The organism is Streptosporangium sp. NPDC002607, from assembly GCF_053592655.1.
In genome coordinates, this window is the sequence record NZ_JBSFWD010000001.1 from 389,913 (window position 1) to 503,389 (window position 113,477).

Below are 113,477 nucleotides of genomic sequence, written 5' to 3' on the forward strand. Positions count from 1 at the left end.
CTGGCCTGGTCTTTCTTACCGCGGAGAGCCCTGGGGGCGGTGCTTCTCATGATGCTCGCCAAGATGTCTCGTGTCGTTTGGCACCAGGAAGGGGAAAGAGCCCTCATTATGTGCTCATGCCCGCTTCTGTCACCCTGTCCGGGCGCCTCTTGCGCCTGGAACCGCTCAGCCTCGCGGTCGTCGACGACCTCGTCGCCGCGGCGAGTGAAGACCGTTCTACCTACGGCTTCACTCGCGTCCCCAATGGCCGGGACGAGATGGTCTCCTACGTGGAGGCCGCTCTGGCTGAGCAGGCGGAGGGCCGCACGATGCCCTTCGCCATCCGGTGGCTTCACACCGACCGCGTGGTCGGTGCCACCCGTCTCATGAACCTGGAGTACTGGCAGGGTCCCATGCCCTGGCCTCCGGGCACTCGTGGGGCGGTGGGCGATGTCCCGTCCGTGGCGGACATCGGTTACACCTGGCTCTCCGCCTCCGCGCAGGGGACCGGTGCCAACCGCGAGAGCAAGTACCTGATGCTCTCCCTCGCCTTCGAGACCTGGCAGGTCCACCGCATAACCCTCAAGGCCGACATACGGAACGTACGATCCCGGGCCGCCATCGAAGCCCTCGGCGCGCACCTCGACGGTGTGCGGCGGGCGGAGAGCCGAGGCGCCGACGACACGGTCCGAGATACCGCGTACTACTCGATCCTGAGCGACGAATGGCCGATCGTCCGAGAACGGCTGCGCGCGCGGATGGGCCTGTTCGAGGCCGCGTGAGACGCCCCTGGACAAGGGGTAACGCAAGGAGAACCAGATAAACCGACAAAAGCCATATAACGGTCAAAGCTCACTTTAACTACTTAATGGAACAAAAGGCCCGCCCGGGGCTCCGGGCGGGCCAGGTACTCGTCTGATGTCGTACGCGGGTCATGGGAGGCGTTCGTACGCCGCGCCACCGAGCGGGTCACGAGGTGGGATTACTCCTCGCCGTCGACCTCGTAGATGTAGCGCCACTTGCCGCACAGTGTCCGCTTGGCGTCGTGCTTGTCCCAGTAGCAGACCCTGACCTGCAGGTTTTCGACCTCTTCCCGAACGAAGTGGAAGGGGGTGTAACCCTGGGAGCCGCACTTGCGCGCCCAGTAGTAGCTCTCCTCGCCCTCGTGGTCCTCGACCTTGAACTGGACGTAGCCGCAGAGCCAGCCCGGCGAGTACTTGTCGTAGACCCTGCCCTGGACGTGGACGCTGTCGTCGTCCTCGGTCCAGACGCGACCCTTGGCGCTGGCGCGGGAGTCGTCGTAGTACTTGGAGTAGTAGGAGCCCCAGAACTCGTCGTAGTCGCTGGAGGCGGCCGGGCCGGCGGTGGAGGTGGCGGCCGAGGCCGGAGAGGCGAGGGCCGGAACACCGATCGCGATGACGGCGGTGGCGGCGGCGAGACCGAGGAGTTTGCTGATCGAGCGGCGCATGATGGTTCTCTCCTTGAGGGGGCGGCTCCCGACTTCCTCTAGGAGCCATGGCTCATTGATAGGCTCGCCCGCCTTCATCACGCTTACAGCGCCTTTATCCATACCTGCAATCCGCCGACATGTCGGGCATGGCCGCCCCCGTATGGGGCCATGCCCGACAGCCACAGCATTGTGGACATGACTCAACAGCCGATTAACGTGCGATCAACGGCTCGGCGAACGGACAACCCTCTACTTACTGAGTCAGCAGGGGAGGATCTATCATTTGGCCATAAAACTTCCCATCGGGCGGAGATTCAAGAAATGGCTGTTCAGGGCAGCGGAGACGGATTACGGTTCGCCGTACTCGGTCCTGTCCAGGCCTGGCGTGACGGATCCGAACTCGACCTGGGCACCCCACTGCAACGTTCCATCCTGGCGATGCTCCTGCTGAGGGAGAACCGGGCGGTGACGCCGGCCGAGATGATCGACGCGATCTGGGGGGACGACGCCCCGCCCCGCGCGCTCGGCGCCCTGCGCACCTACGTCTCCCGGCTGCGCGCGGTGCTGGAGCCGGACAGGTCCCCGCGCACCCGCCCCGAGCTGCTCACCTCCGTCGGCAGGGGGTACGCGCTGCGGCTGAACGGGATCGTCCTTGACCTGGTCCTCTTCGAGCGCGGCATCGCCGAGGCCGAGGTCGCGCGCCGCGCGGGCGACCTGGCGAAAGCCGCGGAGAGCCTGCGTGCGAGCCTGGCGCTGTGCACCGGCGAGCCACTGGCCGGAGCCGTCGGCCCCTATGCCGAACACCAGCGCGACCGGCTCACCGAGCGCCGGATGAGCGTGCTGGAAGTCCTGATGGACCTGGACCTGGAGCTGGGCAGGCACGCCGACGTGCTGTCCGAGCTGATCGCGCTGACCGCCGACCATCCGCTGCGCGAGCGACTCCGCGCCCAGCTGATGCTGGCCTACTACCGCTGCGGGCGCAGGGCGGAGGCACTGGCCGCCTTCGCCGAGACCCGCGCCACGCTGATCGAGGAACTGGGCATCGAGCCCGGCCCCGACCTGACGAGCATGCACCAGCGCATTCTCACCGACGCCCCGGCCCTCGCGCTCGTCCCTGCCGACCGACCCGCACGGCTCGCGCCCGCCGAGGCCGCACCGGCCGCCCCGGATCGGAGCCCGAAGCCGGAGCCGGAGCCGACGAGAACGTCGGGAACGCGGGGAACGCCGGTGGTCCCGGAACTGCCGCGCCCCGCGCAGCTTCCCGCCGCCGTGAACGACTTCACCGGGCGCCGTCAGATCATCGCGCGGCTGCGCACGCTGCTGTCGGCCCAGGAGGGCTCCGAGGGCGTACCCGTGGCGGCCATCTCCGGCATCGGCGGCGTGGGCAAGACGGCGCTGGCGGTGCATGTCGCCCATGCCATGCACGACCTGTTCCCCGATGGCCAGCTCTACGCCGACCTGCGCGGATACGGCGTGGAGCCGACCGCGCCCGAGTCCGTGCTGGCCGCGTTCCTGCGTGGGCTCGGCCTGCCCGCCGACGCCATCCCCGACGGCCTGGCCGAGCGTTCCGCGCTGTTCCGCTCGCTCCTGGCCGACCGGCGGATGCTCGTGCTGCTGGACAACGCCCGCGACGCCGCGCAGGTGGGCCAGCTGCTCCCCGGTTCGGCCGGGTGCGCGGCGATCGTGACCAGTCGCGGCAAACTCGCCGACCTGGCCTCGGCCCGGCTGATCGACCTGGACGTCATGGAGCCGGAGGAGGCCCTCGCGCTGTTCGGCACCGTCGCCGGCACCGAGAGGGTGGAAGCGGAACGCGCCGCCGCCATGGACGTGGTCGCCGCCTGCGGTTTCCTGCCGCTCGCGGTGCGAATCGTGGCGGCGCGCCTGGCCGCCCGGCCGTCCTGGACCGTCGCCTCCCTGGTTCCCCGGCTGGCCGACGAGCGCCGCCGCCTGGACGAGATGCGCGTGGGAGACCTCGCGGTGGAGGCGACCTTCGCCCTCGGGTACGGCCAGCTCAGTCCGGCTCAGGCCCGCGCGTTCCGGCTGCTCTCCCTGCCCGGGGGCCCGGACATCTCGATCGGGGCCGCCTCCGGGCTGCTCGCGCTGGAGGCGATGGACACCGAGGACGTCCTGGAGTCCCTGGTGGACGCCAGCCTGCTTGAGGCTCCGGCCCCTGGCCGTTACCGCTTCCACGACCTGCTCAAGCTCTTCGCCCGCCGGGTCGCGGAACGGGCCGAGAGCACGGCGGAGGGGGACGGCGGTCAGGACGGCGGGGAGCGAGGCGGGTCCGGGGTGAGCGTGGCCATCGGCGGGGAGGGCGCGGCGGCGCTGGCCCGGCTGCTCGACTTCTACCTGGCGTCCGCGCGCTCGGCGCACCGCCTCGCCTACGAGGGCAGCACGATCGCCGACCAGCTGGGGGTCACCGGTACCGGCCACGCCTTCGCCTCCGCCGACGAGGCTGTGGCCTGGCTGTCGGTGGAGGCGGAGTCGCTGTTCGCGTCGATCGCCCAGGTGACCCGCGCGAACCAGGCCGAGGCACTGCTGCCGGGGGCCGACCTGCTGCTCGCCATGGAGCCGCTGCTGGAGTCGGGGAGCCACGGCCGCGAATTCGAGAGCCGGACGCGGGAGATGCTGGCCGCGGCGCGACGGCTCGGTGCCGTCTCCAGCGAGCTGCGCTGCCGCTACGTGCTGGGCCGGGTGCTGTTCGGCACCAACCGGCTGGCCGAGGCCGAGGAGGAGTTCCGTGCCTCCCTGGAGCTGTCGGCCGGGGGCGATCGCATCGTTGTCGGCGAGGTACTGAACGCGCTGGCCGTCGTGGCCGGGCGCCGACGCCGCCACGTGGAGGCCCTGGCCTGGTTCAGCTCGGCGCGCGAGGCGTTCAGGGAGGTCGGAGCACGGGGCGGGGAGGCGCTGACACTCAGCTACTCCGCCCGCGACCACCTGTTCCTGGAGCAGCCGCAGGAGGCGATCGCCGCCGCCGAGCAGGGGCTGGCCCTGTTCATCGAGATGGGCTCCAGCGCCGGCACCGCCAGGGCCCGCTACCACCTGGGGATGATCCTGTCGCGGGTCGGCCGGTTGAACGAGGCGGTCCACCACCATGCCGAGTGCCTCGCCTTCTTCCGGGCCAGCAGGCAGCGGGTCTGGGAGCAGCGGGTCTGTTCCCGGCTGGCCGAGACCTTCATCCACGCGGGCCGCTTCACGGACGCGACCCGTCACGCGGAGCAGGCGCTTACCGTGAGCCGGGAGATCAGCCACCCGTACGGTGAGGCGCAGGCTCTGTGGGTGCTAGGCAAGGCGCTCAACGGCCTCGGCAGCACCGGCCGCGGGCGCGACTGCCTCGAACGCGCCCACGATCTGTTCAGCAGGCTCGGCGCGCCCGAGGCCGAGGATCTGCGCCTTCTGCTGGAGCGCGACCAGGTCGACAGCTGATCCAAGATCATCATAAAGATCATCGTCAAGCCGCGTCATCCAAACGTGGTTGATCACTGGCATACCCCTCGAAGTCGGTCCGCGGTCCGGAATGAGCGTGGAAGCCCGGCCGGCCGCCTGGCCCCGGGCGACGTGTAGGGGGCCCGGTCATCCGGTACGTCGCCCGCGGGCCGGCCGCCTCACTGTGGCAGCCGGCCGGACTTGGCACGGACTCTTCACCCCCCGAGTCCGTGCCCCACGCCCAGAGCTTCCCCCACCGGGTTTGACATCCGATTGACAGGCAATAGCGGCGATATCCACAGCCTGTGGAGAATCACCCTGTGGATATGTGGAAAAACCCCTCGGCAATCAGCGGACGGAGCACGGCAGGGGCCTTGGCCCGCAGGTCATCGGGGTCCTCGCCGGTGAGTTCCGCGATCGCGTCGAGCAGCGGGGCCAGTGGATAGTCACCGTCGCAGACCCCCGCGAGGGCGGCTTCCACGGTCCCGACCCGCGTGCTGCGGCACAGCCTCCCGGTCTGCCTCAGCACGATCCGCGCCGGGTCCTCGGCGCCGGGCGGTCCGCTCCGCTCCTCCAGCACTCCCTCGGCGACCGCCAGTCTGGCGCCCAGCAACTGGGCGTCGGTCAGCCGGTGCGCCGTGGTGATCGCGCCGAGCACCTCGTCCACGTATCCGCCGACCGGCAACTCCACCGGCAGGCCGTACTCCTCCACCCGCACGACCGGGTCAAGGCTCCCGGAGTCGTGCAGCGTGATCCAGCCGAAGCCGATCCCGGTGACGTTCTCGGAATCGAACCAGCCGAGCCAGTCGTCGTAGAGCTCGCGGTAGCGCGGGGTGCCCTGCTCGGCGGCGTCCCTCAGCCACAGCTCGACGTACTCGGCGGGATCCTGCACGTCACGCTGGACCGCCCAGCCGTCGCAGCCGGTCCCGGCGAGCCAGCCGCCCACCCGGTCACGCCAGTCCTCGCCGTCGACGTGCAGCCAGTTGGCCAGCAGGTGGCAGGTGCCGCCGGGTGCGAGGTGGCCCGGCGCCCGCCGTACGAGGTCGCGGCAGAAGTCGTCGGCGGGCAAGCCCGACTCCCGGTAGGTGAACCGGCCGGCCGGGGAGATCACGAACGGCGGGTTGGAGACGACCAGGTCGAAGCGTTCGCCCTCGACGGGATCGAACATGGAACCCTGCCGCGCCTCGACCCCGGTGATCCCGGACAGCGCCCAGCTCAACCGGGCCAGCTCCAGCGCGCGCGGGTTGACGTCGGTGGCCGTTATCTCCTCGGCGCGGCCGTTCAGATGGAGCACCTGGACCCCACATCCGGTACCGAGATCCAGCGCACGCCCGACCGGGCGATGTGAGGCCAGCTGGGCGAGGTTCGCCGAGGCTCCCCCCGCGCCGACGACGTGGTCCGGGCGCAGGGCGGGGTCGCCCGGCCTGACCTTTCGGTCGGAGACCAGGTAACCACCGGTCTCCCAGGGCTGCAGGTGAACCGTGGAGGTGACCCGCCCGCCCTCGACGGTCACCAGTCCCGCGGCGGCCAGTTCCTCCAGCGGGAGGCCCGCCGGTGCCCCTCGCGCCTCCACCGGGGCGCCGAGCCACCACAGCCGGATCAGGGTGCCGAGCGGGTCACCCTGGCCGGTGACGCGCAGGGCGGGCACCGTCTCCTCGCGGGAGAGCGCGGTGGCGGCGACGTCACCGAGTCGCTCGCGGACGCCGTCGATGGTGTAGCCGGTGTCGAGCAGGAGCTCTCTGAGCCGGTCCAGCAGATCGTTCACCGGGCAATCCTCGCACCGGGCACGTCCGGTTGCCCCGAGTGATGCGACTGTTACCCACCGGGGTAAGCATTCTGCAAGCGGACTTCAACCGGGAGGCGGTACTTCTTGGTAACTGCACCATCCGTTCCAAAGGATCCGTGATGCTGATCCCCTGCTTCGCCTGTGAGTCCCGTTTTCGCCCTGATGAGTATTTTCGTGCCTGCCACGACTACTGCCGAGGCAAGGATCTGGTCGCCTGGACCTGTCCGCGATGTGGCAATCAGGATGAGTTACGAGTCTTCCCCGGAGAGCTGGGGTTCGGCTACGCCAGGCGCGGCAGGTTCGACGTCTCCGACCGGGTACGCGTGCCCGGCCTGCGGCGCCGGCGTCAGGACCTGCGACTGGACATCTCGCTCGACGAGGACGTCTGGCGGGTGTCGACGCGGATGCGCCAGTTGGCGGGCACGCGCTGAGCCCGCTCCGGCCGGGCAAGAACGGTGACGGCGGTCAGGAGCCCTGCTGCCGCAGGCTCTGCCAGGCCGCCTCACAGAGGCCGCCGATCTCCTCGGAGGTGGGCTGGTGCGCCCCGGCGAACCACAGGCGGCACATCTCGGTGGCCGGTCCGAGCCAGAGCACGTAGCACATCGTCGGATGGACGGGCTGGAGCAGGCCCTCCCTCATGTGCGGGCGCCACCAGTCGGAGACCGTTCTGAAGAACGCCCTGCGCGACTCCGACACCTCGGTGCCGCCCGGCTCCTCACGCCTGGGCGGCCGCTCACTGATCAGCAGGTGGGCGCGCTCGCGATGCTCGCCACACCAGGACATGTGCAGCGCGACGATGGCCTCGATGCCCTCCCTCGCCCCCTCGTGGCGATGGAGCTCGGCGAGGAACGCGTCCTGGTACATGCGCAGGGTCTCGGCGTACAGGACGCCGAAGACATGTTCCTTGCTGGCGAAGTGGTGATAGAAGCTGCCGACGCTGACGCCGCTCTCCTCACGGAGGCTGGCCAGCGTGGTGGCCGAGACACCATCTTGGCTGAATCGTCGTAGGGCGCCCTCGACGATCCTGGTGCGGCCGTCGCGTCCGTTCTTGGCAGTCTTCACGACTCCAATGGTGAGGCACCAGAACCTTATTCCGCAAACTGTGCGGGAAACAGCTTGGACCACGCCGATCATACCGCCTTGATCGCGACACCGCGCCACCACCCCGGAGGCCCCGCCCACATGCCCGCGTCCCGGCGCGGGGCCCTCAGCGCAGGATTCTCGCGGTCACCTCCACCGTGCCGCAGGAGGCGCGCATGGTCGCCTCAGGCCACATCTTGCGGATCATCGCCAGCACCGTGCGGTTGTCTCCGAGCACGTCCATCCCCACCGTCCCGGCCCCCCGGACCGCCGCGCGGCGCATCAGCGCACGGACGAGCCGGGAGCCGAGCCCCACTCCCTGCCACTCGTCGCCCACCACCACGGCGATCTCGACGTCGGTCACCTCTCCTTCTCTCCGGTAGCTCATCGCGTGCCCGACGACGAGGTCCCCGTGTACCGCGAGCAGCGCGTCGCACCGTTGTTCGTCCACCGCCAGGAGCGCCCTGACGAAGCCCGCGCCGGGACGGCTCACCCCGGTGAAGAACCGCCGTGCCTGCGTCCGGGGCGACAGCCCCCCGAGGAAGCGACGGACCCGTTCCTCGTCATCCGGCCGCGCGGGCCGGATCTCGACGGCCTCCGGCATGGCGTCCACGGGCACGGGCGGCGCCGAGGCCTGGCACGGCGACGCCAGCTGAGTTCGCATCATGGACTCAGATTCTCGCGAGAGAGCTGAGTATGTCAAGTAGACTTAGATGAGCGTTGGAGGTGGCGCCATGGCGACTTACGATTCGCACATGAGTGAGGCGGCTCCCGGCAACCTGCCCCTGCGGCCGGAGAACTGTTCCATCGAGCGTGCCCTCGGCATCGTCGGCGAGAAGTGGACGTTCCTGGTGCTGCGCGAGGCGTTCAGCGGGGTACGGCGCTTCGCCGACATGCAGGCCGCCACGGGAGCACCCAGGCAGGTGCTCAGCGCCAGGCTGGCCCGTCTCGTGGAGGAGGGGCTGCTGCGCAAGGTGCCCTACCGCGAACCCGGGCAACGGCAGCGCGACGAATACCGGCTGACCCAGATGGGTCTCGACCTCTACCCGACCCTGGTGGCCCTGATGCGGTGGGGCGACAGGTATCTCAGCGACCACGAGGGGCCGCCGACACTCCTCACCCACCGTGGCTGCGGCGCTCCGATCGAGCAGCACTTCCGCTGCGCAGAGGGGCACGAGGTGTCCGGCCCGAGAGAGGTCACCCCGCTTCCCGGCCCCGGCATGCGCCTCAGCCCTCCAGCCCCCGCGTCTCCAGCCCCCGCAGGCAGTGCCGGAGGCTGAGCACCGAGATCAGTGCCGCACCGCCGAGCAGCACCGCGACCGCCGAGGTGCGCACCAGAAGGTAGGTCTCCAGAGTCTGGCTGAGCAGCAGCCACAGGCTCAGCGCCGCGTTCAGCAGTTGCGCGCAACCCCACAGCACCGACTGCGACACGAAGAAACGGCGCATCCGCGGGTGCTCCGTCACCTGGTCGGGCAGCGGCACGAGATCGGCCACCACCCGCCGGATCAGCGGCCGCCGCAACGGCGCGGTGAGCAGGAAACCCATGCTCACGCAGAACACCCCGAGGCAGGGCTGGAGGAAGAACACGATGGGGTTGCCCGTCGCCACGGTCAGCACCACCCTGACGGTGATCGTGCCCGCCGCCAGCATGAGCGTGCCGGGCGCCTCACTCCGCCTGACCAGTCGCCAGGCGACCCCGCCGTAGACCCAGAGCGCCGCCACCGCGAGCGCGACGTGCGAGTTGGTGAAGATCAGTGCGACGTAGAAGACGAGAACGGGAAGCATCATGCTCTCGAACACCCTGGGGGCGGCATGCCGCAGCAGAGCGCCGAGACGGGGGAGTGCGATCGGAGCCGTGGGAGCGGGCATGAGCACAGTCATCAGGAGCAGGCTCCGAGGGTGGTGGAACGTCCCGGGGGATATTTCAGCCGACCATATGCGATGTCCGAAGTGTCCATGAATTTTTCCATGACATCCGGCGATCGCGCGGTTCCGGGCACCTTACTACGCCCGCAGGCACCCCCCGCCACTCCCAAACGCGCACTCGGAGGACGGGGCGGCACTCCCGGTGCCTACTCTTGAGAGCGTGTACCGGTTTCTGCTGACTCCCCGATGGCTGGCTCTGCACGTGGTGGTGTTGCTGGTCATCCCCGCTTTCGTGCTGCTGGGCCAGTGGCAGTTCGGGCGTTTCACGGAAAGATCCACCAGCAGCGACCAGATCACCCGCAACCTCGCCACCGCCCCCGTCTCCGCGGAAGAGCTGACCTCGCCCGGCGGCACCGTCTCCGTGCAGGACAAATACCGCCCCGTCACGGTCGACGGCAGGTACGACGCGGACGCCCAGCTCCTGGTCAGGCGCCGCACCCAGAACAAGGTGGTCGGCTTCTACGTGCTGACCCCGCTGATCTCCCCGAACGGCACCGGTGTGCTGGTGAACCGGGGCTGGGTCAAGGCGGGTGCCACGGCCGACGCCCTCCCCGAGGTCCCCGCCCCGTCCTCGGGTGAGGTAACTGTCACCGGCAGGCTACGGCCCACCGAGACCGAGGAGACCTCGGGCATCCGGGACCGAGCGGGCCTGCCCACGGGCCAGGTCCTGCTGATCAACACCGAGGCGATCGGCAGCCGCCTGCCGTACCGGCTTCTCGGCGGGTACGTCGAGTTGACCGGGCAGTCGCCCGCGGCCACCACCGCGCCGGAACCCGTCCCGGCGCCGGACGTCGGCGGGGGAGGCGGGCTCAACCTGGCGTACGGCGTGCAGTGGTGGCTGTTCATCGGGATCGCGATCGGCGGCTGGGCACTGCTGATCCGCAGGGAGGCCGCCGACCTCAGGGCCGCGGCCACCGCCGCGCCGGCCACGACCGGCGGTCCAGAACCCGGCGACCCCGCCGAACTCCCGGACGCCCCCGAGCGGACCGCACCGGCTGAGCGGGCCGGCACCTGACGAAGACCGCCTGAACACCGGCACCCGGCTGCAGACCCGGCGGAAAGCCGCGGAGCCTAGCCGCCGACGAGGTTCAGCAGAGTGCCGGCGCCCAACGCCAGACCCGTGGAGAGCAGGCCCACCCCGAGCGCCAGCAGGAACCCCCGTACCCCGCCGAGCCGCTCGCGCGGCACGGGGCGCCGCCCGGCCTCGAACCAGAGCGGGCGGGGTTCGAACAGCAGGAACAGCAGCGCGCCGGCCTGCCCGACGGTGAAGAGCCAGAGCCAGGCCCACCGGTTGCCCAGCCTGGGCGTCGAACCGAGCATGATCAGGGAGGCGAGCACCCAGGCTCCGAGCACCCACACGCCACCGACGGACGCAGGCACCTTTCTGACCCAGAAGGGCACGAGCTCCCATCTGCCGGAGTCGTCCGGCTCGGTCGCCCTGATCCGGCTCCGGCCCAGGTCGCCCCCGAGATCCGCCCTCGTGTAGGCGGGCCGTTCCGCCAGGAGCGCCTCCGGGCCGATCTCGCGCCAGATCAGCGGGCCCTGGGCCCAGCGGACCCGGTGGATCGCGCCGGACTGCTCGTCGTACCCGAGGAAGGAGACGCGGTCGGCCGCCGCCGCGGCGCGGAGCTCGGCCCGCGTCCCCGGCCGGGGAGTGAGGCTCAGCACGGTGACCAGGACGCCGAAGAGCAGGACGAGCAGAAGCACCGTCCGGATGGTCAGCCCGAGGATCCGCCAGCCGCGCCGGACTTCGACCGCTTCGGGAGCCATACCTTATTTACTACCTCATGGTCATGTGTTGACCATCGCCATACCGAAAAGGAGTGCCACCGCGATCGCGAACCCTCGCGTGCCGTCGATTCTGGCCGGTGCGGGCAGCACCTCGTACGGTCCGCGCCACAGGGGATGGGGCTCCAGCAGGACGTAGAGCAGCGAGCCGCCGGTGAGGAACATCCAGAACCATGCCCAGCGGCTGGCGTAGCGGGGGTTCGGCCGGGTCAGCATGAGCAGCCAGGCCAGCACCTCCGCCGCCACCGCCACCGGGCCGAAGGGTTCCCACCAGCGCCCGTAAGCGGGCGAGCCCATCAGACCGCCGAAGCCCTCGGTGCGCACGATCTCCACGCCGGGGTCGGCTACGGCGCGTACCTGGGCCAGGAAGGCCCCCTGGCGGCGCTCAAGGGCCTCGGGGACCAGCCGGGTGGTCTCGGGGTCCCAGACGTCGTCGGGCTGGTCGAAGCGGGCCTGGCTCCAGGAGAGCGGCCCGTGCGACCACGTCAGCGTGCCGTAGGCGGGCCAGTTGCGGTCGTAGACGACCTTGGTCACCCCGCCGTCCCGCAGGTCCGAGATGAGCTCCGAGGCGGGCCGCAGGGGTGGCGCCTGGTTGAGGTGGACGACCACCGTGGAGATCGCGAGCACGAACAGCAGTGCCAGGCGCACGACGTGCGGTATGTCGCCCCGTGCCGGAACCACCACTCGCATCTCTGCCCCCGTCACGCGAGATCCACCGCCAGACAGGCTAGCCGGTGGTCCTGTAGGACGCCGGTAAGAGACGCCTTGGGAGACAGAGATACCAACCGGAGACCTTGCGGCTTGAACAGTGTTATTCCAGCGTCATACGGTTGACCGTGTGACTACGCCGCTGCTCCCCGACCCCGAGCCCAGGCGGCGGGACTATGTGATCATTTCGGCCGATGACCACCTGATCGAGCCGCCCGACATGTTCGACGACCGGCTGCCGGAGAAGTACGCCGAGCTGGCTCCCAAGGTGGTCGAGACCGACTCGGGTCACCAGGTCTGGCGCTACGGCGGTGCCACCTACCCCTGCGCCGGGCTCGACGTGGGCGCCGGTCTGCCCCGCGAGCAGTGGACGCTCGACCCGGTGCGGTTCGAGCACATGCGTCCCGGCTGCCACGACATCGAGGCCCGGATCGAGGACATGGACCGCGCCGGCGTCTGGGCCGCGCTCTGCTTCCCCGGCATGCTGGCCGGGCAGTCGGGCATGGTCTTCGCCAAGACCCGCGACCAGGAACTCGGCCTGGCGATCCTGCGCGCGTGGAACGACTGGCACGTGGACGTCTGGGCGGGCACCTATCCGGAGCGGATCATCGCCTTGCAACTGCCCTGGCTGACCGACCCCGAGATCGCCGCCAAGGAGATCCGCGACAACGCGGCGCGCGGTTTCAAGGCGGTGCTCTTCCCCGAGTTCCCCACCCGGCTACGTCTGCCGTCCATCCACAGCGACCACTGGGACCCGTTCTTCCAGGCCTGCGAGGAGACGGGCACGGTCGTCTGCCTGAACGCCGGCGCCGGCTCCTGGGCACCCGTCCCCTCGCCGGACACCCCGATCGAGGCGATCACCACACTGATGCCGACGAGCGCCATGTTCGCCTGTGCCGACTGGCTCTGGTCGGGCATCCCGCTGCGCTTCCCCGCGCTGCGGATCCTCATCGTGGAGGGGGGAGTGGGCTGGCTGCCGATGCTCGCCGAGCGGGCCGACTACGCGCTCGACCACCCGGTGGCCGGCGAGGCCTCCTGGGAGGGTGGCCTGAAGCCCAGCGAGGTCCTGCGCAGAAACTTCTTCTTCGGCACGCTCAACGACCACGCCCTGTCCGGGGTGCGGCTCGCCGTCGGGCTGGAGCACGTGCTGCTGGAGAGCGGCTACCCCCACTCCGACTCCACCTGGCCCGACACCCAGCAGGCCATCGCGACGAACCTGGGCAGCCTGCCGCCCGCCGACATCGCCCGGGTGGCCTACGGCAACGCCGCCCGCCTGTTCGGCCACCCGCTGCCCTCTCGCGCCTGGCTCAGGATGGAACAGCTCTGACCCGGTCACGCTCCCAGTCGACGTAGCGTCCGCCCTCGCCGAGCAGGGAACTCATCAGCCACAGGAAGACGCCGAAGTCGTCGGCCACTCCGATGAGAACCAGGAAGTCGGGGATGACGTCGATCGGCGAGATGATGTAGAGCACGCCAAGGCCCATCATGGCCAGCTTGCCCTTGCTCATACCGGGGTACTGCCCGCGCATGACCGCGCCGATCATCCTGGGGAGGGCGCGCAGGCGAGCGCCGAGACCGGGCGAGCCCGGCTTCGACACATTCCTGTACGTCTTCCACGCCTGTGCCGCGCGCGCCGCCTTCGCCATGGGGATTCCTCTCGGAAGCACGTTCGCCTGGTGGCGTATTACCCCACCACCTCACGATATAACGCGTGATTTTCCGATACGGTTCCCGAACGCCCGCCGCGACCGGGACGATCACACCCCCGCCGCCGCTCCCGTCCATCCGTTCCCCGATATCACCAAATATCCCGAAAAAATAGCGTCAGCGCATCGCCGGGTGCTGGAAGGGCCGCTCCTCCTCGATCTGGGCGGCCACCCGGATGAGCAGATCCTCCCGTCCCGCCGCGGCGACCAGTTGCACGCCTACCGGCAGACCGTCCGCGGTGCGGTGCAGCGGCAGGGAGATCGCGGGCTGCCCGGTGGCGTTGATCGGCGAGGTGAACGCCACCGCCTGGTTGGTCAGGCCCCGCGAGAGGCTGACGTCGTCCGCGGGCAGCCGGCCGAGGCGGAAGGGCGCCACCCCCAGGGACGGCATGAGCAGCAGGTCGTGGGATTCCCACCAGGCGGCCATCCGCCGCCGGAACCCGTCGATCCAGTCGCGCGAGGCCAGGTAGCCGACCGCACCGAGCTTGCGACCCGCCGCGCCCAGGATCCGGTTGCGTGTCTCCACCTCGTCCAGCTCCACGGGTCTGCCGCGCCAGCGCCCGATGTCCTCCAGGTCGGCGGCCACGTGGGCGGCGACGACGGTGCCGAAGTGCGTGGCGAAGCCGTCCTCGGCGAGCGCGGACGGTCCCCCCGGCTCGACGTCGTGCCCCAGCGCCGCCAGCAGCCCGGCGGCCCCGGTGACCGCGGCCACCAGGTCCGCCTCCGGCGGGACGGTCCCGTCCGGATGTTCGGTGAGGAAACCGATCCGCAGCCGCCCGGGGTCGGCTCCGACCTCCTCGGCGAGCGGGCGCCGCCAGGCGGACGCGCCGTACGGATCGCCCGGCATCGTTCCCGCGACCACCTCGAGGGTCGCCGCGCTGTCCCTGACCGTACGGCAGAGCAGGCCCGCGGCCGAGAAGCCCGCCCAGGGCTCGCCCGCCGACGGCCCCGAGCTGACCCTGCCCCTGCTGGGCTTCAGCCCGACCAGCCCGCACATGCTCGCCGGGATCCGGATCGATCCGCCGCCGTCGCTGGCCGTGGCCACCGCGACCATGCCCGCCGCCACCGCCGCCGCGGATCCCCCGCTCGACCCGCCGCTGCTGTAGCGGAGGTCGTACGGGTTGCGGGTCGGGCCGAACGCCACCGGCTCGGTGGTGATCGCGGTGCCGAACTCCGGGGTGTTGGTCCGGCCCAGGATCGTGAACCCCGCCCGGCGCAGCTTGGCCACCGCGTAGCCGTCACGCTCCGCCGAGATCCCGTCGAGGGTACGCGATCCCGCGCGGTACGGCTCACCGGCCATGCCCCAGCCCAGATCCTTCAACAGTGTCGGCACCCCCGCGAAGGGAGCGTCGAGCTCGACCTTGTCCGCCTCCTCCAGTGCCCGCTCGAACCTGCGATGGACCACCGCGTTGATCGCGCCGTCACACGCCTCGATCCGCGCGATCGCCGCCTCGGCGAGCTCTCTCGGAGAGACCTCTCCCTTCCATACGGCCTGCGCCTGTCCGAGCGCGTCCAACTTCAACAGGTCGTGCAAGAGTCACTCCTCGGCGGGGGCCAGATCTCGTACGGCCTGCGTGATCGGAACCTCGCCACCGGGGATGGGGGCGAGAACCGGGGTGCTCAGACCGTTGCGCACATACTCCCTGATCCTGGCCCTGCACGTGGCGGCGTCGCCGTGCACGATGAGCTCGTCCACCACCTCGTCGGGGATGGCCTTGAGCGCCGCCTGCCGGTCACCGGCCGCCCATGCCTCGTGCATCGGCCGCAGCACCTCCCCGCGCCCCAGCCAGTCGTGGAAGGCCGCGTAGACCGGGACCGTCAGATAGCTCGCGAGCATCCAGCGCCCGAGCTCGCGCACCTTCTCCGCGTCCTCGCTGACGCACACGAACAGCCGGGCGATCAGCTCGGTCTCCTGCCCGACCTCGGCCCTGACCTTCAGCACGTCCTGCGGCGAGAGCCAGTTGGTGATCGCACCGTCGGCCTCGCCGGCGGCCAGGTGCAGCATTCGGGGGCGGAGCGCGGCGAGCACGATCTTCGGCGGGATCTTGGGGGCGCGCTCCAGCTTGAAACCCTTGACCTCGAACGTCTCGTACCGCTCGGTGACCTTCTCTCCCGCGAGGGCCTTGCGCAGGAAGCGCAGGGTGTCTCTGGTCCTGGCGAACGGCTTGACGAACGCTCCGGCGTTCCAGCGCTCCACGATGGCCGGGGAGGAGGCCCCGATACCCAGGACGAAGCGATCGGGGGCGAGGTCGGCGAGCGTCGCGGCGGACATGGCGAGCAGGCCGGGCCCCCGGGTGGAGACCGGGACGATCGCGCTGCCGAGCCGTACCCCCGGCGCCCATTCCGCGGCCATCGCCAGGGGCACGAAGCCGTCGACGCCGTTGACCTCGGCGGACCAGGCGTCGGTGTAGCCGAGCCCGGGGAGTTCGGCGATCAGATCCTTGGAACCGGCCAGTGAGCGGTCGTAGAAGGGAACCGTCATACCCCAGCGTGGGCCCGTAACCATCGTGCCGCCTCCATGTCAGTGGTCGCCGCCCCGGGACCTTCCCCCTAGAACGACATTCTGATGTAGCTTGCCGCACCCGGCTGGGGGGTCGTCAATAGGTTGACTGTACCAACCAGACGGTATGCCCCGGATGTAATGATCTATATCGACTCCCCGCTTACCCTCTCATTACTTTCCGTATGATGTTAGAAACCTTGCGTGACGACGCATCGATGGAGGAAAAAACGACAGGGCCTGCTCGGCGCGGCGATCCTCGCGACCTGTATCGCGGTCCCCGCACCGGCCGCGCCGGCCGTGCCGCCCTCGCTCTCGGCGCTCTCGACGCGCTCGACGCGCTCGACGCTCTTGACGGCGGGCGGTGCCGGCCCGCCCGCCCCGCGGGTCGTCCAGCACGTCAGAAAGCCGATCTCGGCCTCCAGTCGCTCAGCGCGCCCGGAACCCGAGACGGACCACTCGACGGCAGGCCCCCAGGCGAGTTGGGAGCCCGGATATCCGGCCATGCCGCCACCCGAGATGAAGGCCGAGCCCGACTACCCGACAGCACCTCCCCGGGTGGACTGGGAGCCCGAGGATCCGGTCGCGTTTCCCGCCGAGGTGAAACCCGAACCGGACCATCCGAAGGAACCGCCGGAGAAACCGGGCTACCCGGCAGACATTCCGATCAAGCCGGAACCGGAGCCGGATTCCAAACCCAAGCCTGAACCCAAGCCCGAACCGACACCCGAACCTGAACCCGAACCGACACCCGAGCCCGAACCGGAGTCGCCTACGCCCGCCCCACCCTCACCGCCCCGGCCCCTCCCGCCCGCCTACGTTCCCAAGGCCGCTGTCACGCCGACACCACCCCGGACCCGCCCCCCGCGGCCCGCACCGGTGACGCGTCCCAGCGTTCCTCCCCTCCTGCGGCAGCGACTGGTGCTGGACCGCTACGCCGAGCGGCGCGAGGGCACCGACCGCAGGCTCGTCCTCCTGGTGATGTTCACCGGCGTGATCTCGGTCACCGCGGTCGCCGCCCTCAACCACCGGGGCCGCAGATAGCGCGGACGGCACACGACCGGACGACGAAGCCCGCCGGGAACCACCGGCGGGCTTTTCCGATCCCGGACGCGCCGAACTACGGCTGGGCGGGAAACTGGCCGTCGATCTGGTCGTACTGCCGCTGCGCGGCCTTGAACGCGTCAGGCCCGACGGCACCCGGCCCGCTGAACGGGTGGCTGATCAAGATGATGAAACACACCCCGATGACGACCACGCCCACCCGGACCAGATCGGCGACGATCGACGGGAACGTGGGCCGCACCCTGAGCGTCCAGGGCAGCGCGATCACCAGCAGCCCGGAGAGGATCATCGAGATCACGAAGATGCTCTCCAGACCGGTGCTCGCGTCGTCCCCCCTTACCGTTCGGGCGTGGGAGATCTCGGAGATCCGGTCGAGCGCGTCCTGCTGGAGGTTCTTGCTCGCGTCGCCGATCGGCTGGAGCCGGAGCACCGAGGCCCGCATGTCGGCGAGGGTCTGCCCGGGGAGCGGGGACATCTCGCTGCCGGCCATGAGCGGCCAGTCGAGGTCGATGCTCTGCGCGGTGTACTGGCGGATCTGGGTCCTGACCGGCACCGCCTCGGGGATCGGCGCCACCGACCAGTACATCTCGGTGAGGCTCTCGGCCTCGGCCTGGACGTCGGTCTCCGTCGCCCAGAGCCCGTCCCGGCACAGGACCGCGGCGTAGGCCAGCACCAGCAGGTAGACGGCGAGGGCGAGATTGGCGGAGAAGTCGATGGACGACGAGCCGTGCCCGTCGTCATCCCGCCCCTTCCTCCTCAGCACACGGAACGCGATCAGCAGGATCGCGACGGACAGCACCACCAGCACGGCTACCCAACCCATGGGACTCCCTTGAATCCGTCATCAAATCAACCACTCAGGGTAATCAGATCGACACGATGATTCCTGGAGTTCCGCCGGTATTCACTCGCGAAGTTCGTGAACTCCCGCGATGAAGTCACGGGCGACCCCGCGCAGGCCAGGCAGGTGCGAGAGCCCCACCAGCCGGTCCACCAGCGGCACGGTGAGCTCGATGAACCGATATGTCCGTCGGCATCCCTCCGAGTCGTCGTGCACCCAGAACAGCACGACGCCCATCGACATCAGCCAGAGCAGTTCGGGCAGCTCGGCCCGCAACTCGGCGTCCATGCGGTCGGAGGATCCCTCCACGACCCGCCGGTAGATCTCGATCGACGCGTCCCTGGAGGGCGAGGACTCGGCGCTGAACGGGTTGAGCGGGTTGCTCGGCTCGGCCGCGTGCTTGAAGAACTTCACCGCGAACTCGTGGTACGGCTCGGAGACCCGCACCCACTCCCGCAGCACGCCCTCCAGCCGTGCGGCGAATCGGTGCTCGGTGGCCAGCAGCTTCTCGCACGCGGCCTCGTGCTCGGCCTGGGCCCGGTCGTAATAGGTCTGGACCAGGATCTCCTTCGAGGCGAAGTAGTAGTAGGCGTTGCCCACCGACACCCCGGCCTCGGCGGCGATGGCCCGCATCGTGGTCGCCTCGTACCCTCGCTCGCGAAAAAGCCGCAGGGCCGTCTCCACGATGACCTCACGGGTTCTGTCTGATCCACGGCTTCTCGGGGGCGGCTCGGCCATAGAGCACCTGTCACCTATCGCTCGGAGCTGGGAGAACGGGCTCGTCTGGTCTCTCTCCACTGGACGAACCCTAGATCATCCGTCCCGCGTCACCAGGGAGAAGCCCCAGTCAACGACCCTAGGCGCGCCACATTGCCCCCGCCACTCATATCAACTATTGCCACCCGGCTCTCGCCTCCGCGTGCCTCTGGCGGTAGCGACCCGATCATGCCGAGCACCGTGCGACCCCTGTCTCAGCAGGTCATCGAGCCGCACGATGATCCCCATTACCGGGCAAAATTCACTCTTCGGGAGGGATCATCCGGGTTCGGGGGTGGGATTGATCCATTTGGCGGAAGGGCTCCCGCGACAAGGGATACATAATGGGGACACGTCCCTGTAGACAGTGGGCTGCCCGGTTCACCGCCGGAGCACTGCTCGCTCTGCAGATATCTTTCATCGCATCGGCCCGGGACGACAGTGCGACCGCGGAGAGCGGACACGCGTCGGCCACCGTCACGATCGTGAGCCGGCCGATCACGGCCGGCCCGGCGGAGGCACGCCGGTCCACGATCATCGGGACGTACGACACCGGCGCCCTGGAAACCGCCGGGCTCTACCGCCGGACCGTCCACCAGGAGCCCTCCCTCCAGGGGAGGGACATCGCCACCGCGGGCACACCGCCGGAACAGACGGCCCCCCTGATCCTCGAGACCACGGGACGGACGCGGGCCGCCGCCCTGGCGGGCACACCACCGGAACAGGCGACTCCCCCGATCATCGAAGCCGCGGCGCGAACGCGGGACACCGCCACCGCGGACGCGCCATCGGAACAGGCAGCCCCCCTGATCCCCCAGAGCCCCCGGGAGACCCGGGCCTTCCAGCCGCAGTCCCTCCCCGAAACCTTCGCGGAGCAGGCACCCTCCGCCCCCGAGAGCCCGACCGAGGCCCACCCTCCTCAGGCGCAGCGGGCCAAGCAGCGCCAGCCGGTGCGGCTGGCGCAGGCGGACGCCAAGCAGCGCCTGCGGGCGGCGGGCCTGACCTGGAGCTCCTCGGGTAAATGCGCGAACCGTCGCGGACGGCACTGCACCTCGCTGCAGGCGGTCCGGGCCGCAACCGTCTCCGACGTGATCGAGCTGAAGCGCCGCAGCGGTTGTCCCCTGGTCGTCACCGGCGGCACCGAGGTGGGCCATGCCCCGGGCCCCTACAGCCACTACATGGGCTACAAGCTGGACATCAAGCCCAACGAATGCATCAACCGCTACATCACGAAGAACTATCCGTCACAGGGCATACGAGGTGACGGAGCCCCCCTGTACGGCGAATCGGCGACCTCGGGCACCCTCTACGCCCGCGAGGCGGACCACTGGGACATCCTCTTCCGCTGACTCGCGAGATCCCCCTCCCAAGCGCCGGGTTCCACCGCCTCCGGTGCCCGCCGCTCACGCGAGCGCCGCGAGGGTCGTGCGGCGACATCCGATGCCGCCGCACGACCGGGGAGGTTACCCGAACTCGGCCGCGACCAGCTCGGCGATCTCCGCCGCGTTCAGGGCGGCGCCCTTGCGGAGATTGTCGCCACAGACGAACAGGTCGAGGGTGTTGGGGAAGTCGAGCGCCTGGCGGATTCGGCCCACGTAGGTGGGGTCGGTTCCGACGACGTCCGCCGGGGTCGGGAAGACGCCGTTGGCCGGGTCGTCCATGACGACCACGGTCGGAGCGGCCTCCAGGATCCGATGGGCGTCGGCGACGGTGATCTCACGCTCGAAGGTCGCGTGCACGGCCAGCGAGTGGGTGGTGATCACTGGGACGCGGACGCAGGTCGCCGAGACCTTCAGGTCGTGGATCCCAAGGATCTTCCGCGACTCGTTGCGGAGCTTGATCTCCTCGGAGGCCCAGCCGCCGTCCTTGAGCGAGCCCGCCCACGGCACCACGTTGAACGCCACCGGTGCCGGGAAGGGCGACTCGGCGTCCCCGAGCCTGTTCTGCAGGACCTTGCGCACGTCACCGGCGGTCTGCCCGACCGTACGGTCGCCCGCCAGGGCCTCGACCTCGTCGTAGAGGCGGGCCGAGCCCGCCACACCCGCGCCGGAGACCGCCTGGTAGGAGGCGACCACCAGCTCACGCAGGCCGTACTCCTCGTGGAGGGCACCCATCGCGGCCATCATCGACAGGGTCGTGCAGTTGGGGGTGGAGATGATTCCCAGCGGCCGCTCGCGCGCGGCCTCGGGGTTGACCTCCGGCACGACCAGCGGAACCTCGGGGTTCATCCGGAAGGTGCCCGACTTGTCGATGACGACGGCACCGCGCTCGGCGGCGATCGGCACCCACGTCGCGGAGACCTCGTCCGGCACGTCGAAGATCGCGATGTCGACGCCGTCGAAGACCTCGGGAGTCAGCTCCTGGACGACGAGGTCCTCACCGCGGACCCTCAGGACCTTGCCCGCCGAGCGGGCGGACGCGACGAGCTTGATGTCTCCGTAGACGTTCTCGCGGCCGGAGATGATGTCCCGCATCACGGTGCCGACGGCGCCGGTCGCGCCGATCAGGGCAAGGGTGGGCTTGCGGCTCATCGCCCGGTACCTCCATAGATCACGGCTTCAACCTGGTCGGCGTCGAGGTCGAACGCGCGGTGCGCGGCGCTGACCGCCGTGTCCACCTCGTCCTGTCCGACGATCACCGAGATGCGGATCTCCGAGGTGGAGATCATCTCGATGTTCACCCCCGCGTCGGCGAGAGCGGCGAAGAACGTCGCGGTGACGCCGGGGTGCGAGCGCATGCCCGCTCCGATCAGCGAGACCTTGCCGATCTGGTCGTCGAAGAGCAGCGACTCGAAGCCGATGCGCTCCTGGATCTTCTTCAGCGCGGTGAGCGCCACGGAGGCGTCATTCGTGGGCAGCGTGAAGGAGATGTCAGTCCGGCCGGTCGTCGCCGCCGACACGTTCTGCACGATCATGTCGATGTTGACCTCGGCGTCGGCGAGTGTTTTGAAGATCGTCGCAGCCTCGCCGACCTTGTCGGGCACCCCGACAACGGTGATCTTGGCCTCGCTCCGGTCGTGCGCGACGCCGGAGATGATCGGCTGCTCCATCTCTGTTCCTTCGCTGTCGGGGTCGGAGACGACCCACGTGCCTTCCTTGGTGCTGAACGAGCTTCTGACGTGGATCGGCAGGCCGAAACGGCGAGCGTACTCAACGCAGCGCAGGTGCAGGATCTTCGCACCGCAGGCCGCCATCTCCATCATCTCGTCGTACGAGATCTTGGGAATCTTACGGGCGGTCGGGACGATGCGGGGGTCGGCGGTGAAGACGCCGTCCACGTCGGTGTAGATCTCACACACGTCGGCGTTCAGGGCGGCGGCGAGCGCGACCGCCGTGGTGTCCGAGCCTCCCCTGCCGAGCGTGGTGATGTCCTTGGTGTCCTGCGAGACGCCCTGGAACCCGGCCACGATCGCGACCTGGCCGTTGTCCAGCGCCCCGCGTATCCGGCCGGGCGTCACGTCGATGATGCGCGCGCGGCCGTGCGAGGAGTCAGTGATCACGCCGGCCTGGGAGCCGGTGAACGAACGCGCCTCCTGACCGAGGTTGGCGATCGCCATCGCCAGCAGCGCCATCGAGATGCGCTCACCCGAGGTGAGCAGCATGTCAAGCTCCCGGCCAGGCGGGAGCGGCGAGACCTGCTGGGCGAGGTCGAGTAGTTCGTCCGTCGTGTCACCCATGGCGGAAACGATCACCACGACGTCGTTGCCGGCTTTTTTCGTCGCGACGATCCGCTGAGCGACCCGCTTGATGCAGGACGCGTCGGCGACGGACGAACCACCATACTTCTGAACAACGAGCGCCACGAGATGTCTCCGAAGCAATCTAGGGCTGTGGAGTTCACAGTCTACTGGCGCCCTAGCTGGGACCTTCTGATGTGGCTCAGTATGTGGACGATCACACGGTTGTGCGCTCCTCGGCGACATCAAGCCGGGTATGGGCGACAAGGGCCTGAAGTGCCCGCATCGCCGCTCCGGCGTGGTTTCCCCAGGTGTTGAAATAGGAGTACTGCCACCACCAGAGAGCCTCCAGCGGGCGACCCGCACTGTGGTGCCGCAGACCGTGCAGGAGGTCGGCGGCCACCGCCGTCAGGTCGTCGGAGAGACGGTACGGAGTGACCCCGGTGTCCTTGTAGGGGTCGAAGACCTCGGCGTAGTCGTCGACCGGCCCCAGCCGCTCGGCCAGAGCCGTTCGGACGGCGTCGACGTCCGGGTCCTCGCCCAGATGCGGTTCCCAGTTGCCCGACAGGATCACGTCCTGGCTCGCGCCGAGCTGCGCGCCGGCCGAGCTGACCTGCGCGACCTCCACCAGCAGCAGGGGCAGGATGGCGTCGCCGCCCTCGCCGCCCGCCAGGCGGGTCAGGCCGTCGATGTAGTTCTTCGCGTGCTCCGCGATCCGCTCCGCAAGAGCACTCCACGCGTCATCAGACATCAAGGAGCCTCCTTCCCTCGAACGCGCGGCCCAAGGTGACCTCGTCCGCGTACTCGAGGTCACCGCCTACCGGCAGACCGCTGGCCAGTCGTGTCACTTTCAGTCCCATCGGCTTGACCAGACGGGCGAGATAGGTCGCCGTCGCCTCCCCCTCAAGGTTGGGGTCGGTGGCGAGGATCAGCTCGGTGACCTGGCCGTCCGCCAGGCGGGTCATGAGCTCTCTGATGCGCAGGTCGTCGGGGCCGACACCGTCGATCGGGCTGATCGCCCCGCCCAGCACGTGGTAGCGGCCTCGGAACTCGCGGGTCTTCTCGATGGCCACGACGTCCTTCGACTCCTCGACGACGCAGATCACGTGGGGATCGCGCCTGGCGTCACGGCAGATCCGGCACTCCTCCTCCGCGGCGACGTTGCCACAGACCCGGCAGAAGCGGACCTTCTCCTTGACCTCCAGCAGCACGTGCGCGAGCCGTTTCACGTCGGCCGGCTCCGCGGCCAGCAGGTGGAACGCGATGCGTTGCGCGCTCTTGGGACCGACGCCGGGGAGCATCCCCAACTCGTCGATCAGGTTCTGGACGACCCCTTCGTACATGACCTAGAACCCGGGAAGCTGGCCGAGCCCGCCCCCGCCCCCCAGCCCCTGCGCGAGGGGACCGAGCTTCTCCTGCTGCAGGTCGGCCGCGGCACGCACGGCGTCGCGGATGGCCGCGATGACCAGGTCGGCGACGGTATCCGCCGTCTCCTGGGGGTCACCGGGGTCGATGGCCTCGGCGCTGATCTCTAGTTCGAGCAGCTCGCCCCCGCCGTTGACCGTGGCCACGACCAGGCCACCGCCCGCGGAGCCCTGAACCTCCGCGTCGTTCAGCTCCTGCTGGGCGCTCACAAGCTGCTGCTGCATGAGCTGAGCCTGCTCCAGCAGCTGCTGCAGGTTGACATCCCCTGGGTTCACCGTCGTTGTGCTCCTCATTCGTGACATCGGTCGTCACGAGCCTACGGGTTCTGAGCCGGGTGTTGTACTGAAGCGAGCACGGGTTCCCTGCTGACGGGGATTAAACCTTCGTCGGGTCCCGGGCCCCCTCCAGACGTCCGAGACCCGACATGACACGCCCCGGAGCGGCCGCACACGGCGGCGTGTGATCGAAAGGTAACCGTCCGAAGGTTGCACACACGTTGCGATCGTCCGCTCACTCTTCGCGTGCCCTCTTTGATCGAACGGGTTGCGTGCGGGGTTCTGAGCCCCGATGCTTCCGCCATCGGCTCTGTTCCGGGGGGATATGTGTCCGACAGCCAGATGAGAGCCGTCCAGACAGCCGATCTCGACTCCTACGCGTCACGGCTGCGGCGCCTGCACGAGGCCCTGAGCAACGGTGAGCAGCCGGTGGCCGAGGGACCCAGAAGCGTGATCTCCTCGTCGTGGCGGCGGTCGCTGGACGCCGGGATCGACCTCGAGACCAGGTCGGCCCCGCCGGCCTTCGAGGGCCAGGACGTCCGGGAGGTCCGTTCGGCCCACCCGATGAGCGGGCTGCTGCCGATCATCACCGGCACCCTGCTGGGAGCCGCCGCCGAGGGGGACCAGATCCTGCTCATCGCCGACGCCGAGGGCAGGGTGCTCTGGCGGGACGGCGACCACCGGACGATGGAACGCGCCGACGAGGTGGGACTGGCCGCCGGCTTCGACTGGAGCGAGCAGGCGATCGGGACCAACGGCCTGGGCACCGCGCTCGCGACCCGGCGGCCCCTCCACGTCTTCTCCTCCGAACACCTGGTCAGGGCACTCCACATCTGGTCCTGTTCCGCCGCGCCGGTCATCGATCCCGACAGCGGCGGCCTGCTGGGCTGCGTCGACGTCAGCGGCACGACGCGCGCCATGCACCCGGCGAGCGTCGCCCTCGTCGAGGCCGCCGCGCGGCTGGCCGAGAGCCACCTCACGCTACGCATGCTCGAACGTGACGAGCGGCTCAGACGCCGCCACGAGAGACAGGTGAGCGCGCTGCGCGGCGAGCCTGGCGCCCTGGTCACCGCGACCGGGCGGATCATCGCCGGTGACGACGCATCGCAGTGGGGTCACCGCATCCGCCTGCCCGAGGTGGGCCACCGTCTGGTCCTGCCCGACGGGCGGAGTGCCTTCCTTGAACCGCTCGGCGACGAGGGCTTCCTGCTCCGCCTCGCGGGTCCGGCGCGTGACCCCGTGCTGACCCTGTCCCTCCTCGGCACCGAGCACCCCTCGGCGTACCTGGAGGGGGTCCGCCTGCCGCTCTCCCTGCGCCACGCCGAGATCCTCGCGATGCTCGCCCTCAACCCCCGGGGAATGACGGCCGCCCAACTCTCCTTCCATCTGTACGGCGACGCGGGAAATCCGGTGACCATCCGTGCCGAGATCCACCGGCTCCGCATCCACCTCGGCCACACCATCGCCGCCAGGCCGTACCGCTTCACCTGTACGGTCGAGGCCGACTTCCTGGAACTCAAGCGGCTGCTCGCGGCCGGCGAGACCGCGCCGGTCGCCCGCGCCTACCGCGGCCCCCTGCTGCCCCGCTCCGAGGCGCCCGCCCTGCGCCGCGAGCGGGAGGAACTGGAGGGCCAGGTACGGGCCCGCCTCCTGCGGCGGGGCGACCCCGACGACCTCTGGGCCTACACCGAGACCGAGCACGGCAGGAACGACATCCAGATCCTCGAACGCCTCGCCGCCACGCTGCCCCGCCACGACCACCGCGCGGTGACGGCCCGGATCCGCCTCAGCGGCGTCGACCTGCCCTGAGGTCCTCGCCATCTGGAAGGCGGGATTCCCGTGCCGCCACGGGTGCGGCGGGTTTCCCGGCGACCACTTGCAGGGCGGACGCGCGCCGTCGACCGGTCTGAGACCTCCGGGACGCGGGTGGGAGCGCGGCGTGCAGCCCGTCAGGTGTGGTCGATCTCGCCGATGATCTGGCCACCCAGCTCGCGCTGGATGAGGGCCATCCCGGTGAGCGCGTCGACGTCGGCGTCCGCGTCGTTCAGCGGGTCGACCTCGTCGGCGTCGGGGGCGGCGCCGCGGTTACCCCGGGCGGGCACCGCGTCGGGCCAGGCCGCCTTGGTGCCGGTCTTGGCCACGGCCCTTGGACCGGCCTGGGCGGCGGCCTTGGCGGCCGAGCGGGCGGCGGCCAGACCGGGACCGGGGCCGGAGATCGGCGGGGGAGGCGAGCCCGGGTCCTCCGGCATGGGGGCGTCCGGCCAGGACTCGTCCGTCGCGGGCGGGGTCTGACGCGCCGGGGCCTCCCGCTCCGCCTGCGGCGCGGGCGGAGCGACGGGGGCCTGCGCCTGACGGACGGGCGCCTGTGCCTGCGGCTGCGATGGCTGGGGGGTGGGCTGCTGGGGGGCCGGGGGCTGTCTCGGTGCCGGCGCACGGCCCCCGCCCGACGGAGCGGGCCCGTTGCCGACGACGGCCTCGACCTTCCAGGTCCCGCCCAGAACCTCCTGCAGCACCGCCGCGACGACCGCGTCCTTGCCGCCCCCGGTGAAGTTCTTCATCGCGCCGACCTGCGCGAACCCCAGGGTTACGATCTTGCCCTCGACCCCGACGACCTGGGCGTTGGTGTTGACGTTGGCCCACACGACGATGCTGCGCCGCTTGAGCGCGGCGAGCACCTGGGGCCACGCCTGCTGCACGGCCCCGCCCCCGGAACCGGGCGCGACCGCCGTGTCGACCGGCGCGGGCGCGCCGGGAGCCTGCTGAACGGGCGCCTGGGCCTGCTGCCCCGTAGCCGGTGCGCCGGGCCTGACCGCCACCGGCCAGTCATCGCCCTGGGCACCGGGCTGCTCGACGGGTGCCTTGACGGGTGCCTTGACGACGGGCGGTGCGGGCCGCTCCGCCTGTGGCGGGGGCGCCGCGTGGACCACCGGTGCCGGTGCCGGAGCCGCGGCCTGCGGAGCGGCGTGCACGACGACCCCGCCCCGCTCCAGCCGCTCCAGCCGTGCCAGCAGCGCCGTCTCTCCCTGCGCCGCGCCGGGAAGCAGGATCCTGGCGCACATCAGCTCAAGGAGCAGCCGGGGCGAGGCCGCACCACGCATCTCGATCAGGCCCGCGTTGAGGATCTCCGCGGCGCGGGTCAGCTCGGCCGGGCCCATCGAGGCCGCCTGGACCTGGAGCCGCTCCAGCTCGTCACCTGGCCGGTCGAGCAGCCCGCTGGTGGCCGCCTCCGGCACGTTGGCCAGGATCACCAGGTCACGGAAGCGCTCCAGCAGGTCCATCGCGAACCGCCGGGGGTCGTGGCCGCCCTCGATCACCCGGTTCACCACCTGGAACACCAGCGAACCGTCGCGGCCGGCGAAGGCCGCGACCACGTCGTCGAGCAGGTCACCGTCGGTGTAGCCGAGCAGGGAGACAGCGCGCGCGTACGTGATGCCCGCCTCGTCCGACCCGGCGAACAGCTGGTCGAGGATGGAGAGCGAGTCGCGGGCCGAACCCGCGCCCGCCCGGACCACCAGCGGGAGCGCGGCGGGCTCGAACGGGACGTTCTCGGAGGTGAGGATCTCCTCCATGAGCGTGCGCAGCGCGGCCGGCGGGATCAGCCGGAACGGGTAGTGGTGGGTCCTGGACTTGATCGTCCCGATGACCTTCTCCGGCTCGGTGGTCGCGAAGACGAACTTCAGGTGAGGGGGAGGCTCCTCGACGAGCTTGAGCAGCGCGTTGAAACCCTCGCGGGTCACCATGTGCGCCTCGTCGATGATGTAGATCTTGAAGCGCGACGACACCGGCGCGAAGAAGGCCCGCTCGCGCAGGTCGCGGGCGTCGTCCACGCCACCGTGCGAGGCGGCGTCGATCTCGATGACATCGAGGTGGCCGGGGCCGGTGGGCGCCAGCGCCACGCAGGACTCGCACTCCCCGCACGGGTCGGGGGTCGGGCCCTTCTCACAGTTCAGGGAGCGGGCGAGGATGCGCGCGCTGGACGTCTTGCCACATCCCCTGGGCCCGCTGAACAGGTAGGCGTGGTTGATGCGCCCGCTGCGCAGCGCCTGGCGGAGCGGATCGGTGACGTGCTCCTGACCCTTGACCTCGGCGAAGGTTCCGGGCCGGTACTTGCGGTACAGCGCAAGACTCATGCGACGATCCCACCTGCGAGGGGTCCTGAAACGAAAGACCCCTCGCACACCCGCCAGAGCCCGCTTATCCTTGCTGCCTTCCGGCCCTGGGGAGGTTCACAGGATGACGCCGCGCGAGGGGTCGACCCTCAGTCTAGCCTCAGATCCGAGTGCTCGGGGTCGGAAATCCATGGTCCGCGCACCTCGAAAGTTGGGTAAGCTTCTCCACGGAGGATTCGCCTAGTTGGCCTAGGGCGCACGCTTGGAAAGCGTGTTGGGGGCAACCCCTCAGGAGTTCGAATCTCCTATCCTCCGCCTTCTCGGAAGGGGCGGCCCGCGTCGGCGGGCCGCCCCTTCCGGCGTTCGGGTCTCGGTTGGCCTTTTCCGGGGGTTCTTCCCCCCACCCGCCGACGCGGTGTCCACGTCCCGGGGAGCATCGGCTGCCGGGGCCGCCCCGGACCGGAATACGGCCGGCGCTCCACGGCGGCGCAGAACCGGCCCGAAGGTGCATGCCGGCAGCGAGGCCGGAGCCAGCGCCGCCACGGCGGCCCATCGGCGGTGACGGCGGCGATGCGCGGGTCCATGCCCAACTCGCCGTAGATGTGCACCAGGTGGGTCTTGACCGTCGCCTCGGTGATGAAGAACCGCCTGGCGACCTCCCGGTCGCCCGTGCCGAACGCGCGAAGCGCCGTTAAGTTAAAGGCGGCCATGCTAGCGTGATCACGCCCATATTTGCTTGTTTGGGATGATTGATAACCATCTCCTGAGCAGTCAGGCGAGAGCCCTTGAAGATCACTCGTTGGGTCGCGGGCGGCATGACCTTGGCCGCTGCGGCCGCCTTCACCCTGGTGTCCGCCGGTCCCGCGCAGGCCTTTCCCCAGGGCTCCTGCGGACATTCGTACCGCAAGGTAGCCAGCTATCCCATCGCAAAAAGGGCAAAGGACGGGAAGGCGTACGGCACCGTCACGCTGTACCACAGCAGCACCGCGCACCGGAAATGCGCCATTGCCCGGGTGGCGGGCTCCTACGTCGGACAGACGAGTTATCTGTACGTTGCGCTCTTCGTGGACAGGAACGGGAACAAGAAGTACGACGGCCCTGACACGGGGGTCGCCGATGGCAGCGCGCGCTACAAGTGGTTCGCGGGCCCGGTGTACGTCTCCGCCGACCGCCTGTGCGTCCAGTTCACCGGGGCGATCAGGATCGGTTCCAAGCCCGTCGTCCACGGGGGCACACCAGAAGGCAAGTGGATGCACTGCGGTTAGACACCACTCACCGCCTCTGACCCGGTGACGGGGAATCCTCGACCTGGAACGGCCACCGCGTGGTGCATGGGACAGAGCCGGTTTTCCCGTCGCCGACACCGTGGGAACGTCCGCCGAGCCTCAGGGCGTCGAGCGGGAGACCTGTGCGGGCATGTCAGGCCCTTCTCGGGGCAGGGGAAGCGCCCCAAGCGGATCGAAGGGACGTCGGGCGATGGATTTCAAGGACGATGTCCAGCTGGACAGCTCGCAGGTCGAAAGCCGCGGCCGGGGGAGGGTTCCCGGTGGAGGTCTCGCGGTCGGCGGCGGTGCGGCCGGAATCATCGCGCTCATCCTCGCGCTGGTGTTCGGGATCAACCCCGGAGACATCACCGGCGGGTCCGAACCGGCCCCGGTCGGCCCGGGCGCCGACCTCTCGGCGCAGTGCAAGACCGGGCGGGACGCCGACCAGAACGAGGAGTGCCGGGTGGTCGGCGTGGTCAACAGCATCCAGGAGTACTGGCCGAAGGCGGTCGAAGGATACGAGCCCGCCAAGACCGTCATGTTCTCCGGCCAGGTCGGCACCGCCTGCGGTGCCGCCGACGCCTCCGTCGGCCCGTTCTACTGCCCGGCCGACCGCCAGGTCTACCTGGACCTCGGCTTCTTCAAGGAACTGGAGAGCAGGTTCGGCGCCAAGGGCGGCCCCTTCGCCCAGGCGTACGTCATCGGGCACGAGTACGGTCACCACGTCCAGCATCTGCTCGGTACCGACGCCAGGGTCCAGGGTGACCGGCAGGGCCCCAAGAGCGGCTCGGTGAGGCTGGAGCTGCAGGCCGACTGCTACTCGGGCGCCTGGGCCAAGAACGCCTACGAGACCGGCCTGTTCGAGAAACCGTTCAGCGGGACGGACATCGAGGAGGCGCTGAGCGCCGCGTCCGCCGTGGGCGACGACAGCATCCAGGAGCGGACCCAGGGCCGGGTCACCCCCGAGGGCTTCACCCACGGCACGTCCGCGCAGCGCGTCAAGTGGTTCACCACCGGCTACCGGAGCGGCGATCCCGGCAGGTGCGACACCTTCTCCGGCGGCATCTGAGAACTCCGGCGGCGCCTGCCCAGGACGCATCCGAAAGACAGCCTCCGAACTGCGGCGATGAAGATCGGACAGGCGAGAGGCCGGATTCTCTCCTAAACTACGTACTGTGATCTTCAAGCTGGTCGGCGATGGACGGCCCTACCCCGAGCACGGTCTCTCGCATCGCGAGTGGGCGCAGATACCGCCGCGACAGGTCCGGCTCGACACGCTGATCACCACGAAAGCGGTGCTGGACCTGCACTCCCTGCTTGCCAAGGACTCCACGTTCTACGGCGACCTGTTCCCGCACGTGGTCCAGTGGCGCGGCGACCTCTATCTGGAGGACGGCCTGCACCGGGCCCTGCGCTCGGCCCTGCACCAGCGCTCGGTGCTGCACGCCCGGGTCCTGGAACTGCCCGCGGAGAACTGAGGCCCCGGGCGGGATTTGCCGGGCTCGCGAAAGGGATGGAGCGGCGGGGAAAGACGACAGAACGCGAAAAGAGGCTCCCGCGACCGCGGGAGCCCCTTCTGTGTGGCGGTGGAGGTGGGATTTGAACCCACGGATAGGTTGCCCCATCACACGCTTTCGAGGCGTGCGCCCTCGGCCACTAGGCGACTCCACCGCGGAGCAGCCTACCGGATAACCGCTATTGCTCGCGCATCCGGCGAGCAGTGAAGAACTCGGTGAGAACCGCCGCGCAGTCATCGGCCAGGACACCTCGCAGCACCTCGGGCCGATGGTTGAGGCGGCGGTCCCTGAGCACGTCCCAGAGCGACCCCGCCGCTCCGCCCTTGGGATCGACGGCGCCGTAGACGACGCGATCGACCCGGGCGAGCACGGCGGCTCCCGCGCACATGGTGCAGGGCTCCAGGGTGACCACCAACGTGCAGCCGGTCAGCCGCCACCGCCCACACGCCTTCGCGGCCTGCCTCAGGGCGAGCACCTCGGCGTGTGCGGTGGGGTCGGCCGAGGCCTCCCTGTCGTTTCCCGCACACCCCAGCACGGAGCCGTCCGGGCCGATGACCACCGCACCGACGGGCACCTCGCCGCGGGCTCCGGCTTCGGCGGCCTGCGCCAGGGCGAGCCTCATCTCCCCGACGTAGTCCGTCAACGCAACCGGTCGAGCTCGTCGGCGAAGGCCAGCCGCTCGGCGATCACCGAGAGCGTGTCCCCGGGGAGCGCGCCCTCCTCCATGCTGAGCTCGACGAGCTCGTCGGAACTCAGTCCGAGGTCGTCCAGCAACTCGAAGTCGCCCGCCGGCCGCACGCCCAGGTCGGGTGTGTCCTTGTCGACCGCCACCCCGGCAAGCTCGGTGAAGAGCTCACCGAGGCCGTCGGAGAGCCCCGCGTGGGCATCGGACAGGAAGGTGCGTGGCTCCAGGTCGCCCTGGTATCGGACGATCGCGAACCATTCGTCCTCCACCTCCACACACAGAAGAGCAAGCTCGTCGCCGTTGAGCCCCAGATGCTCCTGAACGGCGTCGCCGAGATCGTCGACGATCTCGGCCTCACTGAGGTCGACCTCCGCGCCTTTCCAACCGTCCGGCGTACGGACGAAGGCCGCGGAGAAAACACTGTTACGGGGTGGTCTGGAGGGCATGGCCGATCTCCCGAGGTCAGCCGAACACAGAGTCGATGGCGCGTTCGAACGGCTCGGAGAACCCCAGCCGCGCGGCGATGCTGGACAGGACGTCCTCCGGCAGGAGGTCGATGTCGCCAGAAAGGATGCCGAGCTCCATCTCGTCGAGCCCCAGGTCCGCGAAGATCGACAGGTCCCCCGCGGGGAGCGCCGTCTCCTCGTCCTGAAGAATCGCGTCGAGTTCGTCCTCGTCGGGAACCGGCACGTCCAGGTATTCCAGCGCCTGCCGGGCGAGCGGGAAATCCCAGGACGCGGCGATGTCGGACAGGAAGACCTCGACCCTCTCGCCGAACACCCGTAGCGCCACGAAGAACTCATCCCCAACGGCGACCAGGCCAATCGTGCCGTTCATGCTCGGCTGCTGGCGCAGGGCGTGGATGAGGCCGTCGAGGTCGGAGGTGAGGGACACGGGGAGCGTCTCCGCCTCCCAGCCGTCGTCCTCACGGTAGATCACGATGGCAAAGTCCAGCGAGTCTTCGTCTGACATGGCCATCCCCACCGAATGCTTTCTCTACGGAGGTCAATGCTTTCAGAAGCGGGACACGGACGTGGGCCTCTCCAACCAAATTGTGATCAAATCCGAGTGAGCGGGTGATGTCGAACAGGTGCCGCCCGCCCGCCCCCGGCTTATCGCCTGCCGAGTGTCCAGGATATCTTTGGCCACCATGGAAACCCTGGTCGTCGACCATCCCCTGGTGGCCCACAAGCTGACCGTGCTGCGGGACGCCGGTACGGACTCCCCCACTTTCCGGCGTCTCGCCGACGAGTTGGTGACCCTGCTGGCCTACGAGGCGACCAGGCACGTCCGCGTCACCGAGTGGTCGGTGCAGACGCCCGTGGCTCTCGCCAAGGGCGTGCGGCTGGCACAGCCCTGCCCGCTGGTGGTCCCGATCCTGCGCGCGGGACTGGGGATGCTGGAGGGCATGACCCGGCTACTGCCCACGGCCGAGGTCGGTTTCCTCGGGATGATCCGCAACGAGTCCACGCTCCAGGCGGAGACCTACGCCACCCGGCTGCCCGACGACCTCTCCGGCCGTCAGGTCTACGTGGTGGACCCGATGCTGGCCACCGGCGGCACCCTCGCCGCCGCGATCCAGTTCCTCTTCGACCGGGGCGCCGACGACGTGACCGCGCTCTGCCTGCTGGCCGCCCCCGAGGGCATCGCCCACATGGACGAGGTCTTCAACGGCAGCGGCAAGCCGATCCGCCTGGTGACCGCGGCCCTGGACGAGCGCCTGAACGAGCACGGCTACATCGTCCCCGGGCTGGGCGACGCCGGAGACCGCCTCTACGGCGTCGTCTGAGCACTCCCCGGCATCGCCGCCGGCCCGAAGGTTCCGGGATTTCAGAGCCATCCTTTTCCCTTGAAGGATGGTTCTTCTACTCGCCGATCGTTACACAACGCGGTCGAGCGGGTACGAAGAGTCGCGAAGACATCTCTTCTGTGTCCCCGGTCCGCCGAGGCCGCGGGCGCACACCAGGGAGAACCATGAGCGAGCGAATCATCCCGGACACCGAACCCGACCCTTACGCGGACTTCAGCGCCGCGCTCAGGGACGAGTTCTCCGAGGTCCATCCGGCGACCACGGTGACCCGCTGCATAGAGGCGGCTCACTACGGAGCGCTGGAGGTTGTCGGCCACGCCCATCCGACGCTGGTCGAGCGGATCGCCCGCAAGCACCTCGAGGTCCTCGCACTGGTCGCGAGCGAACGCGGGTGACGGGTCATGAGGGGCGCGGATGTCCGGGAGGTGTGCCCCACGGGGCCCTCGCGCAGGATCCTCGCGACGCGTACGAGACCGAATGAGCCGATGCGCTTTACCGCGGCATGGCCCTGGGTAATGTATATGGCGGGTGCAGTGGGTGAGTGGTAGTGGGAGGCCAACGTGCAGGTCAAGAAAGTCCTATCGTATAGCGCTGTCGGTTTTGTGGCGTTTTTCCTGTTCACCCGACCAGGTGACGCAGCCAACGCCGTAAGGGGTGCCATGGACACGGTTTACACGGCGGCCGATTCTCTGGCCCAATTCGTCTCACATCTGTCATGAGGCTAGTGACCCACGGGGACTCCGCCCCCTCGTCGGTCAACCGCTACCTACTCCCCCACGAACACCAGGTCATCATGGTGCGGCGCCACCCGGCCGTGCTGCTTCGCGCGGTCGCCGAGGTTTTCGGCGGCCTGATCCTCGCCGGACTGCTGAGCAAGTGGTTCGGCGACCAGGGCGGCGGTGGCGTACTCGTCATCGTCTGGTGGGCCTGGCTGCTGTTGTTGATCCGCTTCGTCTGGAAGGTCGCGGAGTGGTCGGTCGACTACTTCGTCGTCACCTCCAAGCGCATGCTGCTCACCACCGGCTTGATCACCCGCAAGGTCGACATGATGCCGCTCGGCAAAGTGACCGACATGAGTTTCCAGCGCTCGATCCTCGGCCGCATGCTGGGCTACGGCGAGTTCGTTCTGGAGTCGGCCGGTCAGGACCAGGCTCTGTCGAGGGTCAATTACATTCCATACCCGGAGACCCTCTACCTGGAGGTCTGCCAGATGCTCTTCCCAGGGGGCAATGATTCGGATGATTAGCGCCTTATGTCCATATTGACAGCAATGACATAGTGGCTGCCCACACTCCCCGGTGAGGATTTTTCACGCGGGGTTACCCGATTCGACTGCTTCATGCAATCATGGCGGGAACATTGACCATCCCCCGCCCTGAGAGATCAGATGCCGAGTCAGGGAACCATCGGTGACCGCGTCCGCGGACTGCGACTGAGTAGGCGCATGTCCCAGGCCCAGCTGGCAGGGCCCGACCTTTCCGACAGCTACGTCTCCCTCATCGAGTCCGGCAAGCGGACGCCGACCCCCGTGGTCGCCCGTCTGCTGGCCGAGCGACTGGGGTGCACCACCGAGTTCCTGCTGCACGGGATCGAGCCGCGCCAGCGCATCGACACCGAGCTTGGCCTGCGCCACGCGGAGTTGGAGCTTCTCCACGGCGACCCGTCCGTCGCGGCGGACCGTTTCGGTGAGATCGTCAAGGTCGCCGGCGAGGAGAACGCGATGCTGGCCGCGCACGCGCGACTCGGCCGCGCACGCGCACTGGAGGCCCAGGGCAGGGTCGGTCCGGCGTTGGAGGCGTTCGAGCGACTCCGCCGTGAGGCGGCCGCCCACCCCGAGCGCCTGGCCGACCTGCCGCTGACGGTGGCGCTGAGCCGCTGCTACCAGCGTGCCGGAGACACCCCTCGCTCGCGCGACCTGGCCGCCCACGCGCTCAGCGAGGTCAACCGGCTCCCCCTGTCGCAGGGCGAGATCGCCGTCGAACTGGCCGCCTCCCTGATGGAGACCGAAACCCCCCGCGGGCCCGGCTCGCAGGGCATGTCCTACGTCCGGCACGTCCTGTCGACCAATGGCGTCCCCACCGCGGTCAACCGCACCGCGGAGATCCACGCCCTCTGGCGAGCGAGTGTCGCAGCCTCCGGCAGAGAGGACTCGGCACTGGCCGTCCGCCTCGCCGACGACGCGATCGCGACCGGGCGCCCGGCGCGGATGGCGTCGCAGCTCGCCCTCATCGCGATGGACTGGGCACGTCTCGCCGCCTCCACGGACGGCGAGTCACTCGACGAGGCCCACAAGCTCGCGACCAGCGCCGGCAAGGTCTTCGCGGCGTTCCCCGAGCGCATCCACGAGTACATCAGGAGCATCGTCGTGCTCGCCCAGGTCCGGCTGGCGACCGGCGACGCTCAGGGCGCGGCGGATCTGGCCGGAACCGCCCTCGACATGCCGGGCGGCCAGGCGGGTGCCATCGGGGCGACCGCGCAGCTGGTTCTCGCCCGGACCGCGCTGGCCCACGGCCGGAGCGACGTCACGACCGCCCTGGACACCGCCAAGCGGCTGCTGAACGGCGTCCGGTACGAGCTCTCCGGCCCTGACCGGGGGACCGCGCGGGTCTGGCGTGACCTCGGAGACCTGTACGGCCAGGTCGGTGCGCGTGATGACCAGGCCAGCGCGTATCGTAGGGCTCTCGAAACCGCTGGGGTGCGCGACGCGCTGGTGGGCGTGACCGTCGACTCGGCTCTGGTCCGGTAAGACCGGTTTCGCTAAGGGAGTTCCAGATTTGTTTTCGCACCTCTGGAATAACTAGGGTCTACCAGTCATTGATTCATAGGATGATTGGTTTCTCCGGAGGAGGCGGACGGTGAGTCTGCGTACGGCGCAGCGAGCATCCCTCGTCGACCAAGTGATCGATCAACTCAAGGAGCAGATCACTTCTAACTCCTGGCAGATGCACGCGAAGATTCCTACCGAGACCGTACTCGCCGAACAACTCGGGGTAGGTCGCAACACCGTGCGCGAGGCGGTGCGGGCGCTCACACACGCCGGCCTGCTGGAGTGTCGCCAGGGTGACGGGACGTACGTTCGCGCCACGAGCGAGCTCTCCGGGGCCATGCTGCGGCGGCTACGCTCCGCCGAACAGCTTGAGATCCTGGAGGTGCGGCGTGCGCTGGAGGTGGAGGCCGCCAGGCTCGCCGCGACCAGACGCACCGATGCCGACATCGCCGCGATCGAGGCGGCGCTGACCGAGCGGGACAACGCCTGGGAACTGGGCGAACCCAACGCGTTCGTCGAAGCCGACCTGGCCTTCCACATCGCGGTGGTCCGTGCCACCCACAACCTGGTGCTGATCGAGCTTTACGAGGACTTCTCAGCGGCGCTGCGCGCCAGCATCACCGCCGCGGGCACCTCGCTGAGCAGCACCCTGAACACCACCTACATCCCGCACGACGCCATCGCCCGCGCCATCGCGGCCGGTGACGCCGCCGCCGCCGAACACGCGGGACACGCGTGCATGGAGCACATCCTGATCGCCCTGACCGAGGAACAGGAACTCTCCGCCTGACCCCTCCTTCCCATGACCTCTCACAGTGCGGGGCCGCACTGTGAGAGGACCCCTGGACAGCGAGACGGCCGGCGTGGGAAACGTCCCGGCAGGTGCCCAGATCCCCCGGCGCGCCGGGCATGGAGGCGTTCAGGTCAGGCGCAGGGACATCACCAGGTAGCGGAAGGCGGGGTCGGCATCGCCGGGAACCTCGGTGATGAGGGCCGGGCGGCTCGGCGACTCCATGTTGAGCCGGACGAACTCGGTCTCGACACCGTTCAGGCCGTCGAGCAGGAAGTGGGACTGGAAGGCGATCTGAATGTCGTCACCGGACAACTCGGCGTCGACGACCTCGGTGCCGCGGCCGATGTCACCGCCACCCGCCTGGATGAGAACCTGCCCCTGGCCGAAGGAGAGCCGGATCGGGGTGTTGCGCTCGGCGACCAGCGCGACCCGCTTGATCGCGTCGACGAACGGGGCCACCCGCAGGTCGGCCCGGATCGACCAGTCGTCGGTCAGCCGCGCGCGGTAGTCGATGAACTGCTCGTCGAGCAGGCGGACGGTGGTGGCCCTGCCCACGCTCTCGAAACCGGCGATGCCCTCACCCAGCGCCACGGAGACCTCGCCTCCGCGCAACGATCTGGCCACCTCGACGAGCACTCGCGCGGGCACCATGGCGGCGGCCGCGGTGCCCGGCCGCTCGGGGCGCCAGCCGAACTCCCTGGCCGCGATGCGGTAGCGATCGGTGGCGGCCAGGGTCACGTCGTCGCCGGAGATGTCGACCCGGATGCCGGTCAGCATGGGGAGGGTCTCGTCGCGGCTGGCCGCGGGAGCCACCTGGCCGACCGCGGTCGCGAAGATCCCGCCGCCCACGGCGCCGATCTTGGGGGGCATCTCGGGGAGGGAGGGGAAATCCTCAACCGGCATGGTCAACAGGCCGAACTCCGCGCTGCCGCAGGTCAGAACCGCCTCGGAACCGCTGCTGGCGACCTCCACCACGTCGCCGGGCAGGCTGCGGGTGATCTCCGCGAGAATCCGGCCCGGAATCAGTGCCCTGCCGGGCTCCGCCACGACAGCCTCGATCGAGACGCGGGCGGAGACGTCGTAGTCGAAGACCGACAGCACGAGATCGTCCCCGTCGGCCTCCAGAAGCAGCCCGGAGAGCACGGGGATGGCCGGTCGGTTCGGCAGCACCCGGGCCACCCAGGCCACCGCGTCGGCCAGGACATCACGGTTAACCCGGAACTTCACCTGATCATCCCTTCGTCCTGAACAGCACCGCCACGTGCGGAAACCGTCCTTCAGCACGTTATCCGCTAGGACCGACAGAACAAGGTCCGGGCCTGGGAAAGTCAGCCCCGGGCCGCGTTGAGATAGGTCAGGACGGCGAGCACGCGGCGGTTGTCGTCATCGGAGGGGACAAGGTCAAGCTTGGCGAAGATACTGGCCGTGTGCTTGCCCACCGCGCTCTCGCTGAGGAACAGGCGCTGGGAGATGGCCGCGTTGGAGCGGCCCTCGGCCATCAGCTCCAGCACCTCGCGCTCGCGCGGGGTCAGCGCGCCGAGCGGCTGGTGACGGACGGTGCTGGCCAGCAGCTTGGCGATCACCTCCGGGTCCATCGCGGTGCCTCCCGCGGCGACCCGGCGGACCGCGTCGACGAACTGTTCGGCGTTGAAGACCCGGTCCTTGAGGAGGTAACCGACCGCCCCCGAGCCGTCGGCCAGCAGTTCGCGCGCGTACAGCTGCTCGACGTGCTGGGACAGGACGAGCACCGGCAGGCCGGGGACGGCCCTGCGCGCTGCCAGCGCCGCCTGGAGCCCCTCGTCGGTGAACGTGGGCGGGAGGCGCACGTCGACCACCGCCACGTCGGGCCGGAGCTCGATCAGCGCCTTCATCAGCTCGGGCCCGGATTCCACCGCCGCCACGACCTCGAAGTCGTGCGCCTGGAGCAGGTGGACCAGGCCGTCCCGCAGAAGGTAGAGGTCCTCGGCGATGACGACTCTAAGGCTCATCGACCCAACCATAGGCGGGCCGGCACGACCTCCGCCAGCCGGCGCCGGCTGGAGTGCATGGCGGGGATGATCATGCCCGCGGCGTACATGGAGAGGCCCAGGGCGATGTTGAAGACGATCAGCGGCCACTGCAGGGGCTCGGGCAGGTAGAGCGCGAGGAACCAGCTGAGGTGCTCGGTGTCGATGATCTTCATGACCATCGTCACCAGCCCCTGCGGGAAGAGCGGTAGCCAGCCGAGCCCCCAGCAGATCCCGACGATGACGGCCTTCCCCCGAGGTAGCGGCGTGCTGTCCCGGCGCTTCTCGGCGAGCGCGTTGGGCAGGTCGAACGTGGCGGTCGTCGGGCCACCGCGCGGACTGCTGACCGCGAGCACCCCGTCGAAGGCCGCCAGCCTGCGCTCGATGCCTCGCAGGCCACTGCCCAGCGACGGGTCGGCGCCTCCCGCGCCGTCGTCGGTGACCACGACGCGCAGCGCGTGGTCATGGCTGCTGATGTCGATCGACACCCGCTCGGCGCCACCGTGGCGGGCCGCGTTGGTGAGGAGCTCGCTGATCGAGAAGTAGGCGGCAGACTCGACGGGCGAGTCCGGGCGGGCGTCCAGGTCCACGGTGACCGTGACCTTCAGTGGACTGTCCAGCGCCAGGGCGCGCACCGCGTCACCGAGGCCGCGCTCGGCCAGGACCGGTGGATGGATGCCCCTGACCAGGTCACGCAGCTCGACGAGCGCCGTGGAGGAGGCCTCCCTGACCTTGCCGAGCAGGGCCTTGGCGGCCGCCGGGTCCTTGTCCATCAGTTCCTCGACCGCGCCCAGCGTCATGCCCATCGCGACAAGCCTCGCCTGCGCACCGTCATGCAGGTCGCGCTCGATCCGCCGCAGCTCGGACGCCTGGGAGTCGACCGTCGCCAGGCGCGCCTGGTCGAGCCGCTGGACCCGCCCCGCGAGCACGGACTTGGCCGTGGGGGAGAGCAACAGGTGGTTCCACCAGGCGTACCCCCGCAGCAGGTGGGGCAGCGCGATCAGCGCGACCGCGGCGGCGCCCCCCAGGAGCGGGGGCACGACCGCCGGCACCGCGGACCGCGACGCCAGGACTGCGCCTGTGGCCAGGGTGAGGGGGAGCAGCAACAGAGCGGCCGCGACCACCGGGTTGAGGAACAGCCAGAGCCCGTCCCGCCAGGTGGCCGGGTCGCCGAACATCCACTTCCAGCGGTTGTTCCAGTCGGGCCAGCGTGGCGTCTTGTAGAGCTGGCGCTCGTGGCGGTACCACCCGTCGGGCTGGGGTCGCGCCGGCAGCGGCGGCGGCAGGTAGGGAACCGGCACCGTGGTCCCGAGCCAGGTGCCGGTCAACCTCCTGGCGAACGCCGTACGGTACCTGATCAGCCAGGCCGTCGGAGGGAACACAAAGATCATCCCCAACCCGAACGTCAGCAGGAACGCGAACAGGGTCAGTGCCACCAGGGCGATGTCCACCAGTGCCATCGCCCCCAGGGCCAGTGCCTTGCCGACCGCCACCGCGTACGTCTTCATGTGTCAAGTCTCGATGATGTCTCCGGATGTGCCCAGTGGTGGCGGACGCCGTCCGGGAGTGGAGGTAGCCACACCCCTGCCGGGTGCCTGGCCCGCCCCCCACCTGGGGTCCAGGTGGATTCTCCCCGCGCGGTGCGACTCCTAGCGTCGGTTGGCATGAAGGTCATCGAGGTCAGCAACCTCCGCAAGCAGTACCGAGACCAACTGGTGGTGGACGACGTCTCGTTCACCGTCGAAGAGGGCGAGATCTTCGGCGTTCTCGGCCCCAACGGTGCCGGCAAGACGACCACCGTGGAGTGCGTCGCCGGCCTGCGCGTCCCCGACTCCGGGACCGTCAGCGTGCTCGGCGGCCTCACCGGCACCGAGCTCAGGGAACAGCTGGGCGTCCAGCTGCAGAGTTCCACGCTGCCGGGAAAGCTCAAAGTGTGGGAGGCGCTCGACCTGTACGCGTCCTTCTACCGGACCCCCGCGGACTGGGTCGAGCTGCTGGAACGGGTCGGGCTCGCCGACAAGCACGACACTCCCTACGGGAAGCTCTCCGGCGGCCAGCAACAGCGGCTCTCGATCGCACTGGCCCTGGTCGGCAACCCGCGCGTGGCGATCCTGGACGAGCTGACCACGGGCCTGGACCCGCAGGCCCGCAGGGACACCTGGGAGCTCATCGAGCGGGTGCGCGATGACGGTGTGACGATCCTGCTGGTCACCCACTTCATGGAGGAGGCCGAGCGGCTCTGCGACCGGCTCGCGCTGATCGACTCCGGCCGGCTGGTCGCGCTGGACAGCCCGTCGGGCCTGATCGCCAAGGTCGGCGGGCAGCAGACCGTCAGGTTCCGGCCCTCCCAGCCGTTCGACGACTCGGTGCTCAAGGCACTGCCCGAGGTCACCGAGATGAGGCGGAGCGGCGGGCAGATCACGGTCACCGGTACCGGTGACCTGCTGCTCGCGATCACGACCGCCCTGTCCGCCGCCCATGTCGTACCCGCCGACCTGCGCGTGGAGCAGGCCAATCTCGACGACGCCTTCCTGGGCCTCACCGGAAAGAAGCTTTCCTGATGAACAAGATGATCCTGACCGAGCTCAAGCTCTTCCTGCGGGACCCCGCCGGCCCGATCTTCGCGATACTGCTCCCCCTCGTGCTCCTGCTCGGGCTGGGCAGCACCGCCGGACTTCAGGAGACCCCTCCCGAGATGGGCGGGGAGCGGATCATCGACACTCACTTTCCCACCATGATGGTGATCCTGGCCGTGGTGACGATGGCACTGACCACCCTGCCGGCGGTGCTGGTGAGCTACCGGGAGAGCGGCGTGCTGCGCCGGATGTCCACCACCCCGGTCAACCCGGTCCGGTTGCTGGTCGCCCAGGTCGTGAACAACCTCGCGGTGGCGATCATCGCCACCGTCCTCCTGATCGGCCTCGGTGGCCTCGTTCTCGGCCTGACCCCGCCCAGGAACCTCCTGGCCTTCGCCGGGGTGTTCGTGCTCGGCACGGCCTCGATGTTCGGCCTGGGGCTGCTGATCTCCGCCTTGGCGCCCAGCGCGAAGTCCGCGCCGGGCATCGGCTCGCTGCTGATGTTCCCGCTGCTGTTCATGTCCGGGATGTGGGTTCCCAGGGAGTTCATGCCGGACCTGGTGCGGCAGATCGGCGACTTCCTGCCGATGGCGCCGTTCGCCACGGCGCTCCGCGACACGTGGGCGGGGCACGCGCCACAGCCGCTGCACCTGGTGGTGGTGGCGGTGACCCTGCTGGTCACGGGTGGACTGGCCACCCGACTGTTCCGGTGGGAGTAGCGGACAGGGTGTGATGACGATCCGCTGTGGCCCGTCCCTCGCGTGGGGCAGGGACGGGCCACGGCTTGTTTCCGCCTTCTTTCCCGGGAAGAGTTCGACGTACTGGGCGGCGGGAGGCTGACATGTCACTCTTGAGTGATGCTGATCCTGGCGCACGTAAGTGACGTCCACATCGACGGTTCCCCCCGCAGCATCGACAGGACCCGATCCGTCATGCGGCACCTGGAGAACCTTTCCGGCCCGCTGGACGCGGTCGTGGTGACCGGCGACATCGCCGACAACGGCCTGATCCAGGAGTACGAGATCGCGCGCGAGCTGCTGACCACACGCCATCCGACGATCATCTGTCCAGGCAACCACGATGCCCGTTCGGCGTTCCGCAAGGTCATGCTCGACGAGGACGGCGACGGGCCGGTCAACCAGGTTCTCCGGCTCGACGGGCTCACCGTCGCGTTGTGCGACTCCAGCGTTCCCGGCCGGCCGGAGGGCTTCCTGGAGGACGAGACGACCGCCTGGCTGCGGGACGTGCTCGCCGAGAGCCCGGACACCCCGGCCATCATCGGTATGCACCACCCGCCGGTGTCGCTGGGCATCCCGTACGTGGACGCGATCCGGCTACGGAACCCGGAGCGGCTGGAGGAGATCGTGCGGCGGTACCCGCAGGTGGCGGCCGTCATCGTCGGCCACGCCCACACCGCGGCGAGCACCACCTTCGCCGGCCTGCCGCTCTCGGTCGCTCCCGGCGTCGTCTCGACGCTGCTGCTCAACCAGGAACTCGACATCCCGGTCCCGGTCGACTATGACCTGCCGCCGCAGATCGCCATCCACGTCTTCGACGACGGCCGCCTCGTCACCCACGTCCGCCCGGTCCTCTGACCTCGCCTCGGCCCGAGTTCCAGGAGGGGGCCGGCATCGCCATGGCCACCGCACCGCTCTCCGCGGCGCTTGCCCCGGTCACCCGGGACACGGCCGCGACCGCGGACGCCTACTTGGCGGCCCCCCTGTTACCGCTCAGTTCCGCCCGTACGGGCCTGGGTTCCTCACCCGTGCGGAGGTCGTAGGCGTCGCGGGCGGCCATGATCTCGGGCATGTGCTCCTCGGACCAGCTCTTGATGCCCTCCATCAGCGTGACCACGCTGTGGCCCAGCGCGCTGAGTTCGTACTCCACCCGGGGCGGGATCGTCGGGTAGACCGTGCGGATCACCATCCCGTCGCGTTCCATGTTCCGCAACGACTGGGTGAGGCTCTTCTGGGTGATCCCGTCGAGCCTGCGGCGCAGCACACCAAACCGGACCGGGCCGTCCCGCAGGGCGTCCACCAGCAGACAGGTCCACTTGTTGGCAATCGCCTCCAGCACCTTCCGCGAGCCGCACTCCCGGAGGTAAGCGTCGACGGCTCCACGTTCTCGCAGGCCAGAAATAGTTTCCACAAGGTACCTATATATCTCAAAGGTGCCTTCTTACCAAGAGATACCGGCATCGCGGACGATTGATCTCGACGAACTTCCCCGCAGAGGAGATCACGATGCGTGCCATCACCCAGTCCGCCTTCGGTGACCCGTCCGTACTCGGCACCGCCCAGGTCGACCGGCCTGAACCGGATCACGGGCAGGTCCTGATCAGGGTCGGGGCCGCCGGGGTCAATCCGGTCGATGGGGCCGTCCGCTCCGGCGCCTACCCGCTGCTCGGCTCGCCGCCCTTCGTTCTCGGCTGGGACGTCGCGGGCACCGTCGAGTCCACCGGACCCGGCGTGTCCGCGTTCGCCCCCGGTGACGAGGTGCTTGGCCTGCTCGCCTTCCCCGGTGCCGGCAACGCCTACGCCGACTACGTGCTCGCCTCGCCCAACGAGATCGTCCACAGACCGGCCACCCTGTCCGTGGAGGAGGCGGGCGGACTCCCGCTGGCCGGCCTGACCGCCTGGCAGGCACTGGTCGGCATCGCCCGCCTCGGCGAGGGGGAGCGGGTGCTCGTCCACGCCGCCGCCGGAGGGGTCGGCCATCTCGCCGTCCAGATCGCCGCGTCTCGGGGAGCGCACGTCACCGGTACCGCTCGGACCGCCAAGCACGACCTCCTGCGCGAGCTCGGCGCGGACACGCTGATCGACCACACCGTCGCCGACTTCGTCACCGAGACCGAGCCGGTGGACGTGGTGTTCGACCTGGTGGGTGGCGATTACGGAGAGCGTTCCGCCGCCGTGCTCAAGCCCGGCGGCGTGCTCGTCGGCGCGGTCGGGGGCAACCTGGGCATCACCGGGGAACGCGCGGCCGAGCTGGGGGTGCGGCTCGCGGTGGTGAACGTGCGTCCCTCGGCGGCCGACCTGTCGCGGCTGGTGGCCCTGGCGGAGTCGGGCCGGCTCAGGGTCCACGTGGACCAGGCGCTGCCGCTGACCGAGGTGGCCAAGGCGCACGAGCTCCTGTCGACCCGCCGCACCACCGGAAAGATCGTCCTGATCCCCTGATCCCCGTGACGGTCCGGTCATGGGCACCGGGCCGAGGTCGCCAAGACGGCGTGTCGGCCTCTTTCCGAAAGGGATGTCACAACGATGCGTTCGCTGCCCTTTCCTCCTGTACCGGCGAGTTCGTGGAGGTAGTTGGATAGTGGCCATGACGCCGCACCCGGATCTCCTGCGAGTGCTCGGCGAGGTGCGCGTGCTCCTCGCCCAGCCCGACAACGACTTCGCCTGGTCCTCCTGGGAGAACACGGACGCGGCTCTGGCGGAGATCGACGCCGCGATCGCCCGGATCGGCGCGGACGGCCGGCTCCCGCCCGGGCTCGTGACACTGTTCGCACCGACCGGGCAGATCCAGGAGGTCGCGAGCTCCAGCGGCTGGGACGACGCGTTTCTCGTGCTGGCCGACCGCTTCGATGCCGCGCTGGAGTAGGGCATCGACACGGCCGGCTCCTGCGGACTCGGTACCGTCCTTGCCTCGGACATGGGGCCGGGCGACGGGGTGAGGCCTTTTCACGGCTTGACGGCGATCTCCTCCGCACCGTGCCGGATCCGGACGTGCCCGTCGCAGTTCCTCGACACAAGCCGCCGACCTGCACTTTCTCCCGTTTGTTGCCGGTGACGGGTTTCCTGGCGCCGCCCCGAGTGGTTCTCCGAAAGCGGGCGGTCGTCTCCCGGGCGCGGGGAGTTCGTGGCTACGCTGAGGAGATCGAGGTCAGGTAGAGGGTCACGATCGTCTGCCCCCCCTCGGCGTCGAAGACGTCGAACGCTCGCACCGTGCCCTGCTGCAGGGTGTCGGTCAGGATCCTCTGCGGGTGGTCGACGGCATGGCGCAGCACCACCGGATAGCGCCCGCCACGGCCGCCCACTCCGATCGAGAACTGATCGTCCTTGGGGTCGTACTCCAGGTAGGCCAGCGGTAGCTTCTCGGCCCCCAGCAGGTCCCCGAAGTCCTTGCTCATCACTTCGATCGTCACCTCGGCGCCCTCGTAGTTGCGCGTCATGGTGTCGAAGAATTCACGCCACTCCTCACGCACGAGTTCCGACCGCTGCTGGTTCATGTGATGGCTCCCTCCCGCTCAAAGCCCGTAGGCCGCGTGGTCCCCATCCTTGGCGATCCCGAGACCATGCCACATCACCCGATCGAGTAGGAATCCCCCGTCGGGGCAGCAGCATCCCGAACGCCATACGGCCGCGGCTCCCGGCCTTGACCATGCCGCCGTACCGGGTGACACCGGTCTTGACCAGCACCCTGTAGCAGCGCCGGCGGCCACGGTGCCGCTCACCCGCTCTCATCTGTGAGACTCCCGAACTTGACTGTCTTACCCTTGGTCGCCTGGGGCGTGGAGGGCTGCGGGAGAATGGCGGGCGTGAGGGTTGGCGCCGTTGTGAGGCCGCTGGTGAGCGGGGCGACCTATCGGCAGGGGGTCCACCTGCTGCTCGGCGGGGTGCTGCTGCTGCCGTACATCCTGGTGGCGGTCCTGTTCGCGCAGATGTTCACCGTGCCGGACGCGCCTTACGGGCTGCTGCTGCTCGTGCTCGCCCTCGCGGTCGTGATCGGCGTGGTGCCGCCGTTCCTGCGTGGGACGAGGGCACTGGAGATCACGGCCGCGCGTGCCCTGCTCGGCGTCGAGCTTCCGGATCCGACCGGGACGGCGGAGTCCGGACGGGAGGCGTGGGAGACCCGCCTGCGGGCGGCCCTGTGGTTCGCCGTTCACCTGGTCGCGGGCGGGGTCGTCGCGCTGCTGATCCTCATTCCCCTGGTGATGGGTGTGACGTTCGTCGTCCAGTGGTTCGGCATCACGGGAGGCGCGCTGGACGGGCTGCGAATCGGGCCGCTGGACGAGCACGACACCGGGTGGCTGTCGCTGCTCGGCGTGGCCACGCTCGCCGGGGTCCTGTACGCCGTGGCGGGGCTCGGGGCGCTGGCGGCCGTCATGGCGCCGGTGCTGCTCGGACCCTCGCCGGCCGAACGCATCGCGGCGCTGGAGGCGCGGGCGGCCCGCCTCGCCGAACGCAACCGGCTGGCCCGCGAGCTGCACGACTCCATCGGGCACGCGCTGACCGTGACGATGCTGCAGGCGTCCGCCACGCTGCACCTCCTGGACACCGACCTGGAGTTCGCCCGCGGCGCGCTCCAGGCGATCGAGGAGACCGGGCGAGCCGCGACGGAAGACCTCGACCGGGTGCTCGGCATGCTGCGCGAAGACGAGCGGGCCGACGAACTGGGCCGGCAGCGAGCCGCTCGGGGGGCCAACGAGCGAGCTGGTGCGCGGGTCGGCGGGGCGCCGCACGGGCTGGGTGACCTGGACAGGCTGGTGGCGCATTCGCGCGGAACCGGCGTCGAGGTGGACACCGAGATCGAGGGCTCGGTGGACGACCTGCCCGCCCTGGTGTCCCGGGAGGGATACCGCATCATCCAGGAGAGCCTGACGAACGTGCTCCGGCACGCGGGACCGGTTCCGGTCGCGCTGCGCGTCGCCGTGACCGGGCCTACGCTGACGATTGAGGTGTCCAATCCCGTAGCCGCCTCCCATCCACGGCGCGAGGGCGGACGCGGGCTGGAGGGCATACGCGAACGCGTCACGCTGCTCGGCGGCACGATGACGGCAGGCCCCGACGGCGCCCACTGGCGCGTCTCGGTTCGACTGCCGGCACTGGAGGGAGAGGCATCGTGACGCCCCCAGCGGGGGAGACGAGCTCGTGACGAGGGTTCCGGTACGGGCGCGCGTATCGTGACGGCGGTCCGGGTATGGTCACTGCTTGCGGAGAGGGAGGGGCCGTGACGATTCGGGTGGCGATCGTCGACGACGAGGAACTGATCCGGGTGGGGCTCCGGGTGATCATCGACGCGCAGTCCGATCTGGAGGTCGTCGGGGAGGCCGCCGACGGTGCCGAGGTGATGGCGATGGTGGCCCGCACCCGGCCCGACGTGCTCCTCATGGACGTGCGGATGCCCGCGATCGACGGCATCGAGGCGACGCGCCGGCTGCTCGGCGCGTCGAGCGAGCCGCCACGCGTGCTGGTGATCACGACCTTCGAGAACGACGACCACGTGTACGAGGCGCTGCGCGCGGGCGCCGCCGGGTTCATCCTCAAGCGCACCCGGCCGCCGGAGGTCGTGGAGGCGGTACGGGTGGTGGCACGCGGGGAGTCCCTGGTGTTCCCGGCGGCGATCCGGCGCCTGGCCGGCGCGTACGGCCTCGGCGGGATCGACGGGTCGGCCGCCGACCGGCTCCGCCGTGCCCGCCTGACCGAGCGCGAGGAGGAGGTCCTGCGCCTGATGGCCACCGGCCTGTCCAACGCCGAGATCGCCGCGCGGCTGGTGGTGGGGGCCGAGACGGTCAAGACCCACGTCGGCAACGTGCTTGCCAAGCTCGGAGCCCGCGACCGGACCCAGGCCGTGATCGCCGCCTACGAGTCCGGTTTCGTCAGCCCGGTCGGCTGACCGTCACTCCGGACCTTCCCGCCCTCCGGAACCTGCCCGCTGTCCCGGGACGGCCGGCCGTTCGGGACGTGCCTGCCGCTCCGTGCTTCCGGGAGTGCTCCTGGGCACCCGGCCCCGTGGGGTGCCCAGGAGCAGGACGGGGGCGGCCGACCCGGCGTCAGGCGGGGATGGACCGCATGGTCGGCATGGCCCGCTCAGCCCTGCCTTCCGCAGGTGCCGCAGACGCCGCGCCGCCGCACCTGGTACCCGTAGGTGGCGACCGCGAGCGCGACACCCCACAGCGGCCACAGCGCGTGCGTGGCGGCCAGGACCGGGCTGTAGCCCGTGAGATGCCCGCTCTCGGGGGAGAAGATCATCCCGAGGCCCCCGGAGATCACGATGGGGACCACGTACGCCGCCGGGATCACCGCGAGCCTGATCGGGACGCGGCGGCCGGCCAGGCCGATCATCCAGCGAGGGAAGACCTCGCCCCAGCGCTGGATGAGCCCGAGGGTGAGAATCGCGCCGGCGACCGCGAACGTCCCGAGACCGGCGCCGGCCCACACAGCGCCACTGTCCCACAGGTCGCGCAGCATCTCGTCGCTGATGCCGAGCGGTACGCCCGCCAGCCAGGCGTAGCGGCTCACGGAGTAGAGCAGGGGGATGACGACGGCGACGATGGTGGCCCGGCGGCCCCACGCGGCGATCCGCAAGCGGTCGGCGCCCGAGAAGTCGCGGCCGCGGCCGCAGCGGGCGCAAGCGTCCCGGCCGCGGCGCTGCCAGGAGAGCACGGTGCAGGCGGCGAGGAATCCACCCAGCATGCACCACACCTGATTGCCCAGCGACCAGGTGAACACGGTCCCGTAGTCGATCCCCCGCGGCCAGCCGAAGGGGGCGCCGAGGATGAGCATGGGCGCGTACCCGGTGAGGGCGAGGACGTTCACGGTCGGTACGAGGACCAGCAGGGCGGCGGCGACGGTCCAGCCGAAGCCGAGCGGAAGGGCCCGGCCCGCCCGCGACGGCCGTACCGCGTGCGGACCGGCCATGGCGAGGCAGGCGACCGCGGTGGCGAGCAGGACCAGCGCGAAGAGGGGCGCACCGACCTCGGGCGGCAGGTCCCGCAGTGGCCCCGCCCGGCCTTGCGGGTCGTTGCGCCCGAACGGGAATCCGCTGCCGGTGATGGTCCAGATGAGCGCGACGACACCGTAGACGGCGGCCCAGATCGCCGCGGCGTAGCCGATCCATCCCGAACCGGTGCCCGGTGACCCGGCGATGGCCGATGCCTCGGCAGTGGGGGCGGGTGCGGTGGTGGCGGAGGGCGGCTCAGGGATGGACGAGGGCGCGGTGGCGGCCTGGTGCCGCGTCGGCGTCGCCGGGTCCCCGACGGGTCGGCCATCCGGGGTGAAGGATGAGGATGACAAGGTGCCCTCTTGGTGAGAAGTGCGTGGAATCTCGCACTCCCATGCTCGTCCCGGCCGTGCCCGGACGACTCCCCCCGCGATGGGAACCCGGTCCCCCACACGGGGGATCCGCAGCCCCGCGAGCGCACGCGACTCGCGCCGGTCCGGCGAAGCGCACGACGTCCGGCGCCGCGACCTGGTGTGGCGTGCCCGTTCCCGAGCCCGACAACCCCCGGGCCGCGATCTGCCGCCACTGCCGATCGGTGCGCGGCCGCCACCAGGCCACACCTGCCCTACTCCGGCCCCGGGATTACCGCTGATCGTTGTTCCCCGAGGCCGTATATCACCGCACACCCTCGTCGACGGCGCCGTCGTGCGGCAGGCGCGGTACCGCTACTGATCCGGCCTGCTCACCGTCCTTAGGCTACGAGTCACCGTCGTTCCGCCTGTTGTCGGCGAGCGAGCCCGCGCCTGCCCAGCCGCCTTCCCGCCATCGTCCAGCATGAACCCCGCCTTGAGGGCCACCACCAGCGTCCCCATGCTGACCAGCCCGTACACGATGAGTGCGCGCTCGACGACCCACACCAGCTCATACACCGGGCTCAGCACCGTGGAATCACCCAGCTGCACGGCCCACAGGCCCATCACACCGCCGGGCAGCACGAACACCGCGACCCAGCGCAGCCATCCGGACAGCAGCACGAGCCCGGCGCCCGGCAGGAAGTACACCAGGTGCCACAGCGCTAAATCGAAGATCCACAAGGGCGCCACGGCTGGCCAGCGCCACCAGCATCAGGACAGGCCGTCTTACCTTCCGCCCGGGGACGCAGGCACGCAGGAACGCCGCCGGCGCCACCCAGAAGATCACGCTGTGGAGTGCCGGCACGTCGATGCGCACGATCCGCCGCACCTCGTTGGGCACGATCATGAAGCAGATCGTCGCGACGCCCAGGACGGTCACACCGGTGGTGGTCAGGTCATCGGCCACCGGCCTGGGCTCCGGCTCGACGTTCCTGTGATGCCCGTGGGCGACGGAACGCGTCTCGCTCAACGCAGCTCTCGCCGCGTCCAGGCTCGCCGCCAGCCGCTCACGCGCCTCCGCCGGCCGCCCGGCCGCCAGCACTGCTTGGCCACCTGCGACGATCCCCGCCAAGCTGGCGCCCACACGCTCGTTCAGCTGCCTGGCGAATGCCAACCGCTCGCGGATGACCTCGGCAGCCGCAAGCCCGGCCCGCGTCCGCTGAAGATCAGTGACCAGGTCCGCGAGCCGCGCCACAACGAAGAGCGCGAGCCCCACGAATGCCGTCTGCCCGACCGCCAGATACAGCGCCTCGGGCACTGGTGACGTAGGCGCGGCTGCGGCGGGCCGCCGTCATCGCAGATCAGCGGTTGGACTGTGGTCGTGGACCCGAGCCGCAAGGTGAAGCGGACCACGCACGGGACGCGGTTCAGGCGGGCTCTTGTCCGGCTGGCGTGCGAGTGTAGGTGAGGATAAGTGCGCCACTGCCCAGCACTGTGTGGTTGGTGAGGTGCCAGATGCGCGGGTCGAAGGCGGCGTCGCGGCCGAACAGCGGGATGCCGATGCCGGTGGTCAGCGGTGCCAGCTTCACGATGAGCTGGTCGATCTCCGAGTACAGGGTGCCCGCCAGTGTGCCTCCGCCGACCAGCCAGATGTCCTTGCCGTCCTGTTTCTTCAGCTCACGCACGACGTTGACGGGGTTGCCGGAGACGATCTGGACGGCCGGGTCCGGGCTCTCGGACAGGGTGCGGGAGAACACCAGGTGGCGCAGATGCGGGTAGGCGTCGGTGAAGCCTGCCTTGAGCCCGATCTCATAGGAGTGCCGCCCTTCCAGGATGGTGTCGAAGTGGGTGCCCGGGGCGGTGACGCCCAGGGCCTGCCGGGCCGGGCCGGGCAAGGTCTCCGGGTATTCGGCGATGATGTGCTGCGAGTAGTCGTCGGCAATCGGCCAGAAACCGTCGGGACCGGTGGGGTCGGCGCCGTCGGGACCGGCTATGAAGCCGTCCACGGTGGAGGCGATGTAGTACACAAGCTTGCGCGTGCTCGTCATTGGTCCAACTCTCATATCAGTGATCTATCGAAGCCCTGGTCCCCGGGATTCGGGGGTCAAGTACATGAGACAGCCGCAACAAGGAGGTGCCGCGAGTCAACCCTGGACGGCGTGCCCGCCACCGGACAGGGGCCACCCGCGAGCGCCGCTGCGGACTGAACTCGCCGTCGGCGGACGCACGGGTCTGGGGGGCGCGGCTCGGTCGCAGCGCCTTAGGTGGGCCTGCTGAGTGGACAGGTCGGCGGCTGCGCCTGCTTGCTACCAGAGTCCGCTTCCGTCTCAAAGCCTCGGTCTCATCCCGGCGAAGAGGGCTTCGAGTATGCGATCGACGTAGTCGTGAGTCATGGGCTCCTGAGTGATCAGGAGTCTGAAGTACAGGGGCCCGGACAGGATCGCCATAGCCAGGTCGAGATCGAAGTCGGGCGAGACCTGCCCCTGCTTTTGGGCTGCCTTGAGACGGATGATGGTCTTGTCCGCCTGCGGGCGGATGAAGCGTTCACTGAGACCGGCGGCGACCATGGGATCGTGCTGGGCCTCGCCCACCAGGGCCCGGTACAGCGGGCCCCACGGTGGATTACCCAGCAGGTCTACCGCTGCGTAGATCTGGCGGCGCAGGTCGGCCATGACATCGCCGGTGTCGGGGTAGTCGAGGGCGGGCTCGTTCAGCGACAGGAGCGAGTCGAGGAACAGCAGGCCTTTCGAGGGCCAGCGGCGGTAGATCGTGTGCTTGCCGACACCGGCGCGGGCCGCGACCGCCTCGATGCTGAGCTTGGCGTAGCCGGACTCCTGGGCCAGGGCAAGCGTGGCCTTCATGATCGTCGTGGTGCGGGCGGCGGCTCGATCGGGGTGGCTGGTGGTCATACCGCCATCCTATCGGCACGACACGTGCCGTTTTGACAGCGCGGTGACGCATACCCAAAATTGCCGCATTCGTCCTCGGCGCGGTGCGTACCGTTCCAGCGCTTGCGACGAAGACCCTGAACGTTCAGGAAAGAAAGCTGTGCTCGATTTCCCCGTTCCCGCCATCGAGGTAACAGACCTCACCCAACGCTCGGGTCCGTACTCGCCGTCGACGGGCTCAGCCTGAGCATCCCCGCGGGGATGTTCTACGGCATCGCCGGCCCCATCAGCGGCTGACCGCCACCCTGCTGCTCCGGTTCGCCGTCACCGGCGTCCAAGATCGGGCACCGACGACCTGCGCGGCAGCACGGCGGCTCTCCCGGATCCCACGGACGAGCGAGAGTCGGACACCCTTCTGCCGCCCTTCCGATCGCCCCAGAAGATTTCGATCTGACCGTCGTCCAGAACGTGTACGCGAGCGGTCTGGCTGGCGATCGCTTCGTGCAGGGTCCTGAACAGTTCTTCGGCCGAGTCCCTGAGAGGGCGGTTCGTGAGTTGATGCCCGCTATATCGCATTGTGATCAGATGCATCTGTAGCGCTATGCCTGGCTGCCGGGCTCGGATGTGCCGGGATAACGGCGTAAGCGACTGTCCATGATCACACGGAATTGTCCACCGAAACGCGGACCCTACAGGTCCGCCTAGTGGGGGGCCATGTCGACGAAGCGGCTGTAGTGGCCCTGGAAGGCCACGGTGACCGTGGCGGTGGGGCCGTTACGGTGCTTGGCCACGATCAGGTCGGCCTCACCGGCCCTGGGCGACTCTCGCTCGTAGGCGTCCTCCCGGTGGAGCAGGATGACCATGTCGGCATCTTGCTCGATGCTTCCGGATTCGCGAAGGTCGCTGACCATGGGCCTTTTGTCGGTTCGCTGCTCGGGGCCACGGTTGAGCTGGGAGATCGCGATCACCGGGACCTCCAGCTCCTTGGCGAGCAGCTTGATGGCCCGGGAGATCTCCGAGACCTCGTTCTGGCGGCTCTCGGTCTTCTTCGGCGAGGACATCAGCTGCAGGTAGTCGATGATGACGAACCGCAGGTCGTTGCGTTGCTTGAGACGGCGGCACTTGGCCCTGATCTCCATCATCGACATGTTGGGCGAGTCGTCGATGAACAGCGGCGCCTCGGCCACCTCGCCCATCCGCCGGGCCAGCTTGGCCCAGTCGTCGTCGGTCATCGTGCCTGAGCGCATGGCGTGCAGTGCCACCCGCGCCTCGGCCGACAGCAGGCGCATCGTGATCTCGTTACGGGACATTTCCAACGAGAACACCACAGTCGTCATGCCGTGCTTGATAGCAGCAGATCTGGCGAAATCTAGCCCCAAAGTCGACTTACCGATGGCCGGACGGGCGGCCACGACGATCATCTGGCCGGGGTGCAGGCCGTTGGTGAGCGAGTCGAGGTCCTGGAATCCAGTGGGGACACCGACCATCTGACCACCCCGGCCTCCGATGGCCTCCAACTCGTCGAGGGCACCCGGCATGATGTCGGCCAGGGGGATGTAGTCCTCGGAGGTGCGGCGCTCGGTGACCTTGTAGATCTCCGCCTGGGCGCGGTCGACGAGGTCGTCGACCTCCTCGTCCTGGCCACCGTAGCCGTAGGAGACGATGCGGGTGCCCGCCTCGATCAGGCGGCGGAGGATGGCCTGCTCCCGGACGATCCTCGCGTAGTAACCGGCGTTGGCCGCGGTCGGCACGACGGCGGTCAGCGTGTGCAGGTAGGCTCCGCCACCGACCCGGGCGACCTCGCCTCGCTTCTGCAGCTCATCGAAGATGGTGACGGCGTCGGCGGGATCACCCCGGCCGTAGAGGTCGGTGATGATGTCGTAGATGATCTGGTGGGCGGGCCGGTAGAAGTCATCGGATCGCAGGATCTCGACCACGTCGGCGATGGCGTCCTTGGAGAGCAGCATGCCACCCAGGACGGACTGCTCGGCCTCGATGTTGTTCGGCGGGGTGCGCTCGAAACCTGGCTCGAAGACCGGTGGCTCTGCGATGCTCACCGAACACCCCCTCTTTCGAACACAGTTACGCTATCTCTATTTTTAGCCGACCGGTGTGACAGTTTCGCGGCTCGGCGCCCCGACTGGCAACGCGGGCTGTCGACAGAGGTGTGGATAAGCTGTGCACTTCTTCCCCAGAGGTGTGGGCAGCCTGGGGACAGTCCTGTGGATAACTGTTGTCCACAGCTGTGGATACCTTTCTGACCAGGGGAAATGTAATCCACCGCCTGTGGAGAAAAGAAAGTTGGGGCGACACGCCGGGAGTCGCCTTAGATGTCATGAGCCGACCGGTTCATCCTGCTGAAGATCCACCGGGAGGTAAGAGGCACAATGGAGCTGTGACTATTACGCCTCGATTCGGCCGCTCTGGTCGCGACCATGACAGGCAGATCCTGCGGCTGGCACTGCCCTCGTTCGGCGCCCTGGTCGCCGAGCCGCTCTTCCTGCTGACGGACACCGTCATCGTCAGCCGCCTGCCCGCCCCCGCGCTCGGCGCCCTGGGGGTGGCGAGCACGGTGCTGAGCTTCCTGGTGGGGATGTGCGTGTTCCTGGCCTACGGCACGACAGCGGCGGTGGCCAGGCAGATCGGGGCGGGCGAGACCGGGCGGGCACTGCGGCAGGCGGTGGACGGCCTCTGGCTGGCCGCCGGGGTGGGATTGGCGATCATCGTGGTCGTCTGGCCCCTGGCCCCCTGGCTGATCCACCTGATCGGCGCCGAGGGAGAGCTCGCCCGGCAGGCGGTCACCTACCTGCGGATCAGCCTGCTCGGCGTTCCCGCCATGCTGGTGGTACTCGCGGGCACGGGCGTGCTGCGCGGCATGCAGGACGCCTCGACTCCGCTGCTGGTGTCGGTGGGATCCTTCGCGTTGAACGCGGTGCTCAACGTCGTGTTCGTCCTGGGACTGGGCTGGGGGATCGCCGGCTCGGCCTGGGGCACGGTGCTGGCCCAGGCGCTCGCCGCCGCCGTCTACCTCGTCCTGATCTTCGTCCGTTACCGTGCGCCGTTCCGCCCGGACCCGGCGGGCGTGCGGGCGGCGGGCTCGGCCGGGATCGCCCTGATCATCCGTACGGCGTGCCTGCAGACGGTGCTGGCCGTCTCCGCCACGATGGCCACCCGGATGGGAACGGACCAGATCGAGGCATACACCGTCGCCATCAGGATCTGGATCCTGATGGCGTTCGCCCTGGACGCGATCGCGATCGCCGGACAGGCGATCACCGGTCGTGCCCTGGGTGCCGGCGACGTGGCGGGAACTCGCGCGGCGACCTGGAGGATGGTGATCTGGGGAGTCGGCTCCGGCGTGCTGCTCGGCCTCGCCGTGCTGGTGGCCAGGCCGTTCATCCCCGGTCTGTTCGACGCGAGCCCGGCCGTCGCCGCGGAGCTGCTCGACCTGCTCTGGGTGGTGGCCGCCCTGCAGCCGATCGCCGGGGTGGTGTTCGTGCTGGACGGTGTGTTGATCGGTGCCGGGGACCAGCGCTACCTCGCCTGGGCGGGGGTGTGGACGACGATCGCCTACCTGCCCGCCGCGTTACTGGTGGATCTCTGGGGCGGTGGCCTGGTGACGCTCTGGCTGGCGTTCGGGCTGTGGATGACCGCCCGGCTGATCACCCTTTCGACGCGCGCGTACGGCCCGGCGTGGCTGGTGGTCGGCGGCTGAGCGGGCGGGTAATCCGGGCGTGACACTGTGGTGTCCACGACGTGACCGGATAGCACTTGTCCCAGGTGACCCCCCTACGGCACTGTGAAACAAGCCCGACAATAAGGGTATTTAGCCCACCACGATTGGCCAGGTCGTGCCCGAAGGTCCTCCCCCGTCGATCGTGCGCCGTATGCCACCAAGCCATGCCACAGACCGGTGGACCGGTGCGCGCCACGGCCTGCCCATGGCCTATCGCAGAGCCGACCTCGTCGTCCTCGGTATCGGCGTCATGATCGGTGCGGGCATCTTCAGCCTCGCCGGCCGCCAGGCGGCGACCATGGCCGGGCCTGGCGTGATCCTCTCCTTCATGATCGCGGGAATCACCAGCCTGCTGGTGGCCTTCTGCGTCGCCGAACTGTCCTCCGCCATGCCTGCCTCGGGAAGCGCCTACACCTTCAGCTACGTCATCTTCGGCGAGGTCTGGGCCTGGGTGGTGGGCTGGGCTCTGGTCATGGAACTCCTGCTGGCCGCGGCGACGGTGGCCCGCGCGTGGTCGCTCTACGCCGCCCAGATGCTCACCGACTTCGGGGTACGCCTCCCCGACGTGGTCGCGGGGATGGTCGGCCGGCACACGGGTTTCGATCTTTTCACGCTGTTCATCCTGGTGATCCTGACGGCCGTGGTGGCCCTGGGCGCCCGCGTCGGACTGCGCGCCCTGTGGATCATCGTGATCGCCAAGCTGCTGGCCGTCGGCGCGGTCATCGTGGTCGGCGCCCTCCACTTCGACCAGCGCAACCTAGCGGCCATCCCGGTGCCGGCGGTGCCCGCGGAGAAGGCCGAGGAGGCCCTGCACTCCCCGCTGATCGGCATCGTCTTCGGCCAGACGGGCGCCTTCGGCTGGTTCGGCATCTTCGCGGCCTCGGCGGTCATCACCTTCGCGTACATCGGCTTCGACGTCGTGGCCACCGCCGCCGAGGAGGCCGAGGACGCCCCCCGCTCGATCCCGCAGGGCATCATCCGCGCGCTGGTGATCACTACGGTCATCTACATCGCGGTCGCGCTGGTGATGGTCGGGATGACCCCGTACGACAAGATCGACACCGCCGCGCCACTCGCCAACGCCTTCCGCGACGCCGGCGAGGGCTTCATGGTGCACGTCATCAACATCGGAGCGGTGCTCGGCCTCACCACGGTCGTCCTGGTGCTGCTCGTCGGCCTGACCCGCGTGCTGTTCTCCATGGCTCGCGACGGGTTGATGCCCCGCTCGCTCTCCAAGATCAACCGTAGCTACCACAGCCCGACGAGGGCCACGCTGGTCATCGGATTCCTGGCGATCCTGCTGGCCGAGTTCGTGGACGTGTTCACGCTCGAACCGCTGGTCGTGATCGGTGCCCTGTTCGTGTTCATCTCCGTGGCCGGCGGAGTGATCAGGATGCGGCAGACGATGCCGGACCTGCCCAGGGGCTTTCGCACCCCGCTCTCTCCCGGCGTGCCGATCGCCTCGATCGCCGCCTGCCTGTGGCTCATGGTGAACCTCCAGCTCATCACCTGGCTGTACTTCATCATCTGGATGGCCTTCGGCGTGCTGGTCTACCTGGTGTACGGCAGGCGCAACAGCGTGCTCGCCAGGATGGCGCAGTCCGCCCCCGAGGCTCCCGCCCCCTCCGCAGGGCCGCCGGGGCCTCCCGGCCCTCCGGAAGGTCCCGGCGGCCCCGGCACCGGGTCCCGCGGCAGGCACCGGCGCTGAGGTCTCCGCGAGCGCCTGGAGCGCGGGGTCCCGTCCTTCGAAAATCCGGCCTCCCCGGGCCGGAGGACGTCAAAGGCGCCGGGCGTCGATCACGCTCTGCACGAACTCCCTGGTACGAGCCTCGCGGGGAGCGGTGAAGATCTGCTCGGGGGTGCCGCGCTCCAGGAGCACACCACCGTCGAGGAAACAGACGGTGTCGGCGATCTCGCGGCAGAAACCCATCTCATGCGTGGTCAGGACCATGGTCATGCCGCCCTCCTTGAGCTCCCGGATGATCCCGAGCACCTCCTTGACCAGCGCCGGGTCCAGCGCCGAGGTGACCTCGTCCAGCAGCATCAGGCGGGGCTGGGTGGCCAGGGCCCTGATGATGGCGACGCGCTGCTGCTGGCCGCCGGAGAGCTGATCCGGGTAGGCGCCCGCCCTGTCCGCCAGGCCGAACCTGTCCAGCAGGTCACGGGCCTGTTGCTCGGCCTGCCTTCTGCCCACGCCGTGCGCCTTCCGCGGGGCCAGCGTGATGTTGTCCAGCACGGTCATGTGCGGGAACAGGTTGAAGGCCTGGAACACGATGCCCATGCGCTTGCGCACGTCGTTGAGATCGGCGCGGGCGTCGGTGATCTCCTCGCCGTCCAGGCGGATCGTGCCGTCGTCGGCGGTCTCCAGCAGGTTCACACAGCGCAGCAGCGTGGACTTTCCCGATCCCGAGGCACCGATCAGGCAGACCACCTCGTGCGGGTCGACCTCCAGGTCGATACCGCGTAGCACGCTGTGGCCCCGGTAGTTCTTCCACAGGCCCTCGATGCTCAGCAGGCTCATGTCCCCTCCTTTCCGCCGGTTTCGCGCTGCCCGCTCACTGGCTCCGCCGCCGCTGCGAGCGGACCGCCAGATAGTCGGTGAAGCGGGCCATCGGAATGGTGAGCAGGATGAACAGCAGCGCCGCCACCAGGTAGGGGGTGTAGTTGAAGTTGCCGGCCACGTGGATCTGCGCCTGCCTCAGCGCCTCCAGCGGGCCGATCGTGGCGACGAGCGCGGTGTCCTTCTGCAGCGAGACGAAGTCGTTGAGCAGCGGCGGCACCACCCGGCGCACGGCCTGCGGCACCACCACGTGACGCATGGTCTGGCCGTGGCTCAGGCCGAGGGACCGGGCGGCGGCCCGCTGGCTGGGATGCACCGACTCGATACCCGCCCGGAAGACCTCCGCCACGTACGCTCCGTACGAGAGCGTGAGTGCGATGATGCCCAGCGTCGCGAGGTCCGTCGGGGTGCCCTGCAGGCCGAGCGCGGGCAGCCCGAAGCCGACGAGATAGATGATGAGGATCGTGGGCACGCCGCGGAAGACGTCGGTGTAGATCACCGCCAGGGCGCGCAGCGGGAAGAAGACCGGCGCCGTGAGGTTGCGGGCCAGCGCGACCAGCAGGCCCACGAGAAGGATCAGCGGCTCGGCGATCAGGAAGATCTTGATGTTGAGCAGGAACCCGCTCAGCACGTCCGGCAGCGCCTTGACGAACTGCTCGGGATCGAAGAACGTGTCCCGCACCCGGGGCCAGCCGGGGGAGGCGGTGAAGAGCCAGAACAGCAGGACGATCACGATGATCGTCGAGACCGTCGCGACGGAGCCCGAGCGGAGAGACGACCTCCTGCGGAGCCGCTCCCGCTCAAGCTGCCGCTCGCTCTTCGTCCAGTCGTCGGAGAGCCGCAGGCTCTCGTCGTTCCTCATCGAGCGCCGCGGCGCGGACCGTACGCGCTCCGCGCCCACGGCGGTGGCATGAGCTCCGGGATCACTTCAGCTCCGGCGCACCCGCGGCGGAACCGAGCCACTCGGTTTCGATCTTCGCCAGCTCGCCGGAGGCGGTCAGCTTGTCGATCGCCTCGTTGACGCAGCTCACCAGCGGGCTGCCCTTCTCGAACACCGCGCCGAAGACCTCGGGAACGCCGGAGGCGGTGCCGAACTGGCCAACGATCTTGGAGTTCTCGACCTGGGCGGCGGTCACGTAGAACGCGGTGGGCAGGTCCACCACCACCGCGTCGACCTGCTTGTTCTTCAGCGCGTTGACGGCGTCGATCTGCTCGTTGTAGACGTTGAGCTCGGCCGAGGGCTGGATGACGTCCTTGACCGCCTGCAGCGAGGTGGTGCCGACCTGCACGCCGATCTTGGCGTCCTTCAGGGCCGCCAGGTCCGTGGCGGCGGCGACCTTCGAGCCGTCCAGCGCGACCACCGCCTGCTTGACCGTGTAGTAGCCCTTGCTGAAGTCGACGACCTTGGCCCGGTCGGGGGTCACCGAGACCTGGTTGACGTCGAAGTCGAACTGCTTGGCACCCGGCGCGAACGCGGAGTCGAACTTCACGGTGGCCCAGGTGACGTCGCCTTCGGCGAAGCCCATCTGGCCCGCGACGGCGTAGGCGACGGCGCTCTCGAAGCCCTTGCCGTTGGCCGGGTCGTCGTCGTTGAACCACGGCTCGTAGGCGGGCTTGTCGGTGCCGATGGTGAGCTTGCCGGGGGTCTTCAGCGCGAGGCTCTCCTTGGCACAGGCGCTGGAGGCGGCTCCGGAGGCGCTCGGGGCCGCAGAGCTCGTCTGGGTCGTCGTTTCCGAGGCCGGCGCACAGGCCACCGCGGTCGCCGCGAGGGCACCGAGCGCGAGCAGCATCGAGGGACGGACCATGACAAGACCTCCAGGGGGAAGCAACGATTCCCGAATTGTATGTATCAGCGATGACCTGGAGTAACACGGTCTCGGCATGTGAGCCTCTTCTCGCGGACGAAGAGCTTTCCGCACGCCCCGCTGATATCCCGGCGGGCGGTCAGGCCATGGAGAACCCACACCGCCGGTTGCGAAAGAACAAGGGCTCCTCCCCGCGAACGGGGAGGAGCCCTTGTCTCACTGGGCCTCTCAGGCCGCGACGACCTCGACATCGAGGGACGCGGAGACCTCCGGGTGCAGCTTGACGCTGACCCGGTGGGAGCCGAGGCTCTTGATCGCGGAGGCGATCTCGATGCGACGGCGGTCGAGCACGGGGCCACCGGCGGCCTTGACGGCCTCGGCGACGTCACCCGTGGTGATGGAGCCGAAGAGGCGACCGGACTCGCCGGCCTTCGTCTTCAGGACCACCTTCAGTGCCTGCAGCTGGCCGGCGACCTCCTTGGCGGTGCCAAGGTCGCGGATCTCGCGGGCGTCGCGAGCCTTCTTGATCGAGGAGATCTGCTTCTCGCCGCCGCGCGTCCAGAGGATCGCGAAGCCGCGGGGAAGCAGGTAGTTGCGGCCGTAGCCGTCCTTGACCTCGACGATGTCGCCGGGGGCGCCGAGGCCGGTGACCTCACTGGTGAGAATGAGCTTCATCTGTCCGGACCTCCTTAGCGCGCGGTGCTCATGTACGGCAGGAGCGCCATCTCACGAGCGTTCTTGATAGCGGTCGCCACGTCACGCTGGTGCTGGGTGCAGTTGCCAGTCACCCGGCGGGCACGGATCTTGCCGCGGTCGGAGATGAACTTCCGAAGCAGCGCCGTGTCCTTGTAGTCGACGTAGGAGATCTTGTCGTGGCAGAACAGGCAAACCTTCTTCTTGGGCTTGCGCAGTGCCGGCTTGGCCATCGTGGTGCTCCTTTCAGAGCCCCGCCGTCAGGCGGGAATGGTCGCTGCGGATATGGACTGGGATTGCGGGAGGACCGCCGTCCCTAGAAAGGCGGTTCGTCGCTGAAGTCGCCGCCGCCGAAGCCGCCGCCACCCTGCTGCTGGCCGCCGCCCCCGTAGTTGTTGCCGCCGCCGCCGAAGCCGCCACCTTGCGGTGCGGCGGGCGCCGCGGAGGCCCACGGGTCGTTGGCCGGGCCGCCGCCGAAGCCGCCGCCACCGCCCTGACGGGCGGTCTTGTTGACCTTGGCGGTCGCGTTTCTCAGGGAGGGGCCGACCTCGTCGACCTCAACCTCGTAGACCGTGCGCTTCTCGCCTTCCTTGGTCTCGTAAGACCTCTGGCGCAGCCGTCCCTGAACTATGACCCGCATGCCGCGCTGGAGGCTCTCGGCGGCGTTCTCCGCCGCCTGCCGCCACACGTTGCAGGTCAGGAACAGGCCTTCGCCGTCCTTCCACTCGTTGGTCGTCTTGTCGAGGAACCTCGGAGTGGATGCGATGCGGAACCGGGCCACCGCTTGCCCCGTGGGGGTGAAGCGCAGCTCCGGGTCGTCGACGAGGTTGCCGACGATGGTGATCGTGGTGTCGCCTGCTGCCATGGCTAGCGCTGCCCTTCCTGCGGCCTTCGCTGGTTATCGGCTCAGAGTACGGCTGCCGCCCGACAAAATGCCGGGAGTTAGTGCACGTCCGGGCGGAGAACCTTGGTGCGCAGAATTCCCTCGTTGAGGTTCATCTGCCGGTCGAGCTCCTTGACCGTGGCGGGCTCGGCGCTCAGGTCGATGACGGCGTAGATGCCCTCGGGCTTCTTCGCGATGTCGTAGGACAGCCTGCGGCGACCCCACACGTCGACCTTCTCCACGGTGCCGCCGTCGTTGCGGACGACCGTGAGGAACTGGTCGAGGGAAGGGGCGACCGTACGCTCATCGAGCGAGGGGTCAAGAATGACCATCACTTCGTAACGGCGCATGCTGACTTCAACCTCCTCTGGACTCTTGCGGTCACGACACCGTGCCGTGACAGGAGGACGCTGACGTGCTTCACCTCGGGCGCCCATTTCGGCGCTCGGGGTGGAGGGTGGGCGATAACACACCCATTCGACGTAGCCGTGCCAGCCTACCAGTCCGTCAAGGGTTGGGCCGTCGCCTCGCCGGGCACGTCCTGTCGCAGGAGAAAGAGGAGGCGGTGAAGATGCCTCGTGCGTATGGACATGCCCGGAAGAGACCCTTGCGGTTCACGTTGAACACCGACGGGCGTCGTCACAGGATCGAGAACGTGCTGAGCGTCGTCACGATCGGCTGCGGACTGCTCGCCTTCGCCACCGGACTGATCCCCGCCGCGCATGTCGTCGCCTCGTGGGCGGGGGTGCTGGGATTCTGCGGGGGCCTCTACTCGCAGTACGTCTCCGCGACGACGCCGGAGCGCGCGCTGAACATCGTGGGCATCGTGGCCTCGTTCGTCGGTGTGGCCTTCGGCATCTATCACGGGGGTTTCCTCCCGTGAGGCCCCGAATCAGACGAAGGCCACACCGGCGCGGGGGCGGCTAACCATTCAGGCGCAGGTCCACGCCGAGCAGGACGAGGAACCACAGGAAGACCGCCAGCAGAGCCTCGGCGACGTCCTTCAGGAGCGCGGGAGTGATGTAGTCGTACACCCAGGCGACGTAGAGGCCGACCAGGATGTAGATGAGGCCGATGAGACTGATCCCTCTGCGATAGTAGGCCACGTGGACTCCTTGTGTTCGGCCCGTGGGGGTGAGTGGTAGGGCGCGCCCTGCGACTGCCCAGGGCCTCGCCGTTGAAACAGCTAGGCTCGGACACATGCCGCTTATCGGAGCTCATGTCGACCAGGACGACCCGCTGGCGCACGCCAGGGCGCGCGGCGCCGAGGTCGTGCAGTTCTTCCTCGGTGACCCGCAGGGCTGGAAGGGCCCGGTCATCGGCGAGAAGACCCGGGAGATCAAGGACTCGGACGTGGAGGTCTACGTCCACGCCCCCTATGTGATCAATGTGGCGACCGCCAACAACCGGGTCCGCATCCCCAGCCGCAAGCTGCTCGGCTCGCATCTCGCCGCGGCGGCCGAGCTCGGCGCCAGGGGGCTGATCGTCCACGGCGGGCACGTGGGGGCCGGGGACGACCCGCAGAAGGGCTTCGACAACTGGCGCAAGGTGTTCGAGCGCCTGGAGGAGCACCGGATCCCCGTGCTCATCGAGAACACCGCGGGCGGCGGCAACGCGATGGCGCGCAAGCTTGAGCGCATCGCCCGGCTCTGGGACGCGCTCGACGGCTTCGACGTGGGCTTCTGTCTCGACACCTGCCACGCCCACGCGGCCGGCGAGGACCTGGCGGACGTGGTCGAGCGGGTCATGGCGATCACCGGCAGGATCGACCTGATCCACTGCAACGACTCTCGCGACGCCTTCGACTCCGGCGCCGACCGGCACGCGAGCCTCGGAGCGGGTCAGATCGACCCCGAGCTCATCCTGAGCGTGTGCCGGAGCGCGAACGCGCCGATCGTGGTGGAGACGCCCTTCGACGGCCAGGCCGCCGACATCGCCTTCCTCAGATCGAAGCTCTAGCGCGAGGCCTCGGACGGGAGAGTCCGTCCACAGCCTGTGGATAACTTGGTGGGATTACTTTTCCCCGGAAACGGGTAAAGGGCTGCTCCCGGCGCTCAGCCCACCCAGGCACCGTCGGCGAAGATCAGCGCGTTGAGCGCCATCAGCGGGCCCACCACCAGGGCGTAGACGACGATGATCCACCGCCGCCACGGTGCCTGCCCGCCGCTCGCCTTCGCGATCAGGATGAAGAGCGGCCACCACAGCAGCGCCGAGCGCGGAACCGACAGGTAGTAGGCGGAGCAGAGCAGGGCGCCCACCTGAAGTCCCACGTAGACGAACTCGCTCCACCTCCGCAGGTAGAGCAGGACCAGTACGAGCACGACCCCGACGATCGCCCCCGCGATCTCAAGCCGGAACGCCCAGGCGAACCGGCCCTCGCCCATGGCCGAGTTCCAGGTCGTGATCAGCGATTCCCAGGGCCACACCATGTGCCGACCCCAGCCGGCCTCCTGGGCACTCTTCCAGGCCAGCCAGTCGCCGGTGCGGGAGTGCTGGTAGGCGGAGTAGAGCACCAGCGGCACGAACGGGAGCACCAGCCAGCCGGCCTGCCGTACGAGCTGCCGTACGGGCCGCCGCCGGGCGAAGAACTCCACGATCAGCGCCAGGGCCAGGAACAGGCCGGTGATCCGCACGCAGGAGGCGCCCGCCGCCAGGACCGCGGCGAGCGGCCAGCGCCCCCTGCGCGCCGCGAGCCAGGCGGGAACGGCGAAGGCCAGGAAGAGCGACTCGCTGTAGCCCGCGAACAGGAACACCGCCATCGGCCAGAGCAGCAGCGCCAGCACCGCGCGCCGGCCGGTCCCCGGGGGCCCCTCGAACTCGGCCAGCCTGGCGAGCGCCATCATCGCGACGGCACCGGCCACGAAGGAGATCAGCAGCCCGGCGACCGTCCAGTCGCCGACCACGAGGTGCACCGCGCGGAGCGCCAGGGGCATCCCGGGGAAGAAGGCGGGCAGCCCCTTGTCAGGCTCGCTGCCGGGGGCGCCACCGTAACCGTGCTCGGCGATGGTGGCCAGGAGGCTGGCATCCCAGTGCTTCCAGCGCTCCAGGAACGGCGGCGGGACCGCGTCCCCCTCCATCATCGCCTGGGTGCCGACGACGACCAGGGCGACGATTCCCAGCCTGGAGGCCAGCCAGAGCAGCAGCCCTTCCTGCGCGGTATCCCGCGGGGGCTCGACAGGATTCACAAACTGGGATTGTCGCGGATCATCCCGACCGGCCGCCAGACTCACGCCGTTCCCCGGTGCTAGGAGAGCGCGAGCCGGAAACGGTCGGGTGCGCCGTCGAAGACACCGCCCGCCTGGTCGTCGGTCCCGTCCTGGCGGATCACGTCCTTGTCGGGGACGAGGATGTCCCTCACCACGAACGCCATCATGATCAGAATGGTGATCGCGCGGGCCCACACCGCGGTGAAGTAGGTGTCGCCGGCGATGCCCAACGCCTCGTTACCCGGCTGGATACCGACCAGATAGAGCCAGATCGCGAAGAAGTACCAGCACTCGGCGAGCTGCCAGAGCGCGATCGGCTTCCAGTTCGGCCTGGCCAGCACCGCGAAGGGGATCAGCCAGAGCACGTACTGCGGCGACCACACCTTGTTGGTCAGCATGAACGCGGCCAGGGTGAGGAAGCAGAGCTGCATCAGCCGCGGGCGGGTCCTGGCCGTCACGGTGAGCACGGCGATCGCCAGGCAGAACGCGGCGAGGGAGACGATGCCCAGCTTGTCGACGAGTTCGGCGTCACCGAGGATCGGCCACTGCTTCTGGTTGAAGAAGTACCAGAGCGAACCCCAGTCGGCCCCCCGCTCCTGGCTGAAGACGTAGAACCGCTTCCAGCCGTCGAAGGCGAACACCATGATCGGCACATTGACGACCAGCCAGGCTCCCACGACGCCGCCGAGCGTCTTGAGGAACGGCACCCACCTGCCGGTGCGCAGCGTCAGCAGGAACAGCGGGCCGAGGAACATCAGCGGGTAGAACTTGGTGGCGATCGCCAGGCCGAGCAGGATGCCGGCGAGCCACTGCCTCCGCTTCGACCAGGCCAGCAGCGCGCCCAGCGCGAGGGCGTTGGCCGCCAGGTCCCAGTTGATGTACGCGGTGAGGATCAGCCCGGGGGCCAGGGCGTACCAGAGCGCGTCCCAGCGCCTGGCCGGACCGGCCAGCGCGGCCATCAGCAACACACCGACGACCAGGCAGATCGCCATGAGGATGACCGTGAGGTCGTAGAACGCCGTCCCCTGGTCGGTCATGGGGGCGACGATCCGGCGGAAGAACTCCATGATCCCGCCGATGCCGACGGGGTACTCGACCGGGTAGTCGAAATAAGGGATCTTGCCCTCGTTGAGCTTCTCGTTCCACCACAGGGGATAGATGTCGGTGTAACAGAAGTTCGTGAACTGCAGGGTCCCGTCGTTCCACGCCCCGCCGACGCGGCACGGCCACTTCCAGAACCAGGCCAGGATGGCCCCCAGCCCCGCGAACAGGGCCAGGGGCACGTACGGGATGGCCCGGGTGCCGAACTCCGACAGCGGGCGCCGCGACGTCAGGAGATCCTTCATCAGGGGCGTCGTCCGCTCGCGGCGGGTGTCGGCATGATCGCCGCGCCGGGCGCCCCGGGAGCCCCGACCGCGCCGGGGGCGCCGTTCTCGGTGATCTCGCCGTTCGGCGGACCGTCGCCCGAGCCGTCGTTGCCGACGTCGCAGGAACCGTCCCAGGGCAGGCACTCGCGGCCGTCGGGGTTGTCCGGCTCGCCGCCGCCGCCGTCGCTGGGCCAGTCACCGCCACCGTCGCCGCTGTCGGGGAACGGATTGTCGTCCATGGTCGGCGTCGCGGTGGGCGTCGGCTTGGGCGTGGCCAGGTTGCTCTGCGAGCCGGTGTTGGCCCTCGGCGGGAACTGCTGGACCTCGTCCTTGGCGGTCACGGCCTGCATGTAGTCGTGCCAGATCTGGGTCGGGGTGCCACCACCGCCGATGAAGGAGGGCATGGACTCCTCCTTCCAGAGGATCTTCGAATCATCGATCTTGCGGTTCGGCAGGCCGTACTTGTCGACTTTGAGCTTGCGCGTCCCCGCCTTGTTGTAGGGCACGTCCTTGGACATGCCGACCGCGGTGACGACCTGCGGGGTGAAACCGACGAACCAGGCGTCCTTGTAGCCGTTGTTCGTGCCGGTCTTGCCGGCCACCGGCCGCGAGCCGATGTTCGCGGTGGCGCCGGTGCCGCTCTTCACCACGGCCTGGAGCGCGACCGTCGCGTCGGCCGCGGACTCGGGGCTGATGATCTGCCGCACGGTGGCCTGCTCCGCGAGCACCGGGGAGCCGTCGATCTTGGTCACCTTGACGACGGTGTGCCAGTCGGCGTGCTTGCCCTCGTTGGCGAAGATCGAGTAGCCGGCGGCCTGCTCGACCGCGGTGACCGAGGCGCTGCCGATGGTGACCTGGAACTTCTGCTCGTCGACCGCGTAGTCGACCGCGTTCTTGCCGCCGTAGGAGGGGTTGTACTTGGCGGTCTCGCCGACCCCCGCCTCCTTGGCGATCCTCGCCACCTCGGGAAGCGTGACGACCTCACCCATCTGCACGAAGACCGTGTTGACCGAGCTGGCCATGGCCTTGATCATGTCGATCGCCCCGTACGCGGTGTTCCCCGAGTTGCTGATCGGGGTGGTGCCCGGCATCTTGATCGTGGCCATGCCGTCGACGTAGCTGTCGAGCGATCTGCCGCTCTCCAGCCAGGCCGCGAGCACGTAGGGCTTGAACGCCGAGGCCGCCTGCTTGGTGGAGTCGAAGGCGCGGTTGTTGAAGTCGTTGACGAAGTCGTCGCCGCTGTAGAAGGCGAGCACCCGGCCGTTCTTCGGATCCACCGAGGCGACACTGGCGTGGATGGTCGACTCCAGACCGGCGGTGCGGGCCTTCACCGCCTTCTGCGCCTCCTCCATCATCTTCTTGTCGAAGGTGGTGTAGACCTTGAGGCCCTCGGTCTCCAGCTTCTCCTGGGAGATCCCCCGCTGCTTGAGCTCCCGGAAGACGATGTTGAGCATGTAGCCCTTGATCCCCTTGAAGGTCTGCGAGACCTTGACCTTGGCGAACTTCAGGTCATCGAAGGAGCTTCCCGCGTACTTGCCGTACGCGGCGGGGTCGATCTCCGCCATGTTCCTCAGTGCGGCGCCGAAGCGCTCCTTGGTCGCGGCGTAGTTGCCGGCCTTCTCCTGGATGTCGAAGGCGTCCGGGTTCTGGATCCGGCCGGCCAGGTAGGCGCCCTCCTGCGGGGTCAGCTGGCCGATGTTCTTGCCGAAGAACGCCTTCGAGGCGGCCTGGATGCCGTACGCGCCGCGGCCGAAGTAGATGAGGTTGAGGTAGCGCTCAAGGATCTCGTCCTTCTCCAGCGTCTTGCTGATCTTGACGGCGACGAAGATCTCCTTGATCTTGCGCTGTACCGAGACCTCCTGGCTGAGGCCGTCGTAGTAGTTGCGGGCCATCTGCTGGGTGATGGTCGAGGCGCCCTGGAGCTGGGCTCCGCTGACCGTGCTCCACACCGAGCGGGCCATGCCGGTGAAGTCGATGCCGCTGTCGGTGCGGAAGCTCTTGTTCTCCAGGGCGATCACCGCGTCCTGGACGTGCTTGGGAATCTGGCTGATCTTCACCGGGGTGCGCTTGACGCCGAGGCGCGCGATCGGGGTCTTCTTGTCCCGGTAGTAGATCACGCTGCCCTGGTCGTTCACGCTGTCCTGCGCGGTCTCGGGGATCGGCGTGTTGGCGTAGGCCACCGCGATCATGCCGAAGACACCGGCGCTGAGGACCACGAAGCTGGCCATCACGATCTTCCAGTTGGGCAGGAAGCGCGTCCACCGCCTGGCCTTGGGCTCGTCCTCGCCGTCGCCGTCGCCGTCGCCGGGACCGTACCCCCCAGGGCCCCCCGGGCCGCCCGGACCCTCTGGACCCCCCTGGCCTCCGGGACCGCCCGCGCCACGCCCGGCGCGGCGTCTGCGCACGCCACCCTCACCGGACCTCGAACCGGCTCCCGCCTGGGCGGCGAGCATCGCCTGGGTGTCCTCGAACGCGGCCTCGGCCCGGCGGCCTGTCGGGTCGGTGTCACGGCGACGGAGCTCACCGCCCCGCTGCTCTGGCTCGCGCGGGGGCATCCCGCCCGGAGCGCCCGCGTCCCGCCGGGGCTGGGCACCCGGGTGCTGGGGCGCGCCGCCGGCGTAGGGCATCCCGCCGGGCATCCCGCCGGGCTGGGGCATCATCATGGTCCGGTTGTCGGTCCCCGCGCCCTGTGGCGGCCGGCCTTGCTGCTGTTCCCAGCTCGCGCCGCCGGTTTGAGAGTTTTGCGAAGGGGGAACTGCACGGGGAGCGGCTCCTGGGCCTGAGCGACGGCGCCGCCCCTGACGAGCCGACCCGTCGGCGCCCTCCTGGCGCCCGTTCGGCTCCGGGTCATTGCTGTGGCTGTAACTCACGCGTCCTCGTTCGGTCATCGGGGTCTACGACGGCGTGCTGGCGGGCGAGACTACCTCCTGATCACCGGAGATCTCGCCGCCTTGGCTCACTGGTAGCCGGCCCATTCGGGTGGATCTCCGTTCCCGAGGACGAACGAGATCGTCAGCTGGTTTCGACAACAACCTTGGCAGACCTCTCCCACGTTGACGCGGGATTCCCCGTATTGGAAAGCGGTCCACGCCGCGCGGGGGCTGTGCCCCATTGCCGCCTGTTGTGACCACATAGGCGCCAGACTACGGCTTTTTGTTGTTTGCTCCCAACCTCTTGGGAAAGTCGCTGATTGCAGGGTTATGTTGAATGGACGTATCCTGCGGATGTATCGGCTCGATACATCGACACGAGAGGTGGTGGTTTCCGGTGGCCGGCGGACGTGGCGGGGTGCTGGAGCTGGCCGTGCTCGGGTCGTTGCACGAGACCCCGCTCCACGGCTACGAGCTGCGCAAACGGCTCAACGCTCTGCTCGGCATGTTCCGGGCCTTCTCCTACGGCTCGCTCTATCCGTGCCTCCGCCAGTTGCTCACCGACGGACTGATCATCGAAGACGGCGATGCCGCCGCGGCCAACGCCGACAGCCCCATCGCGCTCCCCGGCCGCCGTTCGAAGATCGTCTACCGGCTGACCGCGGAGGGCAAAGAGCGCCTGCACGAGCTGCTCACCCAGGCCGGCCCTTCGGCCTGGGAGGACGAGAGCTTCGGTGTGCACTTCGCCTTCTTCAGACACACCGAGGCGGAGGTGCGCCTGCGCATCCTCGAAGGCCGGCGCAGCCGGCTCGAGGAACGCCTGGACGGCGTGCGCACGGCACTGGCCCGCACCCGTGAGCGGCTGGACAGCTACACCCTTGAGCTCCAGCGTCACGGTCTGGAGTCGGTCGAACGCGAAGTGCGCTGGTTGAATGAGCTGATCGCCACCGAACGGCGAGCGTCGCCGCCGGACGAGGAGCAGCGATCCGCGCGGGAGGAAACGTCCCGGGCGCCCGAGCCCGGAGCGGGCACGACGGGGCGGCCTGCCACCCCGGAAGACAACTGACCACCAAAGAACAAAAGGGGAGCGAGTGCCATGGGTTCGGTGCGCGTAGCCATTGTCGGTGTAGGCAACTGCGCCACGTCGCTCGTACAGGGCGTGCACTACTACCGGGACGCCGACCCCGGTGCCCGGGTGCCGGGCCTGATGCACGTCAAGTTCGGCGACTACCACGTCGGCGACGTCGAGTTCGTCGCGGCGTTCGACGTCGATGCCAAGAAGGTCGGCCGCGACCTGTCCGAGGCGATCGTGGCCTCGGAGAACAACACGATCAAGATCTGCGACGTACCGCCGCTGGGCGTCACGGTGCAGCGCGGCCACACCTTCGACGGTCTGGGCGAGTACTACCGGGAGATGGTCGAGGAGTCGGACGAGACTCCGGTCGACGTCGTTCAGGTCCTCAAGGACAGCAAGGTCGACGTGCTCGTCTCCTACCTGCCGGTGGGCTCGGAGGATGCCGACCGCTTCTACGCCCAGTGCGCCCTCGACGCGAAGGTCGCGTTCGTCAACGCGCTGCCGGTGTTCATCGCCTCCGACCCCACCTGGGCCCAGAAGTTCGTCGACGCCGGCGTCCCGATCGTCGGTGACGACATCAAGTCACAGGTCGGGGCGACGATCACGCACCGCGTGATGGCCAAGCTGTTCGAGGACCGCGGCGTCGAGCTGCTCCGCACGTACCAGCTGAACTTCGGCGGCAACATGGACTTCATGAACATGCTGGAGCGCAAGCGCCTGCAGTCCAAGAAGATCTCCAAGACCCAGTCGGTCACCTCGCAGATCCCGCACGAGATGCGGAAGGCCGACGTGCACATCGGTCCTTCCGACCACGTGCCGTGGCTCGACGACCGCAAGTGGGCGTACGTGCGCCTGGAGGGCAGGTCCTTCGGCGACACACCCCTCAACCTGGAGTACAAGCTGGAGGTCTGGGACTCCCCCAACTCCGCCGGCATCATCATCGACGCGGTCCGCGCCGCCAAGATCGCCCTTGACCGGGGCGTCTCGGGGCCGATCCTGTCGGCCTCCTCGTACTTCATGAAGTCCCCGCCGGAGCAGTACTCCGACGACGAGGCGCGCGAGTACGTGGAGAAGTTCATCCGCGGCGAGGTCGAGCGCTGACCGATCGGCGCCCGCTCACGGCGAGAGCCCCCGACCCGGGTGAACGGGTCGGGGGCTCTCGCCATATGAGGATCGCCGGCGGGCTCCCGCGTCAGCGGGCGGCGGGTGGGAGGTCGGCGGGGTCGGCGGCCCGCCAGGCGAGCGGGTCCGCGCCAAGCTCGATCAGCTGGGGGACCTGCTCGCGGCACCACGGGGAGATCGCCAGGCGGTCGCCGAGCACCCCGTCGGTGAACTCCTTCCACGGCATCCAGCGCACGTCCTCGACCTCGTCGGGGTTGGGCACGGCCTCGGAGGCGGCGATCACCCGGTAGACCGGGCACAACTCCCGCTCCACGATGCCGCTGTCCATGACCGCGCGATAGGAGAAGCGCGGCAGAAGCAGGTCGACCTGGCCGGCCGCGAGGCCCAGCTCGTGGGAGAGCCTGCGGGTCACCGCCGCGGCGAGCGGCTCGCCCGGCAGGGGGTGGCCGCAACAGCTGTTGGTCCACACCCCCGGCCAAGTGATCTTGTGCAGTGCGCGTCGGGACAGCAGAACCTGCCCCTGCTCGTCGAACACGTAACTGGAGAAGGCCAGGTGGAGAGGGGTGTCGGGACCGTGCACCGTGGCCTTGGCCGCCGTGCCGATCGCGTTCCCCGCACTGTCGACGAGCACAACGTGTTCATCAGGTGTCACTCGACCGAGGGTACGTGATCATGTTGGTTTACCGCGCCCCACTTGACGATACGTAGGTAAAGGTCGGTAATGCTCACCCGTACATTCAGGGATGTTCCCGATGCCCATCGGGGTCGGTCCCCCATAGGCTGAGCGGGTGTCTTTCATATCCGACCTACGTGTGGTCCTGGAAGGTCGGGACTTCCGGAGGCTGTACGGGACCCGCCTCGTCTCGCAGTTCTCCGACGGGATCTTCCAGTTCGCCGTGGCCGGATTCGCGTTCTTCAGCCCGGAGAAGAGCACGAGCGCGGTGGAGATCGCCGCCGGCCTGGCCGTGCTGCTGCTGCCGTACTCGATCCTGGGCCCCTTCGCCGGGGTGTTCATCGACCGCTGGTCACGACGGCAGATCCTGGTCATCGCGCCGCTGGTCCGCGGGACACTGCTGCTCGCGGCCGCGGCGCTGGTCGCCGCGGACGCCCCTGACGCGATCTTCTACGCCGCCGCGCTCGGCGTGCTCGGGGTGAACCGGTTCTTCCTGGCCGCGCTGGGAGCCTCGCTCCCGCACGTCGTGCCGGCCGACCGGCTGATGGTCGCCAACGCGGTCACCCCGACCTCGGGAACCGTGCTCACCTTCGTGGGCGTGGGCGCCGGCTACCTGCTCCGAGCGATCTTCGGCTCCGACCACCGGGGGACGGCGGTGCTGCTGGTCGTCTCCGGCCTCATCTTCGGGCTCAGCGCGCTCATCGCCAGGACCATGGACCGACGGCTGCTCGGCCCCGCCTACGATCCCAATCGCCCGCAGGCCCGCGAGGCGGTGCGCCACGTGCTGAGCGGCCTGATCGACGGCGCACGGCACCTGGTACGCCACCGGGCCGCCGCCGCGGCGATGGGCGCGATGACCACCCACCGGTTCGTCTACGGCATGTGCACGGCGATGCTCGTGATGCTGTCGCGCTACTACTTCGCCGAGAACGCCGAGGACGCGCTGAACGCGGTCTCCGTCGTGGTCGCCACCTCCGGGCTCGGCTACTTCCTGGCCATCCTGATCACCCCCTGGGCCACCGAGCGCTTCGGCATCGAGCGGTGGGTTCCGGCCATGCTGGTCACCGCCGGGGTGCTGACGTTCGCACTCTGCGTGCCGTTCCAGCAGTGGGGGTTCGCAGCCGCGGGCCTCGTGCTCGGCATCGCCGGGCAGAGCATCAAGATCTGCGCGGACACCGCGGTCCAGCGGGACGTCGAGGACGCCTATCTGGGCCGGGCCTTCTCCATCTACGACATGCTCTTCAACGGCAGCTATGTGCTGGCCGCCGCCCTGGCCGCGGCGCTGCTCCCGGCGGACGGCAGATCGACGCTCGTGCTGGTGGTCATCGCCGCCGGATACCTCGCGGGCGCGGTGGCATACCGGGCCGTCACGCCTGCCCGAGTGATCGAGCCGCTGCCGTCATCGCCGTCGTGACCGTCTCCAGGTCATCGTCGCCGATCGAGTAGGGCGGCATCGCATAGAGCAGGCGGCCGAACGGGCGGAGCCAGACGCCGTGCCGCATGACGACGTCCTGGACGGCGGGGACGTCGACGGGCTCGCGGGTCTCGATCACCCCGATCGCGCCGAGGACCCGCACCTGACGCACACCCGGCGCCTCCGCGGCCCCCGCCAGGCCCGCGCGGAGACCGGCCTCGATCCGGCGGACCTCCTCGCGCCACGGGCGTTCCTCCAGGAGATCCAGCGAGGCGTTCGCGACCGCCGTGGCCAGCGGGTTGCCCATGAAGGTCGGCCCGTGCATCAGCACCCCGACACCCCGGGCCACCCGCTCGGTGCACAGCGTCGCGGCCAGCGACAGGTAACCGCCGGTCAACGCCTTGCCCAGGCACATGATGTCGGGCCTGATCCCGGCGTGGTCGCAGCCGAACAGCTCTCCGGTCCTGCCGAATCCGGTGGCGATCTCGTCGGCGATCAGCAGGACGCCGTGCTCGTCGGCCAGCTCGCGGAGCAGGCGCAGGTAGGCCGGGTGGTAGAAGTGCATGCCGCCCGCCCCCTGGACCACCGGCTCCACGATGATCGCGGCCAGTTCATGGGCGTGCCTGGCGAGAAGGTCCGCCAGCCGGGCCGCGTAGGCCTCGTCGTACTCGCGCGGCGGCCGGTCGGCGAACACGTGTTCGGGCAGCACACCGGAGAACAGGTGGTGCATGCCGTTGACCGGGTCGCAGACCGACATCGCCCCGAAGGTGTCGCCGTGGTAGCCGCCCCTGACCGTGAGCAGCCTGCTCCTGCCGGTGAGCTGGAACGCCATTTTGATCGCCACCTCGACGGCGACCGACCCCGAGTCGGCGAGGAACACCTTCGGCAGACCGGTCATGGCGGCGAGCCTGCGGGCCAGCCGCACGGCGGGCTCGTGGGTGAGCCCGCCGAACATGACGTGCGCCATGTCCTCCAGCTGGTCCCGCAGCGCCCGGTTGAGCTCGGGGTGGTTGTAGCCGTGGATGGCCGCCCACCACGACGACATGCCGTCGACGAGCTCGCGCCCGTCGGCGAGCGTCAGCCGCACCCCCTCCGCGCGGGAGACCACGTGCGGCGCCACCGGCTGGGGCACGGCCGCGTAGGGGTGCCACACGTGCTCCCGGTCGAGTGCGGCGACATGGCCGGAGACCTCGGGGCCCGCGGTCCGGTCAGGAGTGCCGCTCAGGGGTCACCTCGTTCGCCCGCGCCCACTCGCGGAGGGCGTCCGCGGCGGCCTCCTTGCCGAGAACCCCCTCGTCCAGGCGCATGTCCAGGAGGAATTTGTAGGCGCGGCCCACGACCGGGCCCGGCGGGACACCGAGGATCTCCTGGATCTCGTTGCCGTCGAGCTCGGGGCGGATCTTGCCGAGTTCCTCCTCCTCGGCCAGCCTGGTGATCCGCTCCTCCAGCTGGTCGTAGGTCTGCGACAGGACCTGGGCCTTGCGCCGGTTGCGGGTGGTGCAGTCGGCGCGGGTCAGCTTGTGCAGGCGCTCAAGCAGGTGCCCGGCGTCACGGACGTAACGGCGCACCGCCGAGTCGGTCCACTCGCCCGTGCCGTATCCGTGAAAGCGCAGATGCAGCTCCACCAGGCGGGAGACGTCGGCCACCACGTCCTTGGGGAACTTCAGCTCCGTCATCCGCTTCCTGGCGAGCTGTGCGCCGACCACCTCGTGGTGGTGGAAGGAGACCCGGCCGCCGGGCTCGTGGCGGCGGGTCTTCGGCTTGCCCACGTCGTGCAGGATCGCGGCCCAGCGCAGGATCCGGTCGGGACCGTTCTCCTCCAGGTCGATCGCCTGTTCGAGCACGATCAGCGAGTGCTCGTAGACGTCCTTGTGCCGGTGGTGCTCGTCGATCTCCAGGCGGAGCCTGGGCACCTCGGGCAGCACGTGGCCGGCGAGCCCCGACTCGACGAGGATCTTCAGCCCCTCGCGGGGGTGATCGCCGCCGATGAGCTTGTCCAGCTCGTCGCGGATGCGCTCGGCGGAGACGATGTCGATCCGGTCGGCCATCGCGTCCATCGCGGCGAGCGCCGCCTCATCGACGGCGAAACCGAGCTGGCTGGCGAACCTGGCCGCGCGCAGCATCCGCAGCGGGTCGTCGCCGAAGGAGCGCTCGGGGGGGCCGGGGGTGCGCAGCAGCCTGGCGTGCAGGTCGTCGAGGCCGCCGTACGGGTCGACGAACTCGCGGGACGGCAGGCGCAGCGCCATCGCGTTGATCGCGAAGTCACGCCGGGCCAGGTCGCCCTCCAGCGTCTCGCCGTAGGCGATCTCGGGCTTGCGCGACTTGGGATCGTACGACTCGCTGCGGTAGGTGGTGATCTCCAGCAGCCACCCGTCCTTGCGGACGCCGACGGTGCCGAAGTCGATGCCGATCGTCCAGACGGAGTCGGCCCAGTCGCGGACGAGCTCCAGGACCGTCTCGGGCCTCGCGTCCGTGGTCAGGTCGAGATCGTTGCCGATCCTGCCCAGGAAGACATCGCGTACGGAGCCGCCGACAAGGGCTATCTGGTAACCCTTGGCGGCGAACAGCTCGCCAAGCTCGTCCGCCACAGGAGCGATCTTCCGGAACAGCTCGCTCATGCCGTGGCGCTGGCTCTGGGTCAGATTTGAAAGGGACAAGCCGGGTAGGTCCTTCGGTTACGGAACATGTTCCCCTGCGGGGATACACCTGAAGCGATCACCAGGTTACGGTCAGTCAGGAGAACCTCGGGGGCCGTGCGTCGAGGCAAGGAGCACACACATGAAGGATGCGCTCGCGATCCACCGCTGGCTCCTCGCACACCAGGTCCATCATGAGATCGTACGCCTTCCGCGCGCGATGACATGCTCGGACGAACTGCCCGAGGTGCTTTCCGCGAGCCCCGCCATCTGCCTGGCGGTCACGGTCTACGAGGTCACGACGCGAATCGCCCGCGAGCCCGTGGCGATCGTCACCTCCGTCGGCTCCCCTCCGCGCCCCGGCCTGATCGGCGGCATCCTGGGTGCGCGGCGGGTCCGGCCGGCCTCGGCCTTCACCGTCAACTCCGCCACCGACTACGCCTCGGGCCTGGTCTGCCCGCTGCTGCTGCCCGCCACGCTGACCGTGCTGGTGGACGAGCGACTCACCGGCATCGCCACGTCCGTCTACGCGCCCACCGGGGAGCGTCACACGGCACTCCTGATCCGTGCGGACCACCTGCTCACACTGGTTTCCGGCAGGGTCGTCGATCTGACTCGCCAGGGTTCCCGGAGGGAGGCGGCGACCTTTCCCCTCGCCGGTTAGGCCATACCATTACGGGCGTGCGCCGTACTCGACCCCTGGCCGGCACGTGATCCGCAAGGTCATGCTGCTCGCCCTGCTCGCCACCACGCTGCTCCTGCCCGCGGCCGTGGTCGTTTCCGGTACGGCGAACGCGCAGACGACCGCGGCGAGCCGGCTGAGTCTCCAGATCGTGATGGAGGCCATCGGCCCCGACGTCCCCCGGGAACCGACCACCGAGATCAAGGTCTCCGGATCACTGGTCAACTCGGGCACCGAGACCATGAACGGGCTGCGCATCCAGATGCGCTACTCGCCCCAGCCGTTCGCCCAGCGCGGCGACATCGAGGCGTACCAGTCGGGGCAGAGCCTCCAGCCGAGCGCCTGGCGCGACCAGCGCTACGTCCAGACCTCGATCGCGCCCTCGGGGAAGACACCGTGGGAGTTCACCTTCACCCCGCAACTGCTGGGCATCTCCCGCTTCGGCGTCTATCCGATCATGATCGAGGTGCTCGACACCTTCAACCAGCAGGTCGCCACCCTGCGGACCCTGGTGACCTACATGCCCAGGGAGACCAGGGTGGCCCGCACCCGGCTCGCCATGGTGCTGCCCATCGTCGACCAGCCGCGCCGGAGCGGTGACGGCGTCTTCGCGGACGAGGGACTGCCCGCGGCCATGGCCCCCGGCAAGCGCCTCGGCGACCTGCTCAAGATCGCCCAGGACACCTCCTCGGCCAAGGGCCTCACCTGGGTGGTCGACCCCGCCCTGCTCGACGACGCGCGGGCCATGGGCAGGCCGCACGCGGTCAGGTCCAAGAACCGCACCCAGCAGCGTCCCGCGACACCCGCGGCCGCCCAGTGGCTGAGCGACTTCCGCGAGGCCGTCGCGGACCACCCGGTGATGGCCACCCCCTACGGCGACCCCGACGTGGCGGCCCTCGCCCACAACGGCGTCGACAACGCCACCGCGACCGGTATCAACGCGGCCAGGATCATCGGCAAGGAGACCCTCGGCCGCGATGTGATCACCAACGTGAACTGGCCGTTGGGTGGTCTGATCGACTACGACGGGCTGGACCTGCTGGCCACCGGCGGTGTCGACACCGTGCTGCTGAACGTGCTCAACCTGCCGCCGGTGACGCCCCCGGTCACCACCCCCGACGCCTCGGCGACCCTGGAGAGCGTGAACGGCCCGGTCACCGCCCTGGTCGCCGACGCGAAGCTGAGCGAGACCGTCGGCGCGGACACCTCCGCCCCCGGCTCGGCGCTGATGAACCGCCAGCGGTTCATCGCGGAGACGGCGATGATCAGCGCGGAGCCCGTCGGCACGGCCAGAACCGTGATCGCCGTTCCGCACCGCCGCTGGGAGCCCGACCCCAGGTACGTGACCAACCTGATCGAGACCGCCGCCGGCCTGCCCTGGCTGCTGCCCGTCGGGCTCGACGCGGTCAAGCGCGGCAAGGGTGCCCCGACACCGCGGGCCGACCTGACCTACACCGACCAGAACCGGCGGGCGGAGCTCCCCAAGCAGTACCTGACAGGCGTCAAGAAGGTCGGCGCCCGCGCCGATCTGACCGCCGCGATCACCACCGCCCAGGATCTCGACGTCTTCGACCTGGCGCTGCTCCGCCTGACCTCTTCGGCCTGGCGCGGCAGGACCGCCGCCGCGGCGCCGTACGTCCAGCAGGTCGCGGAGGCGATCGACGGCCGGATCGCCATGGTCTCCATCACCGGCAGCGAGCAGTCGCGCCTGCGCACTCTGGCCGGCAGCAACGGCGATGTGCCGATCAGCGTGCGCAACGAGCTGAGCGGTGAGGCCAGCCGGGTCGCGGTCCGTCTCAAGGTCACCTCCGACCAGCCCAGGCTACTGAAGATCGAGCCGTACGTGGACCAGTTGATGATCCTCGGCGGCCAGAGCCAGACCATCCGGATCCCGATGACCTCGACCGCCAGCGGCCAGACCACGGTGACGGTACAGCTCACCACCGACGACGGCCGCAAGTACGGCAAGCCGGTCGAGCTGACCGTGCGGACCACCGGGTACACCGGGGTCGCTCTGGTGATCGTGGGGGCGGCCCTCGTGGTGATGCTGGCCGCCGTCGTCATGCGCGTGCTGCGCCGGCGGGGAGGCCGCCGCCCCGCGGCCGCTCCCCCGCCGAAGCGCGATCGCGAGCCGGCCGGCACCGAGTCCTGACACCCAGCGGAGGAATGGCGCATGAGCAGGGTCCTGCGCGCGAGCGCGATCATGGCGGCGGGGACGATGGTCTCCCGCGTCACCGGCTTCGTCCGGACGGCGGTGCTCGCCGCGGCCATCGGGACCTTCGCTCTGGGCGACGCCTACAACGTGGCCTACACGATCCCGTTCACCCTGTTCGACCTGCTCATCGGCGGGATTCTGAGCAGCGTCGTGGTCCCGATGATCATCCGGCGGCAGCAGGCCGACCCCGACGGCGGCCGGGCCTACGAGCAGCGGCTGATGACGATCGGGTTCGTCACGCTGACGCTGCTGGCGGTGGTCGCGGTGCTGCTGGCCAGGCCGCTGATCGGCCTCTACAGCACCGACTGGAGTCCTCGGCAGACCGAGGTGGCGGTGCGGCTGGCGCAGTTCATCCTCCCGCAGATCGCCTTCTTCGGGGTCGGCGCGATCGCCGGCGCGATTCTCAACACCCGGGACAGGTTCGCCGCGCCGATGTGGGCGCCGGTGCTGAACAACATCGTGATGATCGGCATCGCGGTCGTCTACTACGTGAAACTGGGCGGTGCGGGCACCGACGTCAACACGATCAGTGACGCCGACCTGGCGCTGCTCGGGCTCGGCACCACCGCCGGCATCGTGGCGCAGTGCGCGGTGCTGGTCGTCGCGCTGCACCGGGTCGGCTTCCGCTTCCGGCCCAGGTTCGACCTGCGCAACGCCGGGCTCGGTGAGATGGGCAGGACCGCGGCCTGGACCTTCGCGTACGTGGGGATCAGCCAGCTGGGCTTCCTGGTCACCACCAAGCTGGCGACCGGTGCGGGCCAGCGGGCGCCCGGTGCGGGAAACGCCGCCTACGCCTATGCCTACCAGCTCTTCCAGCTCCCGTACGGGATCATCGCGGTCTCGGTGATCACCGCGATGCTGCCCCGGATGAGCAGGGGCGTGGCCGGGGGAAACCTGGAGGCGGTCCGGGAGGAGTTCTCCTCGGGGGTGCGGCTGATCTCGGTGCTCCTCGTGCCCGCCGGGCTGCTGCTGATGGTGCTCGGCCCCGCGGTGACCGTACTGATCTTCTCATGGGGCAACATGACCGTCGACTCGGCGGTCTACATCGGCAACGTGCTGCAGGTCTTCGGTCTGGCACTGGTGCCCTTCTCGATCTTCCAGCTCCTGCTGCGCGTCTTCTACTCCTTCGGCGACACCCGCACCCCGGTCTTCCTGGCCGTCGGCAACGTGACGGTCAACGCCACGCTCAGCCTGGTGGCCTACTTCGCCCTGCCGGCGAAGTACATCGTGATGGGCCTGGCCCTCGCGTTCACCATCGCCTACGTGGTGGGCAGCGCGGTCGCCTGGGTGCTGGCCTCGCGCCGGGTGGCGGGCCTGGGAGGGCGCAAGGTGGCCGCCGGGCTGTCCCGGATGTACCTGGCCTCGCTGCCGGCGGCGGCGCTCGCGCTCGGCGTGCTCTGGATCACGCAGGAACTCACCGGGCTGGACGCGCTGAGCGCCGCCATCATGCTGGCGGCGGGCGGCGGACTCGGTATGGTTCTTTACTTGGCGATCGCCCACCGGATGCGCATCCCCGAAGTGAGCTCGATCGTTGGAATGGTGGCAGGACGGGTAGGCCGGTAACCCAAAGACTTGTCTCAAACGTCTGACAAGGCGAACACGGGCGGAACCGGCGCGGGACTACCATGGTGCGACACGTGTGGTGACATGCGGCTAATGGAAGCAGGAGGGCGTGGGCGGATCCACCCGGCATCATGTGATGTGTCTTGATGTGCCGACCTGGCGTGGTGCTGTCGTGTTCTCAGTTTCGGAGTCCTCATGAGTTCTCCCACCGTCGAGCCCGGCACCAAGCTGGCCGAGCGCTTCCGGCTCGAAGACCGCGTCCACGAGTCCGGTGGTGCCACGCTGTGGAAGGCCATCGACGAGGTGCTCGCCCGGCCCGTCGCCGTCCACACCTTCGACCCCGACTTCCCGCGCCTGAACGAGGTCGTCACGGCGGCCCGGGTGGCCAGCCGGCTGACCGACCCCCGTCTCACCCAGGTCTTCGACGCGACCGAGGACGACGGCCACTCCTACGTGGTCAGCGAGTGGGTGAGCGGTGAGACCTTCGGCGACATGATCGCGGGCGGCCCGCTCGACCCCGAGCGGGCCGCCGCGATGGTCGCCGAGGCCGCCGAGGCGCTGGCCCACGCGCACGAGGCGAACCTCTCCCACCTCTGCCTGACCCCCGAGCACCTGGTCTGGACGGCGGGCAGCACCGTCAAGCTGCTCGGCCTGGGTGTCGACGCCGTCCTGAACGACGTGACGAGCGACGACGGTGCCCGCGAGGACGCCGAGGGCCTCGGCCGCCTGCTGTACGCCGGGCTGACCGGCCACTGGCCGGGTGAGGAGCACGACAGCGGCGGCCTGCCCGTCGCACCCATGGACGACGGGCACTTCTGCACGCCGCGCCAGGTCACCGCGGGTGTTCCCGGCTACCTCGACACCATCGTCTGCCGGGCGATGCTGCCGGAGACCAGGCGCGGGGCCGACCCGCTGACCACGCCCGCCGAACTCGCCGAGGCGCTGGCCTCGGTGTCGCGGCCCAGCCCGCTGCCGATGCCGACGCCGATGCCGATGACGGTGCTCCCGGTGGCCTCCTCCCGCTCCGAGGGCATCGACACCGCGACGCCCCAGCAGCACACGCCCCCACCCCAGCACCAGCCCCGTCCGATGCCCCGCCAGGCGGGTGGCGGGATGCTCAACAAGGTCGCCATGACCGTCGTCGTGCTGCTGGTGATGGCGGCCGTCGGCCTGGGCGCCTGGACGCTCGGCCGCAGCATCGGCAACGCCGGCACCCCGGTCACCGGCGAGCAGAGCGCCACTCCCACGCCGACCGTGGCCGTCGCCACCCGCGAGGTGAAGCCCTCCTCGGTCATCGGCTTCGACCCGCTGGGCGACCAGGAGGAGGGCAGCAGGTGGGCCTCGGCCGCGGTCGACGGCAAGGATTCCACCGACTGGCACTCCGAGACGTACGACTCCGCCGACTTCGGACGGCTCAAGAACGGTGTCGGCCTGCTGCTGGACATGGGCGAGAGCATTCCGGTCAAGCAGGTCTCGATCGACTTCGGCGGCACCTCGGGCGGCGCCGCGGAGCTCAGGATCGGTGACTCGCCCGCCCTCGACGCCCTGACCTCGGTCGAGAAGTTCAGCGGGCTCTCCGGCAAGAAGACGTACACCGCGGAGAGCCCGGGGAAGGGCCGCTACGTGCTCGTCTGGTTCACCAAGCTGCCCACCTACCAGGGGAAGTTCCGCGGCCAGGTGCAGGAGATAAAGGTCCTCACGACCAAGTGACATCAGCGCGATTTGATCTGTTTTACGTGGCTTCTTGCAGATCATCGGAGAATCCGTGGCACCATCTATCCCGTAGTGGTGTTCTCCCCGGACCGGTATAGCAGGACTCTCCTTGTGAATTCCCCACCCGAGACCCCGCCAGCGGCGGACCAGCAGACGGCGAAGGCCCCCGTGTCCGACGCCGACCTGCTCACCCGGCACATCGCCGGGGATCCGCACGCCTTCAGTGAGATAGTCAAGCGACATCGAGACCGCATGTGGGCGGTCGCCCTGCGCACGCTGGGCGACCCCGACGAGGCGGCCGACGCCGTTCAGGACGCCTTCGTCTCGGCCTACCGCAAGGCCGGGAGTTTCCGCGGCGAGGCGGCGGTGACCACGTGGCTCCACCGCATCGTGGTCAACGCCTGCCTCGACCGCATGCGCAGGAAATCGGTACGTCCGGTGGCCGACGACGAGCTCGTCGAGGCCGCGGAGCGCGACACCCCGATGCTCGACCAGACGGCCGAGCGCGAGGTCTCCATGGAGGTCTCCGCGGCTCTGAAGCTGCTGCCCTCCGACCAGCGCGCCGCGCTGGTGCTCGTGGACATGATGGGCTACTCGATCGAGGACGCGGCCCAGGTGCTGGAGGTGCCGAGCGGCACGGTGAAGAGCCGGTGCGCGCGCGGCCGGGCGAAACTCGCCCCGATTCTTTCCCATTTGCGGAACCGATCAGACCTGTCTCGCGTCTCATCCGCGAAGGGAGCACAACTTCGTGACGGGTGATACGCACTACGACCTGGAGATCTTGGCCGAACTGGCCGAGGGACTCCTCGACGCCGCCACGGCCGTGCAGGTACGCGAACATCTCGCGATCTGCGATCCCTGTGGCGAAAGTCTCGCCGACCTCGCAGCGGTCCGCGAGATGCTCGCGGCGACGCCCACACCGGCGATGCCGATGGGAGTCGCGCTGAGAATCGACCGTGCGCTGGCCGCCGAGGCCGAGAGCTTCCGTGGAGGTGGAGTGGGGCTGGTGGAAGCACCGGCCTGGGACGACATAATGCGTGACGCGCCGTGGGAGACGGGATCTCCCGCCGAACCGGCGCCGTGGGAGAGAGCACCTCTTCCCGAGCAGGAGCCTGAGCCGGCCGTGCGGCTGGGGGTCGTCGGCGACGACGGCACCGTGACCCCGGTGAACCCCGCGGGCCCGGCCAGACGTCATGGCGCGCCCCGGCGGGCGACCCGGCGGCGCCGGTGGGCGATGCCCGCCGCGGCGGTGGGCGCGGCGGCGGCGGTGATCGGCGCGACCGTGCTGGCGACCGGGACGCTCACCGCGTCCGGCCCGGCCCCAAGTCCTCTCGCCGTCCAGCCCGCGCCGAGTGACACGGTCCAGTACGCGCTGACCGACAGCAACTGGAACTACACCGACGCCGAGCTCCGCGGCTCGCTGCTCAACTACATCGGCCCCGCGACCATCGTCGGCACGACCGACAAGTCCGGGATCGACAAGTGTGTCCAGCAGGTCTCGGCGGAGATCGGTAAGTCGCCCTTCGCCGTGGACCAGGGGTTCTACAACGGGCAGGAGGCCAACATCCTGCTCTTCTGGCAGAACCAGGCCAAGAACACCGTGCGTGTCCACGTCGTGGGCCCGCAGTGCGACAACGTGCGCAAGCCCGGCCTCGCACGCTGGAAGTGATCGGGGAGAGCGGCCGCGGGTAGCGCCCTCGCCCTTTCCGGGAAGGCCCGGCACGGATTCGTCCGTGCCGGGCCTTCCCGTTCTTCCACCTGCGGATCCGTCGGTGCACCGGGCGGGAATCAGCTGCGCCTAGGATCTGTTGACGCCGGTGGCATCGACAGAGGGAGAGGCACGAGCACTGATGGACGTCCGGAATGTGATCATCATCGGATCGGGTCCCGCCGGTTACACATCCGCTGTGTACTCCGCGCGTGCCGACCTCAACCCACTGGTCTTCGAAGGATCCGTCACCGCCGGTGGCGCCCTGATGAACACCACCGAGGTTGAGAACTTCCCGGGCTTTCCCGACGGCATCATGGGCCCCGACCTGATGGACGGGCTGCGCAAGCAGGCCGAGCGGTTCGGTGCCGAGCTGGTCGCCGACGACGTCGTGGAGGTCGACCTGACCGCCAGCCCCAAGGTCGTCAAGACCGCCACCGACACCTTCTACGCCAGGTCCGTCATCCTGGCCACCGGTTCCGGCTACCGCGAGCTGGGCGTGCCCAACGAGAAGCGCCTGTCCGGCCACGGCGTGTCCTGGTGCGCCACCTGTGACGGCTTCTTCTTCCGCGGCCAGGACATCGTGGTCGTGGGCGGCGGCGACACCGCCATGGAGGAGGCCACCTTCCTCACCCGGTTCGCCTCCTCGGTGACCGTCGTGCACCGCCGCGACGAGCTGCGCGCCAGCAAGATCATGCAGGACCGCGCGTTCGCGAACGAGAAGATCCGCTTCGTCTGGGACAGCGAGGTCGTCGACGTGCTGGGCGAGAACAAGGTGAGCGGGGTGCGCCTGCGCAACCTCAAGACCGGCGAGGAGTCCGAGCTGGCGGCCACCGGCCTGTTCATCGCGATCGGGCACGACCCCCGCACCGAGCTCGTCAAGGGCCAGGTGGAGCTCGACGACGAGGGCTACATCAAGGTCGACGCCCCCTCGACCCGCACCAACCTCGACGGCGTCTTCGCCGCCGGCGACGTCGTCGACCACACCTACCGGCAGGCGATCACCGCCGCGGGCACCGGCTGCGCCGCCTCGCTCGACTCCGAGCGTTGGCTGGCCGAGCACGCCGGCGAGTGACGCCGGCCCGCGAGACGGACATCAGGTATCAGCCACCCATCAGGACAGAGGGAGAGTAGGACATTGGGGACCATCAAGCACGTGACCGACGCCAGCTTCGAGGCCGACGTCCTCAAGAGCGACAAGCCTGTGATCGTCGACTTCTGGGCCGAGTGGTGCGGCCCGTGCCGGCAGGTGGCGCCGATCCTGGAGGAGATCGCCGGCGAGCAGGCCGAGAAGCTCACCATCGTCAAGCTGAATGTCGATGAGAATCCGGCAACGGCCACAAATTACGGCGTACTCCAGATTCCCACCCTGAACGTCTATAAGAACGGAGAGGTTGTGAAGCAGATCATCGGTGCCAAGCCGAAGGCCATGCTGCTTCGCGAGCTCGAGGGCATCATCTAGGCCCCCTGCGGCCGGCCGCCCCCCACGGCGCCCGCCGTATCACCCGCTTCCGAGCGGCACACCCACCCACAGAAAGCCCCCCGCCTCACCGCGGGGGGCTTTCACATGCGCCGGGCGTACCGGGTCTCGGCTCACAGATCGTGAGCATGAAGGGACGCACGGACTCCAAGGTGGCGCCGTACGGGCTCCAGGGGGTCTCAGACGGGCCGCAGGGCCCTCTCCGGACTCATGCTCCCAAGGAGCCTCTCCAGTGCCACCTCGACGTCCTCACGCCACGAGACGGCGTTCTTGAGCTCCAGGCGGAGGCGGGGGAAGCGCAGGTGCGGACGGACCGTCTTGAAACCCACGGAGAGCAGGTAGTCGGCGGGCATCAGGCACGCGCCCGGCTGCTCCCACTTCAGGTCGCCGAACGCCTCGATCGCCCGCACCCCGCGCCGGGTCAGGTCCTTGGCCACGCCCTGGACCAGCATCCGGCCCAGGCCGCCCCCGGAGAACTCGGGGATGATGTGCGCGGTCATCAGCAGCACCGCGTCCGCGCTGACCGGCGAGGTCGGGAAGGCCACCGAGCGCGGCACGTAGTGCGGCGGCGCGTAGAGCACGAAACCGGCCGCCACCCCGTCCACGTAGACGATCTTGCCGCAGCTTCCCCACTCCAGCAGCGTGGAGGAGATCCAGGCCTCCTTCTCCAGCCCCGGATCACCGGCCTTCACCGCCCGATCCGCGTTGACGGGATCGAGCTCCCAGAAGACGCACCGGCGGCAGCGGCGCGGCAGGTCGTCGAGATTGTCGAGGGTGACGTTTGCCAGCCGACGCGACACCTGTTGGCCCCAATCCTGGCGAGACGAGTGCAAGCCATGGCGAAAAACGCGCGAAAACGGCGTCTCCAGCTGGCATCGTAGCTCAGTGCGGGTCTTGGTTTCAGGAGGTCCCATCCCCACACGCAGATGACTACGACCTCTGACGTAACCTGGTTTCTCTAATATGAGCGCTTTATGCGCCACACAATTTAGGAGGTGGACCGTGCCCCAGGATAAAGATCACGGTCAGGCCATCGCTCCGACCCAGGGATCGCGTATCGACGCCTACGTCGACCGGTACGCGGCACGAGCAACCGGGATGGTCGCCTCCGAGATTCGAGCTCTTTTCTCCGTCGCGTCGAGGCCCGAGGTGGTCTCGCTCGCCGGCGGAATGCCGTACGTCACCGCCCTGCCCCTGGACGTGGTGGGGGAGCTGGTCGCCGACCTGGTCGCCAGGCGCGGTACCGTCGCGCTCCAGTACGGCTCCGGTCAGGGCGACCCGCACCTGCGCGAGCAGATCTGCGACGTCATGCGGCCGGAGGGCATCGAGGCCAACGCCGACGACGTCGTCGTGACCGTCGGCTCCCAGCAGGCCCTCGACCTGATCACCCGGATCTTCATCGACCCGGGTGACGTCGTGCTCGCCGAGGGGCCCTCCTACGTCGGAGCCCTGGGCACGTTCTCCGCCTACCAGGCCAATGTCATCCACGTCGCGATGGACAGCGAGGGCATCGTCCCCGAGTCGCTGGCCCAGACCATCTACGCGCTGAAGAGCGCGGGCAATCGGATCAAGTTCCTCTACACGATCCCCACGTTCCAGAACCCCGCCGGGGTGACGCTCAACGCCGTGCGCAGGCAGCAGGTCCTGGAGATCTGCCAGCGGGCCGACGTGCTGATCGTCGAGGACAACCCGTACGGCATGCTCGGCTTCGACGGCGAGCCCATGCGGACGCTCCGCGCCGACAACGCCGAAGGCGTGGTCTATCTCGGCTCGTTCTCCAAGACCCTGGCCCCCGGCTTCCGGGTCGGCTGGGCGCTCGCCCCGCACGCCATCCGCGAGAAGCTGGTGCTGGCGATGGAGTCCGCGGTCCTTTCGCACTCCTCCTTCACCCAGCTGGCCGTCGGCCAGTATCTCGCCACCCAGCCCTGGCGCGAGCAGATCAAGTCGTTCAGAGAGCTCTACCGCGAGCGCCGCGACACCATGCTCGCCTCGCTGGAGGCCCTGATGCCCGCCGGCGTCACCTGGACCCGCCCCGCGGGCGGGTTCTTCGTCTGGGCCACCCTCCCCGAGGGGCTCGACTCCAAGGCCCTGCTGCCCCGCGCGGTCGCCGAACGGGTGGCCTTCGTACCGGGCACCGGTTTCTTCGCCGACGGCAGCGGCGCGCGGAACATGCGGCTCTCCTACTGCTATCCGGAGCCCGACCGCATCCGCGAGGGCGTCCGCCGCCTGGCCGGGGTGATCGAGCAGGAGCTCCGTGTCCGCGACACGTTCGGAACCGGCTCGTCTCCGGACCGCGTCGGGGTCGACACCCCGGGCCCCGATCTCGCGTAACCATGCCGCACAGTAGGTGTCCCGTGACGACGGGACACCTACCGGCATGATCTCCTCCCACCCGGTACCGTACGGTGACTTCCTGTGCCGGTGCGCGGCGATAGATCCGGTCCGCCGGGAAGGCCGGGCCATGCGCGACGAGAGCGACAGAACAGGCTCGGAGCGGGCCTTGACGAGAGGTATGTCGGATGAGTGACCTGGGCCATGTGCTCGTCCTGGCGGGCGGACTCTCCTACGAGCGGGAGGTCTCACTGCGTTCGGGGCGACGGGTGAGTGAGGTGCTGCGAGGGGCCGGCATCTCCGTGGAGACCCGCGACACCGACGCGTCGCTGGTTCCCTCCGTGCTCGCGGACCCGCCGGACGCGGTCTTCGTCACCCTGCACGGCGGGGCGGGCGAGGACGGCGCCATCCGCACGGTGCTCGAACTCCTCTCCGTCCCGTACGTCGGTGCCGGCCCCGACGCCTGCCGGGTCGCCTACGACAAGCCCACCGCCAAGACCGTCGTCCGCTCCTTCGGTCTGCGCACCCCCGAATCGGTGACGCTGCCCAAGGAGACCTTTCACGACCTCGGCGCCTCCGCGGTGCTGGCCCGCATCGTGGAGCGCCTCGGCCTGCCCCTGTTCGTCAAGCCGTCCCGCGGCGGCTCCGCGCTCGGTGCGTCGATAGTCCGCAGCGCGGAGGAACTTCCCGCCGCCATGGTCGGCTGCTTCGCCTACGGCGACACCGCGCTGATCGAACGCTGCGTCGACGGCGTCGAGGTCGCCGTCTCCGTGGTCGACCTCGGGAACGGGCCGGTGGCCCTGCCTCCCGTGGAGATCGTCCCCGACGAGGGCGTGTACGACTACGCGGCCCGCTACACCGCCGGGCACACCGAGTTCTTCGCCCCTGCCCGCCTCTCGCCCGAGGTCTCCGCGGCCTGCGCCGAGATGGCCGTGACCGCGCACACCGCCCTCGGCCTCCGGGACATCTCCCGCACCGACCTGATCGTCGACGCGGACGGCCTGCCGCACTTCCTCGAAGTCAACGTCGCCCCCGGCATGACCGAGACGTCCCTCCTCCCCATGGCCGTGGAGGCCGCCGGCGACGACCTCGGTACCCTCTGCCGGATCCTCCTCGAACAGGCCGCCGCCCGCGGCGCCTGACCTCCGCTCGCTCCCCTGGGAATGGCCGAAGCGCGCGACAGGGGCCGGGCGGGGAGCCTGGAGCGCGGCCCTGGCGGGGACGCCGGCGGTCCGATCATCAGCCGATCGCGGGCCGGTAAGGGCCCGACGCGGGTGAGCGCGGCGGTTCGGTGGAGGGCCGCCGAGAGCCCCCGGGCCGGCGGGAAGCCGGCCGGAGCGGACCAGGGGGCGTACCCGGTGAGCGGACCGTCCCCCTACGCTGGCCGTGTGCTGACCTCCACCCCATTTCCCAAGAGCTTCGCCAGTGACAACCACGCGGGCGTGCACCCCGCGGTGCTCACCGCCGTCCTCGAAGCGAACACCGGAGACGCCCCCGCTTACGGCGAGGACGTCTGGACCGCCGCGATGGAGGACGCCTTCGGCGCCGAGTTCGGCCCCCAGGCGACCGTCTACCCGATGTTCAACGGCACCGGAGCCAACGTCGTGGGACTGGGACTCGCGCTGCGGCCGTACGACGCGGTGCTCTGCCCGGTCACCGCCCACATCAACACCAACGAGTGTGGCGCGGCCGAACGCGTGCTCGGTGTCAAGCTGGTCACCATCCCCACCGATGACGGCAAAATCTCCGTGGACGACATCCGGGGCCGGCTGTCCGTGCTGGGGGATGCGCACCACTCCCAGCCCAGGGTCATCTCCATCTCCCAGGTGACCGAGTGTGGCACCTGCTACACCGCCGACGAGGTCACCGAGCTCGCGGAGTTCGCGCACGCGCACGGCCTCTTCCTGCACATGGACGGCGCCCGGCTGGCCAACGCGGCGGCCGAGCTCGGCTGCTCGCTCCGCTCCCTCACCACGGACGCGGGCGTGGACCTGCTCAGCTTCGGCGGCACCAAGAACGGTGCCATGGGCGCCGAGGCGCTCGTGGTCCTCCGCCCCGAACTGGACGCCCCGACGCCGTTCCTACGCAAGCAGGGAATGCAGCTCGCTTCCAAGATGCGCTTCGTCTCCGCCCAGCTGACCGCGCTCCTCACCGATGACCTCTGGCGCGAGAACGCCGCCCACGCGAACGCCATGGCCCACCGCCTGGCCGAGGGCGTCGCCGACCTCCCCGGCGTCTCCCTGCGTTACCCGGTGCAGTCCAACGCGGTCTTTCCCGCCCTCCCGGAGAAGGTCATCGCGGAGTTGCAGCAGCGCTATCTCTTCCATGTCTGGGACGCGGCCGAGAACGTGGTCCGCTGGGTGACCTCCTTTGACACCACCCCCGAACATGTCGACGCCTTCGTCGCCGACATCCGGCTCGCCGTCCAGGAGGCGGCCGGCTCCTGAGTGACGGCTGTTTCACGTGAAACAGCCGCCCGCGCGAGCCTGCCATCCCCGAATGCGAACCTCGGCGTTCCGGTACGGCACCCCTGCCCGTCCGCGTCGATCGGCACTCGATGTTTCACGTGAAACGGCGCCGTCTCCGTCGCGGCGACAGGGGGCCGCACCGGCCAACCTCGGCGCGCCGGCGTCAGGGGCGGAACACTTGGCAGCCGTACGGCCCTGAGGCCTCGCGTGCGCGTGCGGCAAGGCGCATTGAACCCGAGGGCTTCACTCGACCGTCGCGGCGGCGTACGACGGCCAAGGAGGGGCGTCGGACGAGGGCGGCGCCGGGAACATGAGAACGGCCTCCCTGTTTCACGTGAAACAGGGAGGCCGTTCGAGCGGAGAACCCTCCGGGAGAGGGGAGCGGGGGTCCGGGATTCACCGGCTCACAACGGGGGCGCCATTGACCCCACGTTCACGAGCCCTGCCGGAAATCATCCTTCCTGCACCTGCAGCGATCCCGGGGCCATCGTGCTGATGATGCGCTCCAGGTCGTCGATGGTCGCGAACTCCACCACGATGCGACCCTTACGGCGGCCGAAGTCGACCTTCACCCGGGTCTCGAAGCGGTCGGAGAGACGATCTGCCAGCTGCCGGAGGACGGGCTCCTCGGTGGGCTTCGCCCGAGGGGTTCGCGGGGCCGGTGCCGGAGCCGCCTTGGCGTCGCCCACGGCGACGATCTCCTCGACCGCGCGGACCGACAGCAGCTCGGCAACGATCCTGCGGGCGAGATGCTCCTGGGCGGCGGGGTCGTCCAAGCGGAGCAGGGCCCGCGCGTGACCCGCGCTGATCGTGCCGGCCGCGACACTGAGCTGCACGCCGGGCGGCAACTTCAGCAGGCGGAGCGTGTTGGTCACGTGGGAGCGGGAGCGGCCGATGCGGGTGGCGAGCTGCTCGTGGGTCGCGCCGAAGTCGTCGAGCAGTTGCTGATAGGCCGCCGCCTCCTCCAGAGCGTTGAGCTGCTCGCGCTGGAGGTTCTCGATGAGCGCGTCAAGCAGGAGCTTGTCCTCCTGAGTGCTCCGCACGATCGCGGGGATCTCGGAGAGGCCGGCGAGCTTGGAAGCGCGCCAGCGGCGCTCGCCCATGACCAGCTCGTAGCGCCCCTCGCCTGTCGCGCGCACCACGACCGGCTGGAGCAGGCCGACCTCGCCGATCGAGGCGGCCAGCTCCTTCAGGGCCTCTTCGTCGAAGACGTCGCGGGGCTGGCGCGGGTTGGGCGCGATGTCGTCGACGGGGATCTCAAGGAAGTAGGCGCCCGCGACCGGCTTGGGGCCGGGCTGCTCCGGCACCGCCGGCTCCGGGGCGACCATCGTCACGGTCATCGACACGGGTGTCTCGGCGACGACGGCCGGGCCCGTCGGGATGAGGGCCCCCAGTCCCCTGCCCAGCCCTCTCGGCTGCTTACTCACTGCCCCTCCCGAGGCTCAAGATGCCGCCCTCATTCGCGGTACTCATACGGCCACACCGCGATAAGCGATCTCACGAGCGGCGTCCATATAGGCCATCGCGCCGCTGGAGCCCGGGTCGTACGTCATGACCGACTGACCGTAGCTCGGGGCCTCGGAGACGCGCACGCTCCGGGGGATCAACGTGCTCAACACCGTCGCGCCGAAGTGGGAGCGGACCTCGTCGGCCACCTGGGAGGCCAGGCGGGTGCGTCCGTCGTACATCGTCATGAGAATGGTGGAGAGGTCAAGCGTGGGGTTCAGATGGGCACGGACCAGATCCACGTTTCTCAACAGCTGCCCAAGACCCTCCAGCGCGTAGTACTCGCACTGGATGGGAATCAGCAACTCGTTTGCGGCCATCAACGCGTTGACGGTGAGCAGGCCGAGCGAGGGAGGGCAGTCAATGAGGATGTAGTCGAACTCAACGGCGTCGTACGCGGTCAGCGCGCGCTGCAGGCGAGCCTCACGGGCGACCATGGAGACCAACTCGATCTCGGCACCGGCCAGGTCGATCGTGGCGGGAGCACAGTAGAGCCCCGGCATGTCCGGGACCTCCTTCACCACCTCCGCGAGCGGCATGTCCTCCACGAGCACCTTGTACATGTCCGGTACGTCGCCGCGGTGCTCGACGGCCAGGGCCGTCGAGGCGTTGCCCTGGGGGTCGAGGTCGACCACGAGCACCCGCTGGCCATGCATGGACAGCGCTGCCGCCAGGTTGACCGACGTGGTGGTCTTACCGACGCCGCCCTTCTGATTGGCGACGGTGAAGATCCGGGTTTTGGGAGGGCGGGGCCAATCTCCATCTCGGACCCCGGTGGAACCTCCGGGAGCGGCGGTCTTCCGGGTCGATGTTTCACGTGAAACCACTGAGCTGAGTGCCTCTCGTACCAGCGGCGAGTCGCCGGGATTAAGGGGGGTCTGGGTCACGGTCGTCGTCCTTTCAACCGGCCTGACTACGGCACCGGGAGCCGGTGCCGGCCAACCCAGACCGGAAAGGCGTCCATGTGGCAAAGCGGCCGGATCCTCGGGCCAGCCGAGACCGCTCGTCGCGCTGGCAATCGCACCTGTACGGTCGTCCACTGGCCTCGTACTCGCTTTGCTCGGTTTGTCTACTGGCCTCGCGCTACCTGCCTCGCGAGGCGCGATCCTTCCGGCGAGCGGTCTTCCGCGCTCCTTCTGGAGCTCGACCGGCGACCACCCGGATGAGAGTTGTGGGCGGCTCGACCTTACCGTGCCCGACCGATGTGAGCTCAGCGGTTTGAACCCCACTCGACCGCAATTGCCGTTCGGCGTCCGCCAATTCCTCCGCGGCACGCTCGCCCTTCATGGCCAGCAGTTCGCCCCCCTCGCGCAGCAGGGGAAGCGCCCACTTCAGCAGGCGGTCGAGCGGTGCCACCGCACGGGCGGAGGCGACGTCGAACTCCCGCCTGCCCGCGAACTCCTCCGCCCGGCCGCGCAACACCTCGACGTTGCCGAGCTTCAGCGACTCCACGCACTCCTCCAGGAAGACCGTCCGGCGAAGGAGCGGCTCCAGGAGGGTGACGGTGATGTCCGGCCGTACGATCGCCAGGACCAGGCCCGGCAGTCCGGCACCGGAACCGATGTCGACCAGGCGCGCGCCTGCGGGCACCGCCTCGGCGACCACCGCGCAGTTGAGCAGGTGGCGGTCCCAGATGCGCGGCACCTCCCGCGGACCGAGCAGCCCGCGCACCACCCCGGGGCCGGCCAGCAGTTCCGCGAACGCCTCCGCCCTGGCCCAGGCGTCACCGGCGAACACCTCGCGCGCGACCTCGGGCGGCTCAGGGATCTGGTCACTCACTCGACGCTCACTCTTCCCTCGGAAATGTCGGGGTCAGGCCGGTCTTAAGGCTAACGGCCCGCCTCGACGGCACCGCACGGCGCGGGCCCCGAACTCGTATGCCACCGCCGACATCGTACGGAACAGGCCGCGAAAAAGGCCGCCGCCCCTGGAAGAACCAGGGGCGGCGGCCTCTGCCCGTCCGCGCCGTCGCTAGACGGGGAGGACCACCACGAAACGGCGGGGCTCCTCGCCCTCGGACTCGCTCCGCAGGCCCGCCGCCGCGACGGCGTCATGCACGATCTTCCGCTCGAACGGGGTCATCGGCTGCAGCGACTTGGGCTCGCCATCCCGCTTGACGTCCGCAGCGATCTTGGTGCCGAGCTCGCTCAGTTCGCTCCGGCGGCGGTCGCGGTAGCCGCCGATGTCGAGCATCAGACGCGACCGCTCACCCGTCTGGCGATGGACCGCGAGACGCGTCAATTCCTGGATGGCCTCCAGCACCTCGCCGTTGGGGCCGACCAGATCACCGCCCTTGATATCGACCACCGACACCACGGCGCGGTCACCTTCGACATCCATGTCGATGTCACCGTCGATGTCGGCGATGTCGAGCAGACCCTCGACGTAATCCGCCGCGATCTCGCCTTCCTGCTCCAGGGCGGCGAGATCGGGAGCCGCCTTCGCGGGCTCCCTCTCGGCCTCGGCCTCGGTCACGTCCGGCCACTCCTTCGTGCTGTCGGGATGAGACGTCAGGACTTCTTGCTACCGGTCCGCTTGCTGCGGGGCTGGCGGGTGGGCTGCTGGCGGACCACCTTGGGCTCCGGCGCGGGCGGCGCCTCAGGCTCGGGGGCGGTCTTCTTGACCTTGCTCAGCAGGCTCGGCTTGGGCTCGGGGGTCGTGACGTTGCCCTTCGCGTCGACCACCGGGGAGGGGTTTCGGCTGTAGAACCAGTGCTGCTGGCCGAGGGTCCAGAGGTTCGTGGTGACCCAGTAGAGGATCAGGCCCAGGGGGAAGTTCAGCGAGAAGATGGCGAACAGCGGCGAGACGTACATCAGGATCTTCTGCTGCTGCGCCATCGGGTTGTCCGGCATCTGGGCCATCGAGCGGGTCACGCTCTGCCGGACGGTAAGGAAGGTGGTCAGCGAGCTGATCGCCACGAAGACGGCGAGAACGACCTTGGTGACGATGGGGTCGGCGTTCAGCGCGATGATGTCGTTCGCACTGGTGAAGAAGGTCGCCGGGATCGGCGCGCCGAAGATGTGGGCCGCCCTGGCGCTGTCCATCAACTGCTGGGTCATGCCGAACTTGGGAACCGGGCTGTTGGCCATGGCCTGGAGCACGGTGAACATCGAGATGAAGATCGGGAACTGCGCCAGAATCGGCAGACAGCCACCCAGCGGGTTGGCGCCCTGCCCCTGGTACAGCGCCATGACCTCCTGGTTCATCCGCTGCTTGTCGTTCTTGTAGCGTTTGCGGATCTCCTGGACCTTTGGCGCCAGTTCCTGCATCTTCTTCGAGGAGCGCATCTGCTTGAGGAAGAGCGGGAAGATCAACAGCCGCATCAGCACGGTGAGCGTGATGATGGTCAGCGCCCAGTTGAGCCCGCTGTTCCTCGGGATGAAGGTGCTGTAGCCCTCGTGAATCCAGGTGATCACTTGGGCGACGGCCGTGTAAAGCCAGTTCAGCCAGGACAGCTCCACCGAGCTAGCTCCCTTGCGTTTCGTCGGACCGGCCCGGGGGAACCGGGTCAAAGCCTCCGGGATGGAATGGGTGGCAACGCCCGATTCTCCGGATCGTCAACCATGTGCCGCGTAGCGCGCCGTGAACGGCTACGGCTTCGAGGCCATAGGCACTGCACGAGGGGTGGAAACGGCAACGGGGACCCAGCAAAGGGCTCACGAAGGCCCGGTAGAACCGGATCGGAGCCATCAGGATCCTGGCAGCCGGAGAAATCCCGGCGATCTGCTGCGCCGTCATCATCGCCCATCCATGCGAGCCCCCGGGGGCTCTAGCCGCCTGAGTAAACGATCCAGCGCGACGTCGAGTTCGGCGGCAATGCGCTCGCTTCGCGCGGACGCGGCCGGTGGATTGGCGCGTACAACAAGCAGGCTACCTCGCGGAAGCCGGTCGAGACGGTCTCGCATGAGGTGTCGCAACTGACGTTTGACCCGATTTCTGATGACCGCGCCTCCCACGGCGCGACTCACCACGAATCCGACCAGGGGGGGATCGTCAGCGTCAGGGCGCATGCCAAAGTGCGCGACCAGGGTGGGGCGGCCTGCTCGGCTTCCCCTTCTGATCGCGCCGGCGAAATCGTCGCCCCGGCGCATGCGGGACCCGGACGGCAACACGAGAGATCTTCGTGACCCTGGGCAGGTACGCCTGTCGCCCGTCGGCATCGCTGCCGACGGGCGACGGGCTCTGCTGCCTTGGCCCGGCGGACCGGGCGCAACGGATGCGTCAGGCGGAGAGCTCGGCGCGGCCCTTGCGACGGCGAGCGGCAAGAATGGCGCGGCCGGCGCGGGTGCGCATGCGGAGCCGGAAGCCGTGGGTCTTCGCACGACGGCGGTTGTTCGGCTGGAAAGTACGCTTGCTCACGAGTGGGCTCCAGGCTCAAGACGCATCCCCAGCACATGGGGACGCTCGACAGTGGCTGGCCTGCCGGATGCGGGGCATGCGAAATAGCCGCCGCGTGGCAAGCCGACCGTCGTACGTTACGGGGCAGGCGCGTCCCAGGTCAAACCGGAGAACATCCTGGAGCACGCGAATACAGGTTATCCACCTTTCCACAGGCACGTTTTCCACCGGCGCCCCGCCGTCCACAGGATGTGCACTCTGTCCCCCCCGTACTGCCACTAGGCTGTGGACAACGTCTTGTACACAGCTGTGGACAGGGCTACCCTCGGCCCTTCCAAACCCTCTCTCCACTGCGAGGACGCGTCGGACCGCGGGTAACAGACTGTGCACAGCCTGTGGATTCGGTGTGGATATCGAACGGTGCCCACGAAGGTGCCACGAGACGCCCGGCGTGTGGACAACGGCGAGATCCGGTGCTTCCGGCGGCCATCGATGTGGATAAACAGATCGCGGTAGGCCAGCGGGGGCCGCGTCGGGAGGAGGGGAGCCGAGCCATGGACGGAACGGACCTCAGCGCGGTCTGGGCGAGGGCGCTGGAGAACTCCCTGAACGAGAACGTCCCGTCTCAGCAGCGGGTCTGGCTCAACATGACCCGGCCCTTCGGCCTCATGAATGACACGGTGGTGCTCGCCGCACCCACGGATTTCGCCAGAGATGTTCTGGAGAACAAGCTTCGTCCGCTTATCAGTCACGCGCTCTCCCAGGAGTTCGGCCGCCCGATGCGGGTGGCGGTCATGGTCGACCCCAGCGCGGCGGGCCCCGAGCCTGGACTCTCCTCCCGCCAGGACCCTTATCCCCAGGCGCAACCGCAGGGTTATGCACAGGCCGGCGGGGCCCAGCAGGGTTATGCACAACCGGCCAATCCCCAGCACCACGGGGGTTCGGTGCCCCATCCCCCCTATCAGGGGGGTAACCCGGCCGCCCAGCCGTCCACCGAATATCCACAGGCCCAGCCGTTCTCCTACCCGTACCAGCAGGGCGAGGAATCCTCCCAGCCGTACCGCCCCTCGGAGCCGTCCCAGGCTCCCTCGCCGGGGGAACCGAGCCCCGGATACAACCGCGGCGGCTACACCGCGCCCTCGCCGCGTCCCGAGCCCGACTCCTTCGACCGCGGCGCGCCCGCGGTGCCCGGTGCGGGCGGCGTACCGAACAGGTGGGACAGCCGCGGGAGCCGGACGCAGGGCGAGCCCGCCCGGCTGAACCCGAAATACACCTTCGAGACCTTCGTCATCGGCTCCAGCAACCGTTTCGCCCACGCGGCCGCGGTCGCGGTGGCCGAGGCGCCCGCCAAGGCGTACAACCCGCTGTTCATCTACGGCGACTCGGGTCTGGGCAAGACCCACCTGCTGCACGCGATCGGCCACTACGCCCAGAGCCTGTACGACGGCGCGCGGGTGCGGTACGTGAGCTCCGAGGAGTTCACCAACGACTTCATCAACTCCATCCGCGACCACAAGGCCGACAACTTCCGGGGCCGCTACCGGGCCGTGGACATCCTGCTGGTGGACGACATCCAGTTCCTGGAGGGCAAGGAGCAGACGCAGGAGGAGTTCTTCCACACCTTCAACACCCTGCACAACTCCAACAAACAGATCGTCATCTCCAGCGACCGGGCGCCGAAACAGCTGGTCACGCTGGAGGACCGGCTCCGCAACCGGTTCGAGTGGGGCCTGATCACCGACGTCCAGCCGCCCGAGCTGGAGACGCGCATCGCGATTCTGCGCAAGAAGGCGATCCAGGAGGGCCTGGCCGCGCCGCCCGAGGTGCTGGAGTACATCGCCAGCCGCATCTCCACCAACATCCGCGAGCTGGAGGGTGCCCTGATAAGGGTGACCGCGTTCGCCAGCCTCAACCGGCAGTCGGTCGATCTGCAGCTCACCGAGGTCGTGCTCAAGGACCTGATCACCGAGGACGCCGGGTCCGAGATAACGGTCGCCACGATCATGGCCTCCACCGCCGCCTACTTCGGCCTGTCGATCGACGACCTGTGCGGCGGGTCGCGTTCGCGCGTCCTGGTCACCGCCCGCCAGATCGCCATGTACCTGTGCCGGGAGCTGACCGACATGTCGCTCCCGAAGATCGGTCAGCAGTTCGGCGGCCGCGACCACACCACGGTCATGCACGCCGACCGGAAGATCCGCTCCCTGATGGCCGAGCGCCGCTCGATCTACAACCAGGTCAACGAACTCACCACCAGGATCAAGCAGCAGTCCCGTAATGGCTGAGGTTTTTCACCCCGTGATGCACAGGCTGTGGAAAACCTTGTGGATCAACGATTCGCGGGGGCGGGGAAGGCTCCGGGGCGTCCACCCATGATCATCAGCAAACGAGCCGGTCCGAACCCTGTTCTGGGACTGTGGACAACTCTGGGGAGAAGTTGGGGACAACCTGTGGGTAACCCGTGGACAACCTGGGGACGCCCTGTGAAGAGAGTTTTCCACAAGGACAAACCGACCTCATACCCGGTGGATAACCTGGGGAAACCTCGTGGATAACCGGTGGACAGAGCGAGCCGAATCTGGGGACGGCCTGTGGGTACTCCGCGGTTCTCCCCAGCCCCAAGAGTTGTCCACAGCGGGCGCCCACAGCCCCGGTGGATGAAAAAACCGCACTTGACCTGCGGAAACGATGGCTTTCCACAGTATCCACACCCCCTAATACGATGGCCACTTGTATCTCTACTAGGAAACCCAAGAGCCATAAGAGGGTTCCGGGAGAGCTCAGGCTCCAGACAGTGAACACTTGAACCCCAGGCACCGAGCGGACGGCGCTCGATACACAGGAGGCAGATCCACGTGATGTTCCGGGTCGACCGAGACGTGCTCGCTGAGGCGGTCGCATGGACGGCGCGCAGCCTGCCGGCGCGTCCCTCCGTGCCGGTGCTGGCCGGCATGCGTCTTGAGGTCACTGAGGACGGGCAACTCAAGCTCTCGGGCTTCGACTACGAGGTCTCCGCCGAGGTGACCCTCGAACTGCAGACGGGAGAGGCGGGCGTGGTGCTCGTCTCGGGCAGGCTGCTCGCCGAGATCACCAGGGCGCTCCCCGCGCAGCCTGTGGACTTCGTCGTGGAGGGCGCCAAGGCGGTCGTCACCTGTGGCAGCGCCCGGTTCACCCTCCTGACCATGCCTGTGGAGGACTATCCCTCGCTGCCGACCATGCCACCGGCCGCCGGCCGGGTGGGCAGCGACGTGTTCGCCTCCGCCGTCGGCCAGGTCGCCGTGGCCGCGGGCAAGGACGACACCCTGCCGATGCTCACCGGCGTGCGCGTGGAGATCGAGGGGGACACCGTCACCCTCGCGGCGACCGACCGTTACCGCCTCGCCGTGCGGGAGCTGAAGTGGCAGCCGGACCAGCCCGACTTCTCGGCGATCGCGATGATCCCGGGCAGGACACTCGCGGACACGGCCAAGGCCCTGGGGGGCACCGGCGCCGAGGTCGAGATCGCGATGAGCTCCGCGGGGGGCACCGGTGAGGGCATGATCGGCTTCTCCAGCGCGGGGCGCCGCACCACCACCAGGCTGCTCGACCCCGAGTTCCCCAAGTACCGCTCGCTGCTGCCCACCGAGTTCTCCGCCTGCGCGCAGCTGCCGACGGCGGCCTTCGTCGAGGCCGTCAAGCGCGTGGCCCTGGTCGCCGAGCGCAACACGCCGGTACGGCTCGCCTTCCGCGGCGACGAGGTCGTCCTGGAGGCGGGCAGCGGCGACGAGGCGCAGGCCGTCGAGGTGCTCCCCGTCGAGTTCGAGGGCGAGGACATCAACATCGCCTTCAACCACCAGTTCCTGCTGGAGGGCCTTGGCGCGATCGACTCCGACGTGGCCCGCCTGCAGATGACCACGTCCACCAAGCCGGCCATCCTCACCGGTGGCAAGCCTGTGGACGACGGCGAGGTTCCCGACTACCGCTACCTGATCATGCCCATCCGGCTCTCCAGCTGATGGCGGGGGTGCCCCGCTCGGGCGCGCTGTGGCTCAAGGCGTGCCTGAACGGTGCCAGGAGGCCCGGCGACCACCCGGCCCTCCCCCTGGCCCCTCTGGAGCTCGCTGAGGCGGCCTGTGAGGCCCGTGAGGCGGGTGCGGACGCTGTTCACATGCATCCGCGCGACGAGGGCGGCAGCGAGTCGCTCAGCGCCGTCCACATCGGGGCGGCGGTGCGTGCGGTGCGCGAGGCGTGCCCCGGGCTCCCCGTGGGGGTGAGCACGGGGTTGTGGATAGCCGGCGGGGATGTGGACGCACGGCGCGCGGCCGTCCGAGGCTGGGCCGCGCTCGCCCCCGGCGACCTGCCGGACTTCGCGTCCGTGAATCTCTCGGAACCCGGCTTCCGGGACCTGTGGCATGATCTGCGGCGGCTCGGAGTGGACGTGGAGGCCGGGGTCTGGTCCACAGACGACGCCGACGCGCTCGCCGCGAGCGGACTGGAGTGCGCCCGGGTGCTCGTCGAGATCCTCGGTGGCCCCGCGGACACGGCCGTCCGCCGGGCGCGCGCGATCCTGGACCGCCTCGCCGAGCTCGGTGTACCGGGACCTCGGCTGCTCCACGGGGAGGAGGAGCCGACCTGGATTCTCCTGGACTTCGCGGGGCAGTCGGGGCTGGCCACGCGCATCGGCCTGGAGGACGTCCTCCACGGTCCCACGGGTGATCCGGTAGGCGGGAACCCCGAGCTGGTAAGGCTTGCGCGGGCACGTCTGACGTAGGTGAACGATGGAACCCTGAAGGGGGTACTCGTATGCAGATCGGCATGGTCGGGCTGGGCAAGATGGGCGGCAGGATGGCTGAGCGCCTGCGCCGCGGCGGCCACGAGGTCGTCGGTTACGACCGCGATCCCGCGGTCAGCGACGTCTCCGGCCTGGAGGAGCTCGCGGAGCGGCTCCAGACGCCGCGAACGGTGTGGGTCATGGTGCCCTCAGGGGAACCGACCCGGGCGACGATCGAGGCGCTCGGCGAGGTACTGGCCCCCGGCGACCTCCTCATCGACGGAGGCAACTCGCACTACGTCGACGACCAGAGGCACGGCGCCGCGCTCGCCGCGAAGGGCATCGGGTTCGTCGACTGCGGCGTGAGCGGTGGAGTCTGGGGGCTGGAGAACGGCTACGCGCTCATGGTCGGCGGCGACAGGGCCGACGTCGAGCGGGCGATGCCGATCTTCGAGACCCTCAAGCCCGAGGGCGAGGACGGCTTCGTCCACGCGGGCAGGATCGGTGCCGGTCACTTCGCCAAGATGGTCCACAACGGCATCGAGTACGGCATGATGCAGGCCTTCGCCGAGGGCTGGGAGCTGCTGGAGGCCGCCGACATCGTGACCGACGTGCCCGGCGCCTTCAAGAGCTGGCGGCAGGGCACCGTCATCCGCTCCTGGCTGCTCGACCTGATGGTCCGCGCACTTGAGGAGGACCCCGCTCTGGAGCAGCTCGAGGGCTACGCGCAGGACTCCGGCGAGGGCCGCTGGACGGTTCAGGCGGCCGTCGACCTCGCGGTCCCGCTGCCGGTCATCACCGCCGCCCTGTACGCCAGGTTCGCCTCCCGCCAGGACGACTCGCCGGCCATGAAGGTCGTCGCGGCCCTGCGCAACCAGTTCGGCGGCCACGCGGTCACCTCCAGGGCGGGCTCGGCGGCCAAGGGCGCCGACTCCCCCGGCGCCGACGTCACCCCCCCGGTCGAGGCGGCCGGCTAGCGCGGCGTTCCCCGTCCAAGGCGCGGACCCACCACCGCTCCCGGCTCGGCAGGGCCGCTCCGGCAGCCGCGGCCGCACGTTCGCGACCTCCGTCGTAGGGCTCGCGCCATACCTTTTCCACGGGGCGCGAGCCGTGCGGGCGCCGGAGGCCACGGTGATGGGCGGGGCCGACTAATCTTCCTGGGGTGCATGTCGCCCATCTCTCCCTGACCGACTTCCGGTCCTACGAAACCGTCGATCTCGGCATGGAGCCGGGGGTCACGGCCTTCGTCGGGCCCAACGGCATGGGAAAGACCAACCTGGTCGAGGCGCTGGGTTACGTGGCGACGCAGGCCAGCCACCGGGTCGCCGGCGACGGGCCGCTGGTCCGGCAGGGCGCGGCGCGGGCGATCGTACGCTCGGTGGTGGTCCGCGACGACCGGCGCGCGCTGATCGAGCTGGAGATCAACCCGGGCAGGGCCAACAGGGCCAGGCTGAACCGCTCGCCCGTCTCCCGCACGCGCGATGTCGTCGGCCTGCTGCGCACCGTCCTGTTCGCTCCTGAGGACCTCTCCATGGTCAAGGGCGACCCCTCCGAGCGGCGCCGGTTCCTCGACGATCTCCTGGTGGCCAGGGCGCCCAGGTTCGCGGGGGTGCGCGCCGACTACGACAGGGTGCTCAAGCAGCGCGGTGCCCTGCTGCGTACGGCCGCGCAGGCCCGGCGGGGGCGCGGCCGGAGCGCCCGGCGGGCCGAGAGCGACGCGGCGTTCGCCGAGGCCGGGGCGGGGGACCCGCTGAGCACCCTTGAGGTCTGGGACGCCCACCTGGCCACGCACGGTGCCGAGCTGCTCGCGGCCAGGCTGGAACTGGTCGAGACGCTGCGCCCCCTGGTCGCCGCCTCGTACGCCTCTCTCGCGCCCGACTCCGCCCCCGCGAGGCTGGAGTACCGCGGCACCCTGCCCGCGGACGCCGGCACCGACCGCGCCGAGCTGGCGGAGCGGCTGCGGGCCGGCCTGCTGGAGGTTCGCGCCGCCGAGCTCGAACGTGGCGTCACCCTGGTCGGCCCGCACCGCGACGACCTGTTCCTCGGGCTGGGGGAGCTGCCCGCGCGCGGCTACGCCAGCCACGGTGAGTCGTGGTCGTACGCGCTGGCGCTCAGGCTGGCCGCCTACGACCTGCTCAGGGCCGACGGCGGCGACCCGGTCCTGATCCTGGACGACGTCTTCGCCGAGCTGGACAGCAGGCGCCGGCGCCGCCTGGCCGAGATGGTCGCCCCCGCCGAGCAGGTGCTGATCACCGCCGCGGTCCCCGACGACGTGCCGAAGGAGCTGGCCGGAGGCCGGTTCGACGTGACAGAGGGAGGCGTGGTCCGTGCCCGATGACTCAGAGCCTGGATCGAGCGGTGGCGGGGCGGACGCCACGGCTCCCGGGTCGGCGAGGAGCGCGGCCGCCAAGGGGGCGGCGATGGCCAGGGAGAAGCTGGCCCAGGCCAAGTCGGACGCCGCCAGGCGAGGGCAGCTCCCCCGCAGGGAGCCGCGCCGCAGGGCGTCCGGGCCGCGCAGGGACGCGGGTGATCCCCAGCTCTTCGGCAGGGCCATCGCCGACCTGCTCGCCGATCGGGGCTGGCAGCAGCCCGCCGCGATCGGCGGGGTCTTCGGCCGCTGGCACGAGATCGTCGGCCCGGACATGGCGGCCCACACCAGGCCGGAGACCTTCGCGGAGGGCGAGGTCGTGGTCGTCGCGGACTCCACCGCCTGGGCCACCCAGGTGCGTCTGCTGGCAAGGACCCTCGTAAGAAGGTTGAATGAGGAGCTAGGGGACGGAACGGTGCAACGGGTCAAGGTCCGTGGACCGCAGAACGGCCCCCGCTCCAGCGGCGGTCTGCGCGTCACCGGAAGCCGCGGCCCGGGCGACACATACGGCTGACTCGGCGCTCAGAAACGGATCAGCAGCCTTTCTGGCGCGACGAACCCCGCCCCCGTAGGGGGATGTTCAAGACGATGATCGTCACGCGACAGGCCATTCCAGGGGCCGTCAATGCCACATGATGTGCTCTGAGCCGCTAGAATGAAATCGAATTCCGGACACGTCCGTTTGCGTGTCACCCCCGGCGTGTGTGCCGGCTCCCCTGGGTGGACGCATCGGGGCATTCACGACGGTGACGGGCACGGCGGGGCTACACGTTTGTCTCCCTGCCGCGTGTCCGCGGCAGGAGGATTTCGCACTTGTCCTACGACGCTAGCTCAATCACTGTTCTCGAAGGACTTGAGGCGGTCCGTAAGCGCCCCGGCATGTACATCGGCTCCACTGGTGAGCGCGGTCTCCATCACCTCGTCTACGAGGTCGTCGACAACTCCGTCGACGAGGCCCTGGCCGGGCACGCCGACCGGATCGAGATCACCCTGCTCGCCGACAACGGCGTGCGGGTCGTCGACAACGGCCGTGGCATCCCGGTCGGCAACGTTCCCGGCGAGAACCGTCCCGCGGTCGAGGTCGTGCTGACCGTGCTGCACGCGGGCGGCAAGTTCGACGACAAGTCGTACGCGGTCTCCGGAGGACTGCACGGCGTGGGCGTCTCCGTCGTCAACGCGCTGTCCAGCAGGCTCGAGGTGGAGATCCGCACCGACGGCCACCACTGGCGGCAGACCTACGTCGACACCCGGCCCACCACCTCCCTGATCAAGGGCGAGGAGACCGGCGAGACCGGCACCTCGATCACCTTCTGGGCCGACGGGACCATCTTCGAGACCACGACCTGGCACTTCGAGACTCTCGCGCGCCGCTTCCAGGAGATGGCCTTCCTCAACAAGGGCCTGACGATCTCCATCAGGGACGAGCGCCCCGAGTTCATCGAGGATGACCCCAAAGAGGTCACCTACCACTACGAGGGCGGTCTGTCCGACTTCGTCAAGCACCTCAACTCCAAGAAGGAACCCACCCACGTATCGGTGATCGACTTCGAGGAGCACGGAGACGGCATCGCGGTCGAGATCGCGATGCAGTGGAACAACTCGTACAGCGAGTCGGTCTACACCTTCGCCAACACGATCAACACCGCGGAGGGCGGCACCCACGAGGAGGGCTTCCGCGCGGCGCTGACGTCCATCGTCAACCGCTACGCGCGCGAGCAGAAGTTCCTCAAGGAGGGCAAGGACGACAACCTCGCGGGTGAGGACATTCGCGAGGGCCTCACCGCGATCATCTCGGTGAAGCTGGCCGACCCGCAGTTCGAGGGCCAGACCAAGACCAAGCTGGGCAACACCGAGGCCAAGTCGTTCGTCCAGAAGGCCTGCAACGACCACCTGCGCGACTGGTTCGAGCGCAACCCCGGTGAGGCCAAGGACATCATCACGAAGTCCCTGCAGGCCTCCCGCGCCCGCCTCGCGGCCCGCCAGGCCCGTGACCTGACCCGGCGCAAGTCGCTGCTGGAGTCGGGCTCCGGTCTGCCGGGCAAGCTGGCCGACTGCCAGTGGAGCGATCCGGAGAAGTGCGAGCTGTACATCGTCGAGGGTGACTCGGCGGGCGGTTCGGCCAAGGGCGGGCGCGACTCCAAGTTCCAGGCGATCCTCCCGATCCGCGGCAAGATCCTCAACGTGGAGAAGGCCCGGATCGACAAGGTCCTGCAGAACCAGGAGGTCCAGGCGCTGATCACGGCCATGGGCACCGGTGTGCACGACGAGTTCGACATCACCAAGCTCCGCTACCACAAGCTCATCCTGATGGCGGACGCCGACGTCGACGGCCAGCACATCACGACCCTGCTGCTGACCCTGCTGTTCCGTTTCATGCGGCCGCTGATCGAAGCGGGGCACGTCTACCTCTCCCAGCCGCCGCTCTACAAGATCAAGTGGGACAGGAGGGGGGACGACGCCTCCTACGCCTACTCCGATCGGGAGCGCGACGCGGTCATCCAGGCCGGCATCGACGCGGGCAAGCCCGATCCCCGGCCCCGTGACAACGTGCAGCGCTTCAAGGGTCTGGGCGAGATGAACGCCGCCCAGCTCTGGGAGACGACCATGAACCCCGACACCCGCCTGCTCCTGCAGGTCACCCTCGATGACGCGGCCCAGGCCGACGAGCTGTTCAGCGTGCTCATGGGTGAGGACGTCGAGGCGCGCCGCTCCTTCATCATCAGGAACGCCCGGGACGTCCGTTTCCTCGACGTGTAGCGGTAGCCGTACCAGAAAAGGATCTTGACCTGTGACGGAAGTCAACACTCCGCCCGGCCCTCCGGTAGACCGCGTCGAGCCGGTCGACATCCAGTCCGAGATGCAGCGCAGCTACATGGACTACGCGATGTCGGTCATCGTCTCGCGCGCGCTGCCGGACGTCCGCGACGGCATGAAGCCGGTGCACCGCCGGGTGCTGTACGCCATGTACGACGGCGGCTACCGGCCCGACCGCGGTTATTTCAAGTGCTCCCGCGTCGTCGGTGACGTCATGGGCTCCTACCACCCGCACGGCGACGCGTCGATCTACGCCACCGTGGTGCGGATGGCCCAGCACTGGGCGCTGCGTTACACGCTGGTCGACGGGCAGGGCAACTTCGGCTCGCCGGGCAACGACCCGCCCGCGGCGATGCGCTACACCGAGTGCAAGCTCGCGCCCATCGCCATGGAGATGCTGCGCGACATCGACAAGGACACCGTCGATCTCATCCCCAACTACGACGGGCGCTCCCAGGAGCCGACGGTCCTGCCCTCGCGCTTCCCCAACCTGCTGGTCAACGGGTCGGCGGGCATCGCGGTCGGCATGGCCACCAACATCCCGCCGCACAACCTGCGGGAGGTGGCCGCGGGCATCGTCTGGTCCCTGCAGAACCCGGAGGCGACGGACGAGGAACTCCTCGAAGCGCTGATCGCCCGGGTCAAGGGGCCCGACTTCCCCACCGGCGCGCTGGTCGTCGGCCGGCGCGGCATCGACGACGCGTACCGGACCGGCCGCGGTTCGATCACCATGCGGGCGGTCGTCGAGGTCGAGGAGGACGCCAAGGGCCGCCAATGCCTGGTCGTCACCGAGCTGCCCTACCAGGTCAACCCGGACAACCTCGCACTGACCATCGCCGAGTCGGTGAAGGACGGCCGGATCACCGGCATCGCCGACGTCCGCGACGAGAGCTCCTCGCGCGTCGGCCAGCGCCTGGTGATCGTGCTCAAGCGCGACGCGGTCGCCAAGGTCGTGCTGAACAACCTCTACAAGCACACCCAGCTGCAGACCACCTTCGGCGCCAACATGCTGGCCCTGGTCGACGGCGTGCCGCGCACGCTCAGGCTCGACCAGTTCGTCCGCCACTACGTGGCCCACCAGATCGAGGTCGTGGTCCGCCGGACCCGCTACCTGCTGCGCAAGGCCGAGGAGCGGGCGCACATCCTGCGCGCGCTGCTCAAGGCACTCGACCGGATGGACGAGGTCATCGCGCTCATCCGGCGGTCGCCCTCGGCGTCCGCCGCGCAGGGCGGCCTGATGACGCTCCTGGAGATCGACGAGATCCAGGCGCAGGCCATCCTCGACATGCAGCTGCGCAAGCTGGCCGCTCTGGAGCGCCAGCAGATCACCGACGAGTACGACGCGCTGATGGCGCAGATCACCGAGTACCAGGCGATCCTCGCCTCGCCCGAGCGGCAGCGCACGATCGTCCAGGACGAGCTCTCCGAGCTCACCGCGCGGTACGGCGACGAGCGCAGGACCGAGATCATCGCCTACGAGGGCGACATGTCCATCGAGGACCTCCTCGCCGAGGAGGACATGGTCGTCACGATCACCCGCGGCGGCTACGCCAAGCGAACCAACACAGATCTTTACCGGGCGCAGAAGCGCGGCGGCAAGGGTGTGCGGGGTGCGCAGCTGCGCCAGGACGACATCGTCGACCACTTCTTCGTCACCACGACACACCACTGGCTGCTGTTCTTCACGAACAAGGGCCGCGTCTACCGGGTCAAGGCGTACGAGCTCCCCGACTCGGGCCGCGACGCGCGCGGGCAGCACCTGGCGAACCTGCTGGCCATGCAGCCGGACGAGGTCGTCATGGAGGTCCTGGACCTGCGTGACTACGACGTCGCCCCCTACCTCGTGCTGGCCACCCGCAGCGGCCTGGTGAAGAAGACGCGCCTGTCCGAGTACGACTCGCCGCGCACGGGTGGCCTCATCGCGATCAACCTGCGCGAAGATGACGAGGTGATCGCCGCCAGGCTCGTGTCGGAGGAGGACGACCTCCTGCTCGTCTCCCGCGGTGCCCAGTCCATCCGCTTCACGGCCTCCGACGAGGCCATGCGCCCGATGGGCAGGGCGACCAGCGGTGTGATCGGCATGCGCTTCCTTGAGGGCGACGAGCTCCTGGCGATGAACCGGATCGCCGACGGCGACAACGTGCTCATCGCCACCGAGGGCGGATACGCCAAGCGCACCCCCGTGGATCAGTACCCGATCCAGGGAAGGGGTGGAAAGGGCGTCCTGACCGCCAAGATCGTTAGTGCCCGTGGCAAGCTGGTTGGCGCGGTCATGGTCAGGCCCGAGGACGAGGTTTTCGCGATCACGTCCGCCGGAGGGGTTATCCGGACGAGCGCCGGGGAGATCAAGCAGTCGGGCCGCCAGACGATGGGGGTTCGACTGATGAATCTCGCAGAGGGGGACAGCGTCGTGGCTCTGGCCCGCAACGCGGAGTCGTTGGAGACCGAGGAAAACGCCGAGGTACCGGTGGAGACCGAGGGGAACGGGGAAGGAGATAACCCGTGAGTTCTCAGGGCGAGCCGGGCTCGCGCCCCGCCTCCTCGTCGACACGCGACCAGGTGACGGAGAAAATAGACAAGACCGCTGAAACGAAAGACGTCGAGGCGGCCTCGTCACCGGTTAACGGTAGCGCGCCCGCGCCGGAAACCGATGAATCGGTAGCCGACGACCCCAAGGGCAGGAAAAAAGTGACGACCACAGAGGATGGCAAGCAGGCCGAGACCACGGTGCGGATCCGTCCAGGATCTCCACCTCCATCCGCGCCGCCGTTACAGTCACCCTCATCGCCTCCGCCGGCGGCGGGGCAGCAGAACCGTCCACCGGCGGGGCAGCAGCCCTGGTCGCCCGGAAGCCTGTCGTCGCCCCAACCGCCGCTGGACGCGCCTGGCAGGAAGTCCTCGGACATCCCCGCTCCCAGATCGCCCCGTAAGGCGCACCTGGTGCTGCGCAGGGTCGAGCCGTGGTCGGCCATGAAGTTCAGCTTCGTGGTGTCACTGGTCTGCTTCGTGGTGCTGTTCATCGCGGTCGCGGTGCTCTACATGGTGCTGTCGGGGCTGGGGGTGTTCGACAACATCATCCAGACGGTCAACCAGCTGACGACCGCCGACGGCAAGGCCACCAGTGGCGTCGACGTCGCCTCCTGGTTCGAGCCGGTCCGCATCCTGGGCTACACCGCCCTGATCGGCGCGGTGAACGTCGTGCTGATCACCGCACTCTCCACCCTCGGTGCGGTGATCTACAACGTCGCCTCCGACCTGGTCGGAGGCGTGGAGGTCACTTTCAGCGAGGCCGAGTAACCGATCTTGAGTCATGTCCCCGTCCTTCCGCGGTCGGGGACATGGCGCAAGCAGGTGCCGGAACAGGGTAAGCTTTTCCCAGTTCGAACGGACGGGTTCGCCTCCGCGAAGCGGGTGCGGGGCCGTTCGTGCGCGCTGAGGGGCTATAGCTCAGACGGTTAGAGCGCTTCCCTGATAAGGAAGAGGTCCCAGGTTCAAGTCCTGGTAGCCCCACCCAGCTCAGAGGCCATTTCCCGGCAGGGAAGTGGCCTTATTTGATCTTCCGGGTGACCAAGTGAGTGACTACGCTCCCTTGACCTCAATGGGGAAGATCATGTCCATCGCCTCGGCCCCATCGAGCAGCACGGGGCGGAGTTGCTTGCGGTAGACCTTCTCGGTCACCACGGTCCCCTTGTGGCCGACCAGGCGGGAGATGTTCTCCAAGGCCATGCCGGAGTCGGAGAGCAGCGAGACGAAGCTGTGCCGCATCTCCCGAGGAGTCCACTCGTCCTCGTTGAGATCGGTCTTCTTGAGGATCACCCGGAAGGCCCGGCGGACGTTGGCCGCGTCCAGTTCGGTCCCGTGTTTGCTCGCGAAGACGAGGCCGTTCTCCTGCCACAGGTCCCCCGCCTTCTCCCGTGCGAGCGCCTGCCGCTCACGGTGCCCGCGCAGCGCGTCCACGCACAGCCTGGGGAGAGCGAGCGTCCGCCGGGACTTCTCGGTCTTGGTGTCTCCCCCGACCCGCACCGAACGCCAAACCATGATCGATGGTGGGAGCGGAGGATCGGCGTCCGGCTGGCCGTCCAGGTCCACATGCGCCCAGGTGAGCGCTCGCAGTTCCTCGGTCCTGGCGCCGATGAGGAGCGACACCACGACATAGGCGTACAGGATCGCCCCCTCGGCCGCCTTGAGCACCGACGCAGCCTGGTCGAGCGTCAGCGACTTCGAGGGACGTCCCTCCTGCCCCTTGGGGATCTCGCACAGCATCACCACGTTGCGCTTGACCTTGTCGCGTGCCTGAGCACGGGCGATGGACCGCTTGAGAACTGAGTGGATCTTACGCAGGGTCTCCGTGCTCAGGATCTTCGACTTGGCCGCCAGCCACCGGTCCACATCGTCGGCGGACAGCTCGCGGAGCTTGCGAGCGCCCAGCGCGGGAATCACGTGCTGCTCCGCCAGGATGCGACGGTTCGTGATCGTGGAGGCTTCCCGCCCGTTGAGACCGAACTCCAGCCAGTCGCGTACCGCGTCGCCCACGGTGTAGTTGTGCGCGGCCGTGGTCAGGCCGTCGTCGTAGTCGCGGATGATCTCTTTGAGCTTGGCCTTGGCTTCGGTCTTGGTCTTGCCACTGGCCTTCTTGACGATGCGCTTTCCGGCGGGGGTGTAGCCGACGGTCACCGAGGCGATCCAGCGTTCGCGGGTCTCGTCCCAGTGCAGTCCGCCGTCTCCCCGGCTGCGTCGGGTGGTCATGATGCCTCGCTTCCTGTCCGAGAAGTGCCACGTAGTCGGGGATTGGCTCAGAGTTTCTTTACTGGTTTAAAGCGGCAGCGCTCCGCGCCGCCGCGGGCGGCTCTACACTTGCCCGCCAGCCGGGCGTGCGGCCTTGGCGGCCGGTCCCGGCTGGCAGCAGCTACGACCGCCTCCGCTACACGAAGATTCACGCTTGGCTTTATCTGTTCGTCTCTGCTCCCGTTCAAGGTCATCGTCATGACATTCTGATCTTTATGAATGAGCCCTCCTCTGAATCTTTCGGGAAGATCCATGAATCCGGTGGCTCCGAGTCGGCGATCCAAGCACTTGGAGCCATCGGTCCATCTCGTGAACCTCGCAATAACGCGTACGTGATTCGTGGAGTCAGTAGTGTCCCGATTTTTCTGGCTGGATTCGTTGCTCTGCTCTCGGTGCTGAACGGAAACGAGAGTTTCGCTACCGTGGCCATCGTGTTTGCGATCATCGGGATCGGGGGCCGGATCGAAGCAGCAGTACGACTACGGTCCTGAAGCTCAAACCGTCCCTGCTCAACCACAACCAGGCAGGCAGTTCTTACGGCCGGTTCCTGCTGGTAGCAACTCCGGCGACCCTCATCGTGCTGTGACTTCCGCCTGCCGCTGCGACCGCCGGCCCAACCGCTTCGCGGCCCCTTCGGGGTGCCTTCGGCATTGCGCCGGCCGTCTCCGCTCCCGTCGATGGACTTCCGGGTTGCGGGCCGTGACTCCCCCGCCCCCGCTACCGGAGTGTTCGTGTCCCTCGGTCGGCGTCAACTCCGTCTGTACCTGTTGGGTGAGGGTTGCTGTGCACGTCGGGGCGGACGGACACGCGAAGACGGAGTTGACCCCTCGGCCGGGACACACGATCTGGCAGCTATCGGGGGCGGGGGAGGAATGGGCCAGGAGCCGTGCATGGTGGACTCCTGGCAGGCGTGGCGACGCCGTCCCTCCGAAGCACACGCCGCCACGCCCGTCTCTACCGGGCCTTCCCGGACAGCAGCGCCGCCCAGGTCGCCCGAGCCTCAGCGATCGACCAGCGGTGACTCTCGTCCACCTGGTGGCCGCCGTCGAGTTGCGTGGTGCGCCGGATGAACGCCCGTCCGCCGCCCTCGCACAGTTCATAGACCGTGGCACGGCACACGCAGGTCCACGCCACCGGCCGCACCCGCTCCAATGTGTGGTGCGGCTTGTGCCAGTCGAGCCGAACGTGATCACGTTGCGCCATGCCCAGGTGCGGGCTCACACACGTCTCAAGCACCATCACAGCGGCGCCGCCCCTGCCTTTGGCGCTCTCAGTGGAGGCGCGGGGTGCGTCGTGCGGAGATCGGCGTAGCGGGCGGCGATCCGGCGAGCGGCCGCCACCGGGTTGTCCACCGGGTACGCCGCGTACTTCCTGCGGCCCGTCCGCGCGGAGTACTCCCCGTTCCACCACATGAAGCGAAAGCCGTCAGACCAGACGAGCAGGTCCACCCACACGCTCAGCAAGGCCGCGCCGTGCCCCTGGTGAACGTCGGCGGCTATCCCGAGATCATCGAGAGCGGCGCGGAGCTGTTCGGCCGCGTGAGAGGAACGGGCGGCTTTTGTGATCACTGCGTTGCGGGTCATCGCTTCTCCGGGAGGTCTCGGATGGTCGTGACGAGGCGGTCGAACGGGTGGTCGCACCTCATGCCCGCCCTGTGATGATGGGACGTTTTTTGAGGCTTGATACGTCCCTAAGCATGCTGACCAGCGCCGGGACGGGAAACTTCGTTTGCGGACGGTGACGGGACGTCTTGGGAGGCGTATAAACGTCCCATGGCACCCAACGAGCGCCTACGGTCCGCGTTGCTCAACGCGGGCATCAGTGTCCGGCAACTGGCCGAGGCGGTAGGAGTCGATCCCAAGACCGCCGAACGATGGGTCAACACCGGCCGCACACCA

Annotated in this window: 110 protein-coding genes, 3 tRNA genes and 1 other RNA gene (1 of these 114 only partly in view); 55 read left to right on the forward strand and 59 right to left on the reverse strand. The window is 69.1% G+C overall.

Annotation, left to right across the window (positions count from 1 at the left end):
• The first annotated feature begins 116 nt into the window (after positions 1-116).
• A complete protein-coding gene (locus ACWD3H_RS01750) occupies positions 117-761 on the forward strand; it encodes a GNAT family N-acetyltransferase (RefSeq protein WP_350952992.1) in 645 nt (214 codons plus the stop codon).
• A 200-nt stretch (positions 762-961) separates the two neighbouring features.
• On the opposite strand, the gene ACWD3H_RS01755 is transcribed toward ACWD3H_RS01750, so the two are convergent.
• The gene (locus ACWD3H_RS01755; RefSeq protein ID WP_451953689.1) at positions 962-1,447 is read right to left on the reverse strand and encodes a hypothetical protein; all 486 of its coding nucleotides are present in this window, start codon (positions 1,445-1,447) and stop codon (positions 962-964) included.
• Between the two features lie 303 nt (positions 1,448-1,750).
• Here ACWD3H_RS01755 and ACWD3H_RS01760 point away from each other — a divergent pair, with 303 nt between their 5' ends.
• Positions 1,751-4,855 (forward strand): AfsR/SARP family transcriptional regulator, encoded by a 3,105-nt coding sequence (locus ACWD3H_RS01760; RefSeq protein ID WP_451953690.1) that lies wholly within the window; start codon positions 1,751-1,753, stop codon positions 4,853-4,855.
• A 313-nt stretch (positions 4,856-5,168) separates the two neighbouring features.
• On the opposite strand, the gene ACWD3H_RS01765 is transcribed toward ACWD3H_RS01760, so the two are convergent.
• The gene (locus tag ACWD3H_RS01765) at positions 5,169-6,620 is read right to left on the reverse strand and encodes a DUF7059 domain-containing protein (protein ID WP_451953691.1); all 1,452 of its coding nucleotides are present in this window, start codon (positions 6,618-6,620) and stop codon (positions 5,169-5,171) included.
• A 140-nt stretch (positions 6,621-6,760) separates the two neighbouring features.
• On the opposite strand from ACWD3H_RS01765, the gene ACWD3H_RS01770 reads away from it, so the two are divergent.
• Positions 6,761-7,072: a hypothetical protein gene (locus ACWD3H_RS01770; protein WP_350913574.1), complete on the forward strand. Its 312-nt coding sequence runs from the start codon at positions 6,761-6,763 to the stop codon at positions 7,070-7,072.
• Positions 7,073-7,106: 34 nt separating this feature from the next.
• Here the strand turns inward: ACWD3H_RS01770 and ACWD3H_RS01775 are convergent, their stop codons facing one another.
• Positions 7,107-7,703, reverse strand: a complete 597-nt coding sequence (locus ACWD3H_RS01775; RefSeq protein ID WP_355547589.1) for a TetR/AcrR family transcriptional regulator — start codon at positions 7,701-7,703, stop codon at positions 7,107-7,109.
• Positions 7,704-7,848: 145 nt separating this feature from the next.
• Positions 7,849-8,388: an N-acetyltransferase family protein gene (locus ACWD3H_RS01780; protein ID WP_451953692.1), complete on the reverse strand. Its 540-nt coding sequence runs from the start codon at positions 8,386-8,388 to the stop codon at positions 7,849-7,851.
• Between the two features lie 88 nt (positions 8,389-8,476).
• Here ACWD3H_RS01780 and ACWD3H_RS01785 point away from each other — a divergent pair, with 88 nt between their 5' ends.
• Positions 8,477-9,001, forward strand: coding sequence for a winged helix-turn-helix transcriptional regulator (locus ACWD3H_RS01785; protein ID WP_355547595.1), 525 nt, complete (start codon positions 8,477-8,479; stop codon positions 8,999-9,001).
• On the opposite strand, the gene ACWD3H_RS01790 is transcribed toward ACWD3H_RS01785, so the two are convergent.
• A complete protein-coding gene (locus ACWD3H_RS01790; RefSeq protein ID WP_355547598.1) occupies positions 8,949-9,602 on the reverse strand; it encodes a VC0807 family protein in 654 nt (217 codons plus the stop codon). The genes ACWD3H_RS01785 and ACWD3H_RS01790 overlap by 53 nt on opposite strands.
• A gap of 205 nt (positions 9,603-9,807) precedes the next feature.
• On the opposite strand from ACWD3H_RS01790, the gene ACWD3H_RS01795 reads away from it, so the two are divergent.
• Positions 9,808-10,662: an SURF1 family cytochrome oxidase biogenesis protein gene (locus ACWD3H_RS01795; protein WP_451953693.1), complete on the forward strand. Its 855-nt coding sequence runs from the start codon at positions 9,808-9,810 to the stop codon at positions 10,660-10,662.
• 56 nt (positions 10,663-10,718) lie between these two features.
• On the opposite strand, the gene ACWD3H_RS01800 is transcribed toward ACWD3H_RS01795, so the two are convergent.
• Positions 10,719-11,417: a hypothetical protein gene (locus ACWD3H_RS01800; RefSeq protein WP_451953694.1), complete on the reverse strand. Its 699-nt coding sequence runs from the start codon at positions 11,415-11,417 to the stop codon at positions 10,719-10,721.
• A 21-nt stretch (positions 11,418-11,438) separates the two neighbouring features.
• Positions 11,439-12,140: a hypothetical protein gene (locus ACWD3H_RS01805; RefSeq protein WP_451953695.1), complete on the reverse strand. Its 702-nt coding sequence runs from the start codon at positions 12,138-12,140 to the stop codon at positions 11,439-11,441.
• Between the two features lie 133 nt (positions 12,141-12,273).
• Between ACWD3H_RS01805 and ACWD3H_RS01810 the strand changes: the two genes are divergently transcribed.
• Entirely contained in the window at positions 12,274-13,470 is a 1,197-nt protein-coding gene (locus ACWD3H_RS01810; RefSeq protein WP_343971677.1) for an amidohydrolase family protein, read from the forward strand.
• On the opposite strand, the gene ACWD3H_RS01815 is transcribed toward ACWD3H_RS01810, so the two are convergent.
• From ACWD3H_RS01815 to ACWD3H_RS01825, 3 genes are all read right to left on the reverse strand, one after another.
• Positions 13,451-13,789 carry a YkvA family protein gene (locus ACWD3H_RS01815; RefSeq protein ID WP_355626717.1) on the reverse strand — a complete coding sequence of 113 codons (339 nt, stop codon included), beginning with the start codon at positions 13,787-13,789 and terminating at the stop codon, positions 13,451-13,453. The two genes, ACWD3H_RS01810 and ACWD3H_RS01815, sit on opposite strands and share 20 nt — an antisense overlap.
• A gap of 178 nt (positions 13,790-13,967) precedes the next feature.
• On the reverse strand, positions 13,968-15,383 hold the full coding sequence (locus ACWD3H_RS01820) for an amidase (protein ID WP_451953696.1): 1,416 nt from the start codon (positions 15,381-15,383) through the stop codon (positions 13,968-13,970).
• 3 nt (positions 15,384-15,386) lie between these two features.
• Complete coding sequence (locus tag ACWD3H_RS01825; protein WP_350913597.1) at positions 15,387-16,355, reverse strand: LLM class F420-dependent oxidoreductase; 969 nt, start codon at positions 16,353-16,355, stop codon at positions 15,387-15,389.
• Positions 16,356-16,553: 198 nt separating this feature from the next.
• Here ACWD3H_RS01825 and ACWD3H_RS01830 point away from each other — a divergent pair, with 198 nt between their 5' ends.
• Positions 16,554-17,393: a hypothetical protein gene (locus ACWD3H_RS01830; protein ID WP_451953697.1), complete on the forward strand. Its 840-nt coding sequence runs from the start codon at positions 16,554-16,556 to the stop codon at positions 17,391-17,393.
• 76 nt (positions 17,394-17,469) lie between these two features.
• Here the strand turns inward: ACWD3H_RS01830 and ACWD3H_RS01835 are convergent, their stop codons facing one another.
• Both ACWD3H_RS01835 and ACWD3H_RS01840 read right to left on the reverse strand, forming a co-directional pair.
• Positions 17,470-18,237, reverse strand: a complete 768-nt coding sequence (locus ACWD3H_RS01835) for a bestrophin-like domain (RefSeq protein WP_355547621.1) — start codon at positions 18,235-18,237, stop codon at positions 17,470-17,472.
• An 81-nt stretch (positions 18,238-18,318) separates the two neighbouring features.
• Positions 18,319-18,939: a TetR family transcriptional regulator gene (locus ACWD3H_RS01840; RefSeq protein WP_451953698.1), complete on the reverse strand. Its 621-nt coding sequence runs from the start codon at positions 18,937-18,939 to the stop codon at positions 18,319-18,321.
• Between the two features lie 557 nt (positions 18,940-19,496).
• Here ACWD3H_RS01840 and ACWD3H_RS01845 point away from each other — a divergent pair.
• Complete coding sequence (locus ACWD3H_RS01845) at positions 19,497-20,360, forward strand: hypothetical protein (RefSeq protein WP_451953699.1); 864 nt, start codon at positions 19,497-19,499, stop codon at positions 20,358-20,360.
• Positions 20,361-20,474: 114 nt separating this feature from the next.
• Here ACWD3H_RS01845 and ACWD3H_RS01850 read toward each other — a convergent pair whose 3' ends face one another.
• From ACWD3H_RS01850 to ACWD3H_RS01870, 5 genes are all read right to left on the reverse strand, one after another.
• Positions 20,475-21,542: an aspartate-semialdehyde dehydrogenase gene (locus tag ACWD3H_RS01850; RefSeq protein WP_350913606.1), complete on the reverse strand. Its 1,068-nt coding sequence runs from the start codon at positions 21,540-21,542 to the stop codon at positions 20,475-20,477.
• Complete coding sequence (locus ACWD3H_RS01855) at positions 21,539-22,813, reverse strand: aspartate kinase (RefSeq protein ID WP_451953700.1); 1,275 nt, start codon at positions 22,811-22,813, stop codon at positions 21,539-21,541. The genes ACWD3H_RS01850 and ACWD3H_RS01855 overlap by 4 nt, the downstream gene beginning before the upstream one ends.
• 91 nt (positions 22,814-22,904) lie before the next feature.
• A complete protein-coding gene (locus ACWD3H_RS01860) occupies positions 22,905-23,438 on the reverse strand; it encodes a DUF5063 domain-containing protein (protein WP_350913610.1) in 534 nt (177 codons plus the stop codon).
• The gene (gene recR, locus ACWD3H_RS01865; RefSeq protein ID WP_355630762.1) at positions 23,431-24,030 is read right to left on the reverse strand and encodes a recombination mediator RecR; all 600 of its coding nucleotides are present in this window, start codon (positions 24,028-24,030) and stop codon (positions 23,431-23,433) included. Before recR ends, ACWD3H_RS01860 begins: the two co-directional genes overlap by 8 nt.
• 3 nt (positions 24,031-24,033) lie before the next feature.
• Positions 24,034-24,387 carry a YbaB/EbfC family nucleoid-associated protein gene (locus tag ACWD3H_RS01870; RefSeq protein WP_343971709.1) on the reverse strand — a complete coding sequence of 118 codons (354 nt, stop codon included), beginning with the start codon at positions 24,385-24,387 and terminating at the stop codon, positions 24,034-24,036.
• Between the two features lie 342 nt (positions 24,388-24,729).
• On the opposite strand from ACWD3H_RS01870, the gene ACWD3H_RS01875 reads away from it, so the two are divergent.
• A complete protein-coding gene (locus tag ACWD3H_RS01875; RefSeq protein WP_451953701.1) occupies positions 24,730-26,196 on the forward strand; it encodes a GAF domain-containing protein in 1,467 nt (488 codons plus the stop codon).
• 140 nt (positions 26,197-26,336) lie between these two features.
• On the opposite strand, the gene ACWD3H_RS01880 is transcribed toward ACWD3H_RS01875, so the two are convergent.
• Positions 26,337-28,517 carry a DNA polymerase III subunit gamma and tau gene (locus ACWD3H_RS01880; RefSeq protein WP_451953702.1) on the reverse strand — a complete coding sequence of 727 codons (2,181 nt, stop codon included), beginning with the start codon at positions 28,515-28,517 and terminating at the stop codon, positions 26,337-26,339.
• A gap of 30 nt (positions 28,518-28,547) precedes the next feature.
• An RNA gene (gene ffs, locus ACWD3H_RS01885) (signal recognition particle sRNA small type) lies at positions 28,548-28,643 on the reverse strand.
• An 82-nt stretch (positions 28,644-28,725) separates the two neighbouring features.
• Here ffs and ACWD3H_RS01890 point away from each other — a divergent pair.
• The 4 genes from ACWD3H_RS01890 to ACWD3H_RS01905 all read left to right on the forward strand — a co-directional run bounded on the left by ACWD3H_RS01890 (position 28,726) and on the right by ACWD3H_RS01905 (position 31,239).
• A tRNA-Ser gene (locus tag ACWD3H_RS01890) sits at positions 28,726-28,811 on the forward strand.
• 470 nt (positions 28,812-29,281) lie between these two features.
• Positions 29,282-29,761 (forward strand): hypothetical protein, encoded by a 480-nt coding sequence (locus tag ACWD3H_RS01895; RefSeq protein ID WP_451953703.1) that lies wholly within the window; start codon positions 29,282-29,284, stop codon positions 29,759-29,761.
• A gap of 211 nt (positions 29,762-29,972) precedes the next feature.
• Positions 29,973-30,830: a KPN_02809 family neutral zinc metallopeptidase gene (ypfJ, locus tag ACWD3H_RS01900; RefSeq protein WP_355547647.1), complete on the forward strand. Its 858-nt coding sequence runs from the start codon at positions 29,973-29,975 to the stop codon at positions 30,828-30,830.
• Positions 30,831-30,936: 106 nt separating this feature from the next.
• Entirely contained in the window at positions 30,937-31,239 is a 303-nt protein-coding gene (locus tag ACWD3H_RS01905) for a type II toxin-antitoxin system VapB family antitoxin (RefSeq protein WP_350913620.1), read from the forward strand.
• Positions 31,240-31,342: 103 nt separating this feature from the next.
• Here ACWD3H_RS01905 and ACWD3H_RS01910 read toward each other — a convergent pair.
• From ACWD3H_RS01910 to ACWD3H_RS01925, 4 genes are all read right to left on the reverse strand, one after another.
• Positions 31,343-31,432, reverse strand: a tRNA-Ser gene (locus tag ACWD3H_RS01910).
• Positions 31,433-31,456: 24 nt separating this feature from the next.
• Entirely contained in the window at positions 31,457-31,900 is a 444-nt protein-coding gene (gene tadA / locus ACWD3H_RS01915; RefSeq protein ID WP_451953763.1) for a tRNA adenosine(34) deaminase TadA, read from the reverse strand.
• 17 nt (positions 31,901-31,917) lie between these two features.
• On the reverse strand, positions 31,918-32,409 hold the full coding sequence (locus ACWD3H_RS01920; protein ID WP_350913622.1) for a tRNA adenosine deaminase-associated protein: 492 nt from the start codon (positions 32,407-32,409) through the stop codon (positions 31,918-31,920).
• 16 nt (positions 32,410-32,425) lie between these two features.
• Positions 32,426-32,935, reverse strand: a complete 510-nt coding sequence (locus tag ACWD3H_RS01925; RefSeq protein ID WP_355547654.1) for a tRNA adenosine deaminase-associated protein — start codon at positions 32,933-32,935, stop codon at positions 32,426-32,428.
• 178 nt (positions 32,936-33,113) lie between these two features.
• On the opposite strand from ACWD3H_RS01925, the gene upp reads away from it, so the two are divergent.
• From upp to ACWD3H_RS01950, 5 genes are all read left to right on the forward strand, one after another.
• The gene (upp, locus tag ACWD3H_RS01930; protein ID WP_350955987.1) at positions 33,114-33,752 is read left to right on the forward strand and encodes a uracil phosphoribosyltransferase; all 639 of its coding nucleotides are present in this window, start codon (positions 33,114-33,116) and stop codon (positions 33,750-33,752) included.
• Between the two features lie 185 nt (positions 33,753-33,937).
• Positions 33,938-34,168 (forward strand): hypothetical protein, encoded by a 231-nt coding sequence (locus ACWD3H_RS01935; protein ID WP_030919778.1) that lies wholly within the window; start codon positions 33,938-33,940, stop codon positions 34,166-34,168.
• A gap of 320 nt (positions 34,169-34,488) precedes the next feature.
• Positions 34,489-35,019 (forward strand): PH domain-containing protein, encoded by a 531-nt coding sequence (locus ACWD3H_RS01940; RefSeq protein WP_030919774.1) that lies wholly within the window; start codon positions 34,489-34,491, stop codon positions 35,017-35,019.
• Between the two features lie 141 nt (positions 35,020-35,160).
• Positions 35,161-36,519, forward strand: a complete 1,359-nt coding sequence (locus tag ACWD3H_RS01945) for a helix-turn-helix domain-containing protein (RefSeq protein WP_451953704.1) — start codon at positions 35,161-35,163, stop codon at positions 36,517-36,519.
• Between the two features lie 109 nt (positions 36,520-36,628).
• Positions 36,629-37,330, forward strand: coding sequence for a FadR/GntR family transcriptional regulator (locus ACWD3H_RS01950; RefSeq protein ID WP_355627102.1), 702 nt, complete (start codon positions 36,629-36,631; stop codon positions 37,328-37,330).
• Positions 37,331-37,459: 129 nt separating this feature from the next.
• Here ACWD3H_RS01950 and dnaN (ACWD3H_RS01955) read toward each other — a convergent pair whose 3' ends face one another.
• The 3 genes from dnaN (ACWD3H_RS01955) to ACWD3H_RS01965 all read right to left on the reverse strand — a co-directional run bounded on the left by dnaN (ACWD3H_RS01955) (position 37,460) and on the right by ACWD3H_RS01965 (position 40,847).
• Entirely contained in the window at positions 37,460-38,560 is a 1,101-nt protein-coding gene (gene dnaN, locus ACWD3H_RS01955; protein WP_355632353.1) for a DNA polymerase III subunit beta, read from the reverse strand.
• Between the two features lie 101 nt (positions 38,561-38,661).
• Positions 38,662-39,321 (reverse strand): response regulator, encoded by a 660-nt coding sequence (locus ACWD3H_RS01960; protein WP_451953705.1) that lies wholly within the window; start codon positions 39,319-39,321, stop codon positions 38,662-38,664.
• Positions 39,318-40,847, reverse strand: coding sequence for a sensor histidine kinase (locus tag ACWD3H_RS01965; RefSeq protein ID WP_451953706.1), 1,530 nt, complete (start codon positions 40,845-40,847; stop codon positions 39,318-39,320). The genes ACWD3H_RS01960 and ACWD3H_RS01965 overlap by 4 nt, the downstream gene beginning before the upstream one ends.
• A gap of 156 nt (positions 40,848-41,003) precedes the next feature.
• Between ACWD3H_RS01965 and ACWD3H_RS01970 the strand changes: the two genes are divergently transcribed.
• The 3 genes from ACWD3H_RS01970 (at position 41,004) to ACWD3H_RS01980 (ending at position 43,510) form a co-directional block, all read left to right on the forward strand.
• The gene (locus tag ACWD3H_RS01970) at positions 41,004-41,900 is read left to right on the forward strand and encodes an ABC transporter ATP-binding protein (protein WP_350913639.1); all 897 of its coding nucleotides are present in this window, start codon (positions 41,004-41,006) and stop codon (positions 41,898-41,900) included.
• Positions 41,900-42,634 (forward strand): ABC transporter permease, encoded by a 735-nt coding sequence (locus ACWD3H_RS01975; protein WP_451953707.1) that lies wholly within the window; start codon positions 41,900-41,902, stop codon positions 42,632-42,634. The genes ACWD3H_RS01970 and ACWD3H_RS01975 overlap by 1 nt, the downstream gene beginning before the upstream one ends.
• Before the next feature lie 138 nt (positions 42,635-42,772).
• The gene (locus ACWD3H_RS01980) at positions 42,773-43,510 is read left to right on the forward strand and encodes a phosphodiesterase (protein WP_451953708.1); all 738 of its coding nucleotides are present in this window, start codon (positions 42,773-42,775) and stop codon (positions 43,508-43,510) included.
• Positions 43,511-43,619: 109 nt separating this feature from the next.
• Here the strand turns inward: ACWD3H_RS01980 and ACWD3H_RS01985 are convergent, their stop codons facing one another.
• On the reverse strand, positions 43,620-44,063 hold the full coding sequence (locus tag ACWD3H_RS01985; protein ID WP_355547682.1) for a winged helix-turn-helix transcriptional regulator: 444 nt from the start codon (positions 44,061-44,063) through the stop codon (positions 43,620-43,622).
• A gap of 95 nt (positions 44,064-44,158) precedes the next feature.
• Between ACWD3H_RS01985 and ACWD3H_RS01990 the strand changes: the two genes are divergently transcribed.
• Positions 44,159-45,091: an NADP-dependent oxidoreductase gene (locus ACWD3H_RS01990; RefSeq protein ID WP_355547685.1), complete on the forward strand. Its 933-nt coding sequence runs from the start codon at positions 44,159-44,161 to the stop codon at positions 45,089-45,091.
• A gap of 145 nt (positions 45,092-45,236) precedes the next feature.
• A complete protein-coding gene (locus ACWD3H_RS01995; RefSeq protein WP_451953709.1) occupies positions 45,237-45,515 on the forward strand; it encodes a hypothetical protein in 279 nt (92 codons plus the stop codon).
• A gap of 262 nt (positions 45,516-45,777) precedes the next feature.
• Here ACWD3H_RS01995 and ACWD3H_RS02000 read toward each other — a convergent pair whose 3' ends face one another.
• A complete protein-coding gene (locus ACWD3H_RS02000; protein WP_451953710.1) occupies positions 45,778-46,143 on the reverse strand; it encodes a DUF5335 family protein in 366 nt (121 codons plus the stop codon).
• A 309-nt stretch (positions 46,144-46,452) separates the two neighbouring features.
• On the opposite strand from ACWD3H_RS02000, the gene ACWD3H_RS02005 reads away from it, so the two are divergent.
• Positions 46,453-47,760 carry a sensor histidine kinase gene (locus ACWD3H_RS02005; RefSeq protein WP_451953711.1) on the forward strand — a complete coding sequence of 436 codons (1,308 nt, stop codon included), beginning with the start codon at positions 46,453-46,455 and terminating at the stop codon, positions 47,758-47,760.
• A gap of 104 nt (positions 47,761-47,864) precedes the next feature.
• A complete protein-coding gene (locus tag ACWD3H_RS02010; RefSeq protein ID WP_355547697.1) occupies positions 47,865-48,530 on the forward strand; it encodes a response regulator transcription factor in 666 nt (221 codons plus the stop codon).
• A gap of 194 nt (positions 48,531-48,724) precedes the next feature.
• Here ACWD3H_RS02010 and ACWD3H_RS02015 read toward each other — a convergent pair whose 3' ends face one another.
• Both ACWD3H_RS02015 and ACWD3H_RS02020 read right to left on the reverse strand, forming a co-directional pair.
• Complete coding sequence (locus ACWD3H_RS02015; RefSeq protein WP_451953712.1) at positions 48,725-49,930, reverse strand: hypothetical protein; 1,206 nt, start codon at positions 49,928-49,930, stop codon at positions 48,725-48,727.
• Between the two features lie 372 nt (positions 49,931-50,302).
• Positions 50,303-50,680: a hypothetical protein gene (locus ACWD3H_RS02020; RefSeq protein ID WP_451953713.1), complete on the reverse strand. Its 378-nt coding sequence runs from the start codon at positions 50,678-50,680 to the stop codon at positions 50,303-50,305.
• 119 nt (positions 50,681-50,799) lie between these two features.
• Here ACWD3H_RS02020 and ACWD3H_RS02025 point away from each other — a divergent pair, with 119 nt between their 5' ends.
• Positions 50,800-50,928: a hypothetical protein gene (locus tag ACWD3H_RS02025; RefSeq protein ID WP_451953714.1), complete on the forward strand. Its 129-nt coding sequence runs from the start codon at positions 50,800-50,802 to the stop codon at positions 50,926-50,928.
• Positions 50,929-51,357: 429 nt separating this feature from the next.
• Here the strand turns inward: ACWD3H_RS02025 and ACWD3H_RS02030 are convergent, their stop codons facing one another.
• From ACWD3H_RS02030 to dnaB, 3 genes are all read right to left on the reverse strand, one after another.
• Entirely contained in the window at positions 51,358-51,978 is a 621-nt protein-coding gene (locus ACWD3H_RS02030; RefSeq protein ID WP_451953715.1) for a dihydrofolate reductase family protein, read from the reverse strand.
• Positions 51,979-52,257: 279 nt separating this feature from the next.
• The gene (locus tag ACWD3H_RS02035) at positions 52,258-52,839 is read right to left on the reverse strand and encodes a TetR/AcrR family transcriptional regulator (RefSeq protein WP_451953716.1); all 582 of its coding nucleotides are present in this window, start codon (positions 52,837-52,839) and stop codon (positions 52,258-52,260) included.
• Between the two features lie 680 nt (positions 52,840-53,519).
• Positions 53,520-54,875, reverse strand: a complete 1,356-nt coding sequence (gene dnaB / locus ACWD3H_RS02040) for a replicative DNA helicase (protein WP_030919742.1) — start codon at positions 54,873-54,875, stop codon at positions 53,520-53,522.
• 344 nt (positions 54,876-55,219) lie between these two features.
• On the opposite strand from dnaB, the gene ACWD3H_RS02045 reads away from it, so the two are divergent.
• On the forward strand, positions 55,220-56,533 hold the full coding sequence (locus ACWD3H_RS02045; protein WP_451953764.1) for an MATE family efflux transporter: 1,314 nt from the start codon (positions 55,220-55,222) through the stop codon (positions 56,531-56,533).
• A gap of 226 nt (positions 56,534-56,759) precedes the next feature.
• On the forward strand, positions 56,760-58,262 hold the full coding sequence (locus ACWD3H_RS02050; RefSeq protein WP_451953717.1) for an APC family permease: 1,503 nt from the start codon (positions 56,760-56,762) through the stop codon (positions 58,260-58,262).
• Positions 58,263-58,331: 69 nt separating this feature from the next.
• Here the strand turns inward: ACWD3H_RS02050 and ACWD3H_RS02055 are convergent, their stop codons facing one another.
• From ACWD3H_RS02055 to rpsF, 7 genes are all read right to left on the reverse strand, one after another.
• The gene (locus ACWD3H_RS02055) at positions 58,332-59,075 is read right to left on the reverse strand and encodes an amino acid ABC transporter ATP-binding protein (protein ID WP_355547711.1); all 744 of its coding nucleotides are present in this window, start codon (positions 59,073-59,075) and stop codon (positions 58,332-58,334) included.
• A gap of 34 nt (positions 59,076-59,109) precedes the next feature.
• Entirely contained in the window at positions 59,110-59,976 is an 867-nt protein-coding gene (locus ACWD3H_RS02060; protein WP_451953718.1) for an amino acid ABC transporter permease, read from the reverse strand.
• 61 nt (positions 59,977-60,037) lie between these two features.
• On the reverse strand, positions 60,038-60,919 hold the full coding sequence (locus ACWD3H_RS02065; protein ID WP_451953719.1) for an ABC transporter substrate-binding protein: 882 nt from the start codon (positions 60,917-60,919) through the stop codon (positions 60,038-60,040).
• A gap of 228 nt (positions 60,920-61,147) precedes the next feature.
• Positions 61,148-61,594: a 50S ribosomal protein L9 gene (gene rplI / locus ACWD3H_RS02070; RefSeq protein WP_350913669.1), complete on the reverse strand. Its 447-nt coding sequence runs from the start codon at positions 61,592-61,594 to the stop codon at positions 61,148-61,150.
• A gap of 14 nt (positions 61,595-61,608) precedes the next feature.
• Complete coding sequence (rpsR, locus tag ACWD3H_RS02075; RefSeq protein ID WP_012895699.1) at positions 61,609-61,845, reverse strand: 30S ribosomal protein S18; 237 nt, start codon at positions 61,843-61,845, stop codon at positions 61,609-61,611.
• 83 nt (positions 61,846-61,928) lie between these two features.
• Positions 61,929-62,477: a single-stranded DNA-binding protein gene (locus ACWD3H_RS02080; RefSeq protein WP_355547721.1), complete on the reverse strand. Its 549-nt coding sequence runs from the start codon at positions 62,475-62,477 to the stop codon at positions 61,929-61,931.
• 77 nt (positions 62,478-62,554) lie between these two features.
• Positions 62,555-62,845: a 30S ribosomal protein S6 gene (gene rpsF, locus ACWD3H_RS02085; protein ID WP_030919721.1), complete on the reverse strand. Its 291-nt coding sequence runs from the start codon at positions 62,843-62,845 to the stop codon at positions 62,555-62,557.
• A gap of 257 nt (positions 62,846-63,102) precedes the next feature.
• On the opposite strand from rpsF, the gene ACWD3H_RS02090 reads away from it, so the two are divergent.
• Entirely contained in the window at positions 63,103-63,378 is a 276-nt protein-coding gene (locus ACWD3H_RS02090; protein ID WP_350913674.1) for a hypothetical protein, read from the forward strand.
• 40 nt (positions 63,379-63,418) lie between these two features.
• Here the strand turns inward: ACWD3H_RS02090 and ACWD3H_RS02095 are convergent, their stop codons facing one another.
• Entirely contained in the window at positions 63,419-63,601 is a 183-nt protein-coding gene (locus ACWD3H_RS02095) for a hypothetical protein (protein WP_030919717.1), read from the reverse strand.
• 94 nt (positions 63,602-63,695) lie between these two features.
• Between ACWD3H_RS02095 and ACWD3H_RS02100 the strand changes: the two genes are divergently transcribed.
• Positions 63,696-64,454 (forward strand): deoxyribonuclease IV, encoded by a 759-nt coding sequence (locus ACWD3H_RS02100; RefSeq protein WP_355547726.1) that lies wholly within the window; start codon positions 63,696-63,698, stop codon positions 64,452-64,454.
• A gap of 95 nt (positions 64,455-64,549) precedes the next feature.
• Here the strand turns inward: ACWD3H_RS02100 and ACWD3H_RS02105 are convergent, their stop codons facing one another.
• The 3 genes from ACWD3H_RS02105 to ACWD3H_RS02115 are packed head-to-tail and all read right to left on the reverse strand — an operon-like array spanning position 64,550 to position 69,731.
• Positions 64,550-65,680 (reverse strand): mannosyltransferase family protein, encoded by a 1,131-nt coding sequence (locus ACWD3H_RS02105; protein WP_451953720.1) that lies wholly within the window; start codon positions 65,678-65,680, stop codon positions 64,550-64,552.
• Positions 65,681-65,739: 59 nt separating this feature from the next.
• Complete coding sequence (locus tag ACWD3H_RS02110; RefSeq protein WP_355547732.1) at positions 65,740-67,047, reverse strand: glycosyltransferase family 87 protein; 1,308 nt, start codon at positions 67,045-67,047, stop codon at positions 65,740-65,742.
• Positions 67,047-69,731 (reverse strand): transglycosylase domain-containing protein, encoded by a 2,685-nt coding sequence (locus tag ACWD3H_RS02115; RefSeq protein ID WP_451953721.1) that lies wholly within the window; start codon positions 69,729-69,731, stop codon positions 67,047-67,049. Before ACWD3H_RS02115 ends, ACWD3H_RS02110 begins: the two co-directional genes overlap by 1 nt.
• A gap of 604 nt (positions 69,732-70,335) precedes the next feature.
• On the opposite strand from ACWD3H_RS02115, the gene ACWD3H_RS02120 reads away from it, so the two are divergent.
• Positions 70,336-71,004: a PadR family transcriptional regulator gene (locus ACWD3H_RS02120; RefSeq protein ID WP_355547739.1), complete on the forward strand. Its 669-nt coding sequence runs from the start codon at positions 70,336-70,338 to the stop codon at positions 71,002-71,004.
• A 30-nt stretch (positions 71,005-71,034) separates the two neighbouring features.
• Positions 71,035-72,114, forward strand: a complete 1,080-nt coding sequence (locus tag ACWD3H_RS02125) for an inositol-3-phosphate synthase (RefSeq protein WP_355547742.1) — start codon at positions 71,035-71,037, stop codon at positions 72,112-72,114.
• Between the two features lie 91 nt (positions 72,115-72,205).
• Here ACWD3H_RS02125 and idi read toward each other — a convergent pair whose 3' ends face one another.
• On the reverse strand, positions 72,206-72,787 hold the full coding sequence (gene idi, locus ACWD3H_RS02130; protein WP_355547745.1) for an isopentenyl-diphosphate Delta-isomerase: 582 nt from the start codon (positions 72,785-72,787) through the stop codon (positions 72,206-72,208).
• 136 nt (positions 72,788-72,923) lie between these two features.
• Between idi and ACWD3H_RS02135 the strand changes: the two genes are divergently transcribed.
• Positions 72,924-74,222 (forward strand): MFS transporter, encoded by a 1,299-nt coding sequence (locus ACWD3H_RS02135; protein WP_355547748.1) that lies wholly within the window; start codon positions 72,924-72,926, stop codon positions 74,220-74,222.
• Here the strand turns inward: ACWD3H_RS02135 and ACWD3H_RS02140 are convergent.
• Both ACWD3H_RS02140 and ACWD3H_RS02145 read right to left on the reverse strand, forming a co-directional pair.
• Positions 74,176-75,375, reverse strand: coding sequence for an adenosylmethionine--8-amino-7-oxononanoate transaminase (locus ACWD3H_RS02140; RefSeq protein WP_451953722.1), 1,200 nt, complete (start codon positions 75,373-75,375; stop codon positions 74,176-74,178). The two genes, ACWD3H_RS02135 and ACWD3H_RS02140, sit on opposite strands and share 47 nt — an antisense overlap.
• A 55-nt stretch (positions 75,376-75,430) precedes the next feature.
• The gene (locus ACWD3H_RS02145; protein ID WP_451953765.1) at positions 75,431-76,840 is read right to left on the reverse strand and encodes a CCA tRNA nucleotidyltransferase; all 1,410 of its coding nucleotides are present in this window, start codon (positions 76,838-76,840) and stop codon (positions 75,431-75,433) included.
• 160 nt (positions 76,841-77,000) lie between these two features.
• Between ACWD3H_RS02145 and ACWD3H_RS02150 the strand changes: the two genes are divergently transcribed.
• From ACWD3H_RS02150 to trxA, 8 genes are all read left to right on the forward strand, one after another.
• Positions 77,001-77,522: an aminoacyl-tRNA deacylase gene (locus ACWD3H_RS02150; protein ID WP_451953723.1), complete on the forward strand. Its 522-nt coding sequence runs from the start codon at positions 77,001-77,003 to the stop codon at positions 77,520-77,522.
• Positions 77,523-77,568: 46 nt separating this feature from the next.
• Positions 77,569-79,692: a DUF6049 family protein gene (locus tag ACWD3H_RS02155; RefSeq protein ID WP_451953724.1), complete on the forward strand. Its 2,124-nt coding sequence runs from the start codon at positions 77,569-77,571 to the stop codon at positions 79,690-79,692.
• A gap of 21 nt (positions 79,693-79,713) precedes the next feature.
• Positions 79,714-81,318, forward strand: a complete 1,605-nt coding sequence (gene murJ, locus ACWD3H_RS02160) for a murein biosynthesis integral membrane protein MurJ (RefSeq protein WP_355547760.1) — start codon at positions 79,714-79,716, stop codon at positions 81,316-81,318.
• A gap of 195 nt (positions 81,319-81,513) precedes the next feature.
• Positions 81,514-83,028, forward strand: coding sequence for a protein kinase family protein (locus ACWD3H_RS02165; RefSeq protein ID WP_451953725.1), 1,515 nt, complete (start codon positions 81,514-81,516; stop codon positions 83,026-83,028).
• A 114-nt stretch (positions 83,029-83,142) separates the two neighbouring features.
• Positions 83,143-83,790 (forward strand): RNA polymerase sigma factor SigM, encoded by a 648-nt coding sequence (sigM, locus tag ACWD3H_RS02170; RefSeq protein ID WP_355555203.1) that lies wholly within the window; start codon positions 83,143-83,145, stop codon positions 83,788-83,790.
• Positions 83,780-84,700, forward strand: a complete 921-nt coding sequence (locus tag ACWD3H_RS02175; protein WP_451953726.1) for an anti-sigma factor family protein — start codon at positions 83,780-83,782, stop codon at positions 84,698-84,700. Before sigM ends, ACWD3H_RS02175 begins: the two co-directional genes overlap by 11 nt.
• 178 nt (positions 84,701-84,878) lie before the next feature.
• A complete protein-coding gene (gene trxB, locus ACWD3H_RS02180; RefSeq protein WP_433382463.1) occupies positions 84,879-85,814 on the forward strand; it encodes a thioredoxin-disulfide reductase in 936 nt (311 codons plus the stop codon).
• A gap of 63 nt (positions 85,815-85,877) precedes the next feature.
• Positions 85,878-86,201: a thioredoxin gene (trxA, locus tag ACWD3H_RS02185; RefSeq protein ID WP_350913707.1), complete on the forward strand. Its 324-nt coding sequence runs from the start codon at positions 85,878-85,880 to the stop codon at positions 86,199-86,201.
• Positions 86,202-86,398: 197 nt separating this feature from the next.
• Here the strand turns inward: trxA and ACWD3H_RS02190 are convergent, their stop codons facing one another.
• Positions 86,399-87,019 carry a GNAT family N-acetyltransferase gene (locus ACWD3H_RS02190; RefSeq protein ID WP_326646217.1) on the reverse strand — a complete coding sequence of 207 codons (621 nt, stop codon included), beginning with the start codon at positions 87,017-87,019 and terminating at the stop codon, positions 86,399-86,401.
• A gap of 298 nt (positions 87,020-87,317) precedes the next feature.
• Here ACWD3H_RS02190 and ACWD3H_RS02195 point away from each other — a divergent pair, with 298 nt between their 5' ends.
• The 3 genes from ACWD3H_RS02195 to ACWD3H_RS02205 all read left to right on the forward strand — a co-directional run bounded on the left by ACWD3H_RS02195 (position 87,318) and on the right by ACWD3H_RS02205 (position 90,997).
• The gene (locus tag ACWD3H_RS02195) at positions 87,318-88,550 is read left to right on the forward strand and encodes an aminotransferase-like domain-containing protein (RefSeq protein ID WP_355555211.1); all 1,233 of its coding nucleotides are present in this window, start codon (positions 87,318-87,320) and stop codon (positions 88,548-88,550) included.
• 188 nt (positions 88,551-88,738) lie between these two features.
• On the forward strand, positions 88,739-89,692 hold the full coding sequence (locus ACWD3H_RS02200) for a D-alanine--D-alanine ligase family protein (protein ID WP_350913709.1): 954 nt from the start codon (positions 88,739-88,741) through the stop codon (positions 89,690-89,692).
• Between the two features lie 246 nt (positions 89,693-89,938).
• Entirely contained in the window at positions 89,939-90,997 is a 1,059-nt protein-coding gene (locus ACWD3H_RS02205) for a threonine aldolase family protein (RefSeq protein ID WP_451953727.1), read from the forward strand.
• Positions 90,998-91,470: 473 nt separating this feature from the next.
• Here the strand turns inward: ACWD3H_RS02205 and ACWD3H_RS02210 are convergent, their stop codons facing one another.
• The 8 genes from ACWD3H_RS02210 to rpmH form a co-directional block, all read right to left on the reverse strand.
• Positions 91,471-92,445 (reverse strand): ParB/RepB/Spo0J family partition protein, encoded by a 975-nt coding sequence (locus tag ACWD3H_RS02210; protein ID WP_451953728.1) that lies wholly within the window; start codon positions 92,443-92,445, stop codon positions 91,471-91,473.
• A 42-nt stretch (positions 92,446-92,487) separates the two neighbouring features.
• Positions 92,488-93,411 (reverse strand): ParA family protein, encoded by a 924-nt coding sequence (locus ACWD3H_RS02215; RefSeq protein ID WP_350913716.1) that lies wholly within the window; start codon positions 93,409-93,411, stop codon positions 92,488-92,490.
• Positions 93,412-93,607: 196 nt separating this feature from the next.
• Complete coding sequence (gene rsmG, locus ACWD3H_RS02220) at positions 93,608-94,303, reverse strand: 16S rRNA (guanine(527)-N(7))-methyltransferase RsmG (protein WP_350913718.1); 696 nt, start codon at positions 94,301-94,303, stop codon at positions 93,608-93,610.
• A 192-nt stretch (positions 94,304-94,495) separates the two neighbouring features.
• Positions 94,496-94,999, reverse strand: a complete 504-nt coding sequence (locus tag ACWD3H_RS02225; protein ID WP_355555194.1) for a Jag family protein — start codon at positions 94,997-94,999, stop codon at positions 94,496-94,498.
• A gap of 35 nt (positions 95,000-95,034) precedes the next feature.
• A complete protein-coding gene (yidC, locus tag ACWD3H_RS02230) occupies positions 95,035-95,985 on the reverse strand; it encodes a membrane protein insertase YidC (RefSeq protein WP_355632781.1) in 951 nt (316 codons plus the stop codon).
• Between the two features lie 4 nt (positions 95,986-95,989).
• On the reverse strand, positions 95,990-96,262 hold the full coding sequence (gene yidD, locus ACWD3H_RS02235; RefSeq protein WP_425580431.1) for a membrane protein insertion efficiency factor YidD: 273 nt from the start codon (positions 96,260-96,262) through the stop codon (positions 95,990-95,992).
• On the reverse strand, positions 96,262-96,684 hold the full coding sequence (gene rnpA, locus ACWD3H_RS02240) for a ribonuclease P protein component (protein WP_451953729.1): 423 nt from the start codon (positions 96,682-96,684) through the stop codon (positions 96,262-96,264). The genes yidD and rnpA overlap by 1 nt, the downstream gene beginning before the upstream one ends.
• A 61-nt stretch (positions 96,685-96,745) precedes the next feature.
• Positions 96,746-96,883 (reverse strand): 50S ribosomal protein L34, encoded by a 138-nt coding sequence (rpmH, locus tag ACWD3H_RS02245; protein WP_010849920.1) that lies wholly within the window; start codon positions 96,881-96,883, stop codon positions 96,746-96,748.
• A 533-nt stretch (positions 96,884-97,416) separates the two neighbouring features.
• Between rpmH and dnaA the strand changes: the two genes are divergently transcribed.
• The 10 genes from dnaA to ACWD3H_RS02295 all read left to right on the forward strand — a co-directional run bounded on the left by dnaA (position 97,417) and on the right by ACWD3H_RS02295 (position 110,304).
• Positions 97,417-99,147, forward strand: coding sequence for a chromosomal replication initiator protein DnaA (dnaA, locus tag ACWD3H_RS02250; protein WP_451953730.1), 1,731 nt, complete (start codon positions 97,417-97,419; stop codon positions 99,145-99,147).
• Between the two features lie 570 nt (positions 99,148-99,717).
• Positions 99,718-100,857, forward strand: coding sequence for a DNA polymerase III subunit beta (dnaN, locus tag ACWD3H_RS02255; protein ID WP_355555186.1), 1,140 nt, complete (start codon positions 99,718-99,720; stop codon positions 100,855-100,857).
• On the forward strand, positions 100,857-101,612 hold the full coding sequence (locus ACWD3H_RS02260) for a 3-keto-5-aminohexanoate cleavage protein (protein ID WP_451953731.1): 756 nt from the start codon (positions 100,857-100,859) through the stop codon (positions 101,610-101,612). Before dnaN (ACWD3H_RS02255) ends, ACWD3H_RS02260 begins: the two co-directional genes overlap by 1 nt.
• Positions 101,613-101,644: 32 nt before the next feature.
• Positions 101,645-102,589: a phosphogluconate dehydrogenase (NAD(+)-dependent, decarboxylating) gene (gene gnd / locus ACWD3H_RS02265; protein ID WP_350913738.1), complete on the forward strand. Its 945-nt coding sequence runs from the start codon at positions 101,645-101,647 to the stop codon at positions 102,587-102,589.
• 185 nt (positions 102,590-102,774) lie between these two features.
• The gene (gene recF / locus ACWD3H_RS02270; RefSeq protein WP_451953732.1) at positions 102,775-103,950 is read left to right on the forward strand and encodes a DNA replication/repair protein RecF; all 1,176 of its coding nucleotides are present in this window, start codon (positions 102,775-102,777) and stop codon (positions 103,948-103,950) included.
• Positions 103,940-104,494, forward strand: a complete 555-nt coding sequence (locus ACWD3H_RS02275; protein WP_355623549.1) for a DUF721 domain-containing protein — start codon at positions 103,940-103,942, stop codon at positions 104,492-104,494. Before recF ends, ACWD3H_RS02275 begins: the two co-directional genes overlap by 11 nt.
• Before the next feature lie 320 nt (positions 104,495-104,814).
• Positions 104,815-106,737 carry a DNA topoisomerase (ATP-hydrolyzing) subunit B gene (gene gyrB, locus ACWD3H_RS02280; protein ID WP_451953766.1) on the forward strand — a complete coding sequence of 641 codons (1,923 nt, stop codon included), beginning with the start codon at positions 104,815-104,817 and terminating at the stop codon, positions 106,735-106,737.
• 31 nt (positions 106,738-106,768) lie between these two features.
• Positions 106,769-109,300 (forward strand): DNA gyrase subunit A, encoded by a 2,532-nt coding sequence (gene gyrA / locus ACWD3H_RS02285; RefSeq protein ID WP_451953733.1) that lies wholly within the window; start codon positions 106,769-106,771, stop codon positions 109,298-109,300.
• Positions 109,301-109,734: 434 nt separating this feature from the next.
• A complete protein-coding gene (locus ACWD3H_RS02290; RefSeq protein ID WP_399531219.1) occupies positions 109,735-110,091 on the forward strand; it encodes a DUF3566 domain-containing protein in 357 nt (118 codons plus the stop codon).
• A 139-nt stretch (positions 110,092-110,230) separates the two neighbouring features.
• Positions 110,231-110,304: transfer RNA gene (locus ACWD3H_RS02295), tRNA-Ile, on the forward strand.
• Positions 110,305-110,373: 69 nt separating this feature from the next.
• Here the strand turns inward: ACWD3H_RS02295 and ACWD3H_RS02300 are convergent.
• From ACWD3H_RS02300 to ACWD3H_RS02310, 3 genes are all read right to left on the reverse strand, one after another.
• Positions 110,374-111,540, reverse strand: a complete 1,167-nt coding sequence (locus ACWD3H_RS02300) for a site-specific integrase (protein ID WP_451953734.1) — start codon at positions 111,538-111,540, stop codon at positions 110,374-110,376.
• A 993-nt stretch (positions 111,541-112,533) separates the two neighbouring features.
• A complete protein-coding gene (locus ACWD3H_RS02305) occupies positions 112,534-112,800 on the reverse strand; it encodes a hypothetical protein (protein WP_451953735.1) in 267 nt (88 codons plus the stop codon).
• Between the two features lie 17 nt (positions 112,801-112,817).
• Positions 112,818-113,162 carry a hypothetical protein gene (locus ACWD3H_RS02310; protein WP_451953736.1) on the reverse strand — a complete coding sequence of 115 codons (345 nt, stop codon included), beginning with the start codon at positions 113,160-113,162 and terminating at the stop codon, positions 112,818-112,820.
• A gap of 189 nt (positions 113,163-113,351) precedes the next feature.
• Here ACWD3H_RS02310 and ACWD3H_RS02315 point away from each other — a divergent pair, with 189 nt between their 5' ends.
• Positions 113,352-113,477, forward strand: partial view of a DUF5919 domain-containing protein gene (locus tag ACWD3H_RS02315; protein ID WP_451953737.1) — the beginning only. 624 nt of this gene lie beyond the right edge of the window; 126 of the gene's 750 nt are visible here — the first part of the coding sequence; the start codon lies at positions 113,352-113,354; its stop codon lies off the right edge, out of view.

Excerpts from the sequence above, each read along its gene's own strand:
- yidD (WP_425580431.1), bottom strand. The coding sequence starts at position 96,262 with ATGACGGCGCAGCAGATCGCCGGGATTTCTCCGGCTGCCAGGATCCTG.
- ACWD3H_RS01790 (WP_355547598.1), bottom strand. The coding sequence starts at position 9,602 with ATGACTGTGCTCATGCCCGCTCCCACGGCTCCGATCGCACTCCCCCGT.
- ACWD3H_RS02025 (WP_451953714.1), top strand. The coding sequence starts at position 50,800 with ATGCGCACGATCCGCCGCACCTCGTTGGGCACGATCATGAAGCAGATC.
- ACWD3H_RS02145 (WP_451953765.1), bottom strand. The coding sequence starts at position 76,840 with ATGAGCGAGCTGTTCCGGAAGATCGCTCCTGTGGCGGACGAGCTTGGC.
- ACWD3H_RS02150 (WP_451953723.1), top strand. The coding sequence starts at position 77,001 with ATGAAGGATGCGCTCGCGATCCACCGCTGGCTCCTCGCACACCAGGTC.
- ACWD3H_RS02100 (WP_355547726.1), top strand. The coding sequence starts at position 63,696 with ATGCCGCTTATCGGAGCTCATGTCGACCAGGACGACCCGCTGGCGCAC.
- ACWD3H_RS01880 (WP_451953702.1), bottom strand. The coding sequence starts at position 28,517 with ATGAGTCTTGCGCTGTACCGCAAGTACCGGCCCGGAACCTTCGCCGAG.
- ACWD3H_RS01945 (WP_451953704.1), top strand. The coding sequence starts at position 35,161 with ATGCCGAGTCAGGGAACCATCGGTGACCGCGTCCGCGGACTGCGACTG.
- ACWD3H_RS01815 (WP_355626717.1), bottom strand. The coding sequence starts at position 13,789 with ATGGCGAAGGCGGCGCGCGCGGCACAGGCGTGGAAGACGTACAGGAAT.
- ACWD3H_RS02035 (WP_451953716.1), bottom strand. The coding sequence starts at position 52,839 with ATGACCACCAGCCACCCCGATCGAGCCGCCGCCCGCACCACGACGATC.
- ACWD3H_RS01755 (WP_451953689.1), bottom strand. The coding sequence starts at position 1,447 with ATGCGCCGCTCGATCAGCAAACTCCTCGGTCTCGCCGCCGCCACCGCC.
- rpsR (WP_012895699.1), bottom strand. The coding sequence starts at position 61,845 with ATGGCCAAGCCGGCACTGCGCAAGCCCAAGAAGAAGGTTTGCCTGTTC.
- ACWD3H_RS02260 (WP_451953731.1), top strand. The coding sequence starts at position 100,857 with ATGGCGGGGGTGCCCCGCTCGGGCGCGCTGTGGCTCAAGGCGTGCCTG.
- ACWD3H_RS01850 (WP_350913606.1), bottom strand. The coding sequence starts at position 21,542 with ATGAGCCGCAAGCCCACCCTTGCCCTGATCGGCGCGACCGGCGCCGTC.
- rplI (WP_350913669.1), bottom strand. The coding sequence starts at position 61,594 with ATGAAGCTCATTCTCACCAGTGAGGTCACCGGCCTCGGCGCCCCCGGC.
- ACWD3H_RS02055 (WP_355547711.1), bottom strand. The coding sequence starts at position 59,075 with ATGAGCCTGCTGAGCATCGAGGGCCTGTGGAAGAACTACCGGGGCCAC.
- ACWD3H_RS02310 (WP_451953736.1), bottom strand. The coding sequence starts at position 113,162 with ATGACCCGCAACGCAGTGATCACAAAAGCCGCCCGTTCCTCTCACGCG.
- dnaA (WP_451953730.1), top strand. The coding sequence starts at position 97,417 with ATGGACGGAACGGACCTCAGCGCGGTCTGGGCGAGGGCGCTGGAGAAC.
- ACWD3H_RS01785 (WP_355547595.1), top strand. The coding sequence starts at position 8,477 with ATGAGTGAGGCGGCTCCCGGCAACCTGCCCCTGCGGCCGGAGAACTGT.
- ACWD3H_RS01965 (WP_451953706.1), bottom strand. The coding sequence starts at position 40,847 with ATGAAGACGTACGCGGTGGCGGTCGGCAAGGCACTGGCCCTGGGGGCG.
- ACWD3H_RS02125 (WP_355547742.1), top strand. The coding sequence starts at position 71,035 with ATGGGTTCGGTGCGCGTAGCCATTGTCGGTGTAGGCAACTGCGCCACG.
- ACWD3H_RS01975 (WP_451953707.1), top strand. The coding sequence starts at position 41,900 with ATGAACAAGATGATCCTGACCGAGCTCAAGCTCTTCCTGCGGGACCCC.
- rpsF (WP_030919721.1), bottom strand. The coding sequence starts at position 62,845 with ATGCGCCGTTACGAAGTGATGGTCATTCTTGACCCCTCGCTCGATGAG.
- ACWD3H_RS01835 (WP_355547621.1), bottom strand. The coding sequence starts at position 18,237 with ATGGGTTGGGTAGCCGTGCTGGTGGTGCTGTCCGTCGCGATCCTGCTG.
- ACWD3H_RS02065 (WP_451953719.1), bottom strand. The coding sequence starts at position 60,919 with ATGGTCCGTCCCTCGATGCTGCTCGCGCTCGGTGCCCTCGCGGCGACC.
- ACWD3H_RS02060 (WP_451953718.1), bottom strand. The coding sequence starts at position 59,976 with ATGAGGAACGACGAGAGCCTGCGGCTCTCCGACGACTGGACGAAGAGC.
- ACWD3H_RS01980 (WP_451953708.1), top strand. The coding sequence starts at position 42,773 with ATGCTGATCCTGGCGCACGTAAGTGACGTCCACATCGACGGTTCCCCC.
- ACWD3H_RS02200 (WP_350913709.1), top strand. The coding sequence starts at position 88,739 with ATGAGTGACCTGGGCCATGTGCTCGTCCTGGCGGGCGGACTCTCCTAC.
- ACWD3H_RS01970 (WP_350913639.1), top strand. The coding sequence starts at position 41,004 with ATGAAGGTCATCGAGGTCAGCAACCTCCGCAAGCAGTACCGAGACCAA.
- ACWD3H_RS02115 (WP_451953721.1), bottom strand. The coding sequence starts at position 69,731 with ATGATGATGCCCCAGCCCGGCGGGATGCCCGGCGGGATGCCCTACGCC.
- ypfJ (WP_355547647.1), top strand. The coding sequence starts at position 29,973 with ATGGATTTCAAGGACGATGTCCAGCTGGACAGCTCGCAGGTCGAAAGC.
- ACWD3H_RS01875 (WP_451953701.1), top strand. The coding sequence starts at position 24,730 with ATGAGAGCCGTCCAGACAGCCGATCTCGACTCCTACGCGTCACGGCTG.
- ACWD3H_RS02110 (WP_355547732.1), bottom strand. The coding sequence starts at position 67,047 with ATGAAGGATCTCCTGACGTCGCGGCGCCCGCTGTCGGAGTTCGGCACC.
- ACWD3H_RS01920 (WP_350913622.1), bottom strand. The coding sequence starts at position 32,409 with ATGCCCTCCAGACCACCCCGTAACAGTGTTTTCTCCGCGGCCTTCGTC.
- ACWD3H_RS01800 (WP_451953694.1), bottom strand. The coding sequence starts at position 11,417 with ATGGCTCCCGAAGCGGTCGAAGTCCGGCGCGGCTGGCGGATCCTCGGG.
- ACWD3H_RS01995 (WP_451953709.1), top strand. The coding sequence starts at position 45,237 with ATGACGCCGCACCCGGATCTCCTGCGAGTGCTCGGCGAGGTGCGCGTG.
- ACWD3H_RS01925 (WP_355547654.1), bottom strand. The coding sequence starts at position 32,935 with ATGTCAGACGAAGACTCGCTGGACTTTGCCATCGTGATCTACCGTGAG.
- recR (WP_355630762.1), bottom strand. The coding sequence starts at position 24,030 with ATGTACGAAGGGGTCGTCCAGAACCTGATCGACGAGTTGGGGATGCTC.
- rnpA (WP_451953729.1), bottom strand. The coding sequence starts at position 96,684 with ATGCCGACGGGCGACAGGCGTACCTGCCCAGGGTCACGAAGATCTCTC.
- ACWD3H_RS01770 (WP_350913574.1), top strand. The coding sequence starts at position 6,761 with ATGCTGATCCCCTGCTTCGCCTGTGAGTCCCGTTTTCGCCCTGATGAG.
- ACWD3H_RS01990 (WP_355547685.1), top strand. The coding sequence starts at position 44,159 with ATGCGTGCCATCACCCAGTCCGCCTTCGGTGACCCGTCCGTACTCGGC.
- ACWD3H_RS01825 (WP_350913597.1), bottom strand. The coding sequence starts at position 16,355 with ATGGTTACGGGCCCACGCTGGGGTATGACGGTTCCCTTCTACGACCGC.
- ACWD3H_RS01750 (WP_350952992.1), top strand. The coding sequence starts at position 117 with ATGCCCGCTTCTGTCACCCTGTCCGGGCGCCTCTTGCGCCTGGAACCG.
- ACWD3H_RS02050 (WP_451953717.1), top strand. The coding sequence starts at position 56,760 with ATGGCCTATCGCAGAGCCGACCTCGTCGTCCTCGGTATCGGCGTCATG.
- ACWD3H_RS01960 (WP_451953705.1), bottom strand. The coding sequence starts at position 39,321 with ATGAGCCTTAGAGTCGTCATCGCCGAGGACCTCTACCTTCTGCGGGAC.
- tadA (WP_451953763.1), bottom strand. The coding sequence starts at position 31,900 with ATGAGGCTCGCCCTGGCGCAGGCCGCCGAAGCCGGAGCCCGCGGCGAG.
- ACWD3H_RS02000 (WP_451953710.1), bottom strand. The coding sequence starts at position 46,143 with ATGAACCAGCAGCGGTCGGAACTCGTGCGTGAGGAGTGGCGTGAATTC.
- ACWD3H_RS02300 (WP_451953734.1), bottom strand. The coding sequence starts at position 111,540 with ATGACCACCCGACGCAGCCGGGGAGACGGCGGACTGCACTGGGACGAG.
- ACWD3H_RS01780 (WP_451953692.1), bottom strand. The coding sequence starts at position 8,388 with ATGATGCGAACTCAGCTGGCGTCGCCGTGCCAGGCCTCGGCGCCGCCC.
- ACWD3H_RS01860 (WP_350913610.1), bottom strand. The coding sequence starts at position 23,438 with ATGTCTGATGACGCGTGGAGTGCTCTTGCGGAGCGGATCGCGGAGCAC.
- ACWD3H_RS01940 (WP_030919774.1), top strand. The coding sequence starts at position 34,489 with ATGAGGCTAGTGACCCACGGGGACTCCGCCCCCTCGTCGGTCAACCGC.
- ACWD3H_RS02195 (WP_355555211.1), top strand. The coding sequence starts at position 87,318 with ATGGTCGCCTCCGAGATTCGAGCTCTTTTCTCCGTCGCGTCGAGGCCC.
- ACWD3H_RS02165 (WP_451953725.1), top strand. The coding sequence starts at position 81,514 with ATGAGTTCTCCCACCGTCGAGCCCGGCACCAAGCTGGCCGAGCGCTTC.
- gnd (WP_350913738.1), top strand. The coding sequence starts at position 101,645 with ATGCAGATCGGCATGGTCGGGCTGGGCAAGATGGGCGGCAGGATGGCT.
- upp (WP_350955987.1), top strand. The coding sequence starts at position 33,114 with ATGGAAACCCTGGTCGTCGACCATCCCCTGGTGGCCCACAAGCTGACC.
- ACWD3H_RS01760 (WP_451953690.1), top strand. The coding sequence starts at position 1,751 with ATGGCTGTTCAGGGCAGCGGAGACGGATTACGGTTCGCCGTACTCGGT.
- ACWD3H_RS02080 (WP_355547721.1), bottom strand. The coding sequence starts at position 62,477 with ATGGCAGCAGGCGACACCACGATCACCATCGTCGGCAACCTCGTCGAC.
- ACWD3H_RS01935 (WP_030919778.1), top strand. The coding sequence starts at position 33,938 with ATGAGCGAGCGAATCATCCCGGACACCGAACCCGACCCTTACGCGGAC.
- murJ (WP_355547760.1), top strand. The coding sequence starts at position 79,714 with ATGAGCAGGGTCCTGCGCGCGAGCGCGATCATGGCGGCGGGGACGATG.
- ACWD3H_RS02030 (WP_451953715.1), bottom strand. The coding sequence starts at position 51,978 with ATGACGAGCACGCGCAAGCTTGTGTACTACATCGCCTCCACCGTGGAC.